The sequence below is a fragment of the Candidatus Corynebacterium faecigallinarum genome (genome assembly GCF_052264515.1).
Lineage (GTDB): Bacteria > Actinomycetota > Actinomycetes > Mycobacteriales > Mycobacteriaceae > Corynebacterium > Corynebacterium faecigallinarum.
Window position 1 is genome coordinate 1 of the sequence record NZ_JBQQOC010000007.1, and the last position, 115343, is coordinate 115343.

General features: G+C 67.4%; 100 protein-coding genes, 1 tRNA gene and 1 pseudogene (1 of these 102 running past the window's edge). 62 read left to right on the top strand and 40 right to left on the bottom strand.

The annotated features are described in order from the left end of the window. From ACTXPP_RS04985 to ACTXPP_RS05035, 11 genes are all read right to left on the bottom strand, one after another. Positions 1-1035 (bottom strand): TniB family NTP-binding protein (locus tag ACTXPP_RS04985; protein WP_443341189.1); only part of this gene is annotated, 1035 nt, incomplete at its 3' end. A 49-nt stretch (positions 1036-1084) separates the two neighbouring features. Further along, positions 1085-3109 (bottom strand): TnsB C-terminal domain-containing protein, encoded by a 2025-nt coding sequence (locus ACTXPP_RS04990; RefSeq protein ID WP_443341191.1) that lies wholly within the window; start codon positions 3107-3109, stop codon positions 1085-1087. Beyond that, positions 3106-3879, bottom strand: coding sequence for a TnsA-like heteromeric transposase endonuclease subunit (locus ACTXPP_RS04995; protein WP_301498483.1), 774 nt, complete (start codon positions 3877-3879; stop codon positions 3106-3108). Before ACTXPP_RS04995 ends, ACTXPP_RS04990 begins: the two co-directional genes overlap by 4 nt. Before the next feature lie 126 nt (positions 3880-4005). Continuing rightward, entirely contained in the window at positions 4006-4131 is a 126-nt protein-coding gene (locus tag ACTXPP_RS05000; protein WP_301520971.1) for a DUF3556 domain-containing protein, read from the bottom strand. 90 nt (positions 4132-4221) lie between these two features. Further along, positions 4222-5670, bottom strand: a complete 1449-nt coding sequence (locus ACTXPP_RS05005; protein WP_443341269.1) for a class I adenylate-forming enzyme family protein — start codon at positions 5668-5670, stop codon at positions 4222-4224. Positions 5671-5843: 173 nt separating this feature from the next. Next, positions 5844-7433, bottom strand: a complete 1590-nt coding sequence (gene glpK / locus ACTXPP_RS05010; RefSeq protein WP_301496214.1) for a glycerol kinase GlpK — start codon at positions 7431-7433, stop codon at positions 5844-5846. Between the two features lie 34 nt (positions 7434-7467). Then, complete coding sequence (locus ACTXPP_RS05015) at positions 7468-9249, bottom strand: acetyl/propionyl/methylcrotonyl-CoA carboxylase subunit alpha (RefSeq protein WP_301496213.1); 1782 nt, start codon at positions 9247-9249, stop codon at positions 7468-7470. 93 nt (positions 9250-9342) lie between these two features. Next, on the bottom strand, positions 9343-10197 hold the full coding sequence (locus ACTXPP_RS05020; RefSeq protein ID WP_301496212.1) for a sulfurtransferase: 855 nt from the start codon (positions 10195-10197) through the stop codon (positions 9343-9345). Positions 10198-10329: 132 nt separating this feature from the next. Beyond that, positions 10330-11022, bottom strand: a complete 693-nt coding sequence (locus ACTXPP_RS05025) for a nucleoside triphosphate pyrophosphatase (RefSeq protein ID WP_443341194.1) — start codon at positions 11020-11022, stop codon at positions 10330-10332. Then, complete coding sequence (locus ACTXPP_RS05030) at positions 11015-11290, bottom strand: hypothetical protein (RefSeq protein WP_443341195.1); 276 nt, start codon at positions 11288-11290, stop codon at positions 11015-11017. Before ACTXPP_RS05030 ends, ACTXPP_RS05025 begins: the two co-directional genes overlap by 8 nt. A gap of 25 nt (positions 11291-11315) precedes the next feature. Continuing rightward, positions 11316-12920, bottom strand: coding sequence for an acyl-CoA carboxylase subunit beta (locus tag ACTXPP_RS05035; protein ID WP_443341197.1), 1605 nt, complete (start codon positions 12918-12920; stop codon positions 11316-11318). Positions 12921-12969: 49 nt separating this feature from the next. On the opposite strand from ACTXPP_RS05035, the gene ACTXPP_RS05040 reads away from it, so the two are divergent. The 5 genes from ACTXPP_RS05040 (at position 12970) to ACTXPP_RS05060 (ending at position 17432) form a co-directional block, all read left to right on the top strand. Then, positions 12970-13884, top strand: a complete 915-nt coding sequence (locus ACTXPP_RS05040; RefSeq protein ID WP_301496208.1) for a biotin--[acetyl-CoA-carboxylase] ligase — start codon at positions 12970-12972, stop codon at positions 13882-13884. A 7-nt stretch (positions 13885-13891) separates the two neighbouring features. Further along, a complete protein-coding gene (locus ACTXPP_RS05045) occupies positions 13892-14455 on the top strand; it encodes a hypothetical protein (RefSeq protein ID WP_301496207.1) in 564 nt (187 codons plus the stop codon). A 70-nt stretch (positions 14456-14525) separates the two neighbouring features. After that, positions 14526-15782: a 5-(carboxyamino)imidazole ribonucleotide synthase gene (locus tag ACTXPP_RS05050; protein WP_367618701.1), complete on the top strand. Its 1257-nt coding sequence runs from the start codon at positions 14526-14528 to the stop codon at positions 15780-15782. Between the two features lie 123 nt (positions 15783-15905). Continuing rightward, on the top strand, positions 15906-16382 hold the full coding sequence (purE, locus tag ACTXPP_RS05055) for a 5-(carboxyamino)imidazole ribonucleotide mutase (protein WP_301520422.1): 477 nt from the start codon (positions 15906-15908) through the stop codon (positions 16380-16382). 15 nt (positions 16383-16397) lie between these two features. Then, the gene (locus ACTXPP_RS05060; RefSeq protein ID WP_301520416.1) at positions 16398-17432 is read left to right on the top strand and encodes a YdcF family protein; all 1035 of its coding nucleotides are present in this window, start codon (positions 16398-16400) and stop codon (positions 17430-17432) included. 40 nt (positions 17433-17472) lie between these two features. Here the strand turns inward: ACTXPP_RS05060 and ACTXPP_RS05065 are convergent, their stop codons facing one another. The 6 genes from ACTXPP_RS05065 to ACTXPP_RS05090 all read right to left on the bottom strand — a co-directional run bounded on the left by ACTXPP_RS05065 (position 17473) and on the right by ACTXPP_RS05090 (position 23103). Continuing rightward, on the bottom strand, positions 17473-18237 hold the full coding sequence (locus ACTXPP_RS05065) for a hypothetical protein (protein WP_301520417.1): 765 nt from the start codon (positions 18235-18237) through the stop codon (positions 17473-17475). Between the two features lie 60 nt (positions 18238-18297). Beyond that, positions 18298-18531: a hypothetical protein gene (locus ACTXPP_RS05070; RefSeq protein WP_301520418.1), complete on the bottom strand. Its 234-nt coding sequence runs from the start codon at positions 18529-18531 to the stop codon at positions 18298-18300. Beyond that, complete coding sequence (locus ACTXPP_RS05075; protein ID WP_301498130.1) at positions 18528-19361, bottom strand: carbohydrate ABC transporter permease; 834 nt, start codon at positions 19359-19361, stop codon at positions 18528-18530. The genes ACTXPP_RS05070 and ACTXPP_RS05075 overlap by 4 nt, the downstream gene beginning before the upstream one ends. Beyond that, complete coding sequence (locus tag ACTXPP_RS05080; RefSeq protein ID WP_301520423.1) at positions 19358-20449, bottom strand: carbohydrate ABC transporter permease; 1092 nt, start codon at positions 20447-20449, stop codon at positions 19358-19360. Before ACTXPP_RS05080 ends, ACTXPP_RS05075 begins: the two co-directional genes overlap by 4 nt. Positions 20450-20608: 159 nt before the next feature. Then, positions 20609-21868, bottom strand: coding sequence for an ABC transporter substrate-binding protein (locus ACTXPP_RS05085; protein WP_301498128.1), 1260 nt, complete (start codon positions 21866-21868; stop codon positions 20609-20611). Positions 21869-22005: 137 nt separating this feature from the next. Further along, complete coding sequence (locus tag ACTXPP_RS05090) at positions 22006-23103, bottom strand: ABC transporter ATP-binding protein (RefSeq protein ID WP_301520419.1); 1098 nt, start codon at positions 23101-23103, stop codon at positions 22006-22008. Positions 23104-23249: 146 nt separating this feature from the next. On the opposite strand from ACTXPP_RS05090, the gene ACTXPP_RS05095 reads away from it, so the two are divergent. From ACTXPP_RS05095 to ACTXPP_RS05115, 5 genes are all read left to right on the top strand, one after another. Beyond that, complete coding sequence (locus ACTXPP_RS05095) at positions 23250-24416, top strand: sensor histidine kinase (protein WP_443341271.1); 1167 nt, start codon at positions 23250-23252, stop codon at positions 24414-24416. Positions 24417-24505: 89 nt separating this feature from the next. Beyond that, positions 24506-25183: a response regulator gene (locus ACTXPP_RS05100; protein WP_443341272.1), complete on the top strand. Its 678-nt coding sequence runs from the start codon at positions 24506-24508 to the stop codon at positions 25181-25183. Positions 25184-25264: 81 nt separating this feature from the next. After that, positions 25265-26245 carry an ABC transporter ATP-binding protein gene (locus ACTXPP_RS05105; protein WP_301497302.1) on the top strand — a complete coding sequence of 327 codons (981 nt, stop codon included), beginning with the start codon at positions 25265-25267 and terminating at the stop codon, positions 26243-26245. Between the two features lie 4 nt (positions 26246-26249). After that, positions 26250-27002 (top strand): DUF2705 family protein, encoded by a 753-nt coding sequence (locus ACTXPP_RS05110; protein WP_301497301.1) that lies wholly within the window; start codon positions 26250-26252, stop codon positions 27000-27002. A gap of 19 nt (positions 27003-27021) precedes the next feature. Next, positions 27022-27576 (top strand): hypothetical protein, encoded by a 555-nt coding sequence (locus tag ACTXPP_RS05115; protein WP_301497299.1) that lies wholly within the window; start codon positions 27022-27024, stop codon positions 27574-27576. A 54-nt stretch (positions 27577-27630) separates the two neighbouring features. Here ACTXPP_RS05115 and ACTXPP_RS05120 read toward each other — a convergent pair whose 3' ends face one another. Together ACTXPP_RS05120 and ACTXPP_RS05125 are read right to left on the bottom strand one after the other, a co-directional pair. Next, complete coding sequence (locus tag ACTXPP_RS05120; protein WP_301497297.1) at positions 27631-28347, bottom strand: TIGR03089 family protein; 717 nt, start codon at positions 28345-28347, stop codon at positions 27631-27633. Positions 28348-28384: 37 nt separating this feature from the next. Further along, positions 28385-28960 (bottom strand): VanZ family protein, encoded by a 576-nt coding sequence (locus ACTXPP_RS05125; RefSeq protein WP_301525881.1) that lies wholly within the window; start codon positions 28958-28960, stop codon positions 28385-28387. A 33-nt stretch (positions 28961-28993) separates the two neighbouring features. Here ACTXPP_RS05125 and ACTXPP_RS05130 point away from each other — a divergent pair, with 33 nt between their 5' ends. Beyond that, a complete protein-coding gene (locus tag ACTXPP_RS05130; RefSeq protein ID WP_301525258.1) occupies positions 28994-30871 on the top strand; it encodes a bifunctional ADP-dependent NAD(P)H-hydrate dehydratase/NAD(P)H-hydrate epimerase in 1878 nt (625 codons plus the stop codon). Positions 30872-30876: 5 nt separating this feature from the next. On the opposite strand, the gene ACTXPP_RS05135 is transcribed toward ACTXPP_RS05130, so the two are convergent. Beyond that, positions 30877-32814, bottom strand: coding sequence for an LCP family protein (locus ACTXPP_RS05135; protein WP_301498582.1), 1938 nt, complete (start codon positions 32812-32814; stop codon positions 30877-30879). 164 nt (positions 32815-32978) lie between these two features. Here ACTXPP_RS05135 and ACTXPP_RS05140 point away from each other — a divergent pair, with 164 nt between their 5' ends. From ACTXPP_RS05140 to ACTXPP_RS05155, 4 genes are all read left to right on the top strand, one after another. Continuing rightward, the gene (locus ACTXPP_RS05140; RefSeq protein WP_301525257.1) at positions 32979-33890 is read left to right on the top strand and encodes an SDR family oxidoreductase; all 912 of its coding nucleotides are present in this window, start codon (positions 32979-32981) and stop codon (positions 33888-33890) included. Between the two features lie 6 nt (positions 33891-33896). Beyond that, on the top strand, positions 33897-34796 hold the full coding sequence (locus ACTXPP_RS05145) for a glycosyltransferase family 2 protein (RefSeq protein WP_443341204.1): 900 nt from the start codon (positions 33897-33899) through the stop codon (positions 34794-34796). 81 nt (positions 34797-34877) lie between these two features. Then, positions 34878-35972 carry a mannose-1-phosphate guanylyltransferase gene (manB, locus tag ACTXPP_RS05150; RefSeq protein ID WP_301521048.1) on the top strand — a complete coding sequence of 365 codons (1095 nt, stop codon included), beginning with the start codon at positions 34878-34880 and terminating at the stop codon, positions 35970-35972. A 509-nt stretch (positions 35973-36481) separates the two neighbouring features. Then, positions 36482-36736, top strand: a complete 255-nt coding sequence (locus ACTXPP_RS05155) for a WhiB family transcriptional regulator (RefSeq protein WP_443341273.1) — start codon at positions 36482-36484, stop codon at positions 36734-36736. A gap of 266 nt (positions 36737-37002) precedes the next feature. Here ACTXPP_RS05155 and ACTXPP_RS05160 read toward each other — a convergent pair whose 3' ends face one another. Continuing rightward, positions 37003-37494, bottom strand: a complete 492-nt coding sequence (locus tag ACTXPP_RS05160; RefSeq protein ID WP_301497826.1) for a metallopeptidase family protein — start codon at positions 37492-37494, stop codon at positions 37003-37005. Positions 37495-37584: 90 nt separating this feature from the next. Here ACTXPP_RS05160 and ACTXPP_RS05165 point away from each other — a divergent pair, with 90 nt between their 5' ends. The 3 genes from ACTXPP_RS05165 to manA all read left to right on the top strand — a co-directional run bounded on the left by ACTXPP_RS05165 (position 37585) and on the right by manA (position 40897). After that, positions 37585-38118, top strand: a complete 534-nt coding sequence (locus ACTXPP_RS05165) for a DUF3499 family protein (RefSeq protein WP_301497824.1) — start codon at positions 37585-37587, stop codon at positions 38116-38118. A 52-nt stretch (positions 38119-38170) separates the two neighbouring features. Further along, positions 38171-39556, top strand: a complete 1386-nt coding sequence (locus ACTXPP_RS05170; protein ID WP_301497823.1) for a phosphomannomutase/phosphoglucomutase — start codon at positions 38171-38173, stop codon at positions 39554-39556. Positions 39557-39649: 93 nt separating this feature from the next. After that, positions 39650-40897 (top strand): mannose-6-phosphate isomerase, class I, encoded by a 1248-nt coding sequence (manA, locus tag ACTXPP_RS05175; RefSeq protein WP_443341207.1) that lies wholly within the window; start codon positions 39650-39652, stop codon positions 40895-40897. Positions 40898-40918: 21 nt separating this feature from the next. Here manA and ACTXPP_RS05180 read toward each other — a convergent pair whose 3' ends face one another. Next, the gene (locus ACTXPP_RS05180; protein WP_443341209.1) at positions 40919-41833 is read right to left on the bottom strand and encodes a hypothetical protein; all 915 of its coding nucleotides are present in this window, start codon (positions 41831-41833) and stop codon (positions 40919-40921) included. Between the two features lie 362 nt (positions 41834-42195). Between ACTXPP_RS05180 and ACTXPP_RS05185 the strand changes: the two genes are divergently transcribed. The 9 genes from ACTXPP_RS05185 to secA all read left to right on the top strand — a co-directional run bounded on the left by ACTXPP_RS05185 (position 42196) and on the right by secA (position 54056). Then, on the top strand, positions 42196-42582 hold the full coding sequence (locus tag ACTXPP_RS05185; RefSeq protein WP_443341211.1) for a DUF4259 domain-containing protein: 387 nt from the start codon (positions 42196-42198) through the stop codon (positions 42580-42582). 135 nt (positions 42583-42717) lie between these two features. Continuing rightward, positions 42718-44196 (top strand): adenosylhomocysteinase, encoded by a 1479-nt coding sequence (ahcY, locus tag ACTXPP_RS05190; protein WP_443341213.1) that lies wholly within the window; start codon positions 42718-42720, stop codon positions 44194-44196. Between the two features lie 13 nt (positions 44197-44209). Next, complete coding sequence (locus tag ACTXPP_RS05195) at positions 44210-44935, top strand: dTMP kinase (protein ID WP_443341215.1); 726 nt, start codon at positions 44210-44212, stop codon at positions 44933-44935. A gap of 38 nt (positions 44936-44973) precedes the next feature. Next, complete coding sequence (gene mtrA, locus ACTXPP_RS05200) at positions 44974-45648, top strand: MtrAB system response regulator MtrA (protein WP_301497179.1); 675 nt, start codon at positions 44974-44976, stop codon at positions 45646-45648. Between the two features lie 15 nt (positions 45649-45663). Next, positions 45664-47874 carry an MtrAB system histidine kinase MtrB gene (mtrB, locus tag ACTXPP_RS05205; RefSeq protein WP_443341218.1) on the top strand — a complete coding sequence of 737 codons (2211 nt, stop codon included), beginning with the start codon at positions 45664-45666 and terminating at the stop codon, positions 47872-47874. Next, positions 47867-49609, top strand: coding sequence for an LpqB family beta-propeller domain-containing protein (locus tag ACTXPP_RS05210; protein WP_443341220.1), 1743 nt, complete (start codon positions 47867-47869; stop codon positions 49607-49609). Before mtrB ends, ACTXPP_RS05210 begins: the two co-directional genes overlap by 8 nt. A gap of 22 nt (positions 49610-49631) precedes the next feature. Then, positions 49632-50375, top strand: a complete 744-nt coding sequence (locus tag ACTXPP_RS05215; RefSeq protein ID WP_443341222.1) for a ComF family protein — start codon at positions 49632-49634, stop codon at positions 50373-50375. Positions 50376-50543: 168 nt separating this feature from the next. Then, positions 50544-51218, top strand: coding sequence for a ribosome hibernation-promoting factor, HPF/YfiA family (hpf, locus tag ACTXPP_RS05220; protein ID WP_301499091.1), 675 nt, complete (start codon positions 50544-50546; stop codon positions 51216-51218). 201 nt (positions 51219-51419) lie between these two features. After that, a complete protein-coding gene (secA, locus tag ACTXPP_RS05225) occupies positions 51420-54056 on the top strand; it encodes a preprotein translocase subunit SecA (protein WP_301520978.1) in 2637 nt (878 codons plus the stop codon). Between the two features lie 23 nt (positions 54057-54079). Here the strand turns inward: secA and ACTXPP_RS05230 are convergent, their stop codons facing one another. Continuing rightward, positions 54080-54709 carry an Rv3235 family protein gene (locus ACTXPP_RS05230; RefSeq protein ID WP_301498543.1) on the bottom strand — a complete coding sequence of 210 codons (630 nt, stop codon included), beginning with the start codon at positions 54707-54709 and terminating at the stop codon, positions 54080-54082. Positions 54710-54749: 40 nt separating this feature from the next. On the opposite strand from ACTXPP_RS05230, the gene ACTXPP_RS05235 reads away from it, so the two are divergent. Both ACTXPP_RS05235 and ACTXPP_RS05240 read left to right on the top strand, forming a co-directional pair. Beyond that, complete coding sequence (locus ACTXPP_RS05235) at positions 54750-55160, top strand: HAD family hydrolase (protein ID WP_301498542.1); 411 nt, start codon at positions 54750-54752, stop codon at positions 55158-55160. A 1-nt stretch (position 55161) separates the two neighbouring features. Then, entirely contained in the window at positions 55162-55668 is a 507-nt protein-coding gene (locus ACTXPP_RS05240; RefSeq protein ID WP_301498540.1) for a DUF6912 family protein, read from the top strand. Positions 55669-55737: 69 nt separating this feature from the next. On the opposite strand, the gene katG is transcribed toward ACTXPP_RS05240, so the two are convergent. The 3 genes from katG to ACTXPP_RS05255 all read right to left on the bottom strand — a co-directional run bounded on the left by katG (position 55738) and on the right by ACTXPP_RS05255 (position 59353). Further along, the gene (gene katG, locus ACTXPP_RS05245; protein ID WP_301497786.1) at positions 55738-57996 is read right to left on the bottom strand and encodes a catalase/peroxidase HPI; all 2259 of its coding nucleotides are present in this window, start codon (positions 57994-57996) and stop codon (positions 55738-55740) included. Then, positions 57993-58505 (bottom strand): Fur family transcriptional regulator, encoded by a 513-nt coding sequence (locus ACTXPP_RS05250; protein WP_301497784.1) that lies wholly within the window; start codon positions 58503-58505, stop codon positions 57993-57995. Before ACTXPP_RS05250 ends, katG begins: the two co-directional genes overlap by 4 nt. 110 nt (positions 58506-58615) lie before the next feature. Beyond that, on the bottom strand, positions 58616-59353 hold the full coding sequence (locus tag ACTXPP_RS05255) for a TetR/AcrR family transcriptional regulator (RefSeq protein WP_301497782.1): 738 nt from the start codon (positions 59351-59353) through the stop codon (positions 58616-58618). 106 nt (positions 59354-59459) lie between these two features. On the opposite strand from ACTXPP_RS05255, the gene ACTXPP_RS05260 reads away from it, so the two are divergent. Genes ACTXPP_RS05260 through ACTXPP_RS05275 form a run of 4 tightly spaced genes read left to right on the top strand, consistent with a single transcriptional unit; the run spans position 59460 to position 61328 of the window. Continuing rightward, entirely contained in the window at positions 59460-60332 is an 873-nt protein-coding gene (locus ACTXPP_RS05260) for an ABC transporter ATP-binding protein (RefSeq protein WP_443341225.1), read from the top strand. Further along, positions 60277-60444 (top strand): hypothetical protein, encoded by a 168-nt coding sequence (locus ACTXPP_RS05265; protein ID WP_443341226.1) that lies wholly within the window; start codon positions 60277-60279, stop codon positions 60442-60444. Before ACTXPP_RS05260 ends, ACTXPP_RS05265 begins: the two co-directional genes overlap by 56 nt. Beyond that, a complete protein-coding gene (locus ACTXPP_RS05270) occupies positions 60441-60788 on the top strand; it encodes an ABC transporter permease (protein ID WP_301497778.1) in 348 nt (115 codons plus the stop codon). The genes ACTXPP_RS05265 and ACTXPP_RS05270 overlap by 4 nt, the downstream gene beginning before the upstream one ends. 12 nt (positions 60789-60800) lie before the next feature. Further along, a complete protein-coding gene (locus ACTXPP_RS05275) occupies positions 60801-61328 on the top strand; it encodes an ABC transporter permease (protein ID WP_301497777.1) in 528 nt (175 codons plus the stop codon). A gap of 155 nt (positions 61329-61483) precedes the next feature. Here the strand turns inward: ACTXPP_RS05275 and rsgA are convergent, their stop codons facing one another. Both rsgA and aroA read right to left on the bottom strand, forming a co-directional pair. Next, complete coding sequence (gene rsgA, locus ACTXPP_RS05280) at positions 61484-62500, bottom strand: ribosome small subunit-dependent GTPase A (protein ID WP_443341229.1); 1017 nt, start codon at positions 62498-62500, stop codon at positions 61484-61486. 32 nt (positions 62501-62532) lie between these two features. After that, positions 62533-63810 (bottom strand): 3-phosphoshikimate 1-carboxyvinyltransferase, encoded by a 1278-nt coding sequence (aroA, locus tag ACTXPP_RS05285; RefSeq protein WP_443341230.1) that lies wholly within the window; start codon positions 63808-63810, stop codon positions 62533-62535. Between the two features lie 46 nt (positions 63811-63856). Between aroA and ACTXPP_RS05290 the strand changes: the two genes are divergently transcribed. The 3 genes from ACTXPP_RS05290 (at position 63857) to rsrA (ending at position 65649) form a co-directional block, all read left to right on the top strand. Continuing rightward, positions 63857-64612, top strand: coding sequence for an SOS response-associated peptidase (locus ACTXPP_RS05290; RefSeq protein WP_443341231.1), 756 nt, complete (start codon positions 63857-63859; stop codon positions 64610-64612). A 68-nt stretch (positions 64613-64680) separates the two neighbouring features. Further along, positions 64681-65304 carry a sigma-70 family RNA polymerase sigma factor gene (locus ACTXPP_RS05295; protein ID WP_301494772.1) on the top strand — a complete coding sequence of 208 codons (624 nt, stop codon included), beginning with the start codon at positions 64681-64683 and terminating at the stop codon, positions 65302-65304. A gap of 12 nt (positions 65305-65316) precedes the next feature. Beyond that, on the top strand, positions 65317-65649 hold the full coding sequence (gene rsrA, locus ACTXPP_RS05300) for a mycothiol system anti-sigma-R factor (protein ID WP_301494770.1): 333 nt from the start codon (positions 65317-65319) through the stop codon (positions 65647-65649). Positions 65650-65730: 81 nt separating this feature from the next. Here rsrA and ACTXPP_RS05305 read toward each other — a convergent pair whose 3' ends face one another. Together ACTXPP_RS05305 and ACTXPP_RS05310 are read right to left on the bottom strand one after the other, a co-directional pair. Further along, complete coding sequence (locus tag ACTXPP_RS05305) at positions 65731-65805, bottom strand: 50S ribosomal protein bL37 (RefSeq protein ID WP_431832944.1); 75 nt, start codon at positions 65803-65805, stop codon at positions 65731-65733. 138 nt (positions 65806-65943) lie between these two features. Next, positions 65944-66207 carry a WhiB family transcriptional regulator gene (locus ACTXPP_RS05310; RefSeq protein WP_301494768.1) on the bottom strand — a complete coding sequence of 88 codons (264 nt, stop codon included), beginning with the start codon at positions 66205-66207 and terminating at the stop codon, positions 65944-65946. Between the two features lie 445 nt (positions 66208-66652). On the opposite strand from ACTXPP_RS05310, the gene ACTXPP_RS05315 reads away from it, so the two are divergent. Beyond that, positions 66653-67060, top strand: a complete 408-nt coding sequence (locus ACTXPP_RS05315; RefSeq protein WP_301494766.1) for a hypothetical protein — start codon at positions 66653-66655, stop codon at positions 67058-67060. 36 nt (positions 67061-67096) lie between these two features. Here ACTXPP_RS05315 and ACTXPP_RS05320 read toward each other — a convergent pair whose 3' ends face one another. Then, the gene (locus ACTXPP_RS05320) at positions 67097-68425 is read right to left on the bottom strand and encodes an Rv3212 family protein (protein WP_301494764.1); all 1329 of its coding nucleotides are present in this window, start codon (positions 68423-68425) and stop codon (positions 67097-67099) included. After that, positions 68422-69774: a DEAD/DEAH box helicase gene (locus ACTXPP_RS05325; protein ID WP_301494762.1), complete on the bottom strand. Its 1353-nt coding sequence runs from the start codon at positions 69772-69774 to the stop codon at positions 68422-68424. Before ACTXPP_RS05325 ends, ACTXPP_RS05320 begins: the two co-directional genes overlap by 4 nt. An 80-nt stretch (positions 69775-69854) precedes the next feature. On the opposite strand from ACTXPP_RS05325, the gene ACTXPP_RS05330 reads away from it, so the two are divergent. The 7 genes from ACTXPP_RS05330 to ACTXPP_RS05360 all read left to right on the top strand — a co-directional run bounded on the left by ACTXPP_RS05330 (position 69855) and on the right by ACTXPP_RS05360 (position 82543). Then, positions 69855-70082, top strand: coding sequence for a DUF3107 domain-containing protein (locus ACTXPP_RS05330; protein WP_301494760.1), 228 nt, complete (start codon positions 69855-69857; stop codon positions 70080-70082). Between the two features lie 11 nt (positions 70083-70093). Further along, positions 70094-71143, top strand: coding sequence for a DUF3152 domain-containing protein (locus ACTXPP_RS05335; protein ID WP_301525287.1), 1050 nt, complete (start codon positions 70094-70096; stop codon positions 71141-71143). Between the two features lie 69 nt (positions 71144-71212). After that, positions 71213-72166 (top strand): TIGR02569 family protein, encoded by a 954-nt coding sequence (locus tag ACTXPP_RS05340; RefSeq protein WP_301494756.1) that lies wholly within the window; start codon positions 71213-71215, stop codon positions 72164-72166. A 4-nt stretch (positions 72167-72170) separates the two neighbouring features. Further along, a complete protein-coding gene (locus ACTXPP_RS05345) occupies positions 72171-75581 on the top strand; it encodes a UvrD-helicase domain-containing protein (protein ID WP_443341234.1) in 3411 nt (1136 codons plus the stop codon). Further along, a complete protein-coding gene (locus ACTXPP_RS05350) occupies positions 75582-79247 on the top strand; it encodes an ATP-dependent helicase (protein WP_443341235.1) in 3666 nt (1221 codons plus the stop codon). Positions 79248-79250: 3 nt separating this feature from the next. Continuing rightward, positions 79251-80363 (top strand): potassium channel family protein, encoded by a 1113-nt coding sequence (locus ACTXPP_RS05355; RefSeq protein ID WP_443341236.1) that lies wholly within the window; start codon positions 79251-79253, stop codon positions 80361-80363. Beyond that, positions 80360-82543 (top strand): ATP-dependent DNA helicase UvrD2, encoded by a 2184-nt coding sequence (locus ACTXPP_RS05360; protein WP_443341238.1) that lies wholly within the window; start codon positions 80360-80362, stop codon positions 82541-82543. The genes ACTXPP_RS05355 and ACTXPP_RS05360 overlap by 4 nt, the downstream gene beginning before the upstream one ends. Here ACTXPP_RS05360 and ACTXPP_RS05365 read toward each other — a convergent pair. Further along, complete coding sequence (locus tag ACTXPP_RS05365; RefSeq protein WP_301494746.1) at positions 82534-83463, bottom strand: TOMM precursor leader peptide-binding protein; 930 nt, start codon at positions 83461-83463, stop codon at positions 82534-82536. The two genes, ACTXPP_RS05360 and ACTXPP_RS05365, sit on opposite strands and share 10 nt — an antisense overlap. Positions 83464-83557: 94 nt before the next feature. On the opposite strand from ACTXPP_RS05365, the gene ACTXPP_RS05370 reads away from it, so the two are divergent. After that, positions 83558-84202, top strand: a complete 645-nt coding sequence (locus ACTXPP_RS05370) for a M48 metallopeptidase family protein (RefSeq protein ID WP_367618751.1) — start codon at positions 83558-83560, stop codon at positions 84200-84202. Between the two features lie 140 nt (positions 84203-84342). On the opposite strand, the gene ACTXPP_RS05375 is transcribed toward ACTXPP_RS05370, so the two are convergent. Next, on the bottom strand, positions 84343-85947 hold the full coding sequence (locus ACTXPP_RS05375) for a zinc-dependent metalloprotease (protein ID WP_301496393.1): 1605 nt from the start codon (positions 85945-85947) through the stop codon (positions 84343-84345). A 239-nt stretch (positions 85948-86186) separates the two neighbouring features. Here ACTXPP_RS05375 and ACTXPP_RS05380 point away from each other — a divergent pair, with 239 nt between their 5' ends. Continuing rightward, positions 86187-87254 carry a YlbL family protein gene (locus tag ACTXPP_RS05380; protein ID WP_443341274.1) on the top strand — a complete coding sequence of 356 codons (1068 nt, stop codon included), beginning with the start codon at positions 86187-86189 and terminating at the stop codon, positions 87252-87254. A 60-nt stretch (positions 87255-87314) separates the two neighbouring features. Here the strand turns inward: ACTXPP_RS05380 and ACTXPP_RS05385 are convergent, their stop codons facing one another. Then, positions 87315-87896 (bottom strand): PPA1309 family protein, encoded by a 582-nt coding sequence (locus ACTXPP_RS05385; RefSeq protein ID WP_301496391.1) that lies wholly within the window; start codon positions 87894-87896, stop codon positions 87315-87317. 117 nt (positions 87897-88013) lie between these two features. Here ACTXPP_RS05385 and ACTXPP_RS05390 point away from each other — a divergent pair, with 117 nt between their 5' ends. The 4 genes from ACTXPP_RS05390 to ACTXPP_RS05405 all read left to right on the top strand — a co-directional run bounded on the left by ACTXPP_RS05390 (position 88014) and on the right by ACTXPP_RS05405 (position 93689). Then, positions 88014-91109: a UPF0182 family protein gene (locus ACTXPP_RS05390; RefSeq protein WP_443341241.1), complete on the top strand. Its 3096-nt coding sequence runs from the start codon at positions 88014-88016 to the stop codon at positions 91107-91109. A 128-nt stretch (positions 91110-91237) separates the two neighbouring features. Then, positions 91238-91311: transfer RNA gene (locus tag ACTXPP_RS05395), tRNA-Met, on the top strand. Between the two features lie 759 nt (positions 91312-92070). After that, on the top strand, positions 92071-93279 hold the full coding sequence (locus ACTXPP_RS05400; protein ID WP_443341242.1) for a phosphatase PAP2 family protein: 1209 nt from the start codon (positions 92071-92073) through the stop codon (positions 93277-93279). An 11-nt stretch (positions 93280-93290) separates the two neighbouring features. Then, complete coding sequence (locus ACTXPP_RS05405; RefSeq protein ID WP_301496383.1) at positions 93291-93689, top strand: hypothetical protein; 399 nt, start codon at positions 93291-93293, stop codon at positions 93687-93689. Between the two features lie 84 nt (positions 93690-93773). On the opposite strand, the gene ACTXPP_RS05410 is transcribed toward ACTXPP_RS05405, so the two are convergent. From ACTXPP_RS05410 to ACTXPP_RS05420, 3 genes are read right to left on the bottom strand one after another with little or no spacing between them, the layout of a single operon-like run. After that, positions 93774-95933 (bottom strand): PTS fructose transporter subunit IIABC, encoded by a 2160-nt coding sequence (locus ACTXPP_RS05410; protein ID WP_443341244.1) that lies wholly within the window; start codon positions 95931-95933, stop codon positions 93774-93776. Between the two features lie 2 nt (positions 95934-95935). Next, entirely contained in the window at positions 95936-96952 is a 1017-nt protein-coding gene (locus ACTXPP_RS05415) for a 1-phosphofructokinase family hexose kinase (protein WP_443341246.1), read from the bottom strand. Beyond that, on the bottom strand, positions 96949-97731 hold the full coding sequence (locus ACTXPP_RS05420) for a DeoR/GlpR family DNA-binding transcription regulator (RefSeq protein ID WP_443341248.1): 783 nt from the start codon (positions 97729-97731) through the stop codon (positions 96949-96951). The genes ACTXPP_RS05415 and ACTXPP_RS05420 overlap by 4 nt, the downstream gene beginning before the upstream one ends. A 197-nt stretch (positions 97732-97928) precedes the next feature. On the opposite strand from ACTXPP_RS05420, the gene ACTXPP_RS05425 reads away from it, so the two are divergent. Then, the gene (locus ACTXPP_RS05425; RefSeq protein ID WP_301496712.1) at positions 97929-98774 is read left to right on the top strand and encodes a S1 family peptidase; all 846 of its coding nucleotides are present in this window, start codon (positions 97929-97931) and stop codon (positions 98772-98774) included. A 14-nt stretch (positions 98775-98788) separates the two neighbouring features. Here the strand turns inward: ACTXPP_RS05425 and ACTXPP_RS05430 are convergent, their stop codons facing one another. Next, on the bottom strand, positions 98789-99082 hold the full coding sequence (locus ACTXPP_RS05430) for a chorismate mutase (protein ID WP_301496710.1): 294 nt from the start codon (positions 99080-99082) through the stop codon (positions 98789-98791). Between the two features lie 262 nt (positions 99083-99344). On the opposite strand from ACTXPP_RS05430, the gene ACTXPP_RS05435 reads away from it, so the two are divergent. The 5 genes and pseudogenes from ACTXPP_RS05435 (at position 99345) to ACTXPP_RS05455 (ending at position 107995) form a co-directional block, all read left to right on the top strand. Further along, on the top strand, positions 99345-102131 hold the full coding sequence (locus tag ACTXPP_RS05435; protein ID WP_443341275.1) for a UvrD-helicase domain-containing protein: 2787 nt from the start codon (positions 99345-99347) through the stop codon (positions 102129-102131). A gap of 198 nt (positions 102132-102329) precedes the next feature. Continuing rightward, positions 102330-103316, top strand: a complete 987-nt coding sequence (locus ACTXPP_RS05440; protein ID WP_301496708.1) for an ABC transporter permease — start codon at positions 102330-102332, stop codon at positions 103314-103316. Positions 103317-103442: 126 nt separating this feature from the next. Next, positions 103443-104279, top strand: a complete 837-nt coding sequence (locus ACTXPP_RS05445; RefSeq protein WP_301496717.1) for an ABC transporter permease — start codon at positions 103443-103445, stop codon at positions 104277-104279. Next, positions 104276-106192, top strand: coding sequence for a dipeptide ABC transporter ATP-binding protein (locus ACTXPP_RS05450; protein WP_443341251.1), 1917 nt, complete (start codon positions 104276-104278; stop codon positions 106190-106192). The genes ACTXPP_RS05445 and ACTXPP_RS05450 overlap by 4 nt, the downstream gene beginning before the upstream one ends. Positions 106193-106315: 123 nt before the next feature. Next, positions 106316-107995: pseudogene (locus ACTXPP_RS05455) on the top strand (ABC transporter family substrate-binding protein). A 120-nt stretch (positions 107996-108115) separates the two neighbouring features. Here ACTXPP_RS05455 and ACTXPP_RS05460 read toward each other — a convergent pair. Continuing rightward, on the bottom strand, positions 108116-108853 hold the full coding sequence (locus ACTXPP_RS05460; protein ID WP_301498816.1) for a M23 family metallopeptidase: 738 nt from the start codon (positions 108851-108853) through the stop codon (positions 108116-108118). A 290-nt stretch (positions 108854-109143) separates the two neighbouring features. Here ACTXPP_RS05460 and ACTXPP_RS05465 point away from each other — a divergent pair, with 290 nt between their 5' ends. The 6 genes from ACTXPP_RS05465 to ACTXPP_RS05490 all read left to right on the top strand — a co-directional run. After that, positions 109144-111021: a cell division protein PerM gene (locus ACTXPP_RS05465; RefSeq protein ID WP_443341254.1), complete on the top strand. Its 1878-nt coding sequence runs from the start codon at positions 109144-109146 to the stop codon at positions 111019-111021. Positions 111022-111032: 11 nt separating this feature from the next. Further along, on the top strand, positions 111033-111704 hold the full coding sequence (gene purN / locus ACTXPP_RS05470; protein WP_301496358.1) for a phosphoribosylglycinamide formyltransferase: 672 nt from the start codon (positions 111033-111035) through the stop codon (positions 111702-111704). Further along, positions 111697-113307: a bifunctional phosphoribosylaminoimidazolecarboxamide formyltransferase/IMP cyclohydrolase gene (gene purH / locus ACTXPP_RS05475; RefSeq protein WP_301496356.1), complete on the top strand. Its 1611-nt coding sequence runs from the start codon at positions 111697-111699 to the stop codon at positions 113305-113307. Before purN ends, purH begins: the two co-directional genes overlap by 8 nt. A 230-nt stretch (positions 113308-113537) precedes the next feature. After that, positions 113538-114041: a DUF3995 domain-containing protein gene (locus ACTXPP_RS05480; protein WP_301496354.1), complete on the top strand. Its 504-nt coding sequence runs from the start codon at positions 113538-113540 to the stop codon at positions 114039-114041. Positions 114042-114043: 2 nt separating this feature from the next. Next, positions 114044-115000 carry an RNA polymerase subunit sigma-70 gene (locus tag ACTXPP_RS05485; RefSeq protein WP_301496352.1) on the top strand — a complete coding sequence of 319 codons (957 nt, stop codon included), beginning with the start codon at positions 114044-114046 and terminating at the stop codon, positions 114998-115000. 73 nt (positions 115001-115073) lie between these two features. Next, positions 115074-115343, top strand: partial view of a dihydrofolate reductase family protein gene (locus tag ACTXPP_RS05490; protein WP_301496350.1) — the 5' portion only. 306 nt of this gene lie beyond the right edge of the window; the window shows 270 of its 576 coding nt (coding positions 1-270); its start codon is at positions 115074-115076; its stop codon lies off the right edge, out of view.

Sequence of the window (115343 nt, forward strand, 5' to 3'; positions counted from 1 at the left end):
CTCCTGCTTCGTATCCATTCTCGCACTCAACGGTGTGTCGGTCTGCCCCCGCACCGCCTCCTGATCGAGGAGCACCTCGTCGAGCCCTGCCCAGTCCACCAGTTCCGTTCCGGTGAAGATCGCGTTGATGGCGGCGTCCCCCAGTAAGTTGCATAGGCTACCGATGGACCCACCGGTCCTGTTCCACAGGTAGTCGGACATCTCCGGGGTCGTCAGTGAACCTACCGGGTGTGCCGCCAGCGGCAGCAGAGCCTCCATGCCAGCGACCAGCTCCACCCATGATTCGCGCGCTGCGGCACTGCCGTAGCTGTAGGTACGAATGTCGTAGACCTTGGTCCTCGCCCGGATCTGCCGGCCCATCTCACCGGCCAGTAGATCAGTGTCGAGCAGGTCGATTCCACAGAAGATCACCGCGGCGTCCAGGCGTTCGGTGAACGACTTCAGTGTGCTGGCAGCGTCCGCGCCGGCGGACTTGTTTGTCTTCAGGTTGTGCACCTCGTCGACGATGATCATGGAGGTCTTCAGAGTCTTCAGCACGGAGACAACGTGATCCATGACCGTCGGTGCGTCCCATCCGCGAGGGACGGGGAGGCCGATCCACCGGGCGATAGCGACCATGAGCATCTTCGGTGTGCTACCAGGAGGAACGACCAGGTAGAGCACCGGGGCAACATCGGGGGCATCGGTGGGAAGCCCCAATTTCTGTCTCTCGATACGCTCATGACGCTTACCCATGAGCATGGCGATGGTGGACTTTCCGACGCCAGCGCGACCCGACAACGCAAGTGTCCGGCCTGCGGTGGAACGACGGGCGGCCAGGCGGGCACGGATGATGTGGACCTGGCGTTCGATCGAAGCCAGGTCCTTGGTCTCGATGACGACGTCAGCACCGATCCAGGCGAACCGTGACTTGTCGTAGGCCGCCTTGTCCTCCTCGGATAGTGCCGCGATCTTCTCGCGGCTCAGCTGTTCGGGCTCGACGTTGCGGCGAGCGACGAACTCCCGCCAGGCGGTGAGTGAATCTGGGACAGGCATGCGGTGGCCTCGGCATTCGCGGGTGTGGTGGGTGGTGGGGAAGGAGGGCTCAGTCTTCGTCGACGCGGCGGGCAACGCGCCGTGGCGGCGAAGTAGGTGGAACTGGCTCGTCAGCGACTGCTCGTAGCGGCGCAGGATCATCCCCTGAAGGTCTGCTCGCCGCCACTTCCAGTTCCTCAGGGACGCTGCCCTTAGCGGTCCGCGAGCGCTTGGACGCGCTGCGTTCCTTGGCCGTGGCCGGCGTGGTGAGAATCCGGTTGATCTGCTCGGCGACATCCTTACCGGCCAACTGGTTGCCCGTCCGGGTTAGTACCCGCTTCGCCGCGGTCAGAACGTCCTGGGAGAACGGTGCTGAGACTTGGGCGTTCATCACCCACGTCGCCTCGATCCAACGGCCTTTCACATGGTCTCGGACCCAGATCCGGTTCATCCGGTGCGGATCGTAGCGAACCTCCCACTTACCCGATGCCGGCGCCGGAAGGCCCGAGGACATACCGCGGTACTCGGCAAGCTCGGGAGCGGTGTAGTGCAACCCGTCGAAGTTGATCCCGTAGGGCTGGATCGACCGGTAGGCCACCGGAAGCAGAGCGATGTAGTCGTCGCGCTCGAAGGTCACCGAAGCCTGCGGGGCTACCGATGCCAGCGCGGCGTACATCTCGTTGGGGGTCAGCTTGCGCTTGGGCATCGCTGCGATCCGCAATCCCTCCTGGGTCCGGTTCTGGTAGACACCGACGACCCACATGTCCATGAGATTCTGGACCTCGGCCATCGTCCACACCGCCTGGCTGGCGGGGTCCTTGCCCCGCTGGACGACGTTGGGGCCGACGTAGCCGTCCAGGTGCTGGACGAAACCGGTACGCAGGCCCCAGAAGAACGACTCGATGTGCGGTTTGTCGGTCGGGGTCCGGGGCGCGGCCAGCGTGAGGTTGATCTGCAGGCGCTCGCAGGCGGAAAGGAAGGTGGTGGACTTGAACGCCCTGCCGCGGTCCATGGTGATCGACTCCGGGACGATGACGGGCTTCGCCGCGACCTGTGCCGCAACCTCGGCATCATCGGGCAGCATCCCGGTGGGGAGGATTGAGCGTGAGTACGCCAGCGACTCAGGCCAACCGGGCTGCATGGTCAGCGGGGTCATCGCACGGGCGAGCAAGACCGCGGCGTCGACGGCCTTTGTCGCCACCGGACGGGCAATGACGGCCAGGACGGTGCGGGTGGCGATATCTACCGCGGCGGTGACGTCGATGCGACCGGAGGACCCGTCGGGGTAGATGACCATGAGGTCCAGGGGAGTGGAGTCGATCTCCACGAGCTCGCCCGGGCGTTGCGGATGCCGGGTGCCCCAGGCGCGGTCGGGACGGTTGGACTTGGACCGGCGGGTGGTGGCAGAGCCGAAGGGGGAGCGGTCGCGCTCCAGTTTCCGCAGGATGCGGTACAGGGTGGCCCGGGACGGGACTTCCCAGCCGTTGTCCTGTGCAGCGTGGGTGACGCGCATGATTGCCCGGGACCGGGTGCCGGTGGACAGGTTCGTCTGACCGGCGATCTCTTCTTCCAGCAGGGCGACGACCCGGGGATCGGTGCGGCCGGGGACGGTGGAACTCTGGGTGCGTCGATGATCCACGAGCCCGGCAATGCCGAGTGATCGGAAGTTCTTGAGATGTCGGCGTAGCGTGCGTTTACCCATGGGGTGACCTTCGCTTGCCAGCTGTTCCAACTTGGCGTCGATCCGATGCTCCATGGGGATGTCGAGGGAAAACCGCGGGTCGGACGCGACGGGTTTGTCACCGACTACTGGAGGCACGCCGTTGATCAGCTCGTAGACATGTCGGTGGAGAAACTCGGTGCGTTCCCTGGCCTTCTCATGGAGAGTGTCGAGGACAGCGGTTGCGTCCAGGTCGGGGAGTCGGCCGGGGGTATCTGGAGTGTAGGAATCGTCAGTCAGCAGGTCTGCAACAGTGATCTGCCGAGTGTTTCCGTTGGACAGGTCAGTGAGGGTGAGCAGTGCACCGTTCTGGTCTGTGACCTGCCAGGAAGTGCCGTCGAAGCTGATGTAGTCGAGAAGTCGGACGCTCTTCATGGTGACGCCTCCAGGTGACGTCGGATGGTGGACTCCATGGTCAGCGGCAGTAGCGGGTCAAAGTGAAGCTCGCCGTGGAACAGCAGATGCAGCACGTTGCCGAGGACGACGTCACGGGTCCGTTCCGAACGTCGTGACGCAGCGCGCACGCCTGAGCGTAGTGAGGTTTCCGTATCGAATATCCCGAGCAGGATGCCGTGGGCCTCAGGTGTGGGCGCGTAGCGGTCCATGCGGTAGCCGGCCAGCCATTCCAGCGTTTCCGCCTGTGGCGATTCCAGACCGGTGAATACGGTGTACTTCCAGCCGAGTTCGTCGCAGAGTTGGCGGGTGAGCTCAAAGTGCGGGTCGTCGACCTTGTCCGGGCGCCGGACGTCGACGAGGCCGACGTCGCCGCTGGCATAGCGGCAGAAGAAGTCCGGAACATGGGAGCGGAGAGACTTCCCTGCATCGGAGGTGGTTTTTGCAGGCCAGAGGAAAGCGAGAGGTTGGGCGCTGAGGGAGACGATGGAGGGGGTGTGGTCCGCGGCGAGGAGGAACTGTCGTTCTAGTAGGGACTCGAAGCGGACGTGACTACCTGTAGTCGTGGAGAACCAGTGGCCCTCGTAGTTCCGCTTGTGCGACCAGGCGTAGAAGCCGCGGATCGGGTCAGCTCGTTCGAACGGGACGTTGGACAGTGTGACGTCGGCGGCAGAGTTCTGGACGTCGCCGTCGAGGCTCACCAGGGCGCGCGGACGGTCGGTGCCGTTCCTCGGTAGCTGCCGTAGCGACATGTCCCTGACTCTCAGTGTCGGCGACTGGGGGTGCGTGCGAGTCTATGCCAGTTGTAGTGAGAGGGGAAGGCGTGATCCGTATTCTGCCAGATTGACTGCGATTTCTGCCAACTAGACTGAGACAGGTCACTTCGGGACGCCGAAACCGTAGTCGGCCCAGTGCTTGTCGAGGACACGGATCCGCTCCTTGAACGGGAGACGGACGACCGTCTCCGCGCCAGAGGTCGGAATGTCCGGTGTTGTGAAACCCATGGTACTTCCTTTACCTTCGGGAAACGTAGGAGTTGGACGGACGCGGTCGCCGGCGACACATGCGGGCTGCCCGGAGTAGGGGAGTTGAGGTCAGGCGGGCGCGAGGAACTGCGCGTGCAGGGTGGGCTTGTCGATCTTTCCCACCGGGTTCTTCGGGATCTCGGCCACGATCTCGAGGTCGACAGGGAGCTTGATCTTCGTCAGATGCATCCGGCAGTGCTCCAGCAGGTCTGCCACGGTGAGTGGGCTGCCCTGCATCAGCGACACCACGGCGACCGGCTCCTCGCCGAGAGCCCGCTGGGGCCGGGCGACGACCGCGGCCTCCAGGACGCCGTCGACGCCGTAGAGCACAGCTTCGATTTCCTTGGGGTAGATGTTCTCCCCACCGCGAATGATCATGTCCTTCACCCGGTCGATGAGGGTCAGGTAGCCGTCCTCGTCGAGGTGGCCGATATCACCGGTGTGCAACCATCCGTCGACCACGGTCCTGGCGGTCGCTTCCGGCAGGTTGAGATAGCCCTGCATGACGGTCGGGCCCGAGACGATGACCTCACCGGCGGTACCGGTCGGCACATCGTCGCCGGCCTCATTCACGACGCGGATTATCTGGCCCGGCATTGCCGGGCCGACGGTCCCCACCTTCTGCTCCCCGTGGACCGGGTTGCAGGTGCTGCAGCAGGTGCCCTCGGTCAGTCCGTAGCCTTCGACGACAGTGGCCCCGAACTGCTCATTGACCCTGGTAAGCAGTTCGGGAGATGCCGGAGCAGCACCACAGATGATGAACTGCAGGGAGTCCGTGGCGGGGCGCCCTTCCAGGGGAAGGTCTGCGAGATGGGAGAGGATCGTAGGCACGCTCGAGAAGTAGGTCGGACGGTGTTGCTCGATGGGCTCCAGGAACGGCTGGGGCGCGAACCTTTCGACGAGGGTGACCTGTGCGCCACACCGCAGCGGGGTGAGGATGCTGACAAGAATCGCATTGACGTGAAACAGTGGCAGAACGAGCATGCAGTGATCGGTGGAGTCGGTCCTCATCCGTTCCTCCATCGCCGCCGACATCGCGTCCAGCTGGGAGTGGCCGAGCATCGCACCCTTCGGGCGGCCGGTGGATCCGCTGGTGTAGACCACCAGGGCGGCGTCGTCACCGGTGAGTACGTAGGGGGTATCCACCCCGGACGCTGCCTCCGGTGCGGCTTCGGTGCAGTCCTCGATGAGAGCGGTGACGGTGGCGACGTCGACGGTACGTACCTGATGAGCGCAACGCGCCGGGTCGGCACAGATCACCACGTGCGCCCCGGAATCCTCCAGCTGGCGTATGGCTTCGCTGTCCGTGAACGCCGGGTTGACCGGGGTGACGGTGGCTCCGAGATACCAGGCACCGAACATGGTCACGACAAACTCGCAGCAGTTCGGGAGCATGACGGCGACCGCCCGGGACTGGGCGGATGTCTCCAGGTAGGTCAGTGAGTGGTGATTGTCCCGGATGCAGGGGCTGTCCTGTCTGTCATCGGGAATGTGCCACGGCAGGTAAGCGAACAACAGTTGCCTCCTTGTTGACGACGGTGGAGATCGAGGTTGCCGGGAACCCCCGGGAGACTTCGACCTGTTCCATCACGGTAGAAGGCATGTGAGGCGGATCACATTGTCGCGCAAAGACAAAGATCTACATCGTTCTTGTGCACGGTGACCAAAGGTCGCCGATTGTTTGCTGGCCGTCAGGCCCAGTCGAGCGTCCGACCGACCGCCTTGTTCCACAGGGCGAAGGCGGCGTCACGGTCGGCGGCGGCGACATCCGGCAGGTAGCTGTGCTCCTCCTGCCACAGGGCGCGGATCTCCTCGACCCCGGAGAAGAACCCCACCGCCAGTCCGGCGGCGTAGGCCGCACCCAACGCCGTGGTCTCGGTGACCTTCGGCACGGTGACCGGCACACCCAGCTGGTCGGACTGGAACTGCATCAGCAGCGAGTTGACCACCATGCCACCGTCGGCGCGCAGTCGGGTCAGCGGCACCCCGGTGTCGGCGTTCATCGCCTCGACGACCTCCCGGGTCTGGAAGGCGGTCGCCTCCAGCGCAGCACGCGCGATATGCGCCTTGGTGACGTAGCGGGTCAGCCCGGCGATCACGCCACGGGCCTCCGGCTCCCACCGGGGTGCGAGCAGACCGGAGAACGCCGGGACGACCACGCATCCACCGTTGTCCTCCACACTGCGGGCCAGGGCTTCGATCTGTGAGGAGTCGTCGATCAGCCCGAGGTTGTCGCGCAGCCACTGCACCAGCGAGCCGGTGACCGCCACCGAGCCCTCGACGGCGTACTCCGCCGGCTCATCGCCCAACCGGTAGGCGATGGTGGTGATCAGTCCGTGCTCCGAAGGCTTGGGTTCGGTGCCGGTGTTCATCAGCAGGAAGTTTCCGGTGCCGTAGGTGCACTTCGCCTCGCCGGGTTCGGTACAGGCCTGGCCGAAGGTGGCGGCCTGTTGGTCGCCGAGGATGCCGGCGATCGGCACCCCGTGCACCGGCCCGGACCGCTCCACCTTGCCGAGAACCTCCGAGGAACTGACGATCTCGGGCAGCAGCGACATCGGCACACCCATCGCCTCGCACAGCTCCGGGTCCCACTGCTGGGTCCGCAGGTCCATCAGCATCGTGCGGGAGGCATTGGTGACGTCGGTGACGTGCCGGGCCTGGCCCCGCCGACCACCCGACGGTCCCCGTCCCCGACGGGAACTACGGGTCAGTTCCCACACCACCCAGGTGTCCATGGTGCCGAAGGCCAGTTCACCGCGCTCGGCGCGCTCGCGCACCCCCTCGACGTTGTCGAGGATCCAGCGGATCTTCGGCCCGGCGAAGTAGGTCGACACAGGCAGTCCGGTGCGCTTACGGAACATGTCGCCGTGCTCGGCGTCGAGCTGCTCACAGAACTCACCGGTGCGGGTGTCCTGCCAGACGATGGCGTTGTACACCGGCTCGCCGGTCTCCCGGTCCCAGATCACCGTGGTCTCGCGCTGGTTGGTGATCCCGAGTGCGGCGATGTCCTCGGTACCGATGTCCGCCCGGGCGACACAGTCGCCGATGACCCGTCGGGTGTTGCGACGGATCTCCTCGGGGTCATGCTCCACCCACCCCGGCTGGGGGAAGATCTGCCGGTGCTCCAGCTGACTGGACTCGGTGATCGCCCCGGACGCGTCGAAGACGATCGCCCGGGAAGACGTGGTGCCCTGGTCGACGGCCAGGACGTAGCCCTGGTCGCGGCGCCGGTGCCAGGGCTGTCCGGTGGGGCGGAAGAGGTGGCTCAGGCGGTCGACCATGGTGGGGGACTCCCTTTGACTCTGCTAGCTAGGGTCAGACGATCTTCAGCATCGGCTGGGACTTGGTGACACCGTCGCCGGCGGCAACGGCCAGGTCGGCCACGGTACCGGCCTTGTGAGCCTTCACCGAGTTCTCCATCTTCATCGCCTCGATGACCAGCAGCGGGTCACCCTCGGCGACCTCGGCTCCCTCGGTGACCAACACGGTCACCACGGTGCCCTGCATCGGTGCCACGGCCGTGTCACCGGAGACCTTGACCTCGCGGCGTCCCGACGAACGCCGACCGCTGCGGCTGCGCCCTGCCCCGGTGCCGACCAGGTCACCCGGGACGGTGACCTCCACCCGGCGACCGTCGACCTCCACCGCGATACGCCGCGGCGGCACTGCAGCACCAGCGGCGTCGGCACCGGCACCGGCGACACCGTCGGACGGGTCCGTCCACGGCTCCAACTGGTTGTCCCACTCCTCCTCGATCCACCGGGTGTAGACCTCCAGCGAGTCACCGGTGAAGGCCGGGTCATCGAGGACGGCACGGTGGAAGGGGATCACGGTGGGCAGGCCCTCGACGACGTACTCGTCCAGGGCGCGACGGGCGCGGGCCAACGCCTGGTCCCGGTCTTCGCCGGTGACGATGAGCTTGGCGAGCATCGAGTCGAACTGACCGCCGATCACGGTGCCGGCCTCTGTACCGGAATCCACGCGCACACCCGGGCCGGCCGGCTCGCGGTAGGCGGTGACGGTGCCGGGGTGGGGCATGAAGTTCGCCGCGGCGTCCTCCCCGTTGATCCGGAACTCGATGGAGTGGCCGCGGATCTCCGGGTCGGTGGTGCGGGAGAGCTCGAGACCCTCGGCGATGCGGAACTGCTCACGCACCAGGTCCCAGCCGCTGACCTCCTCGGTCACCGGATGCTCGACCTGCAGGCGGGTGTTGACCTCGAGGAAGGAGATCAGGCCGTCCGACCCGACGAGGTACTCCACGGTACCGGCACCGTGGTAGCCGGCCTCCCGCATGATCGCCTTGGCCGACTCGCGCAGGCGGGCGTCCTGATCTTCGGTGAGGAACGGCGCGGGGGCCTCCTCGACCAGCTTCTGGAAACGACGCTGTAGCGAGCAGTCCCGGGTGGAGGAGACCACGTAATTGCCGTGGGTGTCTGCGAGTACCTGGCACTCCACGTGGCGGGCCCGGTCGAGGTACCGCTCCACGAAGCACTCGCCACGACCGAAAGCTTTCTCGGCCTCACGGGTCGCGGAGGCGAAGAGCTCGGGGATCTCCTCGATGGTGTGGGCGACCTTCATACCGCGTCCGCCACCGCCGAAGGCGGCCTTCACCGCGACGGGCAGGCCGTGCTCTTCGGCGAAGGCGATGATCTCCTCGGCGTCGGCGACCGGCTCAGGGGTGCCCGGCACCATCGGGGCGTCGACCTTCTCCGCGTAGTGGCGTGCGGTGACCTTGTCACCCAGCTCACGGATCGCCGAGGGCGATGGGCCGATCCAGGTCAGTCCGGCGTCGATGACGGCCTGGGCGAAGTCGGCGTTCTCGGAGAGGAATCCGTAGCCCGGGTGCACCGCATCGGCCCCGGAGCGCGTCGCGGCGTCGATGACCTTGGCGATGTCGAGGTAGGAGTCGGCGGAGGTGGTGCCGCCGAGGGCGAAGGCCTCGTCCGCCATCCGCACGAAGGGGGCGGTGGCGTCCGGCTCGGCGTAGACGGCCACCGAGGCGATACCCTCGTCGCGGGCAGCCCGGATGACCCGGACGGCGATCTCGCCACGGTTCGCGACGAGCACCTTCGACAATTTCCGGACCTCTACCGGCACATCCACTCCTCGTTATCTTTCATCTGCAGTCAGAAGCAAAACACTGACGTTACTATTCCACAGCGACTGTTCCAACACAGGTGTTACGTGGTGTCAGGCACCGGTGTCGATCGGCATACGGACCATGTTTCCCCACTCCAGCCAGGAACCGTCGTAGGCGCGCACATTCCCCCACCCCAGAAGGTGGTGCAGAACGAACCACAGGTGGGACGCCCGGGCACCCGAATGGCAGTAGGGCACCGTGGTGACCGCCGGATCCAGGGAGGAGAAGGTCTCCTCCAGTTGGGGCCGGGACTGGAACCGGTGGTTGGGCAGCAGCGCCGCCCGCGGCGGGAAGTTCACCGCACCGGGAATATGACCGGTGCGGCTGGTGGCCTCCGCCGGGGCGACGCCGATGAAGTCCTCGGTGTCCCGCATGTCGACCAGCTGGAGCCGGTCGGAGAGGTTGGCGCGGATCTCGTCGACGAAGATGCGGTGGTTGGTGTCGTCCCGCTCGACGACCGGGTAGCCGGTGGTGGGGGACGGCGGGGCATCGTAGGACGTCTCGCGTTCGTCCTGCATCCAGGCGTCACGGCCACCGTCGAGCAGCCGGACGTCCGGATGCCCGAAAAGCTCGAACACCCACAGGGTGTAGGTGGCCCACAGGTTGGAGTCGTTGCCGTACACCACCACGGTGTCGTCCCGGGTGATGCCCTTGCTGTCCATCAGTGCGGCGAAGGCCTCACCGTCGAGGAAGTCGCGGGTCACCGGATCGCCGAGGTCCTCGTGCAGGTCGATACGGATGGCGGTGGGCAGGTGGCCGATGTTGTAGAGGATCGGATCGGAGTCCGACTCCACCACCTTCAGCCCTGGGCCTCCCAGCTTCGCGCCGAGCCAGGAGCTGGTGACCAGCTTCTCCGGGTGGGCGTACTGGTGCAGCTGCGGGTTGGGGTCACGTTCGATTCCCACGGGTGAGGGCACCGCCTTTCATGTCGATACCTTGTAGTGTAACCGCCCCGGCGGTGTGGCTCATGCTCGTTCGGGGTTTTTGGGGACGCCTAGGGGGATGCCCGGTCCAGCCCTCCCCCGGTCAGGCTCGAATTAGCCTGCGGCGTTCCAGAAGTCGGAGACATTCCGTCCGGCACCGGTGATCGCCTGGCGTACCAGGGGCAGTGACAGTCCGATCACGCTGGAAGGGTCCCCCTCGATCCGGTCGATGAACCAGCCGCCCAGGGCTTCCAGGGTGAATGCGCCGGCGCAGGCCAGCGGCTCCCCGGTCTCGGCGTAGGCGCGGATGTCGGTGTCGGTGGCCTCGGCGAAGTGGACGACCGTCTCGCTAACCGCGGTGTCCACCGGGGTGAACCCGGTCGTGCCGGTTTCTGGATCGACCATGACGTTCGTGAAGGCGTGCCCGGTGATCAGGCTCGCCGTGCGGCCCCGCTGCTGCTGCCACCGGGCCACGGTCTTCTCCACGGTGTGTGGCTTTCCCTGCAGCTGGCCGTCGAGCAGCAGCATCGAGTCACCGGCGACGACCAGGGAACCGGACGGGATATCCCCGGCGAACTGCTCGCTCACCGCCGCACACTTCGCCGCGGCCAGGTGGGCGACGACCTGGGCAGGGGAGGGGTCGGGGTGCCGGGCGTGCAGCTCGGCGGTGGTGGCGTCCTCGTCGACCCCGGGGACCAGCACCAGCGGTTCGATGCCGCCGGAACGCAGTACCGACAGTCGGGACGGGGAGGAGGACGCCAGGACGATGCGGGGTGCCGACTCAGCCGAACCAGCTGACTCAGCCACGGAAGCCCGTCGGGTTGAAGTTGCTCACTCCACGCAGGGACTCCGCCGGGGTGCCCCACAGACCTTTGGCGTGGGTGCGGGCGGACCGGCGGGCGGTCTCCCGGGCCTCGGTGGTGTTGGCGGTTGCGGCCGCTGCGGCGGCAGCGGACTCGGCGACGATGGTCGACAGTGCCTGGCTGATCGCCTCGGTCTCGACCTCGTCGACGGTGCCCTTGACGACCGTGATCGCTGTGACGGGCACGGTGGGCGACTGCTGGGGCTGGGTCATGGTGTGCTCCTTCTCCCGGGTCCGGTTACAGCGCCGGGTTGCCGTGCTTGCGGGCCGGGCTGTCGACGACCTTGCGCTCCAGTAGCCCCAGTCCGTCGGCGACCTGACGGCGGGTGTCGTTCGGGGTGATGACCGCGTCGACGTAACCCCGCTCGGCGGCGGCGTAGGGGTTGACCTGGGTGCGCTCGATCTCCTCGGTGAACTCGGCGGTCAGCGCGGCGACGTCCTTCTTCCGGCGCTTGGCCTTCGCCAGGGCGTCGGCGTGGACCAGTGCGACGGTGTTCTCCGCGTCGGCGTGGGAGATCTGCGCGCTCGGCCAGGCGAAGACCAGGTCAGCGCCGATGTTCTTGGAGCCCAGCGCGATGTAGGACGTCCCGAAGGCCTTGCGCGTCACCACGGTGATCATTCCCACCGTTGCCTCGGCGACGGCGTACAGCAACACCGAGGAGCGACGCAGCAGCCCGTTGTGCTCCTCCGCCGTGCCGGGGAGGAAACCGGGGGAGTCGACGAGGAACAGCAGCGGGATATTGAAGGCGTCGCAGGTACGGACGAACCGGGCAGCCTTCTCGGACGCTGCGGTGTCCAGCGCACCGGCCAGCACCAGCGGCTGGGTGGCGATGACACCGACGGCGCGTCCCTCGACCCGGGCGAAGGCGGTGACGACGTTGCCGGCGAACTCCGGCTGCAGCTCCAGCAGGCTGCCCTGGTCGACGATCCCGGTGATGGCCTCGGTCATGTCGTAGCCGGCCAGCGGGGAGTCGGGGACCAGGGTGTCCAGGGCAGTGGCGGCGGTGGCGGCAGAATCGGCGGACTCGGCAGGCACCTCCGGCACCACCGAGCGGTTGTTCGACGGCAGGTGGGCCAGGGCGTCCCGTACGAAACCGAGGGCCTGGGTGTCGTCGGCAGCGGTGTGGTGCGAGGTGCCGGTGCGTCCGGCGTGCACGGCGGCGGAACCCAGCTCCTCGGCGCTGACAGCTTCGCCGACGATGCGCTCGGTCGTCGCCGCGTCAGTGAGGTACAGCGAGGCGCCTTCGACCATGACCACGATATCGGCCAGGACCGGCTGGTGGGCCGCGGTGCCCGCCGTCGGACCGGCGATCACGGAGATCTGCGGCACCACACCGGAGAGCTCGGCGCGCAGCTTGTACAGCCGGGCGGCCATACCGAGGGAGACGACCCCCTCGCCGACGCGGGCACCGGTGGAGTCATGGATGCCGACCAGCGGGACGCCCGAGCGTCCGGCCAGCTCCATGACCTTGGTCAGCTTCTCGGCGTGCACCTCGCCGACGGTGCCGTCGAAGACCGTGCCGTCCTGCGAGAACACGCAGACCTGGCGACCGTCGACGGTGCCGTACCCGGTGACCACGCCGTCGGAGACAGGGCGGGACCGGTCCAGATTGTAGAAGGTGGAGCGGTGCCGGGCCAGGGCGTCGATCTCGACGAAGGAACCCGGGTCCAGCAGCTGCTCGACACGCTCCCGGGCGGTGAGCCGGCCGGCCTCGTGCACGGCGGCGACGGCACCCTCCCCGACCGGGGCAGCGGTCTCCGCCAGACGCTGACGGAGATCCTCGAGCTTGCCTGCGGTCGTCGCTGTGTCGGCCGGGTTGGGCACGGAGGTCGGTGAAGTCATACACAACAGTGTAGAAGCATTGGTGCCGAAGGGCGTTACTCTGGTCAACATGAATGCAGCAACACCCGCGCACCCGTCCCGCCACCCGCTGGACGCCGACGCCGTACTCGAGCGGATCCAGGACCGGGTCCACCTCCGGGGAGCTGCCGGTACCGGCGTCGCGCCGGGGTCCCTGGAGTGGGTGGCGAGCACCGGATCGACCAACACCGACCTCGCCGACGCGTGGCGCTCGGGCGCGTCTCCGGTCGACCGGACGGTGCGTCTCGCCGATGAACAGGTCACCGCCCGCGGTCGGCTGGGACGCGCCTGGTCCGCCCCGGCGGGCGCCCAGGTCATCTTCAGCGTGCTGCTGCGTCCCGACCCCGGCCAGATCACCCCGGAGGCGTTCGGGGAACTACCGCTGCTGGTCGGCGTGGCCATCGCCGAGGCTGCCCGCGAGTTCGGGGTGCCTGCGGTGCTGAAGTGGCCCAATGACGTCGTCGTGCTCGACGACGACTCCCGTTTCGGTTACCGCAAGCTCGCCGGCATCCTCGTCGAGGCGGCCAGTGTCGAGCCCGCGGTGATCATCGCCGGCATCGGCCTGAACGTCTCGCTGACCGACGAGGACTTCGCGGACGCCGGGATCCCGGACCGCAGCGCCACCTCGATGATCACCGCCGGGGCCACGCTCCCCGACACCGGTGCCCGGGCCGACGTCGCCGCCGCCGAGATCACCCACCTGCTCGCCGCCGACGCGGCCTGGCGTGGCCAGGGGGCGGACCTGGAGGCACTGCGGCGACGCTACCGGGAGCTCTCCGCGACCCTGGGTACCCGGGTGCGTGCCGAACTGCCCGACGGCACCCAGCTCACCGGTACCGCCGTGGATCTCGGCGAGCACGGGGAGCTGGTGATCGACACCGGTGCCGGACAGCGCCGCACCGTCACCGCCGGTGACGTCGTCCACCTGCGCCCCACCGGAGAATGACCTGACGATGCCGAAGATCCGATTCGACCCCGACGAGGAGGTCCTCGCCGAGCTCAGTCCGTCCCGGAAATCCACCGTGTTCCCGGTGCTGGAGTTCGTCGTGATCACCGGAGTGGTGTGGCTGGGAGTCGGCCTGGTGGACTCCTACCTCGCCGACCTGGCACGACAGTGGTTGGGGTATGTGCCCGAGTCGATCGCCAGCGTGCCGGACCTGGTTGGTGAACAGGACGCCGGGGCGGCGACAGCCGCACTGTGGGGGCGACGGGCACTGCTGGTGGCCTGGGTGTGGCTGAGCTGGCGCCGGTGCCTGCGCCACCTGCTGTTCCGCTCCCGGTCCCGGATGATCCTCACCGACCGACGGCTGGTCACCGCCACCGGGCACATGCGCAGCCAGATCGGCGAGGTGCCGTTATCGCATATCGTCGACGTCCGCCACCAGGGGTCGGACGTCGAGGTCTACCTGCGCGGCGGCGGTCGTCCGCTGGTGCTGCGCGACGTTCCGTCCACCCGGAAGTTCGTGAAACTGCTGCGATCCCGCATCCCGGTCCACCTGCCCAGAACGCTGTACTGAACCGCTATACTGGGCAGTCGTGACTGACGAGAAGAACAGCCCAGAGAACAGCAGCCGACCGGACCGTTCGCTGGCCCGACCGGAGGCACACGCCCCGGACATGCCACTGGTCACCGTGATCGGCGACGGTCAGCTGGCACGGATGATGCAGCAGGCCGGTATCGAGTTGGGCCTGACCGTCCGGCTCCTGGCCGGCTCCGGGGGGTCCTCGGCCGCTCAGGCCACCGCCGACGTCTGGTTGGGTCAGTACACCGAGGAGCAGGTCGTCCGGGAGATCTCGACAGGTGCCGACGCCGTCACCTTCGATCACGAGCACGTGCCGAACGCCTACCTCGAGGCGCTGATCGACGAAGGCGTCAACGTCCAGCCGCAGCCCTCGGCGCTGATCAACGCGCAGGACAAGCTGGTGATGCGCAAGAAGATGCGCGAGATCGGCGCCCCGGTGCCGCCCTTCGCCGCCATAGAGGCCGTCGACGATGCCACCGGATTCTTCGACGCCACCGACGGAGCCATCTGCCTCAAGGCCCGCCGCGGTGGCTACGACGGCAAGGGCGTGTGGTTCCCGGCCACCCGTGAAGAGACCGCAACCCTGGTCGCCGACCTGCTGGAGCAGGGTGTGCCGCTGATGGCGGAGCAGAAGGTCCGCCTGGTCCGCGAACTCTCCGCCATGGTCGCCCGCACCCCCTCCGGACAGGTCGAGGCATGGCCCGTGGTGGAGTCGGTGCAGGCCGACGGCATCTGCTACCTCGCTGTGGCACCGGCACCGGTCGCCACCGAAGGCCAGCGACGTATCGTCGAGCAGGCCGGGCTGCTGGCCCGCCAGGTCGCCACCGATCTGGGGGTCACCGGTGTGCTGGCCGTGGAACTCTTCGAGACCGAGGACGAGGCCGGCCAGCCGGAGATCATCGTCAACGAGCTGGCGATGCGTCCGCACAACACCGGCCACTGGACCCAGGACGGCTGCGTGACCAGCCAGTTCGAGCAGCACCTGCGGGCTGTGCTGGACCGTCCGCTGGGATCCACCGCCCCCACCGCCTCGACGACGGTGATGGCCAACGTCCTGGGCGATGACACCGCCGACCCTGAGATGCCGATGCCGCAGCGCATGGACGAGGTCTGGCGACGGTTCCCGACCGCCAAGATCCACCTCTACGGCAAGGACTGGCGGCCGCGTCGCAAGATCGGTCACGTCAACATGTCGCTGCCGTTGGGCGCCCCGGCCGAGGGGCAGGCAGGCACCGAGGCAGTCGAGGCCCTGCGCCGCGACGCCCGGCTCGCATCCGATTTCCTGGTCAGTGCCCGATGGACCGACGGCTGGTCTGCGTAACTCTCTGGCGGTCAGCAGGTAAGGTCTTCCGGGACACGTACTGACGCAACACGACGCAACACAAGGGACACCACCGTGACTTCCACACCTGACCAGCAGCCCACCCCGCTCGTGGGGATCGTGATGGGATCGGACTCCGACTGGCCCACCGTCGAGCCCGCCGCCCAGGTTCTCGCCGAGTTCAGCGTGCCGATGGAGATCGGTGTGGTGTCCGCCCACCGCACGCCCGAGCGGATGCTGGACTACGCGCGCGAGGCCCACACCCGGGGCGTGAAGGTCATCATCGCCTGCGCCGGTGGCGCCGCCCACCTGCCGGGCATGGTCGCCGCGGCCACCCCGCTGCCGGTCATCGGCATCCCGCGGGCGCTGAAGAACCTCGACGGCCTCGACTCGCTGCTCTCCATCGTCCAGATGCCTGCCGGGGTACCGACGGCGACGGTGTCCATCGATGGTGCGAAAAACGCCGGCCTGCTGGCCGTGCGTACCCTGGCCGTCGCCGACGACCGACTCATGGAGGCCATGGTCGCCTACCAGGAGAACATGAAGAACGAGGTGCTGGAGAAGGACCGTCGTCTCCAGGCCAACCTCATGGGTGAGTAGCGGGACCACACGCGCATGACCGGCCTGCTCCTCGTCGCACTGCTGCTCCTGGTGACCCTCGGCGTCACCGCCTGGAGCGTGAAGACCCGTCCCCGGTGGGCGGGCAACGGTCTCCTGGTGATGGCCGTGGCCGAACTGCTGTGGATCTGGCTGCTGGTCGCCGCCCACGGTGGCGAGTACCCGGGGCCGATGTGGCTGACCTGGGGGATCTGCCATGTGTTGGTTGTCGGTGCCGGTGTTCTCACCGCGCGGTGGATGGGTGACTCCCTGCCCGGCGCCGACGGACGCGGCTGGTTCCATCTGAGTACCGTCATCGCCGCCGCGCTGGCACTCTCCATCGGCGCGGGGTGGGTGGTGACGGTCTTCCAGGCCCGCAGCAGGTGGGGTGCCGGGGTGGACGACACCCTCATCGTGCTGACCTTCCTGGGAGCGCTCGGGGTGCTGGTGTGGGCCATGGCGCTGGTCGGCATGCTGTGGTTCCTGCGCCATATCCGCCGTGGTCGGCTGCGGGTCCCCAGTGACCCCGGCTCGGTCGATGCGGTGGTGGTGCTCGGCGCCGGACTGGTCGCTGGGGAGGTCAGTGATCTACTTGCCGCCCGGTGTGACCGGGGAGCAGCGGCCTGGCGGGACGTGGAGAAAGCCCGTGGTGCCGGTGCCGCGAGGCAGGTGCCGCTGATCGTCAGCGGGGGACAGGGGCCGGACGAGGCCTGCCCGGAGGCGTACGCCATGCGTCGCTACTACGCTCGCCGCGGATTTCCCCGGGACGTGGTGGTGACCGAGGCGGAGTCCATCGACACCATCGAGAACCTGCACCTCAGCCTGTATATCCTGGCCGAACGCAATGTGGAACACCCCAGGATCCTGGTGTGTACCTCCGACTTCCACGTGACGCGGACCGAGCGGGTCGTGAAGATGATGCAGCAGAGCGGCAGCGTGCATTCCTTCGACGCGGAGGTACTCGGTGCACCGACACCGAAAAAGGTACTCCTGGCGTCCTATCTGCGCGAGTTCGTCGCCCTGACGATCTACCGGCTGTTCGGCCGGGCCTGACAGGGTCCCAGAAGCGTCCCAGAAGCATCCCGAAAAGGTCCTAGAAGCGTCCGGACCCGCCGCCGCCGGAGAAACCGCTGCTGAAGGACACATTCGTCGAGGACGAGGACGAGGACGAGGACGACGCAGCACTCTGTGCGGCTTTCACGTCGGCGGTGTGCCAGGAGTTCACGATGACGAACGGGATGTAGTTCCCGTGGCCGTAGGAGCGCACCGTATCGGCGAACCGGTCCATGAAGTCCGGGGCCTCCAGGTCCTGCTTCAGCTCGTTGACCGTGGCCTCGACATCGACAAGACTAGTCTGCAGGGCCTCGTACTTCGTTTTCACCTCCGCCTCGGCGAGATCCTCGGCCAGCTCGGTGAGCTCCTCACGTCGTACGGTGGAGTCACCGTGCTCCATGGTGAACAGCCGGTCGATGTTGTCCTCCGCGGCGTCCATCTGCTCGACCGCTTCGTAGGCGTCGGCGACGGTGCCGGCGTGGGTGCGGGACTCCTTGTCCTCCGAGGAGGTGGTCAACACGGTGTCGGAGACCTTGGAGTCGACGCTGAGGAAGTTCTTCTTGCACTCCTCCCACTGGCGGCGCCGTTCGGCGTCGGCGATGGGGGAGGTCAGGGAGTTGGCGTGGACGTCGACGCGAGGCGCGATGGGAGCCGAAGCGTGACGGATGTCAGATTCGTGGGATGGATCGTAGTGATCTCGTGGGAAAACCAGCAGATGATCCCACCTTTCTGACGACAGCCCGTGCACCACCCCTCCGGAAGCCGGCTGCGAGCCCACTGAGGTACGGACCGTGCGACGAACCATGGCGGATGCGCCGGTTCGCTGCCAGCGGAACGTCCAGATGTCGCGCTCGGGTTCGCGTGCTCAGTCGTAGGTGCGCCAGCGCCGCCACACCAGCCACGTGGCGATGAGGAGGCCGGCGAGCAGCAGGGACGGCCACACGTCCGGATCGTCCTTCAGGACATTCCACACCGCCTGGACCAGCGCCAGCACGGTGAAGAACCCCAGGAACCCGAGGATCGATTCGAGCACTGTCTTGCGGCGCCGGGTCTCGGAGTGGTCCGGGGTCGGGCCCGCCTGGTGGTTCAGGCCACTCACTTCACGCCACCTGCCGTCAGACCGGAGACGATACGACGTTGGAAGACCAGCACCATGATCACCAGCGGGATGGTCACCAGCGCACCGGCGGCCATCGTCGCGGCATAGGGGTACTGGAAGGCGCTGGCGCCGGTGAAGCGGGCGATCGCCACCGTCACCGGCTCCGTCGACGTGGTGGAGAGCTGCTTGGCCAGCATGAACTCATTCCAGGTGGCGATGAACGCCAGGATGGCGGTGGTGAACAGGGCCGGGGCGGCCAGCGGCAGGATGACCTTGCGGAACGCCAGACCGCGGGACGCACCGTCCACCCGGGCGGCCTCCTCGAGTTTCCACGGCAGTTCCCGGAAGAAGGACGTCAGCGTGTAGACCGTCAGGGGCAGGACGAAGGAGATGTTCGGGATGATCATCGCCTGGTAGGTGCCGATCCAGCCGATGTTGCTGAACAGCTGGAACAGTGGGGTGACCAGGGCGATGCCCGGGAACATCGAGGCAGCCAGGATGATGCCGGTGACGAATCCCTTGCCGCGGAAGTCCACCCGGGCCAGGGCGTAGGCGGTGAACACGCCGACGAGCAGGGCGATGGCGGTGGTGGCGAAGCCGATGATCAGGCTGTTGCCGATCGCGCGCAGGAAGTTGTTGCCCGCGTCGGTGGCCATCGCCTCCCGGAAGTTCTCCAGCGTGAGGTGACTGGGGAAGGGGTTGGTGGAGAAGGTGTGCGCCTTGTCGCGGAAGGCGGTGACGACCATCCAGTAGAACGGTGCCAGGGCCCACACCAGGATGATGATCACGGCGGCGTAGTTGCTGACGTAACTGCGGATGCTGGTCTTCATCGCCGGTCCCTTTCAGTCTCGCCGGACGCTCCGTTGCTGCCGGACGCTCCGGTCGCCGCACCCGTCGCGGCGGGTGCGTCCGGTACGTCCGGTGGTGCGTCCTGTCCCGACGGGTGTTTCGGCGACCGTAGTGACGACAGCCGGCCGCGCAGACTGCTACGTTGCGCCTTCGGCATGTTCTGGGGCCCCGCGACGTTCGCACCCAGGTATTTCACCATCATGAAGGCGATGACGAAGACCATCAGGAAGATCAGGGTGGACACCGCCGAGGCGGAGTTGAAGTTGCCCGAGCGGGTGTCGGTGATGACCAGCTGGCTGATGACCGCGGTCGGGGAGTTGGTGGACTCGCTGATCATGATGACCGGGAGGTCGTACATGCGCAGCGCGTCGAGGGTGCGGAACAGGATCGCCACCATCAGTGCCGGCTTGATCAGCGGCAGGGTGATGCGGGTGAACTGCTGCCACTTCGATGCCCCGTCGACCCGGGCGGCCTCGTACACGCCGCCGGGGACCATCTGTAGACCGGCGAGGATCAGCAGCGCCATGAACGGCGCGGTCTTCCACACGTCGGCGATGATCACGGCGAAGCGGGCGGCCCACGGGTCGGTCGTCCAGGCAATGTCCAGGCCGAGCGTGGAGTTGATGATGCCGTTGGGGGCGAAGATGAACTGCCACAGCTTCGCGGTCACCGCCGTGGGGATCGCCCACGGGATCAGGACGGCGGCACGCAGCAGGCTGCGACCCCAGAAGGACTTCGACATGGTGATCGCCATCCACAGGCCCAGGACGGTCTCCAGGGCCACGGTGATGACCACGAAGAACATGGTGACGCCCACCGCCGGCCAGAAGTCCGTCGCCAGGTTGCCGGGCGCACAGGTGGTGGCCTCCCCGGTGGCGGACATGCACCGGTTGGTCAGCCAGTAGAGGTAGTGGTCCAGTCCGGCGAAGCCACCGTCGACGAACATGCCGGTGTCCGGGTCGAGGTGCCGGTCGGCCTGGAACGACAGGTAGAGGGCGCGTACCACCGGGTAGCCGATGACCACCGCCAGCAGGGCGAGACTGGGCCCGACCAGCCAGAGGGCACGCAGGTCACGCTTCTTCTTCGGCGGCCAGGCGCGCGCGGAGCTGTCCGTGGCGGCACTGCCGGGGTGGGGTGAGGTGTCAGTCACAAGGAAGACCTTATCGGTAATGCACTACGCCCGACAGCCTGGAGCAGGCTGACGGGCGTGAGGGCGTGGAGAGCGGGACTAACTGACGTTGCCGATCGCGGACGCCATGTCGTCGGTCGCTGACTCGACGCTCTTACCGCCGGTGATGGCGGCGTAGGCGTTGTCCTGGATGGCCTTGGACAGCTCGTCGTAGTTCGGGGACGCCGGGCGCGGCACAGCGTTCTCCAGCGACTCCTGCAGGGCCGGCAGGTACGGGAACTCCTCGATGAGGTCCTCGTCCTCGTAGATGGAGGACAGCACCGGCGGGAAGGACGCCTCAGCGAAGGAACGCTGGTTGTCCTCGTTGATGATGAACTCCATGAAGTCCAGGGCGGTCGCCTTGTTCTCCGAGTTGGTGTTGATGGCGTTGTTGTAGCCACCCAGGGTGGAGACACCCACCCCGTCCTTGCCGACCAGCGGCTGGACCTCGACCTTGCCGGCGATGGCGGAACCCTCGGCCTCGGCCTCGGTGTACATGTACGGCCAGTTGATCGCCATGGCGTTCTGGCCCTGGGTGAAGGCCAGGTTGGTCTCCTCCTCGGTCGCGCCGGTGGAGGAGCGGGAGATGGTGCCGTCCTCGTAGGCGTCGACCAGGGCCTGCAGGCCCTCGCGGGACTCGTCGGAGGTCACGTTGACCTCGCCCTCGTCGTCGACGATGCCGCCGCCCCATCCGGACATGAAGCCGGCGGTGGACACGGTCAGGCCCTCGTACTGCTTGAGCTGGGTGATCAGGCAGTCGTTGTTGTCGGCGGTGACGTCCTCACAGGTCGAGATGACGTCGTCCCAGGTCTCCGCCTCGTCCGGCGCCATGTCCGTGTTGCGGTAGAGCAGCTGGCCGTTGGTGTTCTGCGGCAGCGCGTAGAGGGTGTCGTTGTAGGTTGCGGATTCCACGGTGGGTTCCAGCAGGTCGGAGGTGTCGACCTCCAGGTCGTCGGTGAGCGGGTCGATCCAGCCGTTGGCGGCGAACTCACCGGTCCAGACCACGTCGAGTGCCATGACGTCGATGTCGGACTGACCGGCCTGCAGGGACTGCACGAGGGTCTCACGCTGGGCGTCCGCCTCACCGGCGAGCTCCTGCAGGGTCACCTCCTCGTCCGGGTTCTCCTCGTTCCACTTGTCGATGATCGGACGCAGCTTGTTCGTGTCGTTCTTGCCCATGGCGAACGTGATCGGGCCGCGGCCCTCGGTGTTCGTGGGGGTGGCGTCGCCACCGTCGTCGTCGGAGGAACAGGACGCCAGCCCGGCGCCCAGGCCGACAGCGGCGAGCGTCGCCAGGATCTTCTTTGAGAGGTGGGCCATGGCCGGACCTTTCTGATTCGGTACACCAGGTACGTGGACAGGTGGGACGCGCACCGGGTGAACCGGGTGTGCGTGATCCTTGCGTCGAGTGTAGTAACTCAGCGGCCCCCGTGTCCCACTTTCGGGGGCAACCGGGGTCATCCCACGCGCTGACCGGACTCCTGGTCGAAGAAGTGCACCCGGGCGGAGGGGGAGAGGGTGAACTCCACCCCACCCCCGATGCCGGGGAGGGAGTCCGGGTCATCGTGGGTGCGGGCGGTGACCTGGCCGACGGCGGTCTGGGCGTAGATGTTGGCGTCCGCGCCGAGCTCCTCGACCAGGGTCACCTCGCCGTGCAGGCCGCTTCCGGCATTGACGTCGGTCGCAGCGGAATCGGACGCAGCGGAATCGGACGCAGCGGCCAGCAGGTGTTCCGGACGCACGCCCACCAGCAGCGCGCCGGCCACCCCCGCCGGACGCTCCACCCCCAGTCCGGGGACCTCGGACGCGTCGGCCTGCAGTTCCATCAGGTTCATCGCCGGGGACCCGATGAACCCGGCGACGAAGGAGTTCACCGGATTGTTGTAGAGCTCCGACGGGCTGTCGACCTGTTGCAGCTCGCCGTCCTTCAGCACCGCCACCCGGTCACCCATGGTCATCGCCTCGACCTGGTCGTGGGTGACGTACACGGTGGTGACGCCCAGGTCGTGCTGCAGTTTCACGATCTGCGCACGGGTCTGCACGCGCAGTTTCGCGTCCAGGTTCGACAGCGGCTCGTCCATGAGGAACACCTGCGGTTCCCGCACGATCGCCCGGCCCATCGCCACACGCTGACGCTGGCCACCGGAGAGGTCCTTCGGCTTTCGGTCCAGGTAGTCGCCCAGGTCCAGCAGGTCGGCGGCGTGGTTGACGCGCTCCTCGATCTCGGCCTTGGGGCGCTTGGCGATGGTCAGGGCGAAGCCCATGTTCTCCCGCACCGACATGTGCGGGTACAGCGCGTAGTCCTGGAAGACCATCGCGATGTCCCGGTCGCCCGGCTCGACACCGGTGACGTTGCGGCCACCGATGGAGATCGACCCGGCGCTGGTGGGCTCCAGTCCTGCAAGGGAGCGCAGGATGGTGGACTTACCGCAGCCCGACGGACCGACCAGCACGAGGAACTCGCCGTCACCGATGGTGAGGTTGAGGTTTGGGACGGTGGGGGAGGAGGCACCCGGGTAGCGGATGTCCACGTTCTCGAAGACGACGTCAGCCATGGTGGGGAATCATACCGCAGGACGATGGGGCGCAGGTGGCGACTTCCGTAGGATGAACGTCCGTGAGTACCCGATCCGTGTCTCCCCGGACCTCGCCGGCGACAAGTGCGACGTCCACCCGGTTCTGGCGCGACCGTGGTTTCTGGCTGCAGCTGGTGATCCAGTGTGCCGTGTTCCTGTTCTTCGGGATCACCGACGTGTCCAATGCCTTCTACGTCAGTGAAACCCTTCCTGCGGTGATCCTGACGGTCGGCTACACCCTGGTGTTCGTCGGTCTGCTGGTGCAGCGCTGGCGTCCCGAAGTCGGGTTGGCGGTCGTGGCGGTGGGGATGGTCCTCGCAGCAGCGGGGATGTCCGGGATCTACTTCCTGGCCTACCTGGTGGTCTGTTACGAATCGTGGTTCATTTCCGCGTTCATCCGGCAGCGACGTGGCATGTGGCTGGCCCTGCTGTTGACCGGGTCCGTGGTGTCCGTGGTGGTCTTCGTGCTGACGGAGGTCTACGGGGTGCAGCCGGCGGACGCGCTGGAGCCCGCCTGGATGGGGAAGACGGGGTTCATTCTGGTCGTCCTGGTTCTCGTCGCGGTGCTGTCGATCGGACTGTTCTGGCAGCTGGGCATGACCACCCGTCGCCAGCAGGAACGCATGGAGAACCTGGCGACCCGGGTGGAACTCGCCGCGGCCGCCGAGCGCACCCGGATCGCCCGGGAGATGCACGATATCGTCGCCCATTCGCTGACCGCTGTGATCGCCCAGGCCGATGGCGGACGCTACGCCGGACGCAAGGACCCGCAGAAGGCCATCGAGGCCCTCGACACGATCAGCAGCACCGGGCGGGACGCCCTGACGCAGATGCGCCAACTGCTCAGCGTCCTGCGGGACGACTCCGGAACCCCCGCACGCCGTACCGATACCCCACCCGGGCTTGCCGGTGTGCCTGCCCTGGTGCAGGATGCCGAGCGCGCCGGGCTGCGTGTGGACTACCGGGTGCTGGGCAACCCGGTGGAGGTGGATGTGGCGGTGGGCCTCAGTGTGTTCCGCACGGTCCAGGAGTCGCTGACCAACGTGCTGAAGCATGCCGGGCCGACCACCTGCCGGTTGCAGTTGGACTGGAACGTCCCCGGAAAGCTGCGGATCACCGTGGACAATGCCCCGGGCAGCAGCCTGGTCGGCGAAGATCTGTCCACGGACGGACGAGGTCAGGGACTGGTGGGGCTGCGGGAACGCGCCGGGATCCACGGTGGTACGGCAGACTGGGGAGCATCGGACATCTACGTCGGCGGTTGGCGCGTCGATGTGACAGTGGAGGTGTGAGAGCAGTGGGTGTTGTAGGCGAGCCCCGGAGTGGGACGGTCACGGTCGGACTGGCCGATGACCAGCAACTGGTCCGGGCAGGGTTCGCGATGGTGCTGGACTCCCAGGACGATGTCGAGGTGGTCTGGCAGGCTGCTGACGGGGTGGAGGCGGTGGAACTGGCTGGTTCGCAGCCGGTGGACGTCATCTTCATGGACGTGCAGATGCCGAACCTGGACGGTATCGCCGCGACCCGGGAGGTTCTCGAATCCGGTGTGGCCGGACCCGGTGGCGAACCGACCCGGGTGGTGGTGCTCACCACCTTCGACAACGATGAGTACGTGATGAACTCCATCGCCGCCGGGGCCAGCGGTTTCCTGCTCAAGGACACCGACCCGGAGGATCTCATCGACGCGGTGCGCACGGTGGGGGAGGCCTCTGCGGTGATCTCGCCGAAGGCGACGGCGCGGCTGCTGCGGCAGGTGCGGGGCGGCGCGTCCCACCTTGGTGTGGAGGCCAGCGGCGGATCTGGTGCAGACACCCCGGACGAGGACGACGACCTCGGGCTGGTCGACCCGCTGACTCCGCGGGAGCGGGAGATTCTGGTGCTGGTCGCCCGTGGTTACTCCAACCCGGAGATCGCCCGGCAGCTTTTCGTCTCGCTGCCGACGGTGAAGACGCATGTTGGACGGATCCTGGCGAAGACCGGCTCGCGGGACCGGGTGCACGCTGTGCTCTTCGCCGTCCGCCACGGGTTGGTGGACGCCTCCCGCGCCCTCGAGGACTAACGGGTCATACCGCGGTATGACCGTGGACAATCAACCCGCGGGCCGATGATCGTGGCGTCCTGACCGACGATCATGGACACCATGATCACAGTTGAGTCCCTCTCGAAGAACTACGGCAAACACCAAGCCGTCTCCGACCTCTCCTTCCACGTCCCTGATGCCGCAGTCACCGGCTTCCTCGGGCCGAACGGCTCAGGCAAGTCCACCACGATGCGTTGCATCCTCGGCCTCGACAGCCCTACCGCAGGCCAGGCACTGTTCGACGGTCAGCCGTTCGCCACCGTCCACGACAAGCCCTCCCTTGCCGGCGCACTGCTGGAAGCCACCTGGTTCACCCCGGGACGAAGCGGCCGTTCCCACCTGCGGGTGCTCGCCCGTGGTGCCGGCATCCTCGACTCCCGGGTGGAGAAGTGCCTTGAGATCGTCGGACTGACCGCAGCCGGTGACAAGCGCGTCGGCGGCTACTCCCTCGGCATGAAGCAGCGGCTGGGCCTTGCCGGGGCACTGCTCGGCGACCCGAAGCACCTCATCCTCGATGAACCGGTCAACGGGCTGGACCCCGAGGGTGTCAGCTGGATGCGCCGGACGATCCGTGCCCTCGCCGCCGAGGGCCGTTCGGTTCTGGTCTCCTCGCACCTGCTCTCCGAGATGCAGCTGACCGCCGACCGTCTGGTCGTCGTCGGCAAGGGCCGGATGATCGGCGAGCATTCCATGGCGGAGTTCCTCGCCGGCGGATCCCGGGTGCTTGTCGAGACCGCGGACCAGGCGTCCGGGGGAACCCTCGGTGCCGCACTGCGCGGAGCCGGCTTCGAGGTCGCAGACGGTACTGCGGACGCTGCGGCAGCGCAGCGTCCTGAACTCGTCGTCGCCATCCCGGACGGTTCCGGGGAAGCCGACGTCCGCCGCGCAGTCGCCGAGATCGCCCTGACCGCCGGCGTGCCCGTGACCGGGCTCAAGACCCAGGCAGATGACCTGGAGTCCCGCTTCCTCGCGGCCACCTCGTCCGCCCAGGAGTACCGCACCGACGATGTGTCCGCCGATCTCACCGCCGAAAGGAACTAGGACGATGACCGCTTTCCTCAACTCCCTGCGCTCGGAGACCACCAAGGTCCTGTCGGTGCGCTCCACCCTGATCTACGCGGTCCTGCTCGCCGGCTCCCTCTTCGGCCCGGTGACGCTGGTGATGTGGTTCTCCGCCGAGTCGGACCCGGTCGCCTCGTGGTCGACCCTCAACAGCGGGGCGATGATCTTCCAGCTGATCGCCATCGTCTTCGCCGCGGCAACCACCGCCGGCGACATCCGCAACCACATGCACGCCCAGGCATTCCTCACCCAGCGTTCCCGGTCACTGTGGGTGCTCTCGAAGGTCATCGTGACCACGGTGTTCACCACCGTGCTGTACCTGCTCGGCGTCGGGCTGGCCATGCTGTCGGCGATCCTCTTCGGCGGTGGGCTGGACCTCGTGGGAAGCGAGGTCGCCAACCTCACCGCGAACCTGTTCGCCTCCGTGGCCTTCGCGGCGATGACCGTGGGCCTGGCGTGTGTCGTGCGCAGCCAGGTCGGTGCGGTGGCACTGCCCATCGCCTGGCTGATGGTCATTGATGGCATGATCGGCTCGTTTGCACAGACCTACGACTGGCTGCGGCCCATCGCCGCCGTCAGCCCTGGCCAGCGACAGATGCAGCTGGTCTACGGTGAGGACGTCTACGGCCTGGACCTCAACATCAGTGCCGTGATGTGCGTGGTGATCATCCTCGGCTGGTTCGTGGCACTGACCGCCGGAGGCCTGTGGCGTGACCGTCGCGCCGATGTCCGGTAGCTCAGGTAGGTTGGCTGTCATGGGCGAGAATCTGACGTTTTCCATCGGGGACTCCGGGCGCTCCCTCGAGCTCCCCTCACACTGGCAGTCCCTGGAGACACTACCGGAGGACACACCAGGCACCGTCGCCTTCGGTTACCGTTCGGCCGGTAGCTACGCGGTGGTGACCCTGGGGCCGCTGGACGGGCAGATGATGCCGGTGGACCGCGACGAGGTGGTCGAGGGGATCCAGCCGGCGTTGGACGAGGCCGGTGCCACCCTCGTCGAAGCTGATGCGGGGGAGACCCCCGGCGGTGATCTGGCGGTCTACACCATCGTGGAGTCGGATGCTGAGGACGCTCAAGACACCGAGGACACCGAGGACACGGAGGCCACCGAGGACACCGGAGATTCGGAGGACACCGAGGCTGGTGCCGAGGACGGCGTCCAGTTCAGCCTGACGCTCAACCTCGCGATCGACAACGGGGAGTACCTGCAACCCTTCCTGGTGCAGGGTTACTTCACCAGCACCGGGGACGACGAGCAGGCGCTTGACCAGGCCCGCGACATTGCCGGGCGGGTCATCACCGCCTGAGACGCTGCGCCGGCCCAGCCCGGCCCAGCCCGGTTCAGCCCGGCCCAGCCCGGTTCAGACCACCGTGCCGCGTTCCGTGGCTGCGATCTCGGCGAGTCGTTCGGCGGTGTCATCGGTGCTGACCACCACCGACCCGCCGGTGAACAGTGGCAGCAGGCAGTCGACCAGACCGTCGGTGTCCGACCAGGCGCCACCGACCGCCCGGACCGTGTCGCCCGAGCCGACGCTGCCACCGTGACGCTCCACGGCCCGCGCCCGCAGGTCAGTCCCGCTCACCGTCGCACCCGACGCATCGACCAGCAGGACGGCGTCCTCCCCGGTCTCCGGTCCGGCGTAGCGGTCACCCTGCACCCGCAGTTCCGGGGACAGGTCCATGATACCGAAGGGGACGTCCCCGCCGGCCTCGCCGACGCCGCGTCCGAAAGGATCGGTGGACAGCAACAGCACCTCCCCGCCGAAGTCAGGGTGGGCGTCGGCATCGGTGGTCAGCAGTGTGGCTGCCGCGTCGAAAGCGGGCGAGTCCGGCGAGCACACCGCCACCCCGGCCCGCCAACAGCCCAACACCAGTACCGCGGGCATCCAGTCCGCCGGGGCGTCCACGGCGACGACGTCCCCGGGGCCCAGCCCCAGTTCCCCGACCATGAGGTTGCCGCCCTTCGCCGCCCAGTTCGCCACCGTCTCGGCGGACAGCTCCATACGTCCAGCATCGGTGTAGGTGGTCAACCGGGGGGAGGCGGCGTCGGACGCCAGCAGCGGGGCCATGAGATCCATGCCCTGGAGTTTATCTGCTCGGTTCGTCCACCCGGCACTAGGCGGGGACGACCGCGGTCGGATCGCCCAACGTCGGCCCCAGGATCACCAGGACCACGAACACCACCACCGTCACCGCAACCATGACCGTCAGCGCCCGGTGCCAGTGCCGGGACCACCCGGGGCGGGAGGAGAACCAGGTGGCGATCCACGCGCCGACACCCGCACCGGCCACGTTGCAGATCACGTCGGTGGAATCACTGCGACCCAGGGAGAAGATGTACTGGGTGACCTCGATACCCAGGCTGAACAACAGGGCGATCCCCAGCACGACCGGCGCCCGTCGCACCACGATCATCAGCATGATGCCGAGGGGGACGAACAGTGCCAGATTGCCCAGGATGTCGAAGACCGCGCTGAAGGTCGAGTTCGCGTCCTGGATGATCTGGAACGGCACCAGACGCAGTTCCTGGTGGTGCTGATTCTCCGGCTTCCACAACAGTCCGATGGTGTAGAAGGACTTCAGCAGGGTCAGCGCGATGACCACCCCGGTGTAGCCGACCAACGTCAGGTTCACCCAGGACCTCCACGGTGCAGCGAGAGGGTGTGGGGTAGCGGTCAGGGGCTGCGTCATGCGTACAGAGCTTAGTGCCCGTAGCGTGGAAACATGACCACACACCATCACAATACGCTGGGAGAATACCAGCGTTCCCTGGCATTCACCGCCGACGAGATCCGTGCCGCCGAAGCCCCCTTGTTGGACGCGCAGACCCGCGAGGACGAGCTCATGCAGTCCGCCGCCGGTGCGGTCGCCGCGGCAGCACGGGTGATGCTCGCCCGCGAACCGTTCTTCACCGGAGCATCCCGGGTGCTGCTGGCCGTGGGCGGCGGGGGCAACGGTGGCGATGCACTGTACGCCGGTGAATCGCTGGCCGAGGACGGGTGGGACGTCGATGCGGTCCTGCTCGGCACCGACCGGGACACCGGGGAGCTCAGGGTGCACCAGCCGGCGTTGGATGCCTTCACCCGGGCCGGCGGTACCGTCATCGAACTGGACGAGGTGTGGCCGCAGGGGTCACGATTCCGGCTGGTCGTCGACGGCGTGCTGGGGCTCGGCGGGGCCGGCGGGCTGGACCCGGTGGCGGCGACATTGTTCGCTTTCGCCGGAATGCGGTTCATCCCGGTGCTTGCCGTGGACGTGCCGTCCGGCATCGAGGCCGACACCGGGGCGACACCGGAACCGGTCGTGGTGGACTCCCCGCGCGATCCGGCGGGGCAGTCGGTCCTGGACAACGACCGCGCACCCGGTCATGTCATCGCGGATATGACGGTGACCTTCGGCAGTCTGCGACGGGCACACGCGGTGAACGCCTACTGCGGGCAGGTCGTCCTCGCCGACCCGACGTTGGACGACGGCCGGAGCATAGCCCAGGAGCTCTGGAAACTCCGCGAGGAGACCACGCTCAAGGTGCGGGCGTCGATCGCCGTGCCGGCCAGTCCGTACCGTGACGGGACGCCCGCGGTCGGCACCCTGGACCTCGGCGGGCCGTGGGACCTGGGGGACAGCGGACTGGTCCCGGTGCCGACCACGCATGTGGGGGTGGCCCGGGAACCGGGCCCCTACGACGACAAGTACACCCAGGGCGTGGTGGGGGTGTGTGCGGGCTCGGAGACCTATCCGGGGGCAGCGGTGCTGGCCACCACGGGCGCGGTGCGGACCACCAGCGCGATGGTGCGCTACATCGGTGGTGGGGCCCCGGAAGTCCTGCGGGCCACCCCGGAGGTCATCTGGGCACCGGACCTGTCCCGGTGCGGCCGGGTCCAGGCCTGGGTCGTGGGCCCCGGGCGGGGGACCGGGGATGAGGCCGTGGCGGAGCTGACCGAACTGCTGGGACGCGAGGAGGCGCTGCTCATCGACGCCGACGCGATCACCGTGCTCGCCGAACACCCCGCGCTGCTGGACGTCCTGATTGCCCGGGAGTCCTCCACGCTGCTCACCCCGCATGCCGGGGAGTTCCGGCGGTTGGCGGCGACAGTGTCCACGGGGGCAGGGACGTCTGCGGCCCGGGACGTGGACATCCCGGATCCGGACGCCGACCGTATCGGTGCCGCCGTGGCCATGGCCCGCGGACTGCAGTGCGGGGTGCTGCTCAAGGGCCGGCACACCGTGGTGGTCGAGCGTCCGGTCGTGGGGGAGGAGGGCCACGAGCAGACCGTGTCGGTGTACTGCATCGACGCAGGTACCTCATGGGGCGCGACGCCCGGGTCCGGTGACGTGCTGTCCGGCCTGGCCGGGGCATTGATGGCGCAGTCGGTCGCTCAGCTCGGCAACGCCGACCATGTGGCGGACGAAGCGGCGGCGCTGCATGCGCGGGCGGCAGCGGTCGCGGCACAGCAGGCTGCCGGTGGTGGCCGGTTCATCGGGGGAGACGGTGCCGGTGTCCCGGTGTCTGCGTCCCAGATCGCCGACGCCATCCCCCGCGCGTGGGCTGTCTCGGGTCGGGCCCGGCCGGTACGCCAGTACCTCCGCTTCCCGTGGGACTGAGCCAGCTAGTTCACGCAGAGGGGTCCGTCGCCACCGGCGTCGATGCTCTCGGGCTGCGAGCTGGAGGTCTCCTCCGAGGTCTCCGAGCCACCGACATGGTCGCCGGAGTTGCCGAGGACATCCTCGCCGGTGGCGTCGGTGCCGGGGGTTCCGACAATATCGCCGGAGTCGCCTGAGCCGGCGGTGTCCCCTGAACCGCTGGAGTCGCCGTCACTGTCGCCGGAGCCGCCGCCGATGGCCTCGAGCGGCTCGTCCACGCCGGAGTCCGAGGTGCCGGGGCCGTCGTAGGTGCCGGAGAGGGTGACGTTGATCTGTCCGGCCGGCAGTGACGAGTCCTCGACGACCTTGAGCCCACCGAGCTGCTTGGCGAGACCGCGGGCAGCCGGGTCGTTGGGGTCGGCGACGTTGACCTGGCTCTCGGAGACACCGGTCTCCGCAGCATTGCCGACCTCTCCGACGGCGTAGCCTGCCCCGGCGACGAGGTCGCCGACGCGGGCGGCCAGTCCGCCGACCTCGCTGGCGTTGTAGACACCGACGACCGAGCCTGCCGGGGCGTACTCACCGATGTCCTCCCAGGACTCGCCGGAGTCCTCCCCGGAGTCCGAGTCGGAGTCGTCTGAATCGTTCGAACCGCCGCTCTCCCCGACCAGGTCATCGAAGAAGGCGTGGACCTGGTTCTTGTCGACGGTGACCACGGATTCGCCGGCGTCACCGGTGCCGTCGATGCTGGTCACCGGGATGGTCTCGAAGGTGACATTGCCCCCGGCCAGGTTCTGCATCTGGGTGGCCAGACCCATCACGTCCCACCCCTCGTTGAGCACCACGGAGCTCTCGATGGCCGAACGCAGGTCGCTCAACTTTGAAGGACTGGTCAGGGTGGAGGTGCTGAGCACCTTGTTGGCCAAGCTGGCCATGTAGACCTGCTGGCGGGTGATCCGGTCCAGGTCTCCGCGTGGCAGGTCGTAGCGCTGGCGCACGAAACTCAGCGCGTCCTGTCCGTCGAGGGTCTGTTGACCGGCCGGGAACTTCGCACCCGAGTTGGGCTCATCGACAGCATTGTTGAGACACACGTCCACGCCGCCGACGGCGTTGGTGAGGTTGACGAAGCCGAGCAGGCCGACTTCGGCGTAGTGGTCGACGGTGATGCCGGTGACATCGGCGACAGTCGTGACCAGAGCCTCCCGGCCCGCCTGCGAGGACTCCTTCTCGATCTCCTGCTCATTAGACTGATCCCCGGCAGTCGCTGCTTCTTCCTCGAGCTCCTTGGTCTTGTAGAACTTCGTCTGCCCGTAGACGGCGTTGAGCTTCACGTTGCCGAGGTCAGAACCGCCGTCGACGTAGGTGTCACGGGGAATCGATACCGCGGTGGCCGAGGAGCCGTCGTTGGGCACGCGGATCAGGATGATGGTGTCGGTGCTGGTGGTGTCCTCTTCACCGGCCCGCAGCATGTCGATCTCGGACTGGGTGAGTTCCTTGCCGTGGGCGTCGGTGCGGGAGTCGATGCCGACCAGGAGGATGTCGGTGGCACCGTCCTTCTGGTCGCCGAGGTTGAGGCCACCGGCCTGGCTCAGGTCGGAGCCGATGTTGCCGAAGGTGAAGTGGCCGTACGTGCCGCCGATGAGCATGACGGCGGAGACGGCGGCGAGGACTCCCTTGACTGGGCCGGACCCGAGCTGGCGGGTCCGGTTCTTCTTTCCGGGACGCCCGCGCCTCGATGAGGCAGCGGTGGCGGATGTGGCGGTTGCGGCACGGCCGGACGCCGAGTGGCCCGAGCCTTCCCGTCCGGAGGTCGAGCGCTGAGCGGCGGCACGTCGAGCCGCCCGCTCCTGCCGAGCGCGCCGCTCTTCGGGCGTCTCGTAGGACTTACGGGCTTCGCGTGCGTCACGGCTGTGGCGACTGTGGCGACCATGGGAGTCGCCGCGGGAGCCTCCGCTATCGCTCATCTCTCACCTTTCGGGACTTTCGGGCAGGTTCAGGCGTTACCGGTTAACAGTTCTAGCATTAGAAGAGTGTCGGGCACGTCAGTGAACCGGAGGAATGGGACAACATTACCGTGAGGGATGTAGCCTGCGCACTATCGCGTGCGTCACCCGAGAGGAGAAGAACGGTGAAAGTACTGGTCACCGGGGCAACCGGGCAAGTTGGCCGGGAATTGGTGTCATGTGGCGCACAGCCGGTCACCCGCGCCGACCTGGATCTCACGGCAGCCGGAACGTCCGACTTCGCCGCCGCGGCCCGCGACCTGCTCGCCGGGGTGGACGTGCTGGTCAACTGTGGTGCCTGGACCGATGTCGACGGGGCGGAGGACGACACCAACGCCGTGCAGGTCGAGACGGTCAACACCGTCGCGCCCGGTGAGCTCGCCGACATCGCCGCCGGGGAGGGCGTGCGGTTCATCCACGTGTCCACGGACTACGTCTTCTCGGGCGCTCCGCCGGTGGAGGACGGCTCGCCCCGCCCGTGGCGCATCGATGACCCGGTTGCCCCGGCGAACGTCTACGGTCGGACGAAGGCCGCCGGGGAGGTCGACGTCCTCGCCGCCGGAGGAACCGTGGTGCGTACCTCCTGGGTCTGGTCGGGTCCGCACGCACCGGGGCGCGACTTCGTGGCGACCATGGCAGCGTTGGCAGACCGGGGTGTCGATCCGTCGGTGGTCGACGACCAGGTGGGACGCCCCACCTACGCTGCGGACCTGGCGGCGGGTCTGTGGCAGCTCGCCGAGGTGCTGCACAGCGGAGGCACGGGCCACTCCGGGCAGGCAGGGCGGGCAGGGCAGGGGAGCGTCCTGCACTTCCAGAACTCCGGCGAACCGGTGAGCTGGTGCGGCCTGGCACGGGAGGTGTTCGCGGCGACAGGGCATGATCCGGCACGTGTGGCGTCCTGCACCACCGCCGACTGGCCCACCCCGGCGGCGCGCCCACCGTGGTCCGTCCTGGACCTGGGGCCCTGGGAACGCACTATGGGTGTGGTTCCTCCTGCGTGGCAGGACGGGCTGGCGCGCGGTCTCGCGATAGGATGATCCGCTGTGAAGCCGAATGCCCCGAGTGCCCCGATCGCCATCGTCACCGTCACCTACTCGCCGGGGGAGTACCTCACCCGGTTCCTCGACTCCGTGCCCGCCGCATCCTCCGCTGGCGCGGTGGTGGTGATGGCGGACAACGGGTCGACCGACGGTGCCCCGGAGGCCGCCGCCGCTGAGCGCGAGGGTGTGGAGCTGTTGCACACCGGCGGCAACATCGGCTACGGCGCGGGGATGAACGCCGGGGTCGAGGCGTTGCGGGACCGTCGGGCCGCCGGTGAGATCGACGGCGAGTTCGTGCTGATCTCGAATCCGGACGTGGTCTTCGACCCCGGCTCGATCGACGAGATGGTCGCCGCCGCCCGGCGTCATCCCACCGCCGGGGCCGTCGGTCCACTGATCCGTGAGGTCGACGGGTCGGTGTACCCCTCGGCCCGGTCGATCCCCACCCTGGGGGCGGGCATCGGGCACGCCCTGCTGGCCCCGGTGTGGAAGAACAACCCCTTCACCCGCCGCTACCTGGCGGACTCGGTGATGGACACCGAACGCACCTCCGGCTGGCTGTCCGGCTCCTGCCAGCTGCTGCGCTGGGAGGCCTTCGACGCGGTGGGTGGATTCGACGAGCGCTACTTCATGTACATGGAGGACGTCGACCTGGGCGACCGGCTGGCACGGGCCGGCTGGCAGAACATCTTCACCCCCGCCGCCGAGATCACCCACGCCAAGGGGCACTCGGCGGGCAAGCACCCGGAGATCACGCTGCCGGCCCACCACGACAGCGCCTACCGCTTCCAGGCGGAACGGCTGACGGCATGGTGGCAGGCTCCGGTGCGGTGGGTGCTGTGGGTGGGACTGAAGGCCCGGGGGAAGGTCGCGGTGGCCCTTGCGCAGCGGGCGCGCCGCTGACTGCGGAAGTCCGGTGGGTCCGATAACCTGCCATGTGTGAACACTGATCGAGCTGATAACAATTCCCCTCACCAGCACGACGTGCCGAGCGCACAGGCCGACCTCGCGGCCGGGACAGACGCGGTCATCCTTGTCGGAGGCAAGGGCACGCGTCTGCGTCCACTGACCAATACGATCCCCAAGCCGATGCTCTCGGTGGCCGGGTACCCGTTCCTGATGCACCTGCTGGCCCGGATCAAGGCCGCCGGGATGACCCACGTGGTGCTGGGGACGTCCTTCAAGGCCGAGGTCTTCGAGGAACATTTCGGTGACGGCTCCGAGATGGGCCTGGAGATCGAGTACGTTGTCGAGGACTCTCCCCTCGGCACCGGCGGCGGAATCCGCAATGTGCTGCCCCGGCTGCGCCACGACCGGGCGATGATCTTCAACGGTGACATCCTCGGTGGCACCGACCTGGGCTCGGTGCTGCAGACCCACGTGGACAATGACGCGGACGTGACCCTCCATCTCCTCCGCGTCGCCGACCCACGGGCGTTCGGTTGCGTACCCACCGCCGAGGACGGCCGGGTCGAGGCATTCCTGGAGAAGGCCGAGGATCCGCCGACCGACCAGATCAACGCCGGTTGCTATGTCTTCCAACGCGAGATCATCGAGTCGATCCCGGCGAACCAGGTCGTGTCGGTGGAGCGGGATGTGTTCCCGGAGGTCCTGTCGACGGGTAAGCGGATGTACGGCCATGTCGACCAGGCCTACTGGCGGGACCTGGGAACCCCGGACGACTTCGTGCGGGGTTCCAGTGACCTGGTTCGTGGCATTGCGCCGTCGCCGTTGTTGGCGGGACGCAACGGTGAGGCGTTGGTGGATGAGTCCGCGGCGGTCGCCGGCGGCGCCCTGTTGTTGGGCGGCACGGTGATCGGACGCGGCGCGGAGATCGGGGCCGGGGCCCGGGTCGACACCTCGGTGATCTTCGACGGGGTGCAGATCGAGGCCGGTGCCACGGTGGAACGGTGTGTGGTCGCCGCCGGTGCCCGGATCGGTGCACGTGCCCATCTGATCGACACGGTCGTGGGCGAGGGTGCGGTGGTCGGGGCCCGGTGTGAACTCCAGGGTGGTGCGCGGGTCTGGCCCGGAGTCGACCTGCCCGACGGTGGTCTGCGCTACTCCAGTGATATCTGAGGTCCGAGGGGGACGGCAGGGGGCGGTGACCTGAAATTTTTTCGGGCGGGGTCGCTATCTTGTGTCTGAACCGCCGAAAGTCACGATGGCGGCCCACATGTTGTGGCCAGTGCGTCCTACCTTGCGACATGTGGTGCCTGGCAGGATGCTGTGAATGTGCTGTAGGGCACGCAATATGTGGCAGATGTGACTGATGTGACTCAAGTTGTGGAACTGATCCGTCGAAAGGTTGACGGCATGGAATTACCCGTGTGTAATCTCTGGTGTGTAAGGGGTCATGGCACCCTGGTAAACCATTTCAACGATCAAGCACTTCAGCGACTGAGCATCCCAGCGAGTACGCGGCACGCAGTGAGGAGACACCGGTGGACAAACCGACGGACGCCTTTCGTGGCCCCTTCTCCGACGGCTCCGCGGCCATCGACGGCAACGTGGAACAGCAGGGTAATGAGCTGCCCGATCTGCTGCGCGGCGACATCGACGACTATGAGCCGGCGGCTTTCTCGGACCTGACCGGCGACTTCGACCTGCTCTTCGACGCGATCGAGCAGGACTGGCAGGAGCAGGCGCTCTGCGCGCAGACCGACCCTGAGGCATTCTTCCCGGAGAAGGGTGGCTCCACTCGCGAGGCCAAGCGTATCTGCAAGGCCTGCGGGGTCCGCGACGAGTGCCTGGAGTACGCCCTCGAGCACGATGAGCGGTTCGGTATCTGGGGCGGGCTCTCCGAGCGCGAACGTCGTCGTCTGAAGAAGCGGCTGGCGTAGCTCGACCAGAGAAGGTCTCCCCGGTCGGGGAGGCCTTCAGTTGTGTCTGCTCCCTGGGGCCGCCAAGGTGCTGAGCCGTCAAGATGCTCAGTCGCCCCGTGATCCTGCAGCAAATGTTCTTCGGGTCTCACAAATGCTCGATCCATGCCACGAAAAGTCGAAAAGTGAGACCCGGAAAGTGAGACCCGGAAAGTGAGACCCGTAGGAACGATCTTCCACGGACGAGCTGCCGTGGAGGCCTCGCCGGGCTCGGGGACTTTCCGGTGTCACAGGTCCTTGGCGGCACCGGGGTCGACCATCTCGGGGGAGATGTTGAGGTAGGTCGCCACCAACCTGGCGATGATGAAACGCAGCCACTGTTCGGTGTCCAACCGGTCGGCGGAGCGGACCTCGACCGGCCGACGAAAGATGATCAACCGGGGTCGGGTCGGGGCCCCGGTCTCATCGACCCCGGCGGGCACCAGCCTGCCCAGGGGGACCGCGCCATCGGCGGCGACCTCGTCCGACCAGTAGGATGTCGCGGAGTCCAGGCGCATCCGCGGCACCAGATCCACCGCGATGTCCAGTGCGTCCAACCGCTCCCCGAACCGGTCCAGTACCGGGGCGTAGGTGTCCAGCACTGCGGCGTCGAACTTCTCGGCGCGTGTCGCGTAGCGCGGCAGTCGCGGCATCAACACGCCGCGCAGACCACGTCCCCGGGTATCCCGGGCAAGAGCGCGTGGGGAGCCCTGCACCGGGGGACGTGACGTGGAGTTCATGGTGCCGAGTCTATCCTCCGTCCACCGGTGTTCCCGGATTCGACAGGCGGGGGAGTCACCGTCCGGCACCCCGGCGGTGGCCGGGATAGGATGGACACCGTGACTGACTTTCGACGATGCTCCAGGCCCGGTTGCGGCGCCCCTGCGATTGCCACCCTGCGCTACGACTACGCGGCACGCATGGCCACCATCAACCAGCTTGAGCGCGGTGACGACCCGCACAGCTGGGATTTGTGCGAGCGACACCTCTCCCGACAGACCGTCCCTGAAGGATGGGGTCTGGAGTGGGAGGAGGGGGTCGGCACCGTCACCGAAACGAATCCAGCGCACCCCGACCAGGCCGCGATGCCCGGTGTTCCCGGCATCGCGGACTCCTCCTACCTGGCCGAGGACGACTTCACCGACGAGGAGATGCAGGCCCTCGCCGCAGCATTGGAGTCACCGTCGATCCGCGACGGTGACGATGATGCACCGCTCACGTCCGCACCCCTGCACCCGGTCTCCCGGGTCGTGCGCCGTGCGGACATCCCGCAGCCTTCCGGTCATCACCCCTCACGGCGGAACCTGCCGGGCCGAGCACCACAGCGCCACCTGCGTGCTGTGCAAGACACAGGTGAACGGTGACCGCCGTCTCACCTCTGACGAATGACTGATTCAACGGACCAGGAGTAAGGACATGACTGACCAGAACACTCGGACCCCGGAGGCGATAGCCTCCGTCATCAAGGCGTATGACGTCCGTGGAGTGGTGGGCGACGGTATCGACGCCGACCTCGTCCGCGACATCGGTGCGGCCTTCGGCCTGCTCATGCGCAACGAGGGCGCCTCCACCGTGGTCGTCGGCCACGACATGCGTGACAGCTCCCCGGGCCTGTCGGGGGCCTTCGCCGAAGGTGTCAACAGCCAGGGGCTGGACACCGTCTCGCTGGGGCTGACCTCCACCGACGAGCTCTACTTCGCCTCCGGTACCGCAGACTGCCCCGGAGCGATGTTCACCGCCTCCCACAACCCGGCGAAGTACAACGGCATCAAGCTGTGCCGCTCCGGTGCCCGGCCGGTCGGCCAGGAGACCGGGCTGGCCGAGATCTCCGCCATGCTCGTCGACGGTGTGCCCGCCTACGACGGTGCCGCCGGCACCGGTACGGAGAAGGACGTGCTGGCGGATTACGCGGCATTCCTGCACGGCCTCGTCGACCTGGACATCCGTCCTCTGACCGTGGCCGTCGACGCCGGCAACGGCATGGGCGGCCTCACCGTCCCCGCCGTGCTCGGTGAGGACTCGGGCGTGCCGGTGACCGTCAAGCCGCTGTATTTCGAGCTCGACGGCACCTTCCCCAACCACGAAGCTAACCCGCTGGCCCCGGAGAACATCGTGGACCTGCAGAAGTTCACCGTGGAGCAGGGTGCGGACCTGGGTGTGGCCTTCGACGGCGATGCCGACCGGTGCTTCATCGTCGACGAACTCGGGGAGCCGGTGCCGCCTTCGGCGATCTGCGGCATCATCGCCGAGCGTTACCTGGCCGACAACCCGGGCGCGACGATCATCCACAACCTGATCACCTCCAAGGCGGTCGCCGAGATCGTCCGGGAGAACGGCGGCACCCCGGTGCGTACCCGGGTGGGCCACTCCTTCATCAAGTCGCGGATGGCCGAGGAGAACGCCGTCTTCGGCGGCGAGCACTCCGCCCACTACTATTTCTCCGACTTCTTCAACGCGGACTCCGGCATGCTCGCCGCCCTGCATGTGCTCGCACTGTTGGGTACCCAGGACAAGCCACTGTCGGAGCTGAAGCAGGCCTACAGTCGCTACGAGGCGTCCGGGGAGATCAACTCCCAGGTCGACGACCAGGCGGGCCGTACCGCCGCCGTCGTCGAGGCCTTCGCCGACGAGTCGGGGTCCACCGACGATCTGGACGGTGTGACCGTGGAACTGTCCGATGGTTCCTGGTTCAACATCCGGGCGTCCAACACCGAGCCGCTGCTGCGGCTGAACGTGGAGGCGGCCACCGATGAGCGGGTGTCCGCGATCGTGGACAAGGCGTTGGGGGTCATTCGGGGCTAGTAGAGGAGATTCTGAACTTCTATGCGACCCGACCCGACGACCTACAGTGCTGACTCTCCCAGCAGACTCTCCGATGACACCGAAAGGACAGGTGTGAGCGTCCACCGGATCGAAGGCAGGATCCGTACCTATGCCTGGGGTTCCCGGACCGCACTGGCGGAGTTGACCGGCCGACCCGTTCCTACCGCCCACCCCGAGGCCGAACTGTGGTTCGGCGCCCACCCAGGTGCCCCCTGCGATCTCGTCGACACCGGCGAGACCCTGGAGCAGCGCATCACCGAGGACCCGGTGGGGCAGCTCGGTCATGCCGCCGGCGCGAACCGCCTGCCGTTCCTGCTCAAACTGCTGGCCGCCGACCGCGCGCTGAGCCTTCAGGCCCATCCCACACTGGAGCAGGCCAAGATTGGTTATGCGCGGGAGAACGCCGCCGGCATTGCCCTGGACTCCGCCCAGCGCAACTACAAGGACGACAACCACAAACCCGAACTCATCGTCGCCCTGACACCGTTCGAGGCACTGGCCGGATTCCGTCCGGTCGACCGCACCCAGAAGCTCTTCGCAGCACTTCTGGAGGCCGGTGCCACCGAGCTAGACCGCTATTCCTCCCTGCTGGGACTCGGCAGGGACGCAGCTGTGCAGCCTGATGACTCTTCCGGCGCCGAACTTCTCCGCGTCTTGGTGACCACGTGGATCACCTTGCCCGCGGCCCGGCGAGAGATACTGCTTTCCTCGGTGCTGGGAGCATGCCACGTACTGACGGCCGACAGTGGGACGCCGTCATGGACGTCCGATGCGGCGGCTGCCGCCCTGGACCTCAGCGAGCAGTACCCCGGGGATCCCGGGGTCTTGATATCGCTGCTGCTCAACCATGTGGTGCTCGCACCGGGGGAGGCGATTTTCCTCTCCGCCGGGAAGCTGCACGCCTACCTGAAGGGCACCGGCGTGGAGATCATGGCCAACTCCGACAACGTGCTGCGCGGGGGACTGACCTCCAAACACATCGACGTGCCGGAGTTGATGAAGGTCATGGATTTCTCGGCGTCGGAGAACCAGGTGAGGACCGCACGTGCCGACGGCACCTATGACATTCCGGTGCCGGAGTTCGGGCTGCGCGTCCTACCGGACGGCGGGTCGGTTGACGTGGAGGGGCCGGCGATCGTGCTGGTCACGGACGGGGACTGCACGGTGTCCGGACAGCATCTCGACGGCGAGACCGTGCTGCGTTCCGGTCAGGCCGCCTGGGTACCGGCCGATGCCGACCGTGTGATCGCCACCGGCACCGGCAAGTTCTTCATCGCCATGGTGGGCACCCCGGAGGCCGCAGGCGAGTCGGTGGACTGAGCCGCCCCGACCAGCGACCAACTACTCGGGGCTCGGCCCCGTGGTGTCGGTGACGGTGGGGCTCTCGGCGGCCTCGTCGTCGTTACCGGTGGAGTCGGTGTCAGCGGTGTCAGCGGTGTCCCCAGTGTTGCCGGTGCCACCGGGCTCGGTCGGCTCCATGCCGGCCGAGGAGGTTTCGACGTCACCGGCGGGGTTCGCCGGCTCAGAGGAGTTTCCCGGGGAGGAACCAGGGGTGCTCTGCCCGTCTTCCTCGGTCTCCGTGTTCCCGGTGTTCTCCTCGTCATCCTCGTCCGGTGCGCCGGACGGATCGGACTCACCAGGGACGGTCGGGAGGTCAGGGATCGTCGGCAGCAGTTCAGTCAGCCACGGGTGCTCGTCGGAGGGCAGGTTGGGCGACTCCGGACCCGCGCCTTCCGCGCCGTCACCCTCACCCTGGGCACCGGTGGCGTTACCCTCGGTGCCCTCGGCACCCTGGTCGCCGTCGGAACCGTCGCCGAAGCCGGGGTTGTCCTCGTAGGAACCCTGGCCGTCGTACCAGGTATTGGGGGCGAGGTACTGGTCCTGCGTGGTGGTGGCGGCACCCTGCTCACTGACGTCGCCGTCGTTCTCGGGCTCGTCCCCGGTCTCCGGTACAGCCGGGCGGGACGACGGGTCCCCACTTGTGTCGTCGGGAGCGGCGGACGGGAGAGACGTCTCGTGCGTGCTCTCCTGGACCTGGGTGGAGCGCCCTTCCTCCTCATTGGCGACCGACTGCCAGGTCACGACACCGACAACGGTGGCGGCGGCGAGGCCGGCGACGACGAAGGACCCCAGGGCGCGTCGACTGCGGGCGGCGCGGGCTCGTTCGGCGCGCAGGAGTGACTCGTGGTGAGCGGTGGAGGAACGCTCGTCAGGCGTACCGTCGCCGGGTCGTTCCGGCGTGACTTCGTAGTCCACGAAAGCCCTCCTTCCTGTGGTGTTCTCATAGCGCCCGTGGTGTAAAAGACCGGCGCGAAAGGTCACGATATGGTTACGATTCAGTTGAACCCTAGCACTAGTTCTTAACGCATGTGAACCCCGAAGTGTTACGTGTTTCCTGTGAGTCTGAGATATACAGTGTGGTCGGGGCCACTTTTGAATGGTGTTCCGTGAACTGCTTACCGCTGGGAATGTTCGAATCGCCAACCGTTACAGTGTCCGGTGATTGCCTGTCGATCGAGACATTTTCGTGACCTCAAGTGGTTGGTCTGTTGCTGTTGCCGACCATCCGTCTATCCTCAGGGGTGCGACAGTGTCGACGATGATGAGGGAGACATACCATGAGCAGCTGGGACACCACCGTGTTCACCGACGAGTCCAATGCCGAGTTCCTGGATGAGTGCGATGACCTGGAAGGTGCCGATCTGGTGCAGGTCCTGGTCGACGCCACCACGATTGCCCTGAATGGGGAGCGGCCCGACGACGGGGAGGACGCCGACCCCGACTTTGCCAACGGACTGTGCGCGGCCACCATCGGCGCTATCTGGGCCGGCGCGCCATTCGCTTCCGCCTCGACCGCTGATGACCACCCTTATATCCGGGAGGGCATCGGACAGTGCCCCGATGCCCTGCAGGAGGCGGCCCTGCAGCTGCTCGACCGAGGGCTCGAGGAGGGCCCGGAGGACGCCCCCGATGGCCTGGAGACCTTCGTCGAGGCGCTGAGCTGAGTCGAGTCGGGACCGTAAGTCGGTTCCTGTCAGGGGGAGGGGATAAGGTATGTGTCAGGCACTAGAGACCACAGCAGTTACAGAACCTGTAGTACACCTGTGGCGACACCGAACGTGACGAGGAGTTCACACCCCATGGCAGATATCGCAGACCTGGCAGTCGACTCGACGGGAAGTCTGGAGTACAGGGTCCGGGACCTGTCGCTCGCTGAGGCCGGTCGTCACCAGATCCGTCTCGCGGAGTACGAGATGCCGGGCCTGATGGAGCTGCGCCGTGAGTACGGCGAAGAGCAGCCGCTGGCCGGCGCGAAGATCGCCGGCTCGATCCACATGACCGTCCAGACCGCGGTCCTCATCGAGACCCTCACCGCCCTCGGTGCCGAGGTCCGCTGGGCGTCCTGCAACATCTTCTCCACCCAGGACGAGGCCGCCGCGGCCGTCGTCGTGGGTGACGGAACCCCCGAGTCCCCGGCAGGAGTGCCGATCTTCGCCTGGAAGGGCGAGACCCTCGACGAGTACTGGTGGTGCCTGGAGCAGATCTTCGACTGGGGTGCCGACAAGCCGAACATGATCCTCGACGACGGTGGCGACGCCACCAATGCCGTGATCGAGGGCACCATCTTCGAGGGCAACGGCATCGTCCCGGAGCCGTCTGCTGAGGACCCCGACGAGTACCAGGCCTTCCTGGGCATGCTCTCCCGCGTCTTCGGTAAGGACGCCACCCGCTGGACCGAGGCCGGCAAGGCGATCAAGGGTGTCACCGAGGAGACCACCACCGGTGTCCACCGCCTGTACCACTTCGCCGAGCAGGGCACCCTCCCGTTCCCGGCGATGAACGTCAACGACGCCGTCACCAAGTCCAAGTTCGACAACCGCTACGGCACCCGCCACTCCGTCATCGACGGCATCAACCGCGGCACCGACATGCTCATCGGCGGCAAGGCCGCGCTGATCGCCGGTTACGGTGACGTGGGCAAGGGTGTCGCCGAGGCGCTCAAGGGCCAGGGCGCCCGGGTCAAGGTCACCGAGGCCGACCCGATCAACGCTCTCCAGGCACTCATGGACGGCTTCCCGGTCGTCACCATCGATGAGGCCATCGGCGAGGCCGACATCGTCATCACCTCCACCGGCAACTTGGGCATCGTCTCCTTCGAGCAGATGCAGCAGATGAAGAACCACGCCGTGCTGGGCAACATCGGTCACTTCGACAACGAGATCGACATGGCCTCGCTGAACCACCGCACCGATGTCACCCGCGTGAACATCAAGCCGCAGGTCGACGAGTTCACTTTCCCGGACGCCAACGGTGACCCGCTGAGCATCGTGGTGCTCTCCGAAGGTCGTCTGCTGAACCTGGGCAACGCCACCGGCCACCCCAGCTTCGTGATGTCCAACTCCTTCGCCGACCAGACCATCGCCCAGATCGAGCTGTTCACCAACGGTGACAACTACGGCAACGAGGTCTACCGTCTGCCGAAGATCCTGGACGAGAAGGTCGCCCGGATCCACGTCGAGGCACTCGGCGGCACGCTCACGAAGCTGACCAAGGAGCAGGCCGAGTACATCGGTGTCGACGTCGAGGGCCCCTTCAAGCCCGAGCACTACCGCTACTAGGGGTTCACGTCACGTGATCATCGCATTCGAGGGGATCGACGGAGCGGGGAAGAACACCCTGGTCACCGCGCTGGAGGCCGAGTTGATCGCCCGGGAGATCCCGGTCGCCCGACTGGCCTTCCCCCGCTACGAGACATCGGTCCACGCCCAGCTCGCCGCCGCCGCGCTGCACGGCGAGATGGGTGACCTGGTCGACTCCGTGCACGGCATGGCGACGATGTTCGCCCTCGACCGGGCCGAGGTCGCTGCCGAACTCGCCGGCTTCGACGAGGACGGCTACGTGGTCCTGTTGGACAGGTGGGTCGCCTCGAATGCCGCGTACTCCGCGGCACGGCTGTCGCAGGACGCCGTGACCGGTACTGGGGAGGCTACCGGGGAAGACAGGGAAGGGCCGGTGTCCGGCGAGGTGGTGGCCTGGGTCGAGGACCTGGAGTTCGGCCAGCTCGGCGTGCCCTTCCCGGACCTTCAGGTCCTGGTCGATGTGCCGGATTCAGTCACCGCCCGCCGGGTCGCGTCCCGCGCCGAGCAGGACACCGACCGTGAGGTCGACGCGTATGAGGCCGACGGTGGTCTGCAGGCCCGGACCCTGGCCGCCTACCGGGCGCTGGCGGCGGCGCACTGGAACTCGCCGTGGATCGTGCTGGACAACAGTGGCGACCGGTCTGCTCTCGACGGTCAGTTGACCGAACTCGCCGATGCGGTGGAGGAGACGGTCGCTGGGGCACCCGCCGAGGACTGACAGCCGCCACTGCGCTGCGATGTGACAGACTGTTCACCATGGCTGCCAAAGTTCTCGTCGTCGATGACGACCCCGCGATCTCCGAGATGTTGACCATCGTCCTGCAGGGCGAGGGCTTCGACACAGTCGTCGTCGGTGACGGTAACCAGGCCGTGGACGCCGCCCGTGTCGAGGACCCGGATCTCGTCCTGCTCGACCTGATGCTGCCGGGACTCGGCGGGGTGGACGTGTGCCGGGCGATCCGTGAGTTCTCCACGGTGCCGATCGTCATGCTCACCGCCAAGACCGACACCGTCGACGTGGTGCTGGGCCTGGAGTCCGGTGCCGACGACTATGTCCCCAAGCCGTTCAAGCCCAAGGAGCTCGTCGCCCGGGTCCGTGCCCGGTTGCGCCGCTCCCCGGAGGACACCCCGGAAGAAGTGAAGCTTGCGGATCTGACCATCGACTTCGGTGGGCACCAGGTGACCAGGGGTGGGGCACCCATCTCGCTGACCCCGATTGAGTTCGAGCTGCTTGCCACCCTGGCCTCCCGACCGCGGCAGGTCTTCTCCCGCGAAGAACTGCTCGAGCGTGTGTGGGGATACCGCAAGTCCGGGGACACCCGGCTGGTCAACGTTCACATCCAGCGTCTGCGCTCCAAGGTCGAGCAGGACCCGGACAACCCGAAGATCATCCAGACCGTCCGCGGCGTCGGCTACAAGACGGGGGAGTAGGGGAGCCACCGGGAGATGTCCGCTGAGGCGAACCAGGATTCGGACGCCGCTGGCACCACCCCTGTCGGCGGTGGCCCAGACAGCAGCGGTAGGGCGGCGGGGCGGTCGATCCTGCCCTTCATCCGGGACTCCAACGGAGAGTTCACCCGACGACGCTCCCGGGCAGGTGATGTATCGGACCCCCGCACCGCACCACGCGGCGAACTTGGTGACATCGGCTTCGTCGAGGGGCTGAAGATCCTCGTCCGGCGTCCCGCGAAGTTCACACGCACCCTGCTGGAGAAGCTCAGCCAACGGTGGCGCACCTCGATCCAGGTCCGAGTGATCGGCAGTGTCTTCGCCTCCTCCCTGCTGGTGATCATGGCCCTGGGTTTCGTGCTGACCAGTTTCGTCGGCCAGCAACTGCTCGATGCAAAGAATGCTGCGGCGATGGAGGAGATTGACCGGACCCGGTCGATCGTGGAGGAACAGATCCGTATGACGGACACCTCCACCTCACCTCAACTACGCATCAACAACGCCCGTGCCGCGCTGAGTGACCGGTCGGTGTCCGCCGATCAAACCACCACCAGTACGGTCTTTGAACCGGTGATCATCGCCGCCGACGCCACCGGTGGTGACATCTCCAGCCCAGAGAACCACCCCGTGCCGGACAGTCTGCGGGATTTCGTGCAGCAGGACCGGGTGTCGGTGCAGTACACCACCGTGGACCGTGACACCGGACAGTACAAGGCCCTTGTCGTGGGAACCCCGGTGGGAACGGACATCCAGGGACTGGAGCTGTACCTGGTGATGCCGCTGGACAATGAAGAGTCCACGATGGCCCTGATGCACGGCCTGCTGCTCGCCGGCGGTGTGGTCCTCATGGTGCTGCTCGTGGTGATCGCCTGGGTCTTCTCCCAGCAGCTCACCGTCCCGGTGCGTACCGCATCGCGCATCGCCGAGCGGTTCGCCGCCGGCCACATGCGTGAGCGCATGGCGGTCGACGGGCAGGACGAGGTTGCCCGACTGGCGATCAGCTTCAATGAGATGGCGGAGAAGCTGTCATACCAGATCCGCCAGCTCGAGGAGTTCGGCTCGCTGCAGCAGCAGTTCACCTCGGATGTCTCCCATGAGCTGCGCACCCCGCTGACCACGGTCCGTATGGCCGCCGACCTGATCCACTCCAACGCCGAGGACCTTGATCCGGTGACCCGACGCGCCTCGGAGCTGATGAATGCCGAACTGGACCGGTTCGAGATGCTCCTCGGTGACCTGCTGGAGATCTCCCGGCATGACGCCGGCGTGGCCAACCTGTCCCGCGAGATGATCGATGTGCGTGGCGTGGTGAAGTCCACGATGGAGCAGCTGCGTGCGCTGGCCGAGGAGGTCGGCAGCGAGATCCAGCTCGACCTGCCCGCTGAACCGGTGATGGAGGAGGTCGACTCCCGTCGCGTGGAGCGCATCCTGCGCAACCTGCTGGCCAATGCCATCGACCACAGCGAGGGGCGTCCGGTGAAGGTCACGATGCGCCGTGGCGAGGAGTCGCTGGCGGTGACGGTCGTCGACCACGGGATGGGGCTGAAGGACGGCGAGGCGGACCTGGTGTTCAACCGGTTCTGGCGCTCCGATCCGTCGCGGGAGCGGCGTACCGGAGGCACCGGTCTGGGTCTGGCCATCGCCAAGGAGGACGCCCAGTTGCATGGTGGGCGGCTGGAGGCCACCGGCGAGCAGGGCGTCGGTGCCTGCTTCCGGCTGACACTGCCGCGGGTTCCGGGCGAGGAGGTCCGCACCTCCCCACTGCCGTTGGAGGTCGACCCGGAACTGGAGTCCACAGCGGACCCGGACCTGGACACCGCCATGGTCACCGACGTGGATGACCTACCGGACCATGAGGAAGGTACGGAGGAGTCACAGGAATCATCGGCGGAGTTGGACGAGACTGTGCCCCGTGACCCGGCTGCGGACGTCACCTACGGCATGTACGGCAGTGACGGTGGGGACGGCAGCGACGGCAGCGACGGTGGCGACGGGATAGACCGTTTCGACTCTGTCGACATCGCTGCCGGCTCGGCCGAGAACCTCGGGGTCGACCTCAGTACCTTCGAGGGGCTGACCGAGGAAGAACTGCGGATCGCACTTCAGGAGGCGGAGGACATGGACGACGGCTGGGAGGACTCCGACGACGACGGCTGGGACGACTACCGCGACGACGGTTGGCACGGGACGGAGGAACGGGATGACTAGGCGAATCTCCACACGCACGGTGACGGCAGCCGTCATGGTGCCACTGATGCTGGCCCCGGTGGCCTGCACCACACTGCCCAGCAACTCCAACCCCCAGGCCGTGTCGTCCTACGCCCCGGTGCCCGAAGTCGAAGATCTGCCTGGTCCAGATGACGGTCAGGCGCCCGATCTGATGCTGCGTGACTTCTACGTCGCGGCGACGCATCCGGGCAACAACCGTCAGGCCGCCAAGGAGTTCCTCACCTCTGAGGCGCAGGACTCCTGGCTGGACGGTGATTCGACGAAGATCCTGGACCGGATCGACATCAACGCCACCAGCGCGGTCGGTGGTGACACGTTGACTTACGTGGTGCGTGGCACCATCGTCGGTCAGCTGGGGACCGGTGGAGTCTTCCAGCCGGACAGTACCCCGTACCAGGAGGAGATCGAGCTGGTCCGCCACGGGGACGGGTGGCGCATCGACTCCCTCCCGGACGGGGTCGTCCTGGACCGTGCGGACTTCCAGTCCACCTACCAGGCGCGCAACCTCTACTTCCTGGATCCCAACCGGAATTTCCTGGTCCCGGACCGACGTTGGATCTACAGCCAACAGGAGAACATCGGCTTCTCCCTGATCTCCCTGCTGGGGTGGGGACCGCAGGATCCCATGGCGGACGCGGCGGATTCAGCGTTCCCGGAGACGAACGGCGTGAAGACCAGCGTGGACGATGACGGCACCTTCACCGTGGAACTCACCGGGGTCGCGGAGATGACCACCGGTGAGCGCGAGGCGCTGGCCGCCCAGATCATCTGGACCCTCGCCGAGGCGGATATCCGTGGTCCCTACCGGATTCTGGCTGACGGGGTGGCAATCACCGATGAAGGCCGGGAAGACTGGACGGTCAGTGATGTGGAGGACTACGCGCCGACCGGGGAACAGCGGTCGCTGACCCAGGCGGTGCAGGACGGTGCGATCCTGTCGGTCGCCGACGGCGTGGCCGAGACGATCCCGGGCTGGACCGCACAGAACATCGCCTGGGCCAGTACCTCGGCGCGTACCGGACGCATCGCGGCAGTGACCAACGACGGTGACGACCGGCAGGAACTCAAGGTCGGGCAGCCGGGAGGCGAGCCGACGACGTTGGCCGACGCCCGCAACCTCACCCGTCCGAGCTGGACCGGTGACGGGCGGAGTCTGTATGCGGTCGCCGACGGCCTGCGTGTGATGAAGTACGTGTCCTCCGGTTCGGATTCGCAGATGCAGCGGATCCGGGTGAATGCCAGCTCCTTGGACCCCCTCGACATCGACGATGCCCGGATCAGCGTGTTCAACGTGACCCGCGACGGCACCCGGGCGGTGGTGTTGATCAACCGGCGGATGTTCATCGTGCCCATCATCGAGGAGTCGGACTCCGCCGGGACGACGGTGCGACTCGGCCAGCCGACCGAGATCGGCCAGCGTTTGGGCGATACCGTGCAGGACGCTGACTGGCGTGAGGACGGCTCACTGCTGGTCGGCACCAATGACCAGGACGCCCCGGTGTGGACCGTGACCTCCGACGGTTCGGAGGCGGCGCAGCTGTCGAGTCGTAACGTCACCCCCTCGGTGATCCGGGTTGCCGCAGCCGGTTCGACGCTCTACATCCTCGACGACCGGGCGGTGATGGAGCTGGACCTGGAGAGCTCCGACACGAGGTTCTGGCGTGAGGTGTCGTCGTTGCAGGGCAGCCGGGCGATCCCGATCGTGCCGAACTGACCGGGGCCGGGGGGGGAACGGAGTGGGGAGCACAGTGGGGGACTGGGGGAGCATCGGTGATGTCACGGACCTGGTGTGGCGGCGCGACTGTGTGTGCTGTGCACGGGTCGACGTCCCGTCGGTCAGCCCGGGGGTGGCGTTGTGCCGCGGGTGCGCGGCGGAGTTGCGTGGCCCGGTGAGCCGGCTGGGAGTTCCTGCAGCGGGTCTCCCGGTCTTCGCCGCCGGCCCCTACGGTGGTGCACACCGGGGGTTGGTGTTGGCGGCGAAGGAGCATGTGCGTCCCGAGGCGGTGACTGTGATGGGGGACGTGATGGCCGGAACGGTGCGCCATCTCGTCGCTGAGGGCGTCCTGCCTGATCCGCGACTGTCCCCGCTGGTGTTGGTTCCCGCGCCGACCACCGTGGCGGCGGCCCGGCAGCGGGGTGGGTGCGTGGTCGAACGGGCGGCCCGTCGGGCGGCGGAGGGGCTCAGGGGGCACAGTGGGCACAGTGGGCGGGTGGATGTCGTTGCCCCGGCGCACCAGGCCGCGGTAGCGCGGGACTCGGTGGGGCTGGACCGGACGCAGCGTCGGGAGAACATCGTCCGCACCCTGCGCTTCGACGACTCCGCACGGCAGCGGCTGCGACGGTTGCTGCGCCGGGAGGGAGCGACGGCGTGCATCGTCGACGATGTCACCACCAGTGGGGCCACTCTCGACGGATTCGCTGTGGGATTGGCTGCCAGAGGTGTCCGGGCGACGGCTGCCGTGGTCGTCGCGGAGGCCTGAGTTCACCCCCACTGTGCCCCCAGGGGTGATCGAGGGGTGAGCGTGACCTCGTGCTCCACCACGGTGGGCCAAGCGTGCGTACTATCGGGAGTGTAAGAAGTCGTCGGAAGCGCCCAGGGGCAATCCCGCTCGCTGCGGACCGGCGGCAAGGACACAGGGAGGTTTGGAATGACCGTCCAGAACCAGCAGGACACCACCGCGGAAGGCGCCGCCCCGGAGGCCCAGGTCGAGATCACCGGCCGCAACGTCGAGGTCCCCGAGCACTTCGCTGAGCGGGTGAATGCCAAGCTCGCCAAGGTGGAGCGACTGGATCCGACCCTCACCTACTTCCACGTGGAGCTGCAGCACGAGCGCAACCCGCGTCGTGCCGATGAGTCGGACCGTATCCAGATCACCGCGTCTGGCAAGGGCCACATCGCCCGCGCCGAGGCGAAGGAGGATTCCTTCTACGCCGCGCTGGAGGCCGCCATCGCCAAGATGGAGCGCTCACTGCGCAAGGTGAAGGCCCGCCGGAAGATCGCCCGCTCCGGGCACCGTGCCCCGCTGTCCGTCGGTGAGGCCACCGCGGAGCTGGTCCAGGAGGCCGATGCGGCACAGTCCGCCGAGACCGGCCCGTTCGACGTGGACCCCTACGCCGAGCAGTTCCAGCCGGGCCAGGTCGTCCGTACCAAGGAGCACCCGTCGACCCCGATCAGTGTCGACGACGCGCTCAGCGAGATGGAGCTGGTGGGACACGACTTCTACCTGTTCGTCAACGAGGCGACCGGTCGTCCGTCGGTCGTCTACCGTCGCCGCGCCTACGACTACGGTCTCATCGCGCTGTCCGACGAGGCTGCTGAGTAACGGGCACCACCTCGGACCCACCGGCCGGTGAGGGGCTTTCCAGCCCCGTCACCGGCCGAAGTCATGTCCGTACCTATGCAAGTGCAGGACCACAGAGGTAGACTGAACGACTGATCTTGCATGATCGGCCCATCGGTGAACCCGGGGTCGACACCGCAGAACCCCGGTAAAAATACCCAAGCGTAAAGGGACGAGCAGCACGTGCTAGGACTTTCGAAGATTCTCCGCCTCGGTGAGGGACGCGCCGTCAAGCGCCTGTCCGCGGTCGCGGACCAGGTCATCGCGAAAGAGGACGAGTACGCCGCCCTCTCCGATGCGGAGTTGCAGGCCAAGACCGATGAATTCCGGGAGAAGCTCGACAAGGGCGCCAGCCTGGATGACATCCTGTTGGACGCCTTCGCCACCGCGCGTGAGGCATCCTGGCGCGTCCTTGGCCAGAAGCACTACAAGGTGCAGGTCATGGGTGGTGCAGCGCTGCACTGGGGCTATGTCGCCGAGATGAAGACCGGTGAAGGCAAGACCCTGACCTGTGTTCTCCCCGCCTACCTCAACGCCCTGGGTGGCAACGGTGTCCACGTGGTCACTGTCAACGACTACCTCGCCCGGCGTGACTCGGAGTGGATGGGTCGTGTCCACCGCTTCCTCGGTCTGTCCACCGACGTGATCCTGTCCGGCAAGCGTCCCGCCGAACGTCGCGAGGCCTACGCCGCCGACATCACCTACGGCACCAACAACGAGTTCGGCTTCGACTACCTGCGCGACAACATGGCGCACTCCCTCGACGACCTGGTGCAGGGTAAGGAGCACAGTCACAACTTCGCCATCGTCGATGAGGTTGACTCGATCCTCATCGACGAGGCACGTACCCCGCTGATCATCTCCGGTCCGGTCGGCGGCTCCTCGCAGTGGTTCACCGCCTTCTCCCGGATCGTGCCGAAGATGACCCTCGACATCCACTACGAGGTCGACCCGAAGAAGAAGACCGTCGGCATCAAGGAGGAGGGTGTCGAGTTCGTCGAGGATCAGCTCGGTATCGACAACCTCTACTCCCCGGAGCACTCCCAGCTGGTCAGCTACCTGAACAACGCCATCAAGGCCAAGGAGCTGTTCACCCGCGACAAGGATTACATCGTGCGTAAGGGTGAGATCGTCATCGTCGACGAGTTCACCGGCCGTATCCTCGACGGACGTCGCTACAACGAGGGCATGCACCAGGCGATCGAGGCCAAGGAGGGTGTGGAGATCAAGAACGAGAACCAGACCCTGGCCACCGTCACCCTGCAGAACTTCTTCCGCCTCTACGACAAGCTGGCCGGTATGACCGGTACCGCCGAGACCGAGGCCGCCGAGCTGAAGTCGATCTACAAGCTCGACGTCGCCTCGATCCCCACCAACCGACCGAACCAGCGTGTCGACCACATCGACCTGGTGTACAAGACCCAGGAGGCGAAGTACGAGGCCGTGGCCGCGGACATCGCCGAGCGGGTCGAGAACGGACAGCCGGTGCTGGTCGGTACCACCTCGGTGGAGCGCTCCGAGTACCTGTCGAAGCTGTTGCAGGCGCGACACATCCGTCACAACGTGATCAACGCCAAGTACCACGAGAAGGAGGCCGAGTACGTCGCGCAGGCCGGCCGTCTCAAGGCCGTGACCGTGGCGACCAACATGGCCGGCCGTGGTACCGACATCGTGCTCGGTGGTAACCCGGACATCATCTGCGACCTCACCCTGCGTGAGCGGGGACTGGATCCGGTGGAGGATCCGGAGGCCTACCAGGAGGCCTGGGACGAGGAGATCGTCAAGGCCCGTGAGAAGTCCGCGGACGAGGCCGAGAAGGTCTGCGAGGTCGGCGGACTCTACGTCCTGGCCACCGAGCGTCACGAGTCCCGCCGTATCGACAACCAGCTGCGTGGCCGTTCGGCCCGTCAGGGTGATCCCGGCGAGACCCGCTTCTACCTCTCGATGCGTGATGACCTGATGACCCGCTTCGTCGGCCAGCGCATGGAGAACATGATGACCCGGCTGAACGTGCCGGACGATATGCCGATCGACTCGAAGATGGTCACCAGCGCCATCAAGGGTGCGCAGTCCCAGGTGGAGAACTCCAACTTCGAGATGCGCAAGAACGTCCTGAAGTACGACGAGGTGCTCAACGAGCAGCGCAAGGTGATCTACGGTGAGCGACGTCAGATTCTGGAGGGCGAGAACGTCGGTGAGCAGGTGCGCTCCATGATGGACGACACCATCGCCGCCTATGTCGCCGGTGCGACCGCCGAGGGCTACGTGGAGGACTGGGACCTCGACGAGCTGTGGAAGGCACTCGACTCCCTCTACGGTCCGTCGGTGACCGCCCGCGAACTCATCGACGGAACCGAGTACGGTTCCGCCGGTGAGCTGACCGCCTCCCAGCTGCGCAGGGCCCTGCAGAAGGACGCCAACGACCAGTACGACGAGCTCGAGGAGTCCGTGGTCTCGGTAGGTGGCGAGGACCAGATCCGCGGCATGGAGCGCGGTGTGCTGCTCAACGTCGTCGACCAGAAGTGGCGCGAGCACCTCTACGAGATGGACTACCTCAAGGAGGGCATCGGCCTGCGTGCCATGGCCCAGCGTGACCCCCTGGTGGAGTACCAGCGTGAGGGCGGCGACATGTTCGGCCGCATGAACGACGGCATCAAGGAGGAGACGGTCCGTCAGCTCTTCATGGTGCGCAAGCAGCTGAAGCCACAGCAGCCGGCTGCGGACGAGGGCCCGCTGAACGTCGATGACCCGGCGGACAGTAAGACCGCCAAGGAGCAGGAGCAGCAGAAGTCGGTGCCGAAGACCATCATCGGCGGCTAGGTCCGACGGCTAGCTCCGGCGGGTCAGATCAGCGTGATCGACTCGACCCGCCACTGCCCGCTGTAGCGGGAGAGATGGCCGACTACGGCCCTGACCCGACCGTCCCGGACCACACTCGCCGTGAATCCGAGGCGGTCGCGGTGTGTCGGGGGAATGTTCACACTGAGCACGCGCGACGGGGAGGTCCGGGTTCCACCGGTGGTGCGGAGTGTGCCGCGGAGTCGGTCACTCACGGTGGGGGAGAAGGGGCCTTTGCGCAGGACGGTGACCGGGCGCAGGCCATCCACCACCTCCAACCACGTGCCCACCAGCATAGCCACCCGCCGGGCCACCGCCTCACCGGCTGCGGGGTCGGCGTCGGACGGTGCGGCTGCTGCAGAGCCGGAGCCGGAGCCAGAGCCGGCAGTGTCGGGCGCGGTGTCCGCGGTGACGGGTGCGCTGGCGGGTGCGGTGGCCGCGACAGCAGGGGCGTCCCGAACAACGGTGTCTGCGGGCTCGGGACGTGAATCGTCCGTCGACGGACCGTCCCGACGCAGGACCGTCCCGGCGCGTGGTCGACGCAGGTACACCAGCCCCGGTACCGGCACGAACCGGTCCTCCCGGGAGGGTGTCGTCTTCTCGACCGTCTCCCCACTTGCCTGATAGTCCCCCATGCTCAACCAGTCTAGCCACGGCCGTGGCAGAATGTGGGGTATGCGTGCATTGATTGTGGACTACTGTGGCGTCCTCGACGGGGCGGAGGAAGACCGTCGACGGTGGCGGAAGGTGTTGACCGCGGCGAAGGACGCGGGGTATGCGACGGCGATCCTGTCCAACGACCCCGGCGGTCCCGGAGCTGACCCTATCCGTTCCTGGGAGCAGGCCGGGTACGTCGACACCGTCGTTCTCTCCGGTGAGGTCGGTGTGGACAAGCCGGACCCGGAGATCTTCGCGATCACCGCGGAGCGTCTGGAGGTGCCGGTCAACGACTGTATCCTCGTGGACGACTCGATCCTCAACATCAAGGGCGCCGTGGAGTGTGGCCTGATCGGCGTCTACTACCAGCAGTTCGACCGGGCGATCGTGGAGATCACCGGGCTGCTCGGCCTGGAAGGGAATTACTGAGATGCGCGTCTTCGTCCCTGCGACCTTCGACATGCTGGGCACCCTGGCGAAAGAGGGGCAGATGCCGGTGCGCTCCGGTATCGGCTTCGCACTGACCCCCGCCCTGCGCGAGTTCTACACCGCCGGTGACGACGAGGAGATGTCCTACGCGGCATTCCTCGAGGCTGCCCGGGCCTCGCTGCGTCTGCTGACGATCGGCGACGAGGAGCGCTTCCCGCACCGTCGGGTGGTGTTGTCGCTGGATGTCGAGGATGCCGACGTGACCAATGCGCCGGAGAAGGGGGAGTCGGTGGTGACCCTGTCGCCGGCTGTCATCGAGGTCTCGCAGTTGGCCGCGATCCACGTCGACGACGAGGGTAATGAGCCGGTCACCGCGGCAGCCATCGAGGTCGTCGATGCCGCCGACCTGGGGGACGAGGACGCCGAGATCACTCTCGGCGACTGCGAGGACAACCTGATGAGCTGGTACGACTCCCGGGAGCTCGGCGTCCTGGTTGATCTGCTGTAGCCGGCAGGCACAGACACACGGGAGAGGTCCCGGTCAGCGGTTTCGCTGACCGGGACCTCTGCGTGGGGCCTAGTGGTGCAGGTCGAAGCGGTCAGCCTCGGAGACCTGGGCCCAGGCGGCCACGAAGTCTTCGACCAAGGTCTCGGACGCATCGGCGCTGGCGTAGACCTCGGCCAGGGCGCGCAGCTCCGAGTTCGAGGAGAAGACCAGGTCTGCGCGGGTGCCGGTCCACAGCTCCTCGCCGGTGTCGCCGTCGGTGGCGACGTAGCGGGAGGAGTCGGACGCGATCGGGTTCCACTCGTTCCCCAGGGTCAGCAGGTTGACGAAGAAGTCGTTGCTGAGCACGCCCGGGCGGTCGGTGAGCACACCGTCTGCGGAGTCGCCGTAGTTCGCACCCAGGACGCGCAGTCCGCCGACCAGCGCGGTCATCTGCGGGGCGGTCAGCTCGAGCAGTGCCGCCTTGTCGACCAGGAGGTGCTCGCCCGGGACCTGCAGGTCCGCGCGCTGGTAATTGCGGAAGCCGTCGGACTCCGGCTCCAGGAAGCCGAAGGAGTCGACGTCGGTCTGCTCCTGGGAGGCGTCCACGCGTCCCGGGGTGAACGGCACCGCCACGGTGTGCCCACCGGCAGCGGCAGCCTGCTCGATGGCGGCGTTGCCGGCAAGGACGATCAGGTCGGCCAGGGACAGGTGCTTGCCCGAACCGGATTCGCTGAACTCCGCGTTGACCTCCTTCTGGATGTCCTCCAGGGCGCTGAGCACGCGGTCCAGCTCCTTGGGCTCGTTGGCCTCCCAGCTGCGCTGCGGCTCCAGACGGATACGGGCACCGTTGGCGCCACCGCGCTTGTCGGAGCCGCGGTAGCTGGAGATGGACGCCCAGGCGGTCTTGACCAGCTGGGCGGTGCTCAGGCCGGAGTCGAGGACGCGCTTCTTGACGGCGTCGACGTCCGCATCGGTGATGGTCTCACCCTGGGCCTGCGGCAGCGGATCCTGCCAGAGGAAGTCCTGCTCCGGGACCTCGGGGCCCACGTAGCGCGCCTTCGGGCCCATGTCGCGGTGGGTCAGCTTGAACCAGGCGCGGGCGAAGGCGTCGCTGAAGGCGGCCTGGTCGTCCTTGAACTTCCGGGAGATCTTCTCGTAGGCGGGGTCGACACGCAGCGAGATGTCGGTGGTGAGCATACGGGGCTCACGACGACCCTCGGAGTGTGCCATCGGCACCATGTCGGCGCCGCCGTTGTCCTTCGGGCGGTAGTGCCAGTGGCCACCCTCGCCGCGGACCGGCTCCCACTCGTAGGCGAACAGGATGTGGAAGAACTCGTTGTCCCAGCGGGTCGGGTGGTAGGTCCAGGTGACCTCCAGGCCGGAGGTGATCTGGTCATCGCCCTTGCCGGTGCCGTGGAAGTTCTCCCAGCCCAGGCCCTGTCGGTGCAGCGGGGCGCCCTCGGGGTCCGGGCCGACGTTCTCGTCGCTGTCCGGGGCGGCACCGTGGGTCTTGCCGAAGGTGTGGCCACCGGCGATCAGCGCGATGGTCTCCTCGTCGTCCATGTTCATCCGGTGGAAGGTCTCGCGGATGTCGTGGGCGGCCGCGGCCGGGTCAGGGTTGCCCTCGGGACCCTCCGGGTTGACGTAGATCAGGCCCATGGTGGTCGCACCGAAGGGCTTCTGCAGTTCACGGGTGGTTTCGTTGGTTCCGCTGTAGCGGGCGTCGGTGCCCAGCCAGTCGCTCTCCGCACCCCAGTAGACGTTCTCCGGCTCCCAGACGTCCTCGCGTCCGCCGCTGTAGCCGAGGGTCTCGAAGCCCATGTTCTCCAGGGCGACGTTGCCGGCCAGGACCATCAGGTCACCCCAGGACAGGGACTGCCCGTACTTCTGCTTGACCTGCCACAACACACGACGTGCCTTGTCGAGCCCGCCGTTGTCCGGCCAGCTGTTCAGCGGGGCGAATCGCTGCTGTCCGGTGCCCGCACCGCCGCGTCCGTCATGGGCGCGGTAGGTGCCGGCAGCATGCCAGGCCATGCGGATGATCAGCGGTCCGTAGTTGCCGAAGTCGGCCGGCCACCACGACTGGGAGGTGGTCAGGACGTCCTCGATGTCCTTCTTGACCTCGGCCAGATCGAGCTCGTTGAAGGCGGCGACGTAGTCGAAGTCGGCCTTGGTGGGGCGGATCTCCTGCGGGTTGTGGGCGAGCAGTCGCAGGTTCAGGCGCTTGGGCCACCACTGCTGGTTGGGGTTGCCCTCGGTCGGCAGGATCAGGCGCTCGTTGTCGGTGGGGTCGCCTGCCACCTGCCCTTCGCTGTGCGCTACGGGGCAGCCGCTGGTCTGGTCGGTCATGGGTGTTCCTCCTGGTTGTGGTTCACTGCGGTGTGGATGTGGGTGTTGCGGTGTTGGGTGTCGCGGTCATGGGTGGTGCCCGGCAGGCAGGTGTCGCAGATCGCCCGGAAAGTCACTTCCGCGGCGAGGATGGTGGACATGCCGTGGGTGTCGCTGGGTGTCAGGCATGGTGCGGCCCCGACGACACAGTCGACGTCCTCGAGTCGTCCGCACACCACGCACTGGATGTGGTGGTGGTTGTCCGACCGTTCGGTCTCGTAGCGTGCTCCGCCGGAGCCGGGCAGGTCGATGCGGCGTAGGACACCCCGTACGCTCAGATCGTTCACGACGTTGTGAACGGACTGCAACGAGATCGAGGGGAGCTCGCTGCTGACGCCGTCGTGCACCTCGGCCGTGGTGCTGTGGGGGTGGTCGTCGATGAACTTCAGGGCGGCGATGCGGCCCGGAGTTGCTCGCAGTCCCACCTCCCTCACACGGGTGGCCCAGGGGTCCGTCGGTTCTGTGCGCATGGCCCCATTGTGCACTCAGTTTTGAAAATACGCAATATTGAAAAAATCAAAAGTGGAAGAAGATGTGATGAGCTGGTGTTTTGCGACTGGGAGGGGTGCGGGCGAGGTGGCTACGGGCGGGGAGTCACGCGCTGTGCGACGCCGTGGATGATGAGCTCCAGCCCGAATGTGAAGTTGGCGTCCCAGGAGGTGTCGAACGCCCCTTCGTCCAGTGCGGCCTGGTGGGGGAACCGTCCTGACGTCAACTGTTCGGCGAGGATGCTTCCCTGTGTGGTCCAGAATTCCTCGTCCGACATGCCCCACTTCGACGCTGCGTTGCTCCACTGCAGCTGCTGTCGGGCCAGTCCCAGGACGTAGGAGTCGATGGTCGTCGCGAGGTTCATCTTCTCCGCATCGGAGAGGGGGAGGTCCTTCACTCCCTCCAGGAACAGCTCGAGGTCGGCGACGCTGGCGGGGCCCAGCACCGGGCGGGACCAGTTGGTCTGGATCGCCCACGGGTGTGTCAGGTACATCTCACGGGCTTCTGTGGCTGTGGCGGTGAGGAACGTCTGCCAGTCTTCGGCGGCGGCCTGCCGGCGGGTTTCGCTTGGGCCCACCACCGCGTTCAGCATGAGGGGGAGCAGCTCGTCCTTCGAGGGGACGTAGCGGTACAGCGTCATGGTGCCGACATCGAGTTTCTGTGCCAGTGCCCGCATGGACAGTGCGTCGACCCCCTCAGTGTCGGCCAGTTCGATCGCGGTGGTCACGATCTGTTCGAGGGAGAGGTTCCGGCGGGGGCCGCGTCCATGGTCGGGTAGGCCTTCCCAGAGGAGTCGCAGGCTTGTCGCCAGGGAATTCTTCTCGCTCATCGGATCCTCCACACTGCAGCTCTTGTCTTCTGGATACACTGTACGCTACTCTTCGAGGTACGGCGTACGCGGTACGGTGTACGCATAATTTGAGGAGGAACTGAGCGTGACAGTCCAGCCAGCTGTCCGCGCCACCGGACTGACCAAGAGATACGGGGACAAGAACGCCCTCGACGGGGTCGACCTGCAGATTCCCCGCGGCACGGTCCACGGGTTACTCGGCCCCAATGGTGCGGGCAAGGCCACCGCCGTCCGCGTGCTCACCACGCTCACCGACGCAGACGGGGGTGAGGCGAGCGTCGCCGGATACGATGTGCGTCGTTCTCCCCGCGACGTCCGACGTCACATCGGGCTGGCCGGCCAGCAGCCGGCCGTCGACGACATGATGACCGCCCGTCAGAACCTCACCATGTTCGGCAGGCTCTTCCGGCCCGACAAGAAGTCGGCACAGCGGCGGGCCGATGAACTCCTGGGGACTTTCGGGCTCGAGGGCGTCGGCCGGAAGTCCCCCAAGCAGTTCTCCGCCGGAATGCGCCGCCGCCTCGACCTCGCCGCGTCGATGATCCTGGCACCCGAGGTGCTCTTCCTGGATGAACCGACCACGGGGTTGGACCCGGCCGGACGCCGGGAGGTGTGGGAAGAGGTCCGGACGCTCTCGTCGCAAGGCACCACCGTCCTGCTGACGAACCACTACCTGGATGAGGCCGACCAGCTCTGTGACTGGATCAGCGTGATCGACAAGGGACGCAATTTCGTGGAGGACACCCCCACTGGACTGAAGAAGCGGATCGGGGACGAGCGACTCGAGGTCGTCGTGCGCGACCCCGGCGACAGCGGCCAGATCAGCCAGCTCAGCGAGCTGATCACCCGGATCGCCGACCAGCAGCCGGACGTCGACCCCACAGCCGGACGTCAGCGTCCCGGTGCCGGACGGTGTCGCGGCGCTGACCGCTCTGGCCGTCGAGATCCGCAACCGTGATATCGACATCGCCGACATCGCCGACATCGGCCTACGTCGGCCCACGCTGGACGAGGCCTTCCTCCATCTCACCGCAGAGAACACGTCCACCTCCCGGAAGGAGCCGGCATGACCACCCCGAACACCGCAACCACAGCCCCTGAGACTTCTGGGAACCTCATCTCCGCCGACGACAAGGATTCCCCGCTGTCCCGGCTGACCTGGGCAGCACGTGACTGCTGGACCATCGTCGTCCAGGAGTTCACCCACCTGGTCCGACAACCCTCCACCTTCGCCTGGCAGGTCGGCTTCCCCGTGGTGATGGTCCTGATGTTCGTCTACGTCTTCGGCTCAGCCATGGACGTCACCGGGCAGGGGGCCGGCGAAGGGTACATCGACTTCGCGATGCCCGGAATGTTCGCCATGACCATGGCACTGGGGTTCATGGACACCGCCTACGCGGTGACCCACAACTAGGAGAAGGGTTTCATGGACCGGTTCCGTTCCATGCCGATGTCCGGCTCCGCCCCGGTGACCGGACGCGCCCTCTCCGATGTCATCCGTGCGGCAATGGACCTGGTGGTCATCGTCATCGTGGCGCTGGTCATCGGCTGGCGGCCCGGCGGAGAACTGTGGGAGACCCTGCTGGCACTCGTGCTACTGCTGTGGCTCCGGCTCGCGCTGATCTTCATCGGCATCTTCCTGGGCCTGTGCATCAACAACACGGAGACGGCCGGCATGCTCTTCGCCGTCGCCTTCCCGCTGGGCTTCATCTCCTCGGTGTTCACTCCGCCGGAGATGATGCCGGGCTGGCTCGGGGCCATCGCGGCGTGGAACCCGGTCTCTTCGACCGCCACCGCCATCCGCGAACTCTTCCACACCCCAGGGATCGGCGGCATCGAGGCCAGCTACTGGATCAACGGCCACGCGCTGGCCGGTGCACTGGTCTGGCCGGCGATACTCATCGCGATCTTCGTGCCGCTGTCGGTACGCCAGTTCCGCCGTCTCTCGCGGTAAGTCCCGCTAGATCCAGCTGGGCGGCAGTCCTGCAGTGAGTGTCAGATAGCGGTGACTGTCAGAAAGGTGGGACGGATCGTCGGGATCCGGGCTGAATCACTGCAGATCATCCCACCTATCTGACACTGGCCGGGGCAGGCAGGGTGGGGCGGCGCCTACAGCTCCCATTCGTTGTTGCTGCGCAGTGCCTCGAGCAGCGTCCTGACCGCGGCGACCCGTCGGGCACTCGCCCCGGTCAAGGTGTCCAGGGCGCACTCCGGGTCGGCGGGCGGGCCGGCATGGGTGCAGCCCCGCGGGCAATCCTCGATGACCTCGCTGAGATCCTCGAAGACCTCGATGACCTGGTCCGGCTTGATGTGGGCCAGGCCGAAGCTGCGGATACCGGGGGTGTCCACGATCCAGCCGGTGTTCTCCGGTAGACGCAGCGCCACCGACTGGGTGGAGGTGTGCCGCCCCTTGCCCACACCCGATACGACGCCGGTTTCCCGGTCGGCATCGGGAACCAGCCGGTTGACCAGGGTGGACTTGCCCACCCCGGAGTGCCCGATCAAGGCGGTCACACGACCTGCCACGACATCGGCCACCGGCCCCACCGGATCCTCGACACCACAGACGATGACCTCGATGTCCAGCGCCTCGAACTCCGCGGCGAAGGCGGTCGGGTCGGCCAGGTCCGACTTCGTCAGGCACAACACCGGACGCAGCCCCCCGACGAAGGCGGCGATCAGGGCGCGTTCGACGAACCCGGAGCGTGGGGGAGGGTCCGCCACCGCAGTCACGATCAGCAGCTGGTCGGCATTGGCGACCACGACCCGCTCATAGGGGTCGGTGTCGTCGGCAGTGCGGCGCAGCACCGTCGTCCGGTCCTCCAGCCGCACGATCCGGGCCAGTGTCCCGTCACGTCCGGAGGTGTCGCCGACCACGGCGACACGGTCACCGACCACCACCGGGGTGCGCCCCAGCTCCCGGGCACGCATGCAGATCGCCGGCGGTGCGTCCGGCGCGGCACCGTCGATGACCACGCCCCAGCGGCCACGGTCCTTGGTGACCACCATGCCGGTCTCGGCATTCCTGTGGTCGGGACGGTCCTTCGTCCGGGGTCGGGTGCCCTTGCCCGGGCGTACCCGGATATCGGACTCGTCGTAGTGTCGTTTTCCGCTGGATCGCGCCATCGTTGCCCTTGGTAGCCTTCGCCCGTCGCCCGCTATCCGCGGACCATTCTGGTCCACCGGTCGGCGAAGTCGGGCAGGGTCTTGGCGGTGGTGGCGATATTCTCCACCTGCACTCCCGGGGTCTTCAGTCCCAGGACAGCGCCAGCGGTGGCCATGCGGTGGTCGGCGTAACTGTGCCACACCCCACCGGTCAGCGGGGCGGGGTCGATGATCAGCCCGTCCTCGGTCTGGTGGACCTGGGCACCTAGTGCGGAGAGCTCACGCTCCAGGGCGTTGAGCCGGTCGGTCTCGTGGCCACGCAGGTGGGCGATGCCGTAGAGATGGCTGCGTCCCTCGGCCAGGGCACACAGGGCGGCGACCGTGGGGGTCAACTCGCCGACATCGTGCAGGTCCCAGGTGATGCCGTGCAGTTCACCGGTGCCACGGACCTCCAGAGATCCGGAGTGGGCGTGGTACTCGGCCTCGGCGCCCATGTCCTGCAGGATCACCCGGAACTGGTCGCCGGGCTGGGAGGTGGTCTGCGGCCAGTTCGGTACCCGCACCCGGCCGTCGGTGGCCGCGGCGGCGGCGAGGAAAGGCGTGGCGTTGGACAGGTCGGGCTCGACCGTCCAGTCCCGTCCGGCGATCGACCCGGGATGCACGGTCCACCGGTTGAAGGTGGTGTCGACCGTCACCCCTGACTCACGCAGCATCTCCACGGTCATCTCGACGTGGGGCAGGCTGGGGATCGCCGACCCGGTGTGGATCACGGTGACGCCCTCGTCGAACCGGGCGCCGGCAAGCAGCAGGCCCGAGACGAACTGGGACGAGGCCGACGCGTCCACCCTGACTTCACCACCGCGCACCGTGCCTGTGCCGGACACGGTGAACGGCAGGGGGGTGTCGGCGCGTCCGGAGCCGGTGACGGCGGCGTCGAGGTCGGTCAGCGACGACAGGGTGGTGCCCATCGGACGTTTCTGCGCGGCCTCATCGGCGGTGAAGCGCACCTCGCCGGTGGCCAGGGCGGCGACGGCAGGCAGGAAGCGCAGGACGGTGCCGGCGAGGCCGCAGGCGACGTCGGCGCCGTGCAGCGGGGCGGGGACCACCTGGTGGACGTCACCATCGGTGGTGATGTCGGCGCCCATCGCGCGCAGGGCATCGGTCATCAGGTCGGTGTCGCGGCTGCGTAGGGCACCCTCGATCCGGCTCGGGCCGTCGGCAAGGGCGGCGAGGACGAGGGCCCGGTTGGTGATCGACTTGGATCCGGGCACGGAGACGGTCGCATCGACAGGGGAGGAGGCCACGGGAGCTGGCCACAGTTCAGCGGTCATGTGCGCCATTATCCCATGGGAAGCTTTCGGCGGTAGTTTGGGTCATATGTGCGGACGATACGTCATGTTCAGCTCCACCGAAACCATCGTCAGTGGCGTCGGAGCCATGACGCGCCTGCGCGGTGGTGACGGCCGGGGGCGCATCGGCGTGGTCGGTGGGGGACCGACAGCCAACTGGAACATCGCGCCGACCCACACCGTGCCGGTGGTGCGCGAGTTCGTGCAGGCCGGACAGGCCGGGGATGACGGCGATGACGGAGACCCGGCACTGACCCTGGGGCCGGCCTCATGGGGTTACCCGGCGCCGTGGAAGAAGGGGCTGGTGCTGTTCAACGCCCGTGGGGAGAGCGTCTTCGACAAGCCGAGTTTCCGGGGATCCCAGCCGTGCCTGTTCGTCATGGACGGTTGGTATGAGTGGCATGAGAAGCGTCCCTACCTGGTCACCGGCCCCGGACTGCTGGTCGTCGCCGGACTGTGCCGTCCTGCGCGGGAGGGCGAGGGATTGGACGCCACGATCATCACCACCGCCTCCGCCGGGCCGTTGGGCTGGCTGCATGACCGCATGCCACGGGTGCTCGGGATCGCCGGTATCGCCGGCCCCGACACCGACGGCGACATCAGTGCCGTCGGTGCCGCTGAAGTGCACGCGTGGCTGTCCGGTACCGACGACGACCGCCGCACACTGGCGGCGTCCACCCCGGGCGGGGACGTGCTGGATATGCTCGCCACCCGCGAGGTCGACCGTCGGGTCGGAAACGTCGCCAACAATGACGCCGGGCTCATCGACGGTGTGTCTGACTAGAGTCCGACTACACTGGCGGGAACAAAGTCACCCCCGGTGGCGTTGACACCGGTGGCCGAAAGGAGCACATGAACGACCACGTGAAGCGCAGCGACGACAGCGACGAGCAACTGCTCGAACGCTTCGAACGCGATGCGCTGCCGCTCCTGGACCAGCTCTACGGCGCGGCCCTGCGGATGACCCGTAACCCGGCTGACGCCCAGGATCTGGTTCAGGACGCCTACATGAAGGCGTACCAGGCGTTCGGGTCGTACAAACCCGGCACGAACCTGAAGGCGTGGATGTACCGCATCCTGACAAACACCTACATCAACCAGTACCGCAAGGCTCAGCGACGACCGAAGGAGACCTCCGATGAGACGGTCACCGACTGGCAGCTGGCCGATTCGGCGTCCCATGACTCCACCGGGCTGAGGTCCGCGGAGATCGAGGCCCTGCAGCGGATCCCGGACACCCGTATCCAGGACGCGCTGATGGGCCTGTCCGACGACTACCGCATGGTGGTCTACTACGCCGATGTCGAACAGCTGCCCTACAAGGAGATCGCCGAGATCATGGACACTCCGATCGGCACGGTGATGAGCCGTCTGCACCGGGGGCGCAAGCAGTTGCGCGCGAAGCTGAAGGACGTCGCCGCCGAACACGGGATCAGCACCGAGGAGCGCTCGAAGCGTCCGGCGGGGAAGATCTAGAGGAACATCACGATGACTGAGAACACCAGTGGGACACCAGAACACAGCAAGTGCGAGGAACTCGTCGAGGTCCTCTACGAGTACATCGACGTGAAGTCCGGGGACTGCGAGGGAGCAGAGTACCGCCAGGCGCGGGCCAACCTCGAGTCGCATGTTGAGGAATGCCCGTCATGCCTGGAGGCGCTGGGCATTGAGCAGCAGGTCCGTCAGTTGCTGCGGGCCCGGTGCGGGGAATCCGCCCCTGCGGAGTTGCGGGGCAGGATCGTCACCGCGCTGCATGCGTCCGACGGGTCAACGTCGGTGACGTCGGTGCGCTCCACGACGGTGCGCTACACCGAAGGCTGACTGCAAGGGCGCTGAATACGAAGACAGGGCCCGCACCGGGAAAATCCCCGGGGCGGGCCCTGTCTGGCAGTCGAACAACGCTTAAGCGTTGGGACGCTTGCCGTGGTTCGCCTTCTTCTTGCGGCGGTCCTTGCGCTTACGGCCACGCTTGCTCATGATGGCTCCTCTATAGGTGGAACGGATAACCGTTCAAGGATAACGGGAGGGGTGCACTGGGCGAAATCACCGTGTGCAGTGTGCGCAGGACAGGAACTCAGCCTCGGGGTGTGGACCCTGCGGGAACTTCTGGAACTGTTACGCGGTGGCGACCCGGGTGCGGGTGCGGCCGCGGTTGTTGCGACGCTTCAGGGCGCGGCGCTCGTCCTCGCTCATGCCGCCCCAGACGCCGGCATCCTGGCCGGACTCGTTGGCCCAGGCGAGGCAGGAGTTGGTTACGGGGCACTTGTTGCACACCAGCTTCGCCTTGGCGATCTGGGCCAGTGCCGGGCCGGAGTTGCCGACCGGGAAGAAAAGCTCGGGGTCTTCGGAACGGCAGATTGCCTTGTGACGCCAGTCCATCGTGATCTTCTCCTTCAACGCTGTGTACGCAGTGTGGTGTCCGGACCAGGTTCCTTGGGGCGCGGGAAAGTCACGCCCGTGGGCCGTGAAGGTGGTCCGGAGTCGTCGGTGTGGGGTGAGGCAGACCCGTTGAGCCATCGCAGTAGGAGGTGGCGGGACGGTGTTGCCCAGGGCAGAGATGACGGGAATGGTTTCGGTGTTAACCGGGATGTAACCTCGTGTCCCTCTCTCTGTTACGTGACTCAGTGTGGCACGACCGCGGGGGGCTTCGCTAGGGGTGCACGGCAAAGAGTGGGGAACATCACACTCATTTGATTTGGCCTGAAAGGTAAGGGTGGGTTAACGGAGGGTCGTCGGAGGTGAGGGGCCGTGACGGTGCAGGGTCGGGGCCGTGACAGTGCCGGGACGGGGCCGATGGTCGGTGGCGCCCAGTAGACTCGGGACCATGAATGGAGACGACGGAAGAGCGCTGGTGCTGCCACCGAGCGTGCGCTGGGCAGGACGGCTGGGACTGGCCGAGGGATTGGTGGGCTTCGGCACTGGAGTGGCGATGATCGTGCGGGACCTGCAGGGGGTCGACACGCCCGGGCTCAACGGGGTCGCGACAGGGATCTGGTTCCTCTTCTTCGGTGGGGTTGTGGCCCTCGCCGGGTGGTTCCTGTCCCAGGGGCGCCGGTGGGGCCGCGGACCGGTGGCCATGCTCCAGCTGATCCTGGTGCTGGTGTCGGTGTTCATGTTCTCGTCGGGGAATATTCAGGCCGGCATTCCTACTGCGTTGGTCGGCATCGTCGGGCTGGGCCTGTTGTTCAACCACGATGCGGTGGACTGGTCGGCCCAGCGGCATCTTCGCTGAGAACGCTGCCCAGGGGATTTGCCCAGGGCCTGCCGGTCAGTTCAGGCCCACCATCGTCCCGCCCCGCTGCTCGATAACGACCTCACCCTGCACCCGCAGGTGTACCGGGCCGGCCCACCCGCCACGGTCCACCGGGATGACCCGGTCGACCGTCCCATCGGACCAGTCGACCACCGCGACCCCGTCCGACACCGGCACCAGGAGCCGGTCGTCCAACGCCGCCCCGGTGCCGATCGCCGGGACACTGAACCGTGGATCCAGCGTGGTGGGGCCGAAGCCGATCAGACGCTCTCCGTCGAACCAGGTCATGTGGTGTGGCAGGTCCCCGGTCTCCGGCAGGAAAAGTGATCCGGACGTGGTGGAGGGCTTACTGGCCCCGTTGGCCTCGTTTCCCCCGTTTCCTCCGTTGGCCCGTGCCGCCATCGTCGAACTGGGGTCCGCCGGGTGCTGCCCGAACCCGCCGTCGGTGTGCAGCACCTGGAACCGGCTGCCCTGGAAGTCCTCGGCATCGCGGGCCCTGGTCCCGGAGCCGTGGACGTAGATCACCGCCGCCTCCTCGGCGACCCCGACCAGCTCGGCGTCCGCCGGGACGGTGAACTCGTGGGTCTCCTCCGGCTCACCGGACTCCTCCGGGACCGCCTTCTGCAGGCTGACGGTGCGCTTGCCGTCCTCGCGTCCGCAGTCGGTCACCACCGCCAACAGCTGTTTACGGGCCTGGGCAGAACTGAACTGGCAGCCGTCGAGGGGCTGGGCGTCCACATTCACCGGGGACTCGACATGGCCAAGCTCCACGGTGCGTACCAGATCACTGCGCCACAACTCCACCCGCTCGGTGCTCAACACCCCGACACTGTCGAGGGAACGGAACATCCGGACGTCGTCGGAGGTCAGGGCGGAACGGGTGTCATGGTAACGCCCGGTGGCGGCATCGAGACTGGTGGCGTCCCCACAACCCTTCGGCCCGTGGTACACCGCGATGACCCGACGCCAGTTGGCGGTCATCCCGCACAGTTCGCGGTCACGGCTGTAACTCCACACCTCGGAACCGTCGGAGGTGTCCAGTCCTGCGATCCGGTTACCGTCGCGGACGATGGCGGCCCCCTCCACGGTGACCGGCTCGCCGGTGTCCGAGGGTTCGGACTCGGCCCGCCAGATCTCTGTCAGTGACTCCGGGACCGGGGCATCGGAGACACCGGGTGCGATGGCGTCACCAGCCCCGGCAGTCTCGTGGCTGGTGGACCGCGAATCGGAGAAGAACCACGTCCCGGCGACGATGAGCAGCACCACGACGGCGATGGCCGCGGCCACCATCAGGTCGGAGCGGGAGCGCTGTTCGGCAGGTGCCCACCGACGACGACCGGTCAACGGCGCCCCTTGCCACGCTCCGGACGGCCCTGCCGGTCCGGACGATCCTTCCGGCCGTGCTGTGCCTGCCGGTCCCGGCGGGCCGGTGCGGTCGCCGACGCTGAACCCTGGACGTCACGCGGCGCACCGACCCGGTCGGCGACGTCCCCGGACAGGCTGAACTCATCGAGGAACTCCGGTGATCCGGAGAACCACCGTGGCGGCTCTCCCTTGCCCAGGTCCAGGGTGTCGTCGATCGCCGACCAACGGGTGACCTCGTCCCAACCGACCAGTGTCACCGCGATGCCCGAACGTCCGGCCCGGCCGGTGCGTCCGATCCGGTGGACATAGGTCTTGTCGTCCTCCGGCACCTGGTAGTTGATGACATGGGTGACGTCCTCGACGTCGATGCCGCGGGCGGCGACATCGGTGGCGACCATGACGTCCACCGTCCCCTCCCGGAAGGCGGCGAGGGACTTCTCGCGGTCCTTCTGCCGCATGTCGCCGTGTACCGCGCCGACGGCGAACCCCAGCTCGGCGAGATCACCGGCGATGATCGCCGCCTGCCGTTTGGTGCGGGCGAAGACGATCGTGCGTCCCCGACCCGGGGTCTGCAGGATGCGGGCGAGCACACTCATCCGGTCGAGCTTGTGGGACTGGAAGACAATCTGCCTGGTGGTGGTGTGCGTGGCCTGCGCCGACTCGGAATCCGCACGGATCAGCACCGGCCGGTTCATGAACTCCCGGGTCAACGCCACGATCGGTCCGGGCATGGTGGCGGAGAACAGCATCGTCTGCCGCGGCTGCGCGGTCTGCTTCATGATCGCCTGGACGTCCTCGAGGAATCCCTGGTCCAGCATCTCGTCGGCCTCGTCGAGCACGAGGATCTCGACGTGGGAGAGGTCGAGATGCCCCTGCCTCGACAGATCCAGCAGGCGGCCAGGGGTACCGATGACGACATCGGCGCCGGCGTCGATCGCGGTGATCTGCGACTCGAAGGGCACCCCGCCGTAGATCGTGGTGACCACGAACGGGCGGTCACCGACGCGGAGGTTGCGGGACGCTTCGGCAAGGTCTTCCGCGACCTGGAGACACAGCTCGCGGGTGGGGACGACCACCAGGCCACGGACCGTGCCGTCCAACTCGGCGACCCCGGCGTCGTCGAAGACCCGGTCGAGCAGCGGGACACCGAACCCCAGGGTCTTGCCCATGCCGGTGCGGGCCTGACCGATGAGGTCCTTGCCGACCAGCGCCAGGGGCAGGGCGCGTTCCTGGATGGCGAAGGCCCGGCCCCGTCCGTCCGATTCGAGAGCCTCGGCGATCTCGACGGCCACACCGAGATCACGGAACGTGGGTCGCTCCACGGGCACCTTCCCTTCCTGCTGCTACGTCAACGCTATGATGGTCCACGTTACAGCCAAGGCAATGTGAGAGGGAAAGACACCGCAACATGGACATCAAGGTCGGTTTCGTCAACAACCCGCGCGATCTGGTCATCACCAGTAGCGAAGAGCAGGAAGCGGTGGCAGCGCAGGTCGAGGAACTGCTCGCCGGAGACAACGCCAAAAACACCCTGTCCCTCAAGGACAACAAGGGTTCGGTGTACGTCATCGTCCGTGACCAGGTCGCCTATGTCGAGGTGGGCTCGTCGGCGTCCCGTCCCGTGGGCTTCATCTGAGCGACGGCAACGTGACTGATCCGGGACGCGAGCCGGTCCGCCGGGAGCGCTTCACCCTCCCTTCGTCGGAGCTGGAGCGCCGGGCGGACTACCGCGAGCGCCATGCTCGGGAACGGGAACGTCGGCAGCGTCGGAACCGGTGGATCGGGGTGTCCGGCGTCCTGGTGGCGCTGACGACCATCGGTGTGGTCATCGAACTGGCCGTGAACAGTGGCGGAGGATCCGGTGGCGATGATGCTGTGTCGTCGGCGTCGTCGGCGTCAGGGTCAGCTGCGAACGGTGGGGACGGGGGCGACTCGTCGGAGTCCGCCGGGCCGGTTCCCGGCACCGCCCCTGCCACCGACGTCGGCGAGTTACCTGCCGGCGGCGAGTTCAGCAGCTCCGGTGACGGAACGTTCCACGGTGTCGGCACCGCCGGTGCCACCGCCGGCGACGTCGATGGACTCGGCGACGAAACCTACACCTACGTCGTGGAGCTGGAGGACGGGGTCAACGGCTCCTCCTTCGGTGGTGGGGACGCCTTCTCCGCCACGGTGGACGCCGTCCTCGGCGACCCACGGTCGTGGGTGTCCACCGGAGACTACGCCTTCGAACACATCAGCGTGCGCTCCCAGGACACCCCGGACCTGCGGGTGCGCCTGGCCAGCCCGGAGACCACGGTACAGCTGTGCGGTGGGACGATCGACCGGGAGACCAGCTGCTTCATCCAGGGGCCCGATGACGAGGGAGAGGCCGGGGCTGGCCGGGTGATCATCAACCTCGCCCGGTGGGTCCGTGGATCGGGCAGCTTCGAGGGTGACCTCGGTGGCTACCGCCAGTACGTCCTCAACCACGAGATCGGGCACGGCATCGGATTCGCCGTCCACCAGCCGTGTCCGGAGGACGGGGCGTTGGCCCCGCTGATGATGCAGCAGACCCTGAGCCTGAACAACGGTGACCTCGAGGACCTGGATGCCGGGGCAGAGTACGGCGGCTCGGCGGCGAACAACACCTGCCGGCCGAACGCCTGGCCCTTCCCGCACGGACGTAGCGAGGGTGAGGCGGTGGATGTGCGGGACTGACCTGCATGTTCGACTGCCCTGAGACACTGTTGCAGTTTGCTGTCCGAGGTCGGGGTTAGAGTGTGAGCCATGTCAGACACGACGACGAACCACTCCACCGACCGCTCCGCAGAAGAACCGCAGACGGCGATCCGGGCAGGTTTCCAGGTCTCCCACGCCGCCCCGGTCGCCCTCGGTGAGGCGTGGGGTGAAGGGTGGCGGTGTGACCAGGCCGTGCTGATCCCGTCGGACGACCGGGCGCGCGCGACCTGGACGGCGCAGGTGATGGACCAGGTCCGCCCCTCCGGGGTGTCGGTGGCCCGCCCGCTGCGCTCCACCGACGGGCGTTACACCCTGGGTGGATGGACCGCGCGTGGCTTCCTCTCCGGGCACCGTGCCCCGAGATTCGACGAGACGGCGGCCAGTGCACTGCGGTTCAATGAGGCACTGGCGAAGGTGGATGCGGCGCGTCGGCGCCCGGCGTTCCTCGACACGTCCGCGGTTGTCGCCGCCGCCGGGGCCACCGGGTCTGCCGGTGGCGGGGGAGTCGGCGAACTCAGCGAGACCGCCCTGTTCGCCGTCGCCGAGGCCGCGGCCTGGGCCGATGACCCCACTGAGTTGCTGGCCCCGGTGATGGACCTTGCCGAGGTGCCCCGCGACGATGTCGCTGCGGCGATGGAGAAGGCGACCGGACTGATGTTGCTGCGCACCGAGGTCGCTGCAGCCGACCAGCTGGTGCACGGTGACGTGCTGGGGTGCACCATCTACGACGGCTACGCCGACCCGGCGATCGTGGACCTGGTGCCGGCCTGGCGACCGGCCGGCTGGTCGGTGGCGCTGCTGGTGGTGGACGCGATCGCCTGGGCGAATGCCGAGGACGGGTTGATCCAGCGGTGGAGCCACCTTCCCGATTTCGACCAACTGCTGCTGCGCGCGGTGATGTACCGCCTGTTCGTGCATGCGGTGTTGCCGGACTCCTCGCCGAGCGCGTGGAGCGGCATCTCCCGGGTCAGCGACGTCGTCGCCGCACGGGTCGGGGTGTGAACTGATGGTAGGGGAACAGGTGGAGCCCGGGGCAGGGCAGTCCACCGACCGTAGCCGTGAGCAGGCCCGCGCCGACGACGAACTGCGTCGCCGGATCGGATCGGCCGGGGATGTCACCGTCCGGCTCGCCGGTGTCGACGAGACCTCCGGCGAGATGCCGCACCGGCACTGGGACGGACTGGCCGGGGCGCTGGTCCGGGGCGATCAGCGGATCAGCCTGGAGCGCCCCTACGCGGTGCTCGGCGGCCCGGGCACCGGCAAGTCCTCTCTGCTGGTGGACACCATGGTCGACTACCTGCGGGCTGGTGGCAGGGCCGAGGAGATCATGGTGGTGACCCCCTCCAAGGAGGCGGCGACGTCACTGCGTGAGCAGCTCATGGCAGTGCTGCGCACTGAACCGAACTACGCGGCCACCGCCACCCCGGTGCGGTCGGTGCACTCCTGGGCCTTCGTCATGCTCCGGGCGGTCGCCCAGGCACAGCAGGACGACACCGTCGCCCTGCCACGGTTGATGACCGGCGCCGAGCACGACATGCAGATACGCGCACTGTTGCGCGGCCACGCCGAGGACGGCACGGGTGCCTGGCCGGAGGACATGCGTCCGGCGCTGCCCCTGGTCGGATTCGCCCGACAGTTGCGTGACCTGCTGCTCCGCGCCGCCGAGCGCGGTATCGGGCCGGATGAACTGTGCTCTCTGGGGCGGCAGCATGACGAGGCCATGTGGGTCGGTGCCGGGGAGTTCCTGCGGGAGTACCACCAGATCCAGGCGCTGTCGCGCTCGCAGAACCTCAATGCCTCCGAGCTGCTGCACGTCACCCTCGACGCCCTGGACCAGGCACCGGCGGTGCTGGAGCACCAGTCCTCCCGGATCCGGCTGCTGCTGGTGGACGACGCCCACAACCTCGACCCGGCGGCCGGGGCGTTCCTCTCCCGGTTCATCCGGCCCGGCGTCCGGACCCTCGTGGCCGGGGACCCGGACCAGTGTGTCTTCCATTTCCGAGGCGCCGACGAGGAGTTCCTCAGCCGGATCGCCGCCGAACCGGACCAGCGGGTTGTGCTGTCGGTCTCCCACCGGCTGCCGGACACCCTGGTCACGGCCGTCAACGACCTGGAGTCCCGCTTGCCCGCCGCGCCGACCCGGGTGGCACTGCGCCCGGGTGGAGATGCTGCTGAATCTGCAGGCGCTGCGAATGGTCCCGGTGCCGAAGCTCTGCAGGTCCGGCACTCGCCGTCGACGACGGCCGACCATCTCGCCGTCACCGACGAGGTGCGGCGTGCCCACGTCAGCGAGAACGTCCCCTGGGACGACATCGCGGTGATCGTCCGGTCCACCGGTGCCATCCCGGCACTGCGGCGCACGCTGCTGTCCCACGGGGTCCCGGTCACCGTCGACCAGACCAGCGTGGTGCTCGCCGAGCAGCCGTTGGTCAACGTGCTGCTGCTGGCCCTGGACGCACTGGTGCGCCCCCTGGAGCCTGCGGAGATGCAGCGGCTGGTGGAGAGCCCCGTGGGTGGGGCAGACCCGGTGATGTTGCGCCGGGTCGAGCGGGCGATCGCCCCGGTACTCGCAGGCACCGGGATGCGGGCGATGGAGGCGGTGACGCTGATGGTCACCGGCCGAGCCGACCCAGCCCAGGCCGAGGCCTGGAGCAGGCGGTTCGGACCTCGGGAGCAGACCGTCATCGACCGGCTCACCCACGTGCTGGACGCCGGGCGCAGCGCGCTCGGCGATGCGACGGTGACCTCCCCGGTGGAGGAGGTGCTGTGGGCTGTGTGGCAGGCGGCGGACCTGTCGAACTCACTGCAGCGCCAGGCCTTGCGCGGCGGCACCCTCGGATCCCAGGCCGACCGTGACCTCGACGCGGTGATGAGCCTCTTCGACCTTGCCGGTGACGTGGTCGAACGCACCCCCTCGGCCACGCTGGAGACCTTTCTTGACGAGGTCCGGGCCCAGGAACTGCCCACCGGTGGCCGTGACCGTCGCGGTACCCGGCCGGATGCCGTGGAGATCCTCCCGGCGCATGCCGCAGCCGGACGGCAGTGGCAGGTCGTGGTCGTCGCCGGGGTGCAGGAGGACAGCTGGCCGGCTGGTCCCACCGTCGGTGGCCTGTTCGGTCAACAGGAACTCGTCGACTGGGTGGACCGGGGGATCAGTCCGGAGATCCCGGTGTCGCGGGCGGCTGCGGCATTGGCGGAGGAACGCCGGCTGTTTCTGCTGGCGATCTCCCGGGCGACCCGGCGCACCCTGGTCACCGCGGTGGACGCCAGCGGCGACGACATGAGTGTGCCCTCCCGGTTCCTCGCTGAGATCACGGGTGAGATGACCGGTGACCCTGCTGACTCTGCTGACGGTGCTGACGGTGCTGACCCTGCCGAGGAGAATGATCCCCGCCGCGTCCCGGTCACCCAGACCCCCGCGCTACCCCGGGTCCTGGCCCTGGAGCCGCTCGTCGCAGAACTCCGCGACGCGGTGTGCGACCCCCACCGACCCGGTCATGAACGCGACGCCGCGGCGTCCAACCTGGCCCACCTCGCGGCCGCCGGCGTCTACGGCGCCGACCCCGACCACTGGTGGGGTACCGCCGAGGCGTCCGCAACCAGCCTGGCCGCGGGGACGGTCGTGCGCATCAGCCCCACCACCCTGGAGAGCATGGACGACGACGGCTGCGACGCAGTGAACTTCCTTATCGGCCTGACCGGAGGGGCATCAACCGAGGCGATGAAGGTCGGCGTGCTGATCCACGCCGTGGCCGAAGGATTCGCCGCCGGATTTACCCGGGAGGAGGCACACGACATCGTCACCGACTCCGTGCCGCATCTCGTGGACGGACCCGCCTGGACCGCCGGGCCACTGCTGGACAGCTGCCTCGAGGCGGTCGACCGGCTCGACGACTGGATCGGTGAGCGCGACACCGCCGCCGCCGCATCCGGACGCACCGTCGAGGTCGAACGGAAACTGGAGGCCACCATCGGCGAGACCCCCGACGGACTGCCGGTGGTGCTCGCCGGACGGACCGACCGGCTGGAGATCGACCCCGACGGTCATGCCCTGGTCATCGACTTCAAGACCGGCAAGACCCCCAAGACGAAGAAGGAGGCCGCCGACAGTGCGCAGCTGAAGGCCTACCAGCTGCTCGTCGCCGCCCAGGACAACGCCGATGACAGGACGCCCGCCGCGACACCGTGGCTGCCGGACGGGGCCATGCTGGTCTACCCACGCCGCGTCGCTGCCTCGATCACCGTGCTGCAGCAGCCGACCCTGACCGAGGAACAGTTGGCGGAACTCCGGGAGTTCGCGGTATCGGCCGCCGACCGGATCGCCGGACCGATCTACCGGGCGACCACCAGGGACTGTGAGGGCACCGGGCGTGCCTGCCTGTGCCCCGCCTGCCGCGCCGGGGAGCAGGTGGTCTAGATGGTATCCCTGATCAGCCCCACCGACCTGTCCTCCCTCCTGGGGCAGCCCTTCGGCCCCACGGCACAACAGGCCGCGGTGATCGGCGCCCCGTCCGGCCCGACCCTCGTGGTCGCCGGCGCTGGTGCCGGCAAGACCGAGACGATGGCCGCCCGCGTGGTCTGGCTGGTGGCCAACGGACTGGCCACCCCGGAACAGATCCTGGGTCTGACCTTCACCCGTAAGGCCGCCCGGGAACTGGGGCTGCGCATCCGCGCCAGGCTGCAGACCCTGGCGGACTCCGGCATCCTGGACGACCTGCCCTCCGATGACCCGCGCCACGAGGCATTGCGCAATATCGTGCCCACCGTCTCCACCTACGACGCCTACGCCGGCACCGTCGTCGGCGAATACGGGCTGTTGCTGCCGATGGAACCCGCCGGACGCATCATCTCCGACACCGAACGCTGGATGATCGCCCGGGACGTCACCCTCGACTGGCCGACCGGGTTCAGCACCAACCGGTCGCTGCCCTACATCATCGACGACATGCTGGACCTCAACGACGAGATGGACAACCACCTGGTCACCGTCGACGAGGTCGAGGCAGAGTGTGCGGCGACCGCCGCCGAGATCGACGGACTGCCCGACCGTGACGGCAAGGTCCTCAAGACCGTGGACGCCGCCCTCGAGAAGTTCACCGGGGCGCTGACCTACCGCCGTGAACTCCTGGAGCTGGTCCACGCCTACCGCCGCCGGCTCAGTGACCGGAACCTGATGACCTTCGGCCAGCAGATGTCGAAGGCCGCCCAGCTGGTCGACGCCCACCCCCGGGTCGGCCAGAGTCAACGCCGCCGGTTCCGGGTGGTGATGCTCGACGAATACCAGGACACCGGGCACGCCCAGCGGATCCTGCTGCGCAACCTCTTCGGCGACGGACAGGACCCGCAGCTCACGGTGACGGCGGTGGGTGACCCGATGCAGTCGATCTACGGCTTCCGTGGTGCGACCGCAGCCAATCTCACCCACTTCACCAGTGACTTCCCCACGCAGGACGGTACGGCACCGACCCTGGAACTGACCACGTCCTGGCGCAACCCCGCCAGGGTCCTGGACATGGCGAATACGGTGTCACGGTGGTCGATGGACACCGATACCCCACTGGTCTCACCGCTGACCTCACGCCCCGGCGCCGGTAGTGGCGAGGTCAAGGTCGGCTGGTTCGACACCCGGGAGCAGGAACTGGAGTGGCTCGCCGATGACCTGGCGGCCCGCTACCACGCCCGGGACACCAGCACCCCGTTCTCCGCGGCGGTGCTGATCCGTAAGAATGCCGAGGCGCAACCGATCCACGACCTGCTGGTGGCTCGCGACGTGCCGGTGGAGATGACCGCCGGGCCCGGACTGTTGGACGTCCCCGAAGTCGCCGACGTCTTCGCCACCCTGCGGGTGGTGGTCGACCCCAGCGACGATATCGCCATGCTCCGGCTGCTCACCGGGGTGCGCTGGAACATCGGGGCGTCCGACCTGCAGGCCCTGGCCCGACGGGTCGACCAACTGTCGCGCCGGGGAAGAGCGACCGGTGCCGAAGCTGCCGATATCGCCGGTGGTGACACCGCCGACACTGCTGCCGACAGTCACGAGGACGATGCGGAACTGACCGGGCTCAGTGCCGTGGTCGCCCCACACGAGGGTGACTCCGACCCGCTGGCGACGGTGCGCCGCCGGCTCGCCGAGATCGACCGCGAGGCCACCCGGGTACCCGTCGGACTCGCCGAGGCACTGGCCGACCTGCGGGGCATGGCCGACTTCGGCATGTCCACCGCCGGGGTGCAGCGGCTGACCGAACTGGCACGTGAACTTCGCTACCTGCGTCGGTACTCCGCGTCGAAACCGCTGACCGACCTGGTCGCCGACATCGAGAAGATGACCGGGGTGCGTACCGAGGTGCTCACCCGGTACCACCGCGACTCCCGCCGGTCCATCGGGGCCAGCCACCTCGACAAGTTCGCCGAGGTCGTCCGGTCCTTCGCCGACCTGAGTGCGGCAACCCCTTCGGCACTGGTGGACTACCTGCGGTCTGCCGCGGAGCGGGAGAAGGGGCTGGAGCCCGGGGAGACCGAGGTCCGGACCGACTGCGTCCAACTGCTCACCGTCCATAAAGCCAAGGGACTGGAATGGGGCATCGTCGCGGTGCCGCACGCCACCCGAAAGACCTACTCCGATGCAGTCAAGCGTCCTACGACGACGTCCTGGACGACAACCGGCAAGGTGCTGCCCTCAGGCCTGCGCGGTGACGCCCGCGACCCGCTCGACCTCGAGGACATGACCGGGGCTCCGGTGCTCGACCTGTCCGGGGTCATCGACCGTCGGGGAGTGGTCGAGGCGCAGGAGGCCTTCACCGTTGCGCTGGGACAGCATGCCGCGAAGGAGGACGACCGGCTGTTTTACGTCGCCGCCACCCGCAGCGAAGAGGTGCTGCTGGTCAGCGGAGCGGCGTTCAACAACGACGCCCGCACCCCGCTGGACCCTTCGGTGGCGTTGACCCTGATGCGGGACCGGCTCGAATCGGTGTCCCCGGAGTCGGTCGTGACCTGGTCCGACCTGGGCATGGTGTACTCGAAGAAGGAACTGGCACGCCTGGAGAAAGGCCCGCACCACCGGGAGGACGCGGTGATGGTGCCGGAGAACCCGGCGGCACGCAACGACCTGGTCACGGATTATGAGCGGCAGTTCCCGGAGAATCCCACCGCCGTCTGGCCGCGGCCGACCCTCACCGACCCTGCCCATCCCGACTACCACGTCGATGGAGTTGCACGCGGCATGGAACTGGTCCGCGGGCGAATGGACACGGCATTTGCTGACGTTACTGATACTGCTGACGCTGCTGGTGCCGGTGTGACTGGGATTGATACCGGTACCGTCGCCGCCCAATGGGCCCAGGAGACCCGGCTGCTCATCGACGAGCTCACCGCCGAATCCGTCCCCGAGGTCACCGTGCCGGTGGGCGCACGACTCACCGCGACCGAGGCGGTGGCGATGCAACGTAACCCCGAGGAGTTCGCCCGGCGACGTCGGCGCCCCGTCCCCCTGGAACCCCGGCCGTACACCAAGCGCGGCACCGCCTTCCACAACTGGGTCGAACGCCACTACGGCACCGTCACCCTCTTCGACGAGGACGATCTGCCCGGTGCCGCGGACGCCACCCTGACCGACCCCGCCCTGGAGCAACTCAAACAACGATTCCTCGAGAGCACCTGGGCCCACCGCACCCCGGCCAGCATCGAGGGATCCTATTCGGTAACCTTGGCCGGACAGGTTTTCGAGGGGCGCATCGACGCGGTCTTCCACGACGGCGACGACCCGACCACCGGGTGGACAGTGGTGGACTGGAAGACCGGGCGGCGGCCCACCGGACCGGAACTCGCGGCTGCGGAGATGCAGCTGGCGGTGTACCGCCTGGCCTGGGCGCAGGTCATCGGTACGCGACTGGGTCGTAGGGTGGACCCGGACGGGGTCCGCGCCGCATTCCACTATGTTGGTCTCAACGAGACCTACGAGCCGCGGGATCTGCCCACGGCCGGTGAACTGGAGACCATGTTGACGTCCGTCGGCACACACACCGGCCCCGATACCGACAACGGCGGAAACGCCGCTACCGGTACCGGCCGCGAGGAAGGAGGGTGAGCGATGCGTGACGGCCTTGACGCACTGCCGCCGCGGGCACTGCTGAACATCGTCAACATCCCGGCCAGTGCACCGGTCAGTCCATGGTGGCTGATCAGCCGCCGGGTGCTGTACGCGATGACCCTGCTCCTGGTCGCGGCCCTGGTGGTCTACCTCGACCGGGACGGCTACACCGGGGTGACGACGTTCCTCGACGCCGTCTACTACTCGGCGGTGTCCCTGTCGACCACCGGCTACGGCGACATCGCCCCGGTCACCCAGCAGGCCCGGCTGATCAACGTCCTCGTCATCACCCCGATGCGGGTCATCTTCCTGATCCTGCTGGTCAGCACCACCCTGTCGGTGCTGACCGAGGAGTCACGCAAGACCCTGCAGATCCGTCGTTGGAGAAAACACATGCGCAACCACACCGTCGTGGTCGGATTCGGCACCAAGGGACGGGCGGCAACCACCGCCCTTCTCGCCGACGGCCTGCCACCGTCCCAGATCGTCGTCATCGACACCGACGCCGATGCCCTTGCCCACGCCTCATCGCGGGGACTGGTCAGCGTGCAGGGGCCGGCGACGTCCTCGGAGGTGCTCAAACTCGCCGGGGTGACCCGGGCGAAAGCGGTCGTGGTGGCACCGAACCAAGACGACACCGCGGTGCTGATCACCCTGTCGGTCCGTGAGATCGCCCCGAGCGCGACGATCGTGGCCTCGGTGAGAGAGTCGGACAATGCGCACCTGCTGCGGCAGTCCGGTGCGGACTCGGTGGTGGTGTCCTCGGAGACCGCCGGGCGGATGCTCGGGCTGGCCACGGTCAGCCCGTCGGTGACCGGCATGATGGAGGACCTGATCAGTCCGGACGAGGGCTTCTCCATCGCAGAACGTCTGGTCGGGGAGGATGAGGTCGGTGGCAACCCCCGCAACCTCGAAGACATCGTCCTCGGCGTGGTGCGCTCCGGTGAGCTCTACCGGGTGGACTCGGTGGAGGCGGAGACGGTGGAGCCCGGTGACCGGTTGCTCTACATCCGCGGGGGCTCCGACCACCCCGCTGATCACCCTGCCGACCACTCCGCCGGCGACACCACCGGCCATACCGCCAACAACTCTGAAGGGACAGCATCGAAGTGACCCCGGGCAGCGGACGACTCACCCAGCTCAACCTGGATGCCCTGGATCCTGAGCAGCTCGGGGCAGCGACGGCACCGCGGGGGCCGGTCAGCATCATCGCCGGTGCCGGCACCGGTAAAACCCGTACGATCACCCACCGGATCGCCCATCTGGTCTCCGGCGGATTCGTCAACCCCGACCACGTGCTGGCAGTGACCTTCACCAACCGTGCCGCCGCCGAACTGCGCGAACGGCTCACCATGATGGGTGTCGCCCGGGTGCAGGCGAAGACCTTCCACGCCGCAGCAATGCAGCAGTTGCGCTACTTCTGGCCCAAGGTCGTCGGCGACACCCCCTGGGAACTGCTGGACTCCAAGTTCCCCCTGGTCGCGCGTGTCACCCGGGCGACCGGCACCGAACCGGACAAGACGCTGCTCTCCGATCTGCTCGGCGAGATCGAGTGGGCGAAGGCCTCGTTGATTTCCCCGGTGGACTACCCCTCGCACATCGGACCGGACCGTCGGGACTGCCCGGTGGACCCGGCCCAGTTCGTGAGGATCTTCGAGGGCTACGAGAAGGCCAAGGTCACCCCGGAACGCGCCCTGCTCGACTTCGATGACCTGCTGGAGTCCATGGCCGGGCTGCTGGAGACCAATGTCGGGGTCGCCGACGAGTTCCGCTCGCGCTACCGCACCTTCGTCGTCGACGAGTACCAGGACGTCACCCCGCTGCAGCAGCGGCTGCTGGACGCCTGGCTCGGCGACCGCGACGACCTCACCGTCGTCGGCGACGCCAACCAGACCATCTATTCCTTCAACGGGGCGACCCCCGACCACCTGCTCCGGTTCTCCAGCCGGTTCCCCGAAGCCACCACCGTCCGGCTGTTCCGGGACTACCGCTCGACCCCGCAGGTGGTGGAGTTGGCGAACAACGTGATCAGCCGGGCCACCGGACGTGCCGCGGGTACCCGGTTGACCCTGGAAGGACAGCGTCCTGCCGGGCCGGACCCGGAGTTCACCGAGTACCCGGACGAGACCGCCGAGGCAGCCGACGTCGCCCAGTGCATCGCCGAGCTGATCCGGCAGGGTGTGGCCCCCGCGGAGATCGCGGTGCTGTACCGGATCAACGCCCAGTCGGCGGCCTTCGAGTACGCCCTCGACCAGGCCGGGATCGCCTACCAGGTCAAGGGCGGGGAAGGGTTCTTCCACCGTGCGGAGATCCGGCAGGGGATCCAGGCACTGGGTCAGGCGGCGCGCCGGATCCGTGCCCGCAGTGGCGCAAGCGGTGGAGAGGATGGTGACGGTGTGGATGCCGGGGCCCCGGCCGCCAGCCTCGTCGCCCAGGTGAAGGCGGCGCTGCAACCGGTCGGTCTGACATCGGTGGAACCCACCGGCGCCCAGGAACGGCAACGGTGGCAGTCGCTCAGCGCCCTGGTTGACCTGGCCAGCGAACTGGCCACCACGAACCCGCAACTGGATCTCGCCGGACTTCTCGTCCTGCTGCGTGAACGGTCCGAGTCGAAGAATCCGCCGCGGATGCAGGGTGTCACCCTGGCCAGCATCCACGCCGCCAAGGGTCTGGAGTGGGACGCTGTGTTCCTCATCGGGCTCGTCGACGGAACCCTCCCCATCCGTCATGCCCTGAAGGGGTCGCATTCCGTGGACGCCATCGAAGAGGAACGCCGGCTGCTGTACGTCGGTGTGACCCGAGCCCGGGAGAATCTGCACCTGTCCTGGTCACAGGCGCGCCAGCCCGGCGGTAAGGCGACCAGGCGACGGACCCGCTTCCTTGACGGACTGGTGCCGTGGGAGGCTGAGCGCGATGCACAGCGTGCCGCGGAAGCGACGTCGGGCGCCGGAGCGTCCCACCGCGGGAGACAGGGGGCGCCGAAGGACAAGGACGCCTGCGCGATGTGCGGCACCCGCCTGACCACCCCGGAACACCGCATCCTGGGGGTGTGCGAGGCCCATGCCGGGGATGTCGACCAGACCCTGGTCACCGAGCTTCGGGAATGGCGCAACACCACCGCCAAGTCCCGCGGGGTGCCGGCCTACGTGGTGATCAGTGACGCCACACTGCGCGGGGTGTGTCACCGCAAACCCGCCACCGAGCAGGAACTGGTGCAGGTCCCCGGCATCGGTCCGGTGAAGGTGGAGCAGTTCGGCGACGACATCCTCGGCATCGTGAACAACTACACCTGAGTCAGCCCGCGGGCCTGCCGGGCACCGGCGCAGGCCGGACAGTCCGGGTCGGCCATCGGGGTCCAGGACTCCAGGCTCAGTGTTCTCGGATCGAACATCCGACGACTCAACGCCTCCGGTGGCAGCTCAGTGGGGAAGGGGCGTCCGGCCGACAGCATCTCGTGCACCACCCCGGTGACCACGGTCGCCGCCAGCTCATTGGACACCGCGCTGGTGGCCGGCACGCTGGTGCAGCTCTGGGCCCGTACCATCCGCCAGTCGGCATCCAACTCCTGATAGGCGATATCCGCACAGCTCAGGCAGGGTGTCACCCCGGGATTGACCACCGGGCCCACGATCACCCGACCGTCCACCACGGCACAGGGCAGGTGGGTCACCCCGCGTTCCATCAACCGGTAGGTCACATCCGGCGGAGGGAAGAGCTGGCCGGCGAGGACCACCAGCCCGGCAGGGGTGAGGCGTCCGAACGCCGCGGAACCCGGAACGATGGGTTCTGCGGCGATCCCGCGGCGCATCAGCGCCTGGACCAGGGTGCTTGACGGTGCTCCGGGCCCGGTGACGTGGACCGGCAGTGGCTGCGGTAGGACGGTCAGCAGCCCGGTGCGCTGCAGTTCGGCAAGGATGCCACGCGCGTGGGCTGGGGCGATCCCGCAATGGCCCAGGCGGGTCACCAGGAAGGAGCAGGTCACCGGACGTCGGGCCTCGCGGAACACCAGCATCACCTGGGCAGGTGAGGCACGTTCGGGCAGCGGGAGGACCAGGCTCTGGCCGGGGATCGTGCCGAACTGGAGATGGTCCGGCGGGCGGAGGATCAGGGCGGTGGCTTCGCGCAGCGTAACCCGGGTGTCGGCGTCGATGCCGGCGACACTGCCAGCGCCGATGCAGGTGTCCATGATGGCCCCGGGACTCGTCCCGTTCATGTAAAATCCCCCTTGACTGGCCCCTGTGCCCGGTGCCCCGACGGGCACGGTCCCTTGACAGTGTAGCGGAGAGAAACCGACGGGAAGGTGAATCATGGCAGGACGGCGGACGACCCCGACCCGGGCGCAGCTCGAAGTCGTGGATGATTTCGCCCCCGATGTCGAGATTCGTCTCTCCGCCCGCCGCGAGCGCACCATCGCCGGACGCATGGAGCGCGGCAGGGTGGTTGTCCTGGCACCGATGTCGATGGACGCCAAGACCTTGCGGCGCTCCACCAGCGACCTGGTCGACCGGGTCAGACGGAAGAACAACGTGGCCGCCGGGCAGGAGTCGGACGATGACCTGCTGCTGCGTGCTGCGGAACTCAACGACAAGTACCTGGAGGGGCGGGCGGAGTTCCAGAGTGTGCGGTGGGTGTCGAATATGACGCGACGGTGGGCGAGCTGTTCGGTGGCGACCGGTCGGATACGGATCTCCGACCGGCTCAAGGAGGTCCCCGGCTATGTGCTCGACTCTGTGATCATCCACGAGTTGGTGCACACCTGGATCCCCGATCACGGTGCGGAATTCCATGAGTGGGCGGACCGGGCGCCGCGGGTGGACCGGGCGTCCGGCTACCTGGAGGCGTACGGACGCTGGGGGATCGGCGGCGGGGACGGTGATGCTTCGGGGGACGGGGCCGGTACAGGTTCCGGCCCGGGCGGCGAGCCGGGCATCGACCCGACCGAGGTCGACTGAACCGCTTCCGTGCCGTGGATCCGGAATCCATCACACCTCGGGTGATTCCCATATGCTAAGACCCGCAGGTCATAGACCTGCGGGTCGAGAGTTCGCGGCGGCGGAGGTGTGATGGATTGTCCAGTTGCCGCCGCTGCCGGCTACTTGTCGGAGTTGGACGCTCCGTCGTCGCCGTTGTCACCGCTGTCGCCGTTGGTGTCCGAGTCGTCGCCGCTGCTGTCGGCGTCGTCGGAATCCTCGGCATCGCTGTCGTCCTCGGTCGAGGCGCCCTCACCGGGTCCATCGAAGCCCTTGTTGAGTTCGCGCTCCAGCTTCTCGATCTCGCTGATCGGGTCGAAGCTGGCGGAGTCCTCCATCGAGGCCAGCACCGAGTCGATGAACTCGGCCGGGGCATCCAGGTCGGCGTCCACCGGGAGGAAGTCGGGGTGGTTCCACACCTCGTCACGACGCTCGATGCCGACCGCCACGGTCAGTCGACGCCACAACTCGGCGGCCTCCGAGGCCTTCGGTGCGGACAGGCTGATGCCCACGGCCTTGACCAGGGCATCCATCCCCGGCTGGTCCTTGTCGCGGTACATCGACCAGGCGGCACCGATGCTGGCGGCGACGGGCAGCCGGTCGCCCAGTGCCTCGCCGACGACCAGGTCGACCCAGCCCTCGATCAGCGACAGGCTGGTCTCCAGACGGATGCGTGCGTGGTCGGTCGAGGAGACGACGGTCGGAGACAGGTCGGAGTCCTGCAGCTGGGACATCATCTCCTGCATCTTCTCCGGGTCGCCCAGCATCTCCGGGTTGAAGTTCTGGCTGGCCTCCTCCATCGCGGAGTTGTCCAGGCTCAGGCCGGTGGCGAACTCCTCGACGTCGAGGATGACCCGTTCGACGAGCCACGGGACGTGCTGGAACAGTCGCAGGTGTGCGGCCTCGCGGGCGGCGAGGTAGATCAGCGTCTCCCGGCGCTCCGCCCCCAGTTTCTTCGACAGCTCATCGAGCTGGGAGGTGTTCACCGCCGCCACGGACCCATCGGCCAGGGGGATCCCCCACTGGGTGGACATGGCGACCGTGCCGGCGAGCTGGCCGAGGGTGCGGCCCAGCTGCATACCGAAGTTCATGCCGTTGATCTGGCTGAAAATGCCGGACATCGGCCCCAGCTGGGAACGGATCTCCTCGGGCAGGCCGTCCATCGTCGCCGCACCGAGCTTCTCGGCGAGCGGGTTGATGACGCGCTTCCACCGCGGCAGAGTCTCATCAAGCCACTGGGAGCCGGTGAAAGCCACCGATCCGGTCGCCCCAGCGGGCAGGACGGTGACTTCATCCAGCCACAGTTCGACCAGCCGGACGGACTCGGCGACAGCCTGGCTGTCCTTCGCCGCGGGCTGCTTTCTGGCGGCGGCACCGGTGAGCTGCTGGCGGGCGATGCGCTCAGCCATGGCGTAGTTCACTGGGCCCTGGGCGTCCGGCGAGTTCATGTCCCGCCCGAATCCGGCGAGCATGTTGCCGAACTGGCCGAGGATGTCGCCGAGTCCCGGGCCCTGACCGCCGGCTCCACCTGCGCCGCCCGTACCGCCAGCTCCACCTGCGCCGCCGGGGCCTCCGGCACCGGGCGCGCCGAAGAGGAAGCCGAACGGGTTGGCTCCGAAGCCGAAGGGGTCGTTGTTTCCGGAGTTCCCGTTTTCGTCGTCCCGCCGGCGACGCTCGTCGTCTGACTCGTCGTCGGGACCGTTGACACCGAATCCGAAATTGCTCATGCCCCGAGCGTACCTGCGTTACCTCCGCCTCCCCAGCGTGTTCCGTGCGCTCACAGCGAACAGGTATCCCGGGGTATCGGGGTGCAGGCTGTAGAGTATGCGGGGTGAGTTTCCGCAGCACCTCCCCGAAGTCTTCGTCAGGATCCTCGTCTGGGTCGGCAGACGAGTCACAGGACACCGCGTCCGGGCGCGCCCGGACGACTGCCGGGCGACGTCGGATACAGACCGTCGCTGTGGGCATGGTCCCGGTGATCGCCCTGGCTGCACTACTGGCGGTGCCGTCGGTCCCGGGTACCGACATTGACCTGAGCGTGCCCTATGCCGCGGAGGGTGAGGGGCCGACCTATGACACGCTGGGTGAGGTCAACGGCACCCCGGTCGTCGACATCACCGGGACCCAGGCCGACCTGGAGGAGACTTCCGGGCAGTTGAACATGACCACGGTGGCTGTCCGCACCAAACTCAGTCTGGCCGAGGCGATGCGCCGCTGGCTGGCCACCGACGACACCCTGGTGCCGGTGGAGCAGGTCATCCCCTCGGACTCCACCCCGGAGGAGGTCGCACTGCGGAACGCCCAGGCCTTCGCCGCCTCGGAGTCCAATGCCACGGTCGCGGCGATGGCCCACCTGGGCCGCCCGTTGGAGACCACGGTCTACGAGCTGTCCGAGGGGGCCCCGGCGGACGGGATCCTGCGGGAGAACGACGTCATCACCGCCGTCGACGACACCGAGGTCACCGTCCCGGCGGATGTCACGAAGACCATCGCCGGGTATTCTCCCGGCGACGAGGTGGAGTTGACCGTGAACCGGGGAAGTGAGGAGCTGACCGAGAAGGTCACCCTGGGGGAGGTTCCGGAGGAGTTGCAGGGGACGTCCGGCACGGCCGAGGACGCCGGGGCCAGCGAGGGCGCCTACCTGGGCGTCACCATGGTCGCCCAGCCGGCAGGCGACCTGAAGGTGCGCTACAACCTGAAGGACATCGGCGGGCCCAGCGCCGGGTTGATGTTCTCCCTGGCGGTGGTGGACAAGCTCTTGCCCGGCGAGCTGACCGGCGGGAAGTTCGTCGCCGGCACCGGCACGATCTCCGCAAGTGGCTCGGTCGGGTCGATCGGCGGCATCAGCCACAAGATCGCCGCCGCCCAGGGTGCCGGGGCCGAGGTCTTCCTCGTGCCCGACGGTAACTGTGCCGAGGCCACCAGCCGTAGCTACGACGGCGACATCGACCTGTTGAAGGTCGATTCCCTGGAGGGTGCGGTGGATGCCCTGGAGGCGTACAGCAATGGGGAGGACGCGCCGACCTGCGGTTAGTTCTCGGCGATCAGTCCCCGGGGATCAGTCCTCGGGGATCAGTCCTCGGGGGGGGGGGGGTCAGTCTTCGAAGGTGTAGCGCAGCATTGCCGTGACCCCCGGGGCCAGTTCAGCGTCCTCCATCCCGCCGAGCAGCTCGACCTTGTCCTCGGCGAAGGGGTCGGAGTCAAGCTCCTCCTCGGTGGGACGCAGCTGCAGCAGGGTGCGGTCCGGCCCGCCGTCGATCACGCCGGTGAACAGTCGCGCCTGGCGGGGCTCAGCGGCACCGGCGGCGCCGTCAGTACCGTCTGCACCACCGGCGGAGTTGCGGAAGACGATCTCCTGGGCGAGCACTGCGCCGACGACGACCTCGGGCCAGCGCACCGTGGAGATGTAGTCGCCGAGTTCGTCGGAACCGGGACGCAGGTGGTCCGGCAGGTCGTCCTGCACCACCAGGGCCAACGGGGCAGCCCCGGTCCCGTCACCGTCCGACGAGTCGTCGCCGGTATCGCCGGCGGCCAGGACGTCCTGCACCAATTCCGCTGGGACCAGCGCAAACAGGGTCGCGGGACGGTCCCACCCCTCGGCGTGGACGAAGTCGACGGCCTCGCGCAGGGCGGCATTGAGCGGGCGGATGTCGGACTGGAAGTTACTGGCGTTCATCTTCTGCGGACCTCACTATGACGGCGGACGGATGCGATCAGTAGTCTAGACGGTGAGAATCGTGCCGCCGGGCACCCCTGGCCGCACCCTGACCGACAGCAGGAGAGAACCGAACCCTTGAGCATCCCGGAAATCCCCACACCCGGACGCAGATCGAAGATCCTCGGCGTCGTCGCCGTGGTCGTCGCTCTGTTGTTCTTCCTCGTCCCGGTAATCGTGTCGAACTACACGGAACTCCAGTGGTTCCGGTCGATCGACTACCAGGCCATCTTCCTCGGCGTCCTCGCCACCAGGGTGGTGCTCTTCATCATCTTCGGTCTGCTCGCCGGGCTGATCGTGTGGGGCGCCTGCTTCGCGGCCTACCGTTCGGCGAAGCCCACCGGTGAGGACGACCTCGCGGACATCACCGACCTCTCCGACCTGGGCATGGAGTCCGGCGGATCCCCGCTGTCGCAGAACCGCGAGGAAATCCGCAAGGCACTGCGTCCCTTCCTCATCATCGTCCCGCTGGTCGCCGCACTCGCCGCGGGCATGATCGCCCAGGGCAACTGGCGTATCGTCCGGATGTTCTTCTCCGGCGGGGACTTCGGCGTCACCGACCCGCAGTTCCAGAAGGACCTGGGCTTCTACGCCTTCACCCTGCCGATGCTGCAGTTCGTGCTCTCCACCCTGTCGATCCTGTTGATCGTCGCCTTCCTGGTGAACCTGCTGGGCCACTACCTGCTCGGCACCATCAGCACCGGTAACCCGCGGATCGGTGAGAAGGCCAGCATCGGTGCCCCGGCACGCAAGCAGCTGACCATCATCGCCGGCGTCTGGATGCTGCTGAAGGCCGCGGACTACTGGTTCCAGCGCTACGGCCTGCTGAACAAGCAGCACGAGACCTTCACCGGTGGTTCCTACACCGACATCAACGCCCTGCTGCCGGCCAAGATCCTGCTGCTGATCGTGGCGATCTTCGTCGCCGCGATGTTCTTCAGCTCCATCGTCCTGAAGGATCTGAGGGTTCCGGCCCTGGCCGTCGCCCTGATGGTGGTCGCCAACCTGGCGATCGGTGTCGGCTGGCCGGCCATCATGGAGCAGTTCTCCGTCAACCCGAACCGTGCGGAGAAGGAGCGGGAGTACATCGCCCGCAACATCGAGTCCACCCGCCAGGCCTACGGCATCGAGACCCGTACCGAATCCTCGCGTGAGGACTACGAGAACGAGGACGGCCAGGTCATCTACGAACGCGGTTGGGGCGGACAGGCATCCGGTGACGCCAGCGAGCGTCGCTCTATCGCCGACGACGACGCCACCCTGTCGAACATCCGCCTGCTCGACCCGGAGGTGCTCTCCCCGACGTTCACCCAGCAGCAGCAGCTGCGTAACTTCTACGGCTTCCCCGACGACCTGTCGGTGGACCGCTACGAGGTGGACGGCGAGATGCGCGACTTCGTCGTCGCCGCCCGTGAGATCGACCCGAACGCCCTGTCGGGCAACCAGACGGACTGGATCAACAAGCACACCGTCTACACACACGGCAACGGTTTCATCGCCGCCCCGGCCAACAGAGTCGATGAGGTTGCACAGGACGCCGCCTCCGCACGTGGTGGCTACCCGATCTACACCGTCGCCGACCTGCAGAACCTCGAGGAAGATGCGCTCGGTGGCGAGCTCGACGTCGACATGGAGCAGCCGCGTATCTACTTCGGCCCGGTGATCTCCGGCTCCCAGGAGGAGAACGCCGACTACGCCATCGTCGGCGATGACGGCTCCGGCAGTGACCGTGAGTACGACACCGACAACTCCAGCTACACCTACACCGGCTCCGGTGGTGTGGGGGTGTCCAACATCTTCAGCCGTGCGATGTACGCCGCGAAGTACCAGGAGATGAACATCCTGCTGTCGGATGTCATCGGCCCGGACTCGAAGATCCTCTACGACCGTGACCCGCGTGAGCGTGTCCACAAGGTCGCCCCGTGGCTGACCACCGACTCCAAGACCTACCCGGTGGTCATCGACGGCAAGATCAAGTGGATCGTCGACGGCTACACCACCCTGGAGGACCTGCCGTACGCCGAGCGCACCCAGCTGGACTCGGCCACCGCCGACACCACCACCGACGATCCCGCCTCGGTGCAGCGTGCGGTGACCAACGAGGTCAGCTACATCCGCAACTCCGTCAAAGCCGTCGTCGACGCCTACGACGGCTCCGTGGACCTCTACGAGTTCGACGAGGAAGACCCGGTGCTCAAGGCCTGGGAGGGCGTCTTCCCGGACGTCGTCCAGCCGAAGGAGGAGATCAGCGACGAGCTGATGAGCCACCTGCGTTACCCGGAGGACCTGTTCAAGGTCCAGCGTGAGCTGATCGCGAAGTACCACGTGGACGACCCGGGCGTGTTCTTCACCAACGACGCCTTCTGGTCCGTGCCCAGCGACCCGACCGCACCGGAGGGTCAGCAGGAGCTGGCCCAGCCGCCGTACCACGTGGTCGCCACCGACCCGGAGACGAACCAGCCGAGCTTCCAGCTGATCACCCCGTTCCGTGGTCTGCGTCGTGAGTTCCTGTCGGCACACATGTCCGTCAGCTCCGACCCGGAGACCTACGGCCGTATCTACGTCCGCCAGCTGCCGACGAACACCCAGACCCAGGGTCCGAAGCAGGCGCAGGACACCATGATGTCCTCCGACGAGATCGCCCGTGAGCGCACGCTGCTGCAGGGCACCAACGACCTGACCAACGGAAACCTGCTGACCCTGCCGGTCGGCGACGGTCAGATCCTCTACGTCGAGCCGGTGTACTCGCAGCGCGCCGACCAGGAATCCGCCTTCCCGAAGCTGCTGCGCGTGCTGGTCAGCTACAACGGTCAGGTCGGTTACGCCCCGACCGTCGGTGAGGCACTGGAACAGGTCGGCATCGATCCGGACGCGGTGACGGACATCTCCGAGTCCGGTGGCGAGGCCGCCGACGAGAACGCCGCCGCCGCCGAGGGTGACTCGGACAGCGACTCGGATTCGAGCTCGAGCTCGAGCTCCAGCTCCAGCTCCGATGACGACGAGGATGCGTCCACCTCTACCGGTGGTGACAGCGGCTCCGAGCCGAGCGACGACCAGATGGCGGCCATCCGCGACGCGATGGAGAAGGTCAACGACGCCCGCGAGAACGGCACCTTCGAGGAGTTCGGTCGCGCACTGGACGAGCTGGACAAGGCCGTGGCCGACGCCCAGTAGAAACCCGGGTGGAAACACCCGGAAACTGTGTCGGAGCAGGCGATTTCACATCGCCGCTCCGGTGCGTTACAGTAATGGAGTCGCCAACGAGGGCGGGGCACACAATGTCCTGCTGGTTGGCAACCCGTCGCGGGGTGGAGCAGCTCGGTAGCTCGCTGGGCTCATAACCCAGAGGTCGTAGGTTCGAATCCTGCCCCCGCTACAAAGGACAAGGCCCCCGGAGAAATCCGGGGGCCTTCGTCGTGCGTGCACACCCTGGCCGGGCACTACCCGGCGCATCGTCCCGAAAATCTGGGTCAACTACGGTGGTTGTTGATCTGACCGACTCGTACGGTGTGAACGGGAGGGCTGAATTGTGAGCACAGAGGATGATGTCCGCCGTCTCGCGGGATCATTGCCCGAGGTGACCGAGCGCACCTCATATGGCATGCCCGCGTTCTACGTTGCGGGAAAGACATTCCTATGGTTCCACGAGGAACCTGGTGTGCTGGTGTAAGGACCCCTCGGAACGCGAACTGCTGCTCGCGACCGGAGAGGCAAGTTCTTTACGACCGCGCACTATGCGGGCCATGCCAGCGTCCTTGTCCGGCTGGAACGCGTCGAGGCCGACGAACTTGCCGAGCTCGTGACCGACGCGTGGGAGGCCCGCGCCCCGAAACGCCTCACTGAGGCCCCGGGTAGGCAGTAGGGTCTGCGTCGCGGAGGGGCCTGTCGGTTCGATCCCGGGTGCTTTCGTCGGGATAATGGGATTTCTCCATCATGTCGCCCGGTGTTCACGTACCGTCCACCGGAGGGGGATAGCATTCCACTTCTGTCCCCAGCGACCCCATACGCACTGACGAGGAGAATCCGTACCCATGAACGACCGTCCCCGCCGAGGCATCCCCGCCGCCCCGACGTCTGCGTCCCAGACCACCCGAGTCCTGACCCTCGCCCTGGTCCCGGCACTGGTCTAGGCCTCGTGGCTGCCCCGGCACAGGCGCAGATAGAGCCCCCGGCGGTGGTGGGGGAGTACCTTCCCGCGACCAAGACCCCGGTTCAGCACGAGGGGGCCCCGGTGCCGCGCCCGTTCGGGGTCGAGGAGTATGGCTGGTACATCTCCGATATCAGTTCCTACACCGGCGGCGTCTACTACGACGTCGTCGCCGGGTTCAACGACCTCCGCGAGAACCACCCCGACGTGATGGCCGAGAGCCTCGACATCGTGGTGGACGTCAACAACAACGCCGACGCCACCACGATCGCCCGCGCCCAGGTCGATGCAGCCGCCGACGACGCCGACCTGCTCACCGCCCTGTCGGACGCCTTCGGTGAGAACCTCGGTGGCCACCTGCGCACCGCCCTGGCGGAGAACCGCCTGCCGAAGACCCGTATGCTGCTCGACTCGGGCTACCTGTCCCGCGCCGGTGGCCTTGCCAGCTCGACCCTGGTGGAGAAGGAGATCTTCGGCTACGCCCGACCGTTCGAGGTCGCCCCTGACCGGATCACCAAGCACACCGACGGTGGGGACGACGACCTCTACGAACTCGGCGGCACCAAGGCATTCCCGTCCGGCCACACCAACCAGGCGTCCTGGACGACCACGCTGCTCGCCGTGCTGCTGCCGGAGCTGGCACCGCAGCTGCTGGCCCGCGGCGCCGAAGCCGGCTACAACCGCATGGTGATGGGCGTGCACTACCCGCTGGACGTCATTGGTGGCCGGATGACCGGTCAGGCCGCCGCCGGCGACCGGTGGAACGACCCGCAGATGCGCGGCGTGCTGAAGCAGGCCGGTGAGGAGATCCGCAAGGAGCTCGAGTGGCGGACCGGCAAGCCCCTGGCTGAGACCGTCGCCGAGGACTCCGCCTACCGGTCCACGGAGGCCGCCGTGGCGGAGTACACCGAGCGGATGACGCACGGTTTCGACCCGGTCGGTGACACGGACGCGCGGCTGACCGTCCCGCAGGCTGCCCCGGCGCTGCTGAGCACCGCATTCCCGGAGCTGTCCTGGGACCAGCGTGCCCGGGTCCTCGCCGCGACCGCCCTGCCGTCCGGCTACCCGCTGGACGACCAGACCGCCCGCGGACGGGACGCCGGCAACTGGCAGCGGATCAACCTGGCCGCAGCCTTCGCCGCCGAGGTGTCGGTGGGTGCAGACGGGGCCCTGACCGTCAACGGCCAGCCTGCCTGACGAGGGAGCGTATGGCTGGCTACAACCTCTACACGTCGCAGGACCTGGACCCGTCCCACAGCTGCGAGGAACTCCTCGCCGATCTCGCGGGACGGAACTGGGGGCTGCCGGACGGGGCCCGACGCGCCCAGCTGGATGTCGCCCGGCAGGTGCTGGGGAATCCGGTGCGACGCGACATGTACGACAGGCAGCTGGGGGACGCGACGGTCACCGTCTCCCGGGAGGATGTGGAACGGCTGGCGTCCATGGAGCTCCCCGACGACGGTCTCCCATTGACGGAGTCGGGTGCGGAATCGGATGAGGAGCCCGCGGGCATCTTCGCGGAGTCGAAGGGCCTGATCGCCATTGCCGCCGCCCTGGTGATCGTCGTCATCGGCATCATGGTGATGCTCTTCTTCGGCGGGTGGTGAAACGTCACTCCCGCCCTCGGGTGGTCTGAGGGGGTCTGGACCACCCGGGAGCGGGAGTGAGAGGAGAGTAGGGGGGAGCGGACGTCAGGCGGCGATCGTCGCAGCGTCCGACACGTCCGCGTCCGCGGCACCGTCTGCACCGGCACCGTCCTTGTCGCCCTTGCCGGTGACCTGCTTGACGATGATCACGGTGATCGCGGAGACCACCATGCCGGCGATGACGGCGACGAGGAAGCCCCACCAGGTGTTGTTCTCCATCAGCGGGGCGACCCAGACACCACCGTGGGGTGCACGGCTTCCGACCTCGAGGGCCATCGAGACCGCACCGGTGACCGCACTACCGAGCATCATCGACGGGATGATGCGCAGCGGGTCGGCGGCGGCGAAGGGGATCGCGCCCTCGGAGATGAAGGAGGCACCCAGCAGCCAGCAGGACTTGCCGTTCTCGCGCTCCTCCTTGCTCCACATCTTCGGACGCACCGCGGTGGCCAGGGCCAGGGCCAGCGGCGGGACCATGCCGGCGGCCATGACCGCGGCCATGACCTGGAAGGCTGCCGGATCGCTGGTGGACAGTCCGGCGGTGGCGAAGAGGTAGGCGGACTTGTTGACCGGTCCACCCAGGTCGAAGCACATCATCAGGCCAATTATCATGCCGAGCACGATCGCCGAGGAGCCGGACATGTCGGCCAGCCAGTTCTGCAGGCCGTCCATGAGGGCGGCGAGCGGACGACCCAGCACCAGGAACATCGAGGCGGCGGTGACCAGGGTGGCCAACAGCGGGATGATCACGACCGGCATCATGGAGCCCAGCCAGCGCGGCACCTTCCAGGTCTGGATCCACATGGCGACGAGACCGGCGATGATACCGGTGATCAGGCCACCGATGAAGCCGGCGCCGACCAGCACGGAGATGGCGCCACCGACGAAGCCGGGGACGATGCCGGGCCGGTCGGCCAGGGCGTAGGCGGTGTAGCCGGAGAGCGCGGCGACCAGGAAGCCCATGGCGGTGTTACCACCGCCGAAGAGGACCGCACCGAGGTAGAGCAGCATGCCGGAGCGGTCGGTGAACTCCTCACCGGCACCGATGTCGTAGGGCAGGGCGTCCGGCGTGTTCCAGAGGGAGTAGTCGATGACGACGGTGTCCCAGACGTTGGCCACGTTGTAGCCGCCGACCAGGAAGCCGAGGGCCATGAGCAGACCACCGGCGGCGACGAAGGGCACCATGTAGGACACACCGGTCATCACGGCCTGCTGGATGCGACGTCCCCAGCCGGCGTTCTCGGAGTCGTCCCCGGATCCGCTGCCACCGTCCCCGGAACCACCGTCGCCGGTGGCGGAGACCCGCGGCGGGTTGTCGGACTTGGAGGCGGAGATGGCCCGGTCGATCAGGGCGTCCGGCTCGGAGATGCCCTTCTTGACGGGCACGTCGACGACGGGCTTGCCGGCGAACCGGGCGATTTCGCGCACGCCGACACCGTGGGCGAAGATGACGGCGTCGGCCTCGTCGATCCGGGCCTGGGTTAGCTTGTCGCCGCCGGAGGAGCCCTGGGTCTCGATGATGATCTCGACGTCGTCACGGGTGTCCGCGGCGCCGGTGAGGGCGTCGGCGGCCATGTAGGTGTGGGCGATGCCGGTGGGGCAGGACGTGATGCCGACCAGCTTCACCGGACGCGCCGCGGCGGGCGCGGTGGGCGCGGCTGCCTCAGGCTCAGCAGCGGGCTCAGCGGTCGCGGCGGCCGTTGCCGCGGCCTTCTTCTTTTTCTTCTCCAGCACCTCGGTCACCAGGGTGACGATCTCGTCCTCGCTCTGCGCCGAACGCAGGGCGGCCACGAAGTCCTTCTTCACCAGGGCGCGTGCCAGGGTGCTCAGCACCTTCATGTGGGCACTGCCGCCACCTTCGGGGGCGAGGATCATGAAGACCAGGTCGGTGTCCGCACCGTCGTCAGCACCGAAGTCGGTGGGCGTTTTCAGCCGGGCGAAGCCGAGCGAGGGCTCCGTCACGGCGGTGGTGCGGCAGTGGGGGATGGCGATGCCACCGGGCAGTGCGGTGGCGGCCTGCTCCTCGCGGGCATGGATGTCGGCCAGCAGCTGGCTGGTGTCCTCGGCGCGTCCTGCCGACACCTGAAGGTCAGCCAGTGCGGTGAGCACGGCCTCCTTCTCGGCCGGCAGGTCGGCATCCAGCGAGACCAGATCGGCGGTGATCACCGGCCTGGTGGCTGGATCTGTGGACTCTGGGTTAGTCATGGTCATGCACTCCTTGGTTCGGGGAGGGTGTCGGGGAGATCATGAGGGGTGGGCAGTGTGGTGCCCGGGAGAGTCACTGCGGTGGTTCCGTGCGCCACCGCGAGGGAGAGCCGGTCGGGGGCGGGGAGGCCGCGGACGGCCCCGACGACGTACCCGGCCAGGGTCGAGTCGCCGGCTCCGACGGTGGACACGGCGGTTACCGAGGGGCTGGGGCAGAACCAGGCCGAGGGGTCTGCCACGGTGGAATCGTCCCGGCTGACCAGCAACGCTCCGGCGGCGCCGAGGCTGACCAGTGCAGCTCCGAAGCCACGGTCCAGCAGGGTGGACGCTGCGGTGACCACCGCATCGAGGTCGCCGGACGCTGCAGCGGCCTCCATGGCGTCCCCGTCACCGCCGGTGATCTGTGCCAGCTCGTGGGAGTTGGGCTTCACCAGGTCGGGTGCGGCGGCCGGGTTACGGTCGGCGAGGTCGACCAGGGCGGTCAGGGCGGCGTCCGAGGTGTCCACGGCGACCCGGAAGCCCATCTCGTGGGCCGTCGCGGTCATCGTGGCGTACCAGTTGTCGGGGTAGCCCGGCGGCAGGGATCCCGCCAGGACCAGCCAGTGTGGTCCGTCGAGGTGCTGGGCGGTGACGTCGGTGAGTGTGTGGGCCACGGCATCGGCCAGGGTCTCCCCGGTTGCTTCGGTGTCACCGGGGGAGTTGATCTTGGTGGTGACACCGTCGGCGTCGGTGAGGGTGAGGTTGACCCGAACGTCGGTGCCGGTGCTGCTGTTACCGCCGATGAACCGGGCAGGCAGGTCTGCGGTACGGACCAGGTCGGCGAAGTCGCTGGTGGGGTCAGCCGGGGCGAGGGCCAGTACATCGTGGCCGGCGTGGTGGATGACGGTTGCGACGTTGATCCCTTTGCCGCCGGCCTGGTCGACACCGGAGGCGACGCGGTTGACGCCGCCGATCTCGAGTGGGCCGGACAGCGACTGGGATCTGTCGATGCTGGGGTTGGGGGTGACGGTGATGATCACGCCTGGATCACGTCCATTCCTTGGTGTCGGAGATCGTGGAGGACCGGGGTGGAGAGAACGGGGGCGTCGGTGATGAGGAGGTCGACGTCCTCGGCGGTGGCGAAGGAACACAGCAGTTCCTCGCCGAGTTTCGAGGCATCGGCCAGGACGACCCGGGTCCGCGCCGCCCGGACCATGGCTGCCTTGGTCTGTGCCTCCGCGGGATCGGGGGTGGAGAATCCGAAGTCGCTGCTGATGCCGTTGGTGCCGAGGAAGGCGACGTCCGCCCGTAGCGTCCTGAGAACACCGACGGCATCGGACCCGACCACTGACTGGGTGATCGAGCGGACCCGTCCGCCGAGCATCCGCAGGGCCGGGCCGCCGCCGTCGGGCGGGTGGGCGGAGAGCTGGTGGCCCAACAGGACGGAGTTGGTGACGACGGTGAGGTCGGGTCGTTCCAGGAGTGCGCCGGCCAGGGCGGCGGTGGTGGTCCCGGAGTCGACGATCACCGAGCCGCCGGTGGCGGGCAGTTGGTCGGCGGCGGTGCGGGCGATGCGGGCCTTGGCCTCCAGGCCGGTGCCGGAGCGCACGGCGACCGGGTTCTCTTCCCGGCTGTGGGGACGCAGCGGCACTGCGCCGCCGTGGACCCGGCTCAGACGTTGCTGGCGTACCAGGACGTCCAGGTCGCGACGGATCGTCTCCGCGGAGACCCCGTGGCGGGTGGCCAGTTCAGTGACTGACATGCCCCCGTGGGCGACGATGTCATCGGCGATGGCGTCCTGACGCTGTGGCGCGTACATACCCCCCATTGTCTGTGGGAACGTGTGGAAGGTCAACGGTTATATGAACATTCTGTGGCTATGCGACAGGTAAATGGTCACAATCAGGCATGGTGGTTGTCAGTCACCACACGGCGACGGCCCTTTCGGGGGTGATCTCGGAGTTAGCGAATGTTCTACTGACATAACGTGGCCGGACGGCGATTAGGCTGGGGACCATGATCCGCCCTCGCCTCTGTGTCGCTCTCGTCGCCCTCTCCGCCGCAGTGATCGCCGGTGTCTCCGCCCCTGCGGCGACCGCCGCCCCGGACGTTCCGTCCTTCAGCCCGGACGGGGTCCAGAACGCTGTCAACCACGCCGTGGACACCGCCGTGGACACCGTCCTCAACACCACCGGTGAGCCCGGCCCGCACCGTATCGAGGGCCACTACTTCACCTCCCCGGGCGTCCCGGCGGCAGCTGAGGAGGCTCGTCCCGAGGTCCTCGTCGGGCCGTCCACCCCGCTGGTCGTCGGCCCGTCGGTGTGCACCACCGCCGTCGCCGGCTACGACGCCGCCGGTAACGCTGTGGCAGTCACCGCCGGCCACTGTGGTTCGCCCGGGGACGAGGTCAGTTCGGCCGACGACCCGGAGGGCACCGTGATCGGCACCTTCGAGCGCGCTGGTGCCGTGGACAACGGGATCATCCTGCTCAACGAGAACGCCCAGGTGACCAACAGCTACAACGGCGTCTCGATCAACCAGCTGGGTGGCGCGGCGCCCGCGGACTTCGGTGAGGTGTGCAAGACCGGAATCACCACCGGGACCAGCTGTGGTCCGGTGTTCGCCACCTCCGGGGCGCAGTTCGCCACCCATGTCTGTGCCTCCCACGGTGACTCCGGTGCCCCGGTCTATGCCGGTGGACGTCTGCTCGGTGTGCTCAGCGGCGGCCTGTCCGCACTCCCGACCTGCCAGCACCCCCTGCAGGGGCCGCTGCATTCCCCGGCGCTGAGCACCTCCTGGGACAGCGTCGGTGCTGAGATGGACGCCGCCGGCGGTGTCGGCGCAGGTTTCCGCCTGGCCTGATCCTTCTCTCCTGGTTACTGCCCGAGGCGGCCGCGGCCGAGCTGCAGCAGGGCGTTGGCGATGGCGACGCCCTCCGGGCCCAGGGCGTCGCGGTACTCGTTGAGGATCGCGGTCTCACGGGAGTAGACGAGCTTGGTTCCGCCCGAGGCCTTGCGGGTCTTGCCGATGATCTGCGAGACCTCGGAACGACGGGCCGCAGCCTCGATGATGGTACGGTCCAGTTCATTGATCTCCAGGCGGTAGGCCTGGATCTCGGCATCCGACAAAGGATCGTCCGTGCCGCTGGAGAACTGCTGGTCATTGCTCATGGTGTGGATTCTAGCCTGTTGGGGTCGGTCGCCTGGGTGTGACTGCAGGTGCAGGTTCGTGTCCGGACCCCGTTGTAGGGTGAATATGAGCCAGAAACCGACCCAGAGACCGACCCAGAGACCGACCCGGATCGACCAGGAGAGCACTTTTACCGTGAGCACTGTGACGCACGACGAGATCCCGTTCCCGGAGGAGCCGTTCGAGCCGCCGCCGGAGGAGGACGACCTTCCCCCGGAGGACGTCGTGGGGGTCCTTGCCGAAATGTCGTCGTCCGCCTCCCACCTGGCACCGTTGCCGGACGCCCCGATGTCGGACGCCTCACCGTTCCGGGTCCGCTCGTCGGTGCAGGAAGGCGCTGAGGCAGTATCCGGGCAGGACGCACCGGCCGGGCAGAACGCAGCATCCGGTCAGGACGCCGCCGGCCCGGTCCCTGGCCGGGTGATGAGCGCGCAGACCCGGGACCAGCTGCTGGAGGGGCTGAATCCTGCCCAGCAAGAGGCGGTGCGCCACACCGGGTCACCGTTGCTGATCGTCGCCGGTGCCGGGTCGGGCAAGACCAGTGTGCTCACCCGTCGGATCGCCTGGCTGTTGGCCGGGGGAGTGGCCCCGTGGCAGGTGCTGGCGATCACCTTCACCAACAAGGCCGCCGCCGAGATGCGCGAGCGGATCGCAGACCTGGTCGGTCCGGTCGCTGAACGGATGTGGGTATCCACCTTCCACTCGGTGTGCGTGCGGATCCTGCGGGCCAATGCGGCCCTGGTGGACGGGCTGAACTCCAACTTCACCATCTACGACTCCGATGACATGAAGCGCCTGGTCACCATGATCCTTCGGGAGCGCAGCCTGGACTCCAAGGAGTTCGCCCCGCGGGCGGTGCTGTCGGTGATCTCGAACTGGAAGAACGAACTCCAGGATCCGGCGGAGGCACTGACCGAGGCCCAGCAGGACGGCAACCGGCACCGCGAGACCATCGCGAAGATCTACCACGACTACCAGGTGCGGCTGCGCCAGGCGAACGCGGTGGACTTCGACGACCTCATCGGTGAGGTCGTCGGCCTGCTGCGCGCCAACCCGGGGGTCGCCGACCACTACCGGCGTCGTTTCCGGCACATCCTGGTCGACGAGTACCAGGACACCAACCACGCCCAGTACGTCCTGGTCTCCACCCTGGTCGGTGACGCCGACACCGCCGGGCCGGAGGGGCCGGCGGAGCTCTGCGTGGTCGGTGACGCCGACCAGTCGATCTACGCCTTCCGTGGTGCGACTGTGCGCAACATCGAGGAGTTCGAACGCGACTACCCGCACGCCCACACCATCCTGTTGGAGCAGAACTACCGCTCCACCCAGAACATCCTCTCGGCGGCCAATGCGGTGATCTCCCGCAACTCCGGGCGTCGCGACAAGAACCTGTGGACCGACACCGGCGAGGGTGCCCTGATCGGCGGTTACGTCGCCGACAACGAACATGACGAAGCCCGGTTCATCGCCCAGACCATCGACGAACTCGTCGACCGGGGCGAGACCGAGTACGGCGATATCGCGGTGATGTACCGGACGAACAACTCCTCGCGTGTCGTGGAGGACATCCTGGTGCGTTCCGGACTGCCGTACAAGGTCGTCGGTGGCACCCGGTTCTACGAGCGCAAGGAGGTCCGCGACATCGTCGCCTACCTCAAGGCCCTGGACAATCCCGAGGACACCATGGCGCTGCGTCGCATCATCAACACCCCGCGCCGGGGCATCGGTGACCGGGCGCTGTCCCAGGTGACGGTGCATGCAGAGAACACCGGTGTCAGCTTCGCACAGGGTCTGGTCGCCGCCGCACGGGACGAGGTGCCGGGGCTGAGCTCCCGGGGCCGCAACGCCATCGCCGGGTTCCTGGAGATGATGGACGGGCTGCGCTCCCAGACGGCCGAGGCGCTGATGCGCACCTCCGACGGGGAGTCCCTGGGTATCCCGGACGTCGGCGCGGTGGTCCGCACGGTACTCGACGTCACCGGCTACACCGCTGAGTTGGAGAAGTCGAATGACCCGCAGGACGGCTCCCGGCTCGACAACCTCAATGAGCTTGTCTCGGTCGGCCACGAGTTCTCGCAGGAGGCGGCGAACCAGGCAGCCTACGAGGCGATGCCCTCCCGGGCAGGCGGGACTGCCAGCGGCGCCGCGGACAATGCCGACACTGTGGACACAGTGGGCACTGTGGGCAGCGCAGGTCCCGGCGGCCTAGAGAGTTCAGCTACCGACGCGGACACCGCGGCGGATGCGGTGCTGGCCGAGGGTGAGCCGGAGCCCGGCAGCCTGCAGGCCTTCCTGGAACGGGTCAGTCTGGTCGCCGACGCCGACCAGATCCCCGCCGAGGAGCAGGATCTGGTCACCCTGATGACCCTGCACACCGCGAAGGGTCTGGAGTTCCCCGTCGTCTTCCTCGTCGGCTGGGAGGACGGCCAGTTCCCCCACATGCGCGCCCTGGGGGATCCGACCGAGCTGTCGGAGGAACGACGCCTGGCCTACGTCGGCATCACCCGTGCCCGCAAGCGGCTCTACCTGTCGCGGGCGATGACCAGGTCGAACTGGGGGACACCACAGAACAACCCACCCTCGCGGTTCCTGGCGGAGATCCCGGCGGAGTTGATCGACTGGATCCGGGAAGAACCCGCACCGGCCTGGTCCGGAGGGTCCAGTTGGGGATCCAGTTCCGGTTCCTACGCCGACGGCACCAGCTTCGGCGGATCATGGGGCAGTGGGTCGTCCGGTTCCTATGGCGGCTCGACGGGATCAGCCGGACGCTCCGGGTCGTTCGGGTCCGGTTCCGGGGCAGGATCACGGTCGGGGTCGCGTCCCGGTTCCCGCTCCTCCGGGGCACTGCGCAGCAACGCCCCGGCGCTGGAACTGGAGGTCGGCGACAGGGTCAACCACGACAAGTACGGCCTCGGCACGGTCACCAGTGTTGACGGCAAGGGCGTGCGTGCCACCGCGGTCATCGACTTCGGCTCGAACGGGACTGTCCGGCTGATGCTCATCGGTGGAGTACCGATGGAGAAGCTCTGAGTTAACCAGGAACACCGCAAGTCAGGGGGCCCGAAATGTTCGGGCCTATAAGTAGAGTAAGGTTCAGGGCAGGCAGCATCGTGATGTGGCTCACGCTGCATCTGTCGCCGTGTGTTGGATCACCTTTGGCGGAGTGGCGACAACCTATCTCCTCTGCGGACGGGTGACCACCGTCCTGGAAAGACGTCCCTGACCCCGATGATCAAGGACATCCTCAAGAAGGCCGCTACCTGGTTGGCGGTGATCTTCCTCGCGACCAACCTGGCCTATTTCCTGGCAGCCTCGTTCCTGGATCCCCGGTCGAACTACTTCGGACGTCGGCCACCGATGTCCGCCGAGCAGATCGACGACATCCTCGAACCCCTCAACCTCAGCCCCGACACCCCACTGCTGGAACGCTGGTGGACCTGGCTGTCCGGCATCCTCTTCCACTGGGACTGGGGAAGCTCCCCGCTCGGCGACAGCGTCAACGACCAAGTCGCCTTCCGTATCTGGGTCTCCGCAGAACTACTGATCGTGGCCACCGTGCTTTCGGTGGTGGTCGGTGTGGCCATCGGCGTCTACACCGCCTCCCGTCAGTACAAGGTCGGCGACCGCATCTGGCAGGGCATCTCCGTGGTCACCCTGAACACCCACGTCGTCGTCGTCGCCTCACTGGTCGTTGTCGCCGCCGGGATGTGGATCAAGGACAAGGCCGGTACCCGCGTATTCTTCGTCACCGGCTCCGCCAACCCCGATATCGAGGGCTTCTTCCCCCGGCTCATCGACACCGCCCAACACCTGGTGCTGCCGACAGTGTCCCTGGTCATCATCAGCTACGCCGGTTACCACCTGCTGCAGCGTTCCCTGCTGCTGGACAACCTCAACGCCGACTACGTCCGTACCGCACGGGCCAAGGGGCTGACCCGCACCAAGGCGGTACGCAGGCACGCCTTGCGGACCTCGATGATCCCCGTCGCCACCAACGTGGCCTTCTCGATCCCCGGGATCTTCACCGGTGCCATCCTCACCGAGCGGATCTTCGGCTGGCACGGCATGGGTGAGTACTTCGTGCAGACGATGCAGCGCAACGACGTCCGCGGTGCCGTCGCCATCGCCGCGTTCGGGGCGGCGGCCACCGCCATCTCCGCGGTGATCTCCGACATCATCGTCGTCGCGCTTGACCCGAGAGTGAGGGTGAACTGACATGAGCATGCCCAATATGCACGAGGCAGAGGGCACCGCCGGGCCGGTGGAACCGGACCAGGCCGAACTCGAGACGATGGCCCCGGGGATGCAGGGAAGACCAAGCGTCGGAAGAGCAAGTTCGGACTGTGCTGGCGTCGATTCGCCCGCAACCGCATGGCCCTGGTCGGCCTGGGCATCTTCGTCCTGCTGGCCCTCGCCGCCTTCATCGGCCCGATGCTGCTGCCGTGGGCCTACGACGAGCCCGACTTCCTGAACCTCTCGTCCCCACCCTCCCCTGAACACTGGTTCGGTACCACCGACGTGGGCAACGACCTGTTGGCCCAGACCCTCCACGGTCTCGGACGCTCACTGATGATCTCCGTCATCGCCGCCGTCGGTATCACCGTGGTCTCCGCGGTCGTCGGGGCCGCTGCCGCCGTCTACGGCGGCTGGGTCGAGAAGATCCTCATCGGCCTGATCCACTTCCTGCTGGCCGTGCCGGCACTGCTGTTCATCGCCCTGCTGGTCAACGGTTCCGGCGGCGACTGGAAACTGCTCACCGCCATGCTGATCCTCTTCGGCTGGATGTTCACCGCCCGCGTCATCTGGTCGATGGCGATGTCGGTCCGGGAGAACGACCACGTCCGCGCCGCCCGCTACATGGGCGTCGGCAGGATGACCATCGTGATCCGGCACATCATCCCGAACATCGGATCACTGATCATCATCCAGTTCGCCCTGGCGATCCCCGCCACCGTCGCCCAGGAGACCGGGCTTTCCTTCATCGGTCTCGGCGTGAAGCTCCCCGACGTCAGCCTCGGCACACTGCTGTCGATCGGCTCCGGCTCACTGACCTCCGCCCCCTGGCAGTTCTGGTTCCCCGCCGCCGCACTGACCCTGCTCACCGTGTCGCTGGCCTTCATCGGCGACGGCCTCCGTGACGCCCTCGACCCCACTTCGAATGCAGGAGGCCGCGCATGAGTACCGCACCATCCGGGAACTCCCCGGTCCTGTCCGTCTCCGACCTCACCGTCTCCTTCCCCTCCGAGGCCGGCACAGTCTCGGCTGTGCGGGGAGTGGACTTCGACCTGTACCCGGGACGCACCCTGGGCATCGTGGGCGAGTCCGGCTCCGGCAAGTCCGTGACCTCGATGGCGGTCATGGGTCTGCTGCCCGACTACGCCAAGGTCGAAGGGTCGGTGATCCTGAACGACCGGGAACTGCTGGGGCTGTCGGACCGCCAGATGTCCCATATCCGCGGTTCGGAGATCGGCATGATCTTCCAGGACCCGCTGACCGCACTGACCCCTGTCTTCACCGTCGGTGACCAGATCATCGAGGCGATCCTGTGCCACCAGAAGGTGACCCGCAAGGCCGCCTGGAAGCAAGCCATTGAACTGCTCGACCTGGTGGGCATCCCGGAACCGCACAAGCGGGTGCGTTCCTTCCCCCACGAGTTCTCCGGCGGCATGCGGCAGCGGGCGGTGATCGCCATCGCGATCGCCAACAACCCCCGCGTCCTGATCGCCGATGAGCCCACCACCGCCCTGGATGTCACCGTCCAGGCGCAGGTCCTCGACGTGATCCGGACAGCGCAGCGGGAAACCGGGGCGGCGACCATCCTGATCACCCACGACATGGGTGTCGTCGCCGGAATGGCCGACGATGTCATGGTGATGTACGCCGGACGCCCCGTTGAACATGCCGAGGCCGTGGAACTCTTCAGTACTCCGAAGATGCCGTACACCGTCGGGTTGCTGGGCTCCACGCCTCGGGTCGACCGGCCGTCCGATGAACCGTTGACCCCGATCGTCGGAACGCCGCCGCTGCTGGTCGACCTGCCCCCGGGCTGCCCGTTCGCCGACCGGTGCCCAGCGGTGATCGACGCCTGCCGCACGGAGGAACCGCCGCTGGAGATCGTCGCCGGCACCGACCCGGAGATCGGCTCCCACCGGGCATCCTGCGTCCGCTCCGCCGAGCTGGTCGACGGGAAGATCGACGGAAGAACCCTGTACCCGGTGCCGGAGGTGGCCGAGGACATCTTCGCCGGGGTGCCCCGTGAAGACCGGGAGAAGACCTTAGAGGTCACCAACCTCCACAAGGAGTTCCCACTGGTCAAGGGCAGTGTGATCAAGCGGCGCATCGGAACCGTCGAGGCGGTCAAGGGGCTGGACTTCGACATCCGTGAGGGTGAATGCATGGCCATCGTGGGCGAGTCCGGTTCCGGCAAGACCACCACCCTGCTGGAGATCATGGACCTCACCCCGCCGGACGACACCACGATCAGGTTCACCGGACGCGATGCCGGGACGATGAGCAAGCGTGACCGGCTGACTGCCCGTCGGGACATTCAGATCGTCTTCCAGGACCCGATGGGCTCCCTCGACCCGCGCATGACCGTGGCCGACGTCATCTCTGAACCGCTCCGCTCCCTGGGCCACGAGGGAAACGTCGATGACCGCGTCGCCGAGCTGATGGACCTTGTCGGGCTGAACCCCGCCCACGTCGAGCGTTTCCCGGGGCACTTCTCCGGTGGACAGCGGCAGCGCATCGGGCTGGCCCGCGCGCTGGCGACGAACCCGAAGCTCATCGTGTTGGACGAACCGGTCTCCGCATTGGGCGTCTCGATCCAGGCAGGTGTGATCAACCTGCTCGACGACCTCAAGCGTCGGCTCGGTCTGTCCTACCTCTTCGTCGCCCACGACCTGTCGGTGATCCGGCACCTGTCGGACAAGGTGGCAGTGATGTACAAGGGGGAGTTCGTGGAGCAGGGCCCGGTCGACGAGGTCTTCGACAACCCCCGCCACGAGTACACCCGGAAACTCCTCTCGGCGATCCCCGTGCCTGACCCGGTGGTCGAGCGGGCCCGGAGACAGGAGCGCAAGCATGCCTGACCCCACCATCCGCCCCCGTCCCGGACGGAGCCCTCCCGGGCCCGCGGTCCAGGGCGCCTGCGGCCCCCCGCACGTCTGGTAGCACCGCCCCAGCTTTTTCTGATGACACAGAGGAGACTTCCCATGATCACCACCGCGCGTAAAAGCGCCTTGGCTTTGGTCGCGGCTGCAGCCCTCGTCGTCACCGCCTGCTCAGGCGATGACGACGGCAACGGCGACAGCTCCGGCTCCGCCGAGGCCAATGCGTCCGACATCAACGACAAAGACCGCGACGAGGTCCAGGACGGTGGCGAACTGACACTGCCGATCACCGAGCTCGCGCAGCAGCAGAACACCTTCCACGCCGATGGAACGCTGTACACCCGCAATGTGTGGAAGTGGTACAACCCGCAGATCGCCCTCTTCACCGCCGAGGGCGAGTTCCAGCCCAACCCCGCCTACCTCGATGACGTCTCCGAGGAAGAGGTCGACGGCAAGACGCAGGTGACCTACACGATCAACGAGGACGCCGAGTACAACGACGGTACCCCGATCGACTGGAAGACCTTCGAGCACACCTGGAAGTACAACAACGGTGAGAATGACGAGCTGAACGTCAGTTCCACCGACGGCTACGTGCTCATCGAGTCCGTGGAGGCCGGTGAGAACGACAAGGAGGCAGTGGTCACCTTCTCCCAGCCCTTCGCCTGGTGGGAGGGGCTGTTCAACTACCTGGTCCCGACCATGGTCGACACCCCGGAGAAATTCAACGAGGGCGGGCTGGGGGAGACCCCGAACGAGTGGGGTGCCGGGCCGTACAAGGTGGAGCGCTCCGACTTCAACCGTCAGACGGTGACCTTCGTCCCGAACGAGAAGTGGTGGGGCGAGGATCCGAAGCTCGACAAGTTCACCTACCGTCAGCTGGAGCCGCAGGCGGCGATCAACGCCTTCGAGGCTGGGGAGATCGACGCTACCGGGGCGGCGACGAAGGACCGGTTGGCCACCGTGCGGGGGATGGGGGACAGTGCGGACATCCGCACGGCCATGATTCCGGCGAATTACCTGATCACCTTGAACTCCGATGCCCCGTTGCTGGAGGACGATACGGTGCGTGAGGCGATCATGACCGGGATCGACCGCTAGCAGCTCGCCACGATCCGGTTCAACGGCCTGGACTACTCCGAGGACCTGCCGGGTTCCTTTGCCCAGTTCGCGACCCAGGACGGGTACGACGACAACTTCGGCGAGATCCTGGAGTACGACCAGGACAAGGCGAAGGAGCTCCTGGATGAGGCAGGCTGGACCGAGGGGTCCGACGGCGTCCGGGAGAAGGACGGCGAGAAGCTCTCCCCGCGGTACGTGCTGCTCGGTGATGACCCGCAGACCAGGGCCGGTGCCTCTGCGCTGCAGGCGATGATGCGTGACATCGGGGTCGACATGACCATCGACGAGCGTCCAGTCTCCGAGTTCGCGAATATCTCGGCTCAGCGCGACTTCGACATCCTCGAGATGGGCTTCCGGTCCTCGGACCCCTATGGTGTGGCCTACTTTGACCAGATGTATGCCTCTGACTCTGAGCTGAACAAGTCCGGTACCGGCTCCGAGGAGCTCGACGAGAAGATCGCCGAGCTGCAGAAGATCGGTGACGGCGATGAGCAGATCGAGGCGGCCAATGAGCTCGAGAAGGAGTTCCTGGCCCTGCATGGCATCATGCCGACTTTCAATGGCCCCGACATCGTGGCCACTACGCCCGGCCTGGCGAACTTCGGTGCCTACGGCTTCGCGGACGTCCCGGTCGAGAACATCGGCTGGGAGAATGAGTGACAGCCGGTAGCCCGGGGACACCCCGGGCACACAAAGAAACCGCTGTAGCGACCGAGAGGGGGTGGTCGCCGCAGCGGGCTTCTTGTTGTGTAAGGCTTTCGCCCGGAGGGGTGAGGAGGTCTAGACCTCGACGCCGCGCTCGCGCAGCCACGGCACCGGGTCCACGGCCTGGCCCTCGGTGGGGTAGACCTCGAAGTGGACGTGGGGGCCGGTGGAGAAGCCCTCGTTGCCGATGCCGGCGATCTTCTGGCCTGCCTGGACCTGCTGGCCCACGGTGACGTCGATGGTGGACATGTGGCCGTAGACGGTGACGGTGCCGTCAGAGTGCTTGATGCGGACCCAGTTGCCGAAGCCGGAGGCCGGGCCGGCGTCGATCACGGTGCCGGACTGGGCGGCCGCGATCGGGGTGCCGATGCCGTTGGCGATGTCGATGCCCTTGTGCATGGTGCCCCAGCGCATGGCGTAGCCGGAGGTGAAGGAGCCCTCGGCCGGCTTCACGGTGCTCGGGGTGCGGTTCAGCAGGTCCTCGGCCGCGCGGGCGGCGTCGAACTCGAGGGCGCTGGACAGCTGGTTGCCCAGTTCGCTGATCTGCGTGACCTGGGGGAGGTCGAGGATCTGGGCGGCGGAGTCGGCGATGTCGCCGCCGGGGGCGGAACCTCCGGCACCCTGGGCCAGGACCTCGGTGTTGGAGGTCAGGGCGATGTCAGAGCCCTTGTCGTCCGACTGGACGGTGGCGGCTCCGGCGCCGGTGGCGCCCGCGGCTGCAACTCCCGTGGCGGCCATGGCAACGAAAGCCATGCGACGCTTGGCGGCGGTGTCCAGCTTGCGGTGGGCTCCGACCTTCCGAACCTCAGTCATCCTCTGTATCCCTCTCAGTAGTGCTTTGTTCCCGAACGTTCACGCTTCGTGACCCTATCGTTATCAACGAGTGGGAACTCTATCGGCAGACAGGGTCCTGAGCAACCCAAATGGCGAAAAGATCACGATTTCGTATAGGTCACTCGAAGGGGGTTGGGGGGTAACGGTAGTGTGAAGCGTTGATAACGACGAGGTCACGACAAGTTTGTGACTGGTGTGACGGGGGTGGGGGCGATGTAACGCTCCTGCTCGGCGTGCCCTCCGCCGCTCGACCGGCCGCGTTATGCACAATGGGACAGGTGAGTAATGAATCCCAGCGACCGACCCCACGTCGACAGCGGACCAACCGTGGTCCCGAGGCTCGCCGTCGCCGTGATGCCACTCGCGCTCCAGTGCACGGTGAGCGCCGTGACCGCGGTGAGCACGGTGGGCGGGGCAGTCGGGACGGAGAGCGGTTCGTCGCCGGATCGCTGGGGGCACCGCCACGGTCACGCACCGAGGCGTCCCAGCATCCCGCCACGGATACCCTCGGTCGTTCCGGTGCCGCCGGTGTAGTCGCTGCGTCCGGCCGTGCCGCCGGCTCCGGACGTCAGGGCAAGCTGGCGCAGTGGTGGGGAGTATGGGGAGAGCACGTCCGTCGCTTCGCCCCTGTTGTCCTGGTCAACCATGCGATCACCCTTGCGGTGGCGATTGCCATCGCGGTGATCATCGGGATCGGTGGGACGTTCGCCGTGGTGCCCGCAATGGTCGGCTCCTTCTGGATGCTGGCGAACCTCGCGCCGGTGAGTTTCAGCGGTGCCGAGCTGGGGGTCGCACCGATGCTTCCCGTGGCACTGATCGCCCTCTTCCACATCCGGCGTGTCCGTAGTGCATGCGGAACCCAGATCACGGTGCGCAACATCAGAGTCTTCGCTGCTCTGTCGATCCTGGTGCCGGTGTTGCTCACCGCCCTGGCATGGCTGGTGCTGTGGGACGCTTCGAAGGTCTATGACGTGGCACCGCCCAATATCCTCCTGGCGCTGGGTGTCACCGTGGTGCTGCACGCGGTGATCTTCATCGCCGGCCTGGGGCCGAAGGTATGGCGGGCGCTGCTGCTGCGGCGTGGCATGCCGACCTGGCCGGTGGAGGCCGCTCGTCTGGCCGGTCGTTTCGTCCGGTGGATGCTGCTGGCCGGACTGGTGGCGGTGGTCCTGCAACTGCTCGTTAATATGGGTGCAGTCGGGGATGCTTACTCGATCGCCCCGGATCTCGCCGGACGCCTCGGCCTGACGCTGCTCAGTATTCTCTATCTGCCGAACCTCGCGACAGGTGGCGCGGCGGTGCTGCTGGGCAGTGAGATGAGCCTGGGGGACGCCTCGGCCTCGTTGTTCGCGGTCACCAACGCCAACCTGCCCCCGCTGCCGGTGCTGGCGGCCATGCCGCACAGTGCGCTGCCATTCGGCGAGGTGCTGCTGGTGGTCCCGGTGGGCATCGCGGTGTTCACGGTCTACCGCGTCATCACGGCGCGGACCTTCGTCGAGGCCCCGGTGTTCACCGCCCTGGGTGCGGGCGCTTTCGCGGCTGTGCTGGGTCTGCTGGTGAGTTGGGCGGCCGGCGGGACGCTGGGTTATTACGGTTCCACCGGTCCGCTGCTGTGGCTGACACCGCTGCTGTACCTGTGCTGGATCGTGGTGCCGTCGGCGGTCGTGTTCTTCTGGGCCGGCCGGGCAGGCCAGAAGGTCACCGAGACTGTGGCCGAGGAGGAAAAGGGTGAGCGGGACCCTGAGGACTCTGCAGACCCAGGGGCCAGTGCGGACCCTGCGGAGACTGTGGACGCAGACAGTACTGAGGACGCTGGCGACACTGACGATGCTGATGCGGACGACGCTGAGGGCGCAGTAGGAGCCGCGGGTCCCGACACCGCGGTGGAAGACGCTGATCCCGACGACACCGACGTGGAAGACACTGACACTGCCTCTGACACTGACGATCCTGACGGCGCTGACACCGCTGCGGCCACGGAGCTGGACGAGACCGAGTCGGAGGATGACGCAGAAGATGCACCGGAGGAGACGGAGGCGACTGACGACCCTGCCGAGGGCCCTGACCCCGCCGACCCAACGGCCCACGGGGCTGGCGACGAGGACGATGACGGCACCGACGGCACCGGCGAGGAGTCGAGGAAGTAAGCTGGGATGCCGTGAGTGAGTCCGAGTCCTCTGCATCCCATGCGCCGGTGACGCACGCGGTCGCCGCGGCGTCCCGACCCTTACGTGTCGTCGTCCTCGCGTCCGGCACGGGAACGCTGCTGCAAGCGATGATCGACGACCTCGGGGACCGTGTGGACATCGTCGCCGTCATCGCCGACCGCCCCTGTTCCGCGCTGGACCGGGCGGGGGAGGCCGGGATCCCCGGCGTCCTCGTCGAATACAACCCCCAGCGGGTCTCCGGATACGACCGGGACGTCTGGAACCAGCACCTGCTGGAAGCCATCGCCGAGTGCGAGCCGGACGTCATCGTGAGTGCTGGGTTCATGCGCATCATCGGCCCTGCGGTCATCGCCCGGTTCCCCGGACGCATCATCAACACCCATCCCGCACTGCTTCCGGCCTTCGTCGGGGCACGTGCCGTGGAGGATGCGCTGGAGTACGGGGTGTCACTCACCGGATCGACCGTCCACGTCGTCGACGACGGGGTGGACACCGGTCCGATCCTCGCGCAGCGGGCGGTGCCCGTACAGCGGGGAGACACAGTGGACACGCTCCATGAACGGATCAAGACGGTGGAAAGGGCACTGATCGTCGACGTGCTCCACCGCACGGCCGACAACGGCTACACCATCGAAGGACGAAAGGCCTGGATCAATGACTGAAACCACCCGACCCATCCGCCGCGCGCTGATCAGCGTGTACGACAAGACCGGCCTCGAGGACCTCGCCCAGGGTCTGCATGCCGCCGGTGTGGAGATCGTGTCCACCGGCTCCACCGCCTCGAAGATCGCCGACGCCGGTGTCCCGGTCATCCGGGTCGAGGAACTCACCGGTTTCCCGGAGTGTCTCGAGGGCCGGGTCAAGACCCTGCACCCGCGCGTGCACGCTGGCATCCTCGCCGACACCCGCAAGGACGACCACCTCGCCCAGCTCAAGGACCTCGGCGTGGAGCCCTTCGACCTGGTCGTGGTCAACCTGTACCCGTTCACCGACACCGTGGCCTCCGGTGCGGACTTCGACGCCTGTGTCGAGCAGATCGACATCGGTGGCCCCTCGATGGTGCGCGCCGCGGCCAAGAACCACCCCTCGGTCGCCGTGGTCACCAACCCGGAGACCTACGGTGACGTGCTCACCGCCGTGAAGGACGGTGGCTTCACCCGTGCCGCCCGCACCCGCCTGGCCACCGAGGCCTTCCGCCACACCGCGTCCTACGACGTTGCCGTGGCCACCTGGATGACCGAGCAGCTCGCCGCCTCCACCGACTCAGCCGACACTGCTGCAGGTTCCGAGGTCGAGAAGTTTCCGGAGTGGATCGGCTCGTCCCACGACCGCGTGCACACCCTGCGCTACGGCGAGAACCCGCACCAGGCCGCCGCGGTCTACACCACCCCGGGTGAGGAGGGTGGCCTGGCCAACGCCGAGCAGTTCCACGGCAAGGCGATGAGCTACAACAACTACACCGACGCCGACGCCGCCTGGCGTGCCGCCTGGGACCACGAGCGTCCCTGCGTCTCGATCATCAAGCACGCCAACCCCTGTGGCATCGCCGTGGCCGATGACGTCGCCACCGCCCACCGCGCCGCCCACGCCTGCGACCCGGTGTCCGCCTACGGTGGCGTGATCGCCGTGAACCGTCCGGTGACCGTCGAGCTGGCCGAGCAGGTCGCCGGCATCTTCACCGAGGTCATCGTGGCCCCGGGGTACGAGGACGGCGCCGTCGAGGTGCTCAGCCAGAAGAAGAACATCCGCATCCTGCAGACCACCCCGCCGGTGAAGGAGGGTGCCGTGGAGCACCGCGAGATCTCCGGTGGCCTGCTGGTCCAGGAGCGCGACCTGGTCGACGCCAACGGTGACGACCCGGCGAACTGGACCCTGGCCGCCGGCGAGGCCGCCGACGAGGAGACCCTCCTCGAGCTGCGCTTCGCCTGGAACGCGGTGCGTGCGGTGAAGTCCAACGCCATCCTGCTGGCCAAGGACGGCGCGACCGTCGGCGTCGGTATGGGTCAGGTCAACCGTGTCGACTCGGCCAAGATCGCCGTGGAGCGGGCGAACACCCTGGCGGGTGAGGAGCAGCGCTCGACCGGTGCCGTCGCCGCGTCCGACGCCTTCTTCCCGTTCGCCGATGGTTTCGAGATCCTGGCGGACGCCGGGGTGCGTGCCGTGGTCCAGCCCGGTGGCTCCGTGCGCGACCACGAGGTCATCGACGCTGCGGTGAAGGCCGGTGTGACGATGTACCTCACCGGTGAGCGTCACTTCGCGCACTAGCACTAGTCGCGGCCGCTGACTGGCGGGGTTGGGGCCGGCCAGTCAGAACAAAGCCTACGGAGAGGTCACTTTCTGAGTCATTCTGTGACCTCTTCGTAGGCTTGTTTGTCGATTGGCCGCCGGGGAGGGACCGGACGACCGGGACGACCGGGACGACCGGGATGACCGGGTTGACTGGGATGACCTGGACCTCCTCCCACCTGCCAGGATCGCCCGCTATCGTGGGCGACATGACCGCCGAGACAGCCAGGTCCACACCGACGCCGGCTACCCGGGCAACAGTCACCGCATTTGTCGTGGCCGCGGTGGCCGGGGTGGTTCACGGCGTGTTCAGCGTCTACTGGGGGGTTGGCGGCACCTGGCTCGTGGAGACGCTCGGCGCCGACCTGGTCGAACTCTGGGAGGAACAGGGCGTCCTGTTGATCCCCGTCGGCCTGCTGAAGATCGCCGCGGCCGTCATCCCGCTGCTCCTGCAGACACCGCAGGACGGTTGGCTGCCGGGCCTGCTGCGCCGGATCATCCGCGGCATCAGTTGGGCGGGGAGCGCACTGCTCATCGTGTGGGGCGGGGTCAACACCGTCACCGGGAACCTGGTGCTGTCCGGGCTCGTGGAGCCGGACGGTGGCTACGACCGGGAGGGGATGATCGGTCACGCCTGGCTGTGGGACCCGTTGTTCCTGGTCTGGGGCGTGGCGCTGGCGGCGGGCTTGTGGTTCAGTCGGAGGCCCCGGTGACCGTGTCCGAGGCAGCTGTCGAGTCTTACCGTCGCGAACTGATCGTGTACTGCTACCGGTTCTTCGCCTCGGTCGACGAGGCTGAGGACGCTGTCCAGGAGACCTTCGTCCGGGCATGGCGCAACAGTGGGAGTTTCGAGAGGCGCGCCTCACTGCGGCGGTGGCTGTACGCCATCGCCACGAATGTCTGCCTGGACATGGCGAAGGCCCGCCAACGACGCTGCCTCCCGATGGACATGAACGCCCCGGGTCACGTCCCCGCGAACGGGCAGGATCTCCCGACGGCGGAGGAGACAACCTGGGTCACCCCGATTGCAGGGCATCGGTTACTGAACGACCCCGCGGACGCCGCCGTCCAGCGGGACACCGTTCGACTGGCCTTCATCACGGCACTTCAGTGCCTGCCGCCGCGGCAGCGGGTGGTGCTGATCCTGCGGGACGTCCTGTCGTGGACGGCCGCGGAGACTGCCGCGTTGCTGGACTCCTCGGTCGCTTCCGTGAATTCGGCCCTGGCCCGGGCCCGGACCACCCTGCGCGACCGGCAGGCGGCGAAGTCTGGCAAGGACCAGGGGTCCGTGGCCGAGGTCGAGGTCGAGGACGTGGCCGAGGTCGATCGTCAATTGCTCTGGAGCTACGTGTCGGCATTCGGTGCCTATGACGTCGACCGCCTCGTTGCACTACTCGCCGAGGATGCCAGGTTCACCATGCCGCCCTACACCCTCTGGCTGGAGGGGCGGACGGACATCGAGGCGTGGTGGCGTGGGCCAGGGCAGGTCTGCCGGGACTCGGAGGTCATCCCCACCAGCGTCAACGGGCAGTCCGCAGTGGCCGTCTTCCATGACGGCGCTGCTTTTGCACTGCACGTTCTGGGTACTCGGGCCGGACGGATCACCTCGATCACCCACTTCATGGACACCCGGGTGTTCGGGGATCTCGGGGATCTCCCCACCGACCGATGAGTTTTGCGGTCGGTTGTCGTCTTATCCGGTGACAGCAACCGTTGCTGTCGGTACATCCGGAAAGGACGACATCATGAGTCGCACCACCATCGCCCATCTCTTCCACAGCCTCAACGGGGTCGTCGAGGATCCCCACCTGTGGCAATTCGACGCCTTCGGCGAGGAGGAGGGCCTCAGTATGGATACTCACCTCGCCCCGGTCACCGACGTGGTCTTCGGCATCACCCTGTGGAGTGAATGGAAGGAGTACTGGCCTGCCCAGGACCCCGCCGACCCGTTCGCGCAGTGGGTCAACCCGATCCGCAAGCACGTCATCTCCTCCACCCTGCCGGACGTCCTGCCC

Excerpts from the sequence above, each read along its gene's own strand:
- mtrB (WP_443341218.1), top strand. The coding sequence starts at position 45,664 with ATGTCCGCTGAGGCGAACCAGGATTCGGACGCCGCTGGCACCACCCCT.
- hpf (WP_301499091.1), top strand. The coding sequence starts at position 50,544 with ATGACCGTCCAGAACCAGCAGGACACCACCGCGGAAGGCGCCGCCCCG.
- ACTXPP_RS05310 (WP_301494768.1), bottom strand. The coding sequence starts at position 66,207 with ATGGACTGGCGTCACAAGGCAATCTGCCGTTCCGAAGACCCCGAGCTT.
- ACTXPP_RS05210 (WP_443341220.1), top strand. The coding sequence starts at position 47,867 with ATGACTAGGCGAATCTCCACACGCACGGTGACGGCAGCCGTCATGGTG.
- rsrA (WP_301494770.1), top strand. The coding sequence starts at position 65,317 with ATGACTGAGAACACCAGTGGGACACCAGAACACAGCAAGTGCGAGGAA.
- ACTXPP_RS05160 (WP_301497826.1), bottom strand. The coding sequence starts at position 37,494 with ATGAACTCCACGTCACGTCCCCCGGTGCAGGGCTCCCCACGCGCTCTT.
- ACTXPP_RS05435 (WP_443341275.1), top strand. The coding sequence starts at position 99,345 with ATGTCGTCGTCCGCCTCCCACCTGGCACCGTTGCCGGACGCCCCGATG.
- ACTXPP_RS05345 (WP_443341234.1), top strand. The coding sequence starts at position 72,171 with ATGGTAGGGGAACAGGTGGAGCCCGGGGCAGGGCAGTCCACCGACCGT.
- ACTXPP_RS05465 (WP_443341254.1), top strand. The coding sequence starts at position 109,144 with ATGGGACAGGTGAGTAATGAATCCCAGCGACCGACCCCACGTCGACAG.
- ACTXPP_RS05105 (WP_301497302.1), top strand. The coding sequence starts at position 25,265 with ATGATCACAGTTGAGTCCCTCTCGAAGAACTACGGCAAACACCAAGCC.
- ACTXPP_RS05420 (WP_443341248.1), bottom strand. The coding sequence starts at position 97,731 with ATGTACGCGCCACAGCGTCAGGACGCCATCGCCGATGACATCGTCGCC.
- ACTXPP_RS05130 (WP_301525258.1), top strand. The coding sequence starts at position 28,994 with ATGACCACACACCATCACAATACGCTGGGAGAATACCAGCGTTCCCTG.
- ACTXPP_RS05440 (WP_301496708.1), top strand. The coding sequence starts at position 102,330 with ATGATCAAGGACATCCTCAAGAAGGCCGCTACCTGGTTGGCGGTGATC.
- ACTXPP_RS05330 (WP_301494760.1), top strand. The coding sequence starts at position 69,855 with ATGGACATCAAGGTCGGTTTCGTCAACAACCCGCGCGATCTGGTCATC.
- ACTXPP_RS04995 (WP_301498483.1), bottom strand. The coding sequence starts at position 3,879 with ATGTCGCTACGGCAGCTACCGAGGAACGGCACCGACCGTCCGCGCGCC.
- ACTXPP_RS05290 (WP_443341231.1), top strand. The coding sequence starts at position 63,857 with ATGTGCGGACGATACGTCATGTTCAGCTCCACCGAAACCATCGTCAGT.
- ACTXPP_RS05425 (WP_301496712.1), top strand. The coding sequence starts at position 97,929 with ATGATCCGCCCTCGCCTCTGTGTCGCTCTCGTCGCCCTCTCCGCCGCA.
- ahcY (WP_443341213.1), top strand. The coding sequence starts at position 42,718 with ATGGCAGATATCGCAGACCTGGCAGTCGACTCGACGGGAAGTCTGGAG.
- ACTXPP_RS05275 (WP_301497777.1), top strand. The coding sequence starts at position 60,801 with ATGGACCGGTTCCGTTCCATGCCGATGTCCGGCTCCGCCCCGGTGACC.
- ACTXPP_RS05295 (WP_301494772.1), top strand. The coding sequence starts at position 64,681 with ATGAACGACCACGTGAAGCGCAGCGACGACAGCGACGAGCAACTGCTC.
- ACTXPP_RS05410 (WP_443341244.1), bottom strand. The coding sequence starts at position 95,933 with ATGACTAACCCAGAGTCCACAGATCCAGCCACCAGGCCGGTGATCACC.
- ACTXPP_RS05110 (WP_301497301.1), top strand. The coding sequence starts at position 26,250 with ATGACCGCTTTCCTCAACTCCCTGCGCTCGGAGACCACCAAGGTCCTG.
- ACTXPP_RS05090 (WP_301520419.1), bottom strand. The coding sequence starts at position 23,103 with ATGGCTGACGTCGTCTTCGAGAACGTGGACATCCGCTACCCGGGTGCC.
- ACTXPP_RS05315 (WP_301494766.1), top strand. The coding sequence starts at position 66,653 with ATGAATGGAGACGACGGAAGAGCGCTGGTGCTGCCACCGAGCGTGCGC.
- ACTXPP_RS05045 (WP_301496207.1), top strand. The coding sequence starts at position 13,892 with ATGCCGAAGATCCGATTCGACCCCGACGAGGAGGTCCTCGCCGAGCTC.
- ACTXPP_RS05040 (WP_301496208.1), top strand. The coding sequence starts at position 12,970 with ATGAATGCAGCAACACCCGCGCACCCGTCCCGCCACCCGCTGGACGCC.
- mtrA (WP_301497179.1), top strand. The coding sequence starts at position 44,974 with ATGGCTGCCAAAGTTCTCGTCGTCGATGACGACCCCGCGATCTCCGAG.
- ACTXPP_RS05135 (WP_301498582.1), bottom strand. The coding sequence starts at position 32,814 with ATGAGCGATAGCGGAGGCTCCCGCGGCGACTCCCATGGTCGCCACAGT.
- ACTXPP_RS04990 (WP_443341191.1), bottom strand. The coding sequence starts at position 3,109 with ATGAAGAGCGTCCGACTTCTCGACTACATCAGCTTCGACGGCACTTCC.
- ACTXPP_RS05385 (WP_301496391.1), bottom strand. The coding sequence starts at position 87,896 with ATGAACGCCAGTAACTTCCAGTCCGACATCCGCCCGCTCAATGCCGCC.
- ACTXPP_RS05365 (WP_301494746.1), bottom strand. The coding sequence starts at position 83,463 with ATGAACGGGACGAGTCCCGGGGCCATCATGGACACCTGCATCGGCGCT.
- ACTXPP_RS05165 (WP_301497824.1), top strand. The coding sequence starts at position 37,585 with ATGGACACCGTGACTGACTTTCGACGATGCTCCAGGCCCGGTTGCGGC.
- ACTXPP_RS05405 (WP_301496383.1), top strand. The coding sequence starts at position 93,291 with ATGGCTGGCTACAACCTCTACACGTCGCAGGACCTGGACCCGTCCCAC.
- ACTXPP_RS05125 (WP_301525881.1), bottom strand. The coding sequence starts at position 28,960 with ATGACGCAGCCCCTGACCGCTACCCCACACCCTCTCGCTGCACCGTGG.
- ACTXPP_RS05255 (WP_301497782.1), bottom strand. The coding sequence starts at position 59,353 with ATGAGCGAGAAGAATTCCCTGGCGACAAGCCTGCGACTCCTCTGGGAA.
- ACTXPP_RS05075 (WP_301498130.1), bottom strand. The coding sequence starts at position 19,361 with ATGAAGACCAGCATCCGCAGTTACGTCAGCAACTACGCCGCCGTGATC.
- ACTXPP_RS05380 (WP_443341274.1), top strand. The coding sequence starts at position 86,187 with ATGGTCCCGGTGATCGCCCTGGCTGCACTACTGGCGGTGCCGTCGGTC.
- katG (WP_301497786.1), bottom strand. The coding sequence starts at position 57,996 with ATGACCGACCAGACCAGCGGCTGCCCCGTAGCGCACAGCGAAGGGCAG.
- ACTXPP_RS05030 (WP_443341195.1), bottom strand. The coding sequence starts at position 11,290 with ATGACCCAGCCCCAGCAGTCGCCCACCGTGCCCGTCACAGCGATCACG.
- glpK (WP_301496214.1), bottom strand. The coding sequence starts at position 7,433 with ATGGTCGACCGCCTGAGCCACCTCTTCCGCCCCACCGGACAGCCCTGG.
- ACTXPP_RS05115 (WP_301497299.1), top strand. The coding sequence starts at position 27,022 with ATGGGCGAGAATCTGACGTTTTCCATCGGGGACTCCGGGCGCTCCCTC.
- ACTXPP_RS05375 (WP_301496393.1), bottom strand. The coding sequence starts at position 85,947 with ATGAGCAATTTCGGATTCGGTGTCAACGGTCCCGACGACGAGTCAGAC.
- ACTXPP_RS05355 (WP_443341236.1), top strand. The coding sequence starts at position 79,251 with ATGCGTGACGGCCTTGACGCACTGCCGCCGCGGGCACTGCTGAACATC.
- ACTXPP_RS05060 (WP_301520416.1), top strand. The coding sequence starts at position 16,398 with ATGACCGGCCTGCTCCTCGTCGCACTGCTGCTCCTGGTGACCCTCGGC.
- ACTXPP_RS05240 (WP_301498540.1), top strand. The coding sequence starts at position 55,162 with ATGCGCGTCTTCGTCCCTGCGACCTTCGACATGCTGGGCACCCTGGCG.
- ACTXPP_RS05370 (WP_367618751.1), top strand. The coding sequence starts at position 83,558 with ATGGCAGGACGGCGGACGACCCCGACCCGGGCGCAGCTCGAAGTCGTG.
- ACTXPP_RS05185 (WP_443341211.1), top strand. The coding sequence starts at position 42,196 with ATGAGCAGCTGGGACACCACCGTGTTCACCGACGAGTCCAATGCCGAG.
- ACTXPP_RS05460 (WP_301498816.1), bottom strand. The coding sequence starts at position 108,853 with ATGACTGAGGTTCGGAAGGTCGGAGCCCACCGCAAGCTGGACACCGCC.
- purH (WP_301496356.1), top strand. The coding sequence starts at position 111,697 with ATGACTGAAACCACCCGACCCATCCGCCGCGCGCTGATCAGCGTGTAC.
- purE (WP_301520422.1), top strand. The coding sequence starts at position 15,906 with ATGGGATCGGACTCCGACTGGCCCACCGTCGAGCCCGCCGCCCAGGTT.
- ACTXPP_RS05350 (WP_443341235.1), top strand. The coding sequence starts at position 75,582 with ATGGTATCCCTGATCAGCCCCACCGACCTGTCCTCCCTCCTGGGGCAG.
- ACTXPP_RS05430 (WP_301496710.1), bottom strand. The coding sequence starts at position 99,082 with ATGAGCAATGACCAGCAGTTCTCCAGCGGCACGGACGATCCTTTGTCG.
- ACTXPP_RS05170 (WP_301497823.1), top strand. The coding sequence starts at position 38,171 with ATGACTGACCAGAACACTCGGACCCCGGAGGCGATAGCCTCCGTCATC.
- ACTXPP_RS05270 (WP_301497778.1), top strand. The coding sequence starts at position 60,441 with ATGACCACCCCGAACACCGCAACCACAGCCCCTGAGACTTCTGGGAAC.
- ACTXPP_RS05235 (WP_301498542.1), top strand. The coding sequence starts at position 54,750 with ATGCGTGCATTGATTGTGGACTACTGTGGCGTCCTCGACGGGGCGGAG.
- ACTXPP_RS05100 (WP_443341272.1), top strand. The coding sequence starts at position 24,506 with ATGGTGCTGGACTCCCAGGACGATGTCGAGGTGGTCTGGCAGGCTGCT.
- ACTXPP_RS05000 (WP_301520971.1), bottom strand. The coding sequence starts at position 4,131 with ATGGGTTTCACAACACCGGACATTCCGACCTCTGGCGCGGAGACGGTC.
- rsgA (WP_443341229.1), bottom strand. The coding sequence starts at position 62,500 with ATGGCGCGATCCAGCGGAAAACGACACTACGACGAGTCCGATATCCGG.
- ACTXPP_RS05230 (WP_301498543.1), bottom strand. The coding sequence starts at position 54,709 with ATGGGGGACTATCAGGCAAGTGGGGAGACGGTCGAGAAGACGACACCC.
- ACTXPP_RS05340 (WP_301494756.1), top strand. The coding sequence starts at position 71,213 with ATGTCAGACACGACGACGAACCACTCCACCGACCGCTCCGCAGAAGAA.
- ACTXPP_RS05250 (WP_301497784.1), bottom strand. The coding sequence starts at position 58,505 with ATGCGCACAGAACCGACGGACCCCTGGGCCACCCGTGTGAGGGAGGTG.
- ACTXPP_RS05065 (WP_301520417.1), bottom strand. The coding sequence starts at position 18,237 with ATGGTTCGTCGCACGGTCCGTACCTCAGTGGGCTCGCAGCCGGCTTCC.
- ACTXPP_RS05480 (WP_301496354.1), top strand. The coding sequence starts at position 113,538 with ATGACCGCCGAGACAGCCAGGTCCACACCGACGCCGGCTACCCGGGCA.
- ACTXPP_RS05450 (WP_443341251.1), top strand. The coding sequence starts at position 104,276 with ATGAGTACCGCACCATCCGGGAACTCCCCGGTCCTGTCCGTCTCCGAC.
- aroA (WP_443341230.1), bottom strand. The coding sequence starts at position 63,810 with ATGACCGCTGAACTGTGGCCAGCTCCCGTGGCCTCCTCCCCTGTCGAT.
- ACTXPP_RS05035 (WP_443341197.1), bottom strand. The coding sequence starts at position 12,920 with ATGACTTCACCGACCTCCGTGCCCAACCCGGCCGACACAGCGACGACC.
- ACTXPP_RS05085 (WP_301498128.1), bottom strand. The coding sequence starts at position 21,868 with ATGGCCCACCTCTCAAAGAAGATCCTGGCGACGCTCGCCGCTGTCGGC.
- ACTXPP_RS05120 (WP_301497297.1), bottom strand. The coding sequence starts at position 28,347 with ATGGATCTCATGGCCCCGCTGCTGGCGTCCGACGCCGCCTCCCCCCGG.